At 53.2% G+C, this 115343-nt stretch carries 84 protein-coding genes and 1 tRNA gene (2 of these 85 cut by a window edge); 62 read left to right on the forward strand and 23 right to left on the reverse strand.

The window, feature by feature from the left end:
• Nucleotides 1-806: the 5' portion of a S8 family peptidase gene (locus NST26_RS10140; protein ID WP_340954401.1), read on the reverse strand. It extends 484 nt beyond the left edge of the window; only the first 806 of its 1290 coding nucleotides appear in the window; the start codon lies at nt 804-806; its stop codon lies off the left edge, out of view.
• A 165-nt stretch (nt 807-971) separates the two neighbouring features.
• Here NST26_RS10140 and NST26_RS10145 point away from each other — a divergent pair, with 165 nt between their 5' ends.
• On the forward strand, nt 972-1334 hold the full coding sequence (locus NST26_RS10145; protein WP_051478024.1) for a hypothetical protein: 363 nt from the start codon (nt 972-974) through the stop codon (nt 1332-1334).
• 455 nt (nt 1335-1789) lie between these two features.
• Entirely contained in the window at nt 1790-3193 is a 1404-nt protein-coding gene (locus NST26_RS10150) for an NAD(P)/FAD-dependent oxidoreductase (RefSeq protein ID WP_340980831.1), read from the forward strand.
• Between the two features lie 109 nt (nt 3194-3302).
• On the opposite strand, the gene NST26_RS10155 is transcribed toward NST26_RS10150, so the two are convergent.
• Nucleotides 3303-4391: a low temperature requirement protein A gene (locus tag NST26_RS10155; RefSeq protein WP_036725413.1), complete on the reverse strand. Its 1089-nt coding sequence runs from the start codon at nt 4389-4391 to the stop codon at nt 3303-3305.
• 192 nt (nt 4392-4583) lie between these two features.
• On the opposite strand from NST26_RS10155, the gene NST26_RS10160 reads away from it, so the two are divergent.
• Nucleotides 4584-6431, forward strand: a complete 1848-nt coding sequence (locus NST26_RS10160) for a UbiD family decarboxylase (RefSeq protein WP_036725411.1) — start codon at nt 4584-4586, stop codon at nt 6429-6431.
• 667 nt (nt 6432-7098) lie between these two features.
• On the opposite strand, the gene NST26_RS10165 is transcribed toward NST26_RS10160, so the two are convergent.
• The 3 genes from NST26_RS10165 to NST26_RS10175 all read right to left on the reverse strand — a co-directional run bounded on the left by NST26_RS10165 (nt 7099) and on the right by NST26_RS10175 (nt 11138).
• Nucleotides 7099-8271, reverse strand: coding sequence for a copper amine oxidase N-terminal domain-containing protein (locus NST26_RS10165; protein ID WP_340979084.1), 1173 nt, complete (start codon nt 8269-8271; stop codon nt 7099-7101).
• Between the two features lie 143 nt (nt 8272-8414).
• Nucleotides 8415-9812 (reverse strand): transcriptional regulator, encoded by a 1398-nt coding sequence (locus NST26_RS10170; RefSeq protein ID WP_340979085.1) that lies wholly within the window; start codon nt 9810-9812, stop codon nt 8415-8417.
• A 168-nt stretch (nt 9813-9980) separates the two neighbouring features.
• Nucleotides 9981-11138, reverse strand: coding sequence for a glycosyltransferase family 4 protein (locus NST26_RS10175; protein WP_340979086.1), 1158 nt, complete (start codon nt 11136-11138; stop codon nt 9981-9983).
• Between the two features lie 268 nt (nt 11139-11406).
• On the opposite strand from NST26_RS10175, the gene NST26_RS10180 reads away from it, so the two are divergent.
• Nucleotides 11407-11595 (forward strand): hypothetical protein, encoded by a 189-nt coding sequence (locus NST26_RS10180; protein WP_340979087.1) that lies wholly within the window; start codon nt 11407-11409, stop codon nt 11593-11595.
• A gap of 503 nt (nt 11596-12098) precedes the next feature.
• Here NST26_RS10180 and NST26_RS10185 read toward each other — a convergent pair.
• The gene (locus NST26_RS10185) at nt 12099-13085 is read right to left on the reverse strand and encodes a zinc dependent phospholipase C family protein (protein WP_340954390.1); all 987 of its coding nucleotides are present in this window, start codon (nt 13083-13085) and stop codon (nt 12099-12101) included.
• A gap of 223 nt (nt 13086-13308) precedes the next feature.
• Here NST26_RS10185 and NST26_RS10190 point away from each other — a divergent pair, with 223 nt between their 5' ends.
• Both NST26_RS10190 and NST26_RS10195 read left to right on the forward strand, forming a co-directional pair.
• Nucleotides 13309-14325, forward strand: a complete 1017-nt coding sequence (locus NST26_RS10190) for an AraC family transcriptional regulator (protein ID WP_340979088.1) — start codon at nt 13309-13311, stop codon at nt 14323-14325.
• Nucleotides 14326-14448: 123 nt separating this feature from the next.
• Nucleotides 14449-15243, forward strand: coding sequence for an SDR family NAD(P)-dependent oxidoreductase (locus NST26_RS10195; protein WP_340979089.1), 795 nt, complete (start codon nt 14449-14451; stop codon nt 15241-15243).
• An 87-nt stretch (nt 15244-15330) separates the two neighbouring features.
• Here the strand turns inward: NST26_RS10195 and NST26_RS10200 are convergent, their stop codons facing one another.
• The 5 genes from NST26_RS10200 to NST26_RS10220 form a co-directional block, all read right to left on the reverse strand.
• Complete coding sequence (locus tag NST26_RS10200) at nt 15331-15810, reverse strand: GNAT family N-acetyltransferase (RefSeq protein WP_076078214.1); 480 nt, start codon at nt 15808-15810, stop codon at nt 15331-15333.
• A complete protein-coding gene (locus NST26_RS10205; RefSeq protein WP_340979090.1) occupies nt 15810-17621 on the reverse strand; it encodes a family 20 glycosylhydrolase in 1812 nt (603 codons plus the stop codon). The genes NST26_RS10200 and NST26_RS10205 overlap by 1 nt, the downstream gene beginning before the upstream one ends.
• A complete protein-coding gene (locus NST26_RS10210) occupies nt 17618-18382 on the reverse strand; it encodes an SIS domain-containing protein (protein WP_339313497.1) in 765 nt (254 codons plus the stop codon). The genes NST26_RS10205 and NST26_RS10210 overlap by 4 nt, the downstream gene beginning before the upstream one ends.
• Before the next feature lie 312 nt (nt 18383-18694).
• The gene (locus NST26_RS10215) at nt 18695-19558 is read right to left on the reverse strand and encodes an IS3 family transposase (RefSeq protein ID WP_340979074.1); all 864 of its coding nucleotides are present in this window, start codon (nt 19556-19558) and stop codon (nt 18695-18697) included.
• An 11-nt stretch (nt 19559-19569) separates the two neighbouring features.
• Nucleotides 19570-19887, reverse strand: coding sequence for a transposase (locus tag NST26_RS10220; RefSeq protein ID WP_036725045.1), 318 nt, complete (start codon nt 19885-19887; stop codon nt 19570-19572).
• A gap of 419 nt (nt 19888-20306) precedes the next feature.
• Here NST26_RS10220 and NST26_RS10225 point away from each other — a divergent pair, with 419 nt between their 5' ends.
• The 7 genes from NST26_RS10225 to NST26_RS10255 all read left to right on the forward strand — a co-directional run bounded on the left by NST26_RS10225 (nt 20307) and on the right by NST26_RS10255 (nt 29028).
• Nucleotides 20307-21161, forward strand: a complete 855-nt coding sequence (locus NST26_RS10225; RefSeq protein WP_083684876.1) for a carbohydrate ABC transporter permease — start codon at nt 20307-20309, stop codon at nt 21159-21161.
• Nucleotides 21162-21228: 67 nt separating this feature from the next.
• On the forward strand, nt 21229-22017 hold the full coding sequence (locus NST26_RS10230; protein ID WP_051478036.1) for a carbohydrate ABC transporter permease: 789 nt from the start codon (nt 21229-21231) through the stop codon (nt 22015-22017).
• A gap of 115 nt (nt 22018-22132) precedes the next feature.
• Entirely contained in the window at nt 22133-23494 is a 1362-nt protein-coding gene (locus tag NST26_RS10235; RefSeq protein WP_340979091.1) for an ABC transporter substrate-binding protein, read from the forward strand.
• Between the two features lie 126 nt (nt 23495-23620).
• Nucleotides 23621-25447 carry a sensor histidine kinase gene (locus NST26_RS10240; RefSeq protein ID WP_340979092.1) on the forward strand — a complete coding sequence of 609 codons (1827 nt, stop codon included), beginning with the start codon at nt 23621-23623 and terminating at the stop codon, nt 25445-25447.
• Nucleotides 25440-27083, forward strand: coding sequence for a response regulator transcription factor (locus NST26_RS10245; protein ID WP_340979093.1), 1644 nt, complete (start codon nt 25440-25442; stop codon nt 27081-27083). Before NST26_RS10240 ends, NST26_RS10245 begins: the two co-directional genes overlap by 8 nt.
• The gene (locus NST26_RS10250; protein ID WP_209874542.1) at nt 27077-27856 is read left to right on the forward strand and encodes a glucosamine-6-phosphate deaminase; all 780 of its coding nucleotides are present in this window, start codon (nt 27077-27079) and stop codon (nt 27854-27856) included. Before NST26_RS10245 ends, NST26_RS10250 begins: the two co-directional genes overlap by 7 nt.
• The gene (locus NST26_RS10255) at nt 27853-29028 is read left to right on the forward strand and encodes an N-acetylglucosamine-6-phosphate deacetylase (RefSeq protein WP_340979094.1); all 1176 of its coding nucleotides are present in this window, start codon (nt 27853-27855) and stop codon (nt 29026-29028) included. Before NST26_RS10250 ends, NST26_RS10255 begins: the two co-directional genes overlap by 4 nt.
• A gap of 302 nt (nt 29029-29330) precedes the next feature.
• Here NST26_RS10255 and NST26_RS10260 read toward each other — a convergent pair whose 3' ends face one another.
• Nucleotides 29331-29900, reverse strand: coding sequence for a YdeI/OmpD-associated family protein (locus tag NST26_RS10260; RefSeq protein WP_340979095.1), 570 nt, complete (start codon nt 29898-29900; stop codon nt 29331-29333).
• Between the two features lie 406 nt (nt 29901-30306).
• Here NST26_RS10260 and NST26_RS10265 point away from each other — a divergent pair, with 406 nt between their 5' ends.
• Nucleotides 30307-32403, forward strand: a complete 2097-nt coding sequence (locus NST26_RS10265; protein WP_340954361.1) for a methyl-accepting chemotaxis protein — start codon at nt 30307-30309, stop codon at nt 32401-32403.
• Here NST26_RS10265 and NST26_RS10270 read toward each other — a convergent pair.
• From NST26_RS10270 to NST26_RS34020, 3 genes are read right to left on the reverse strand one after another with little or no spacing between them, the layout of a single operon-like run.
• On the reverse strand, nt 32383-33282 hold the full coding sequence (locus NST26_RS10270) for an NAD-dependent epimerase/dehydratase family protein (protein WP_340954358.1): 900 nt from the start codon (nt 33280-33282) through the stop codon (nt 32383-32385). The genes NST26_RS10265 and NST26_RS10270 overlap by 21 nt on opposite strands.
• A 51-nt stretch (nt 33283-33333) precedes the next feature.
• Nucleotides 33334-34104 carry an RNA polymerase sigma factor gene (locus tag NST26_RS10275; protein WP_340954356.1) on the reverse strand — a complete coding sequence of 257 codons (771 nt, stop codon included), beginning with the start codon at nt 34102-34104 and terminating at the stop codon, nt 33334-33336.
• The gene (locus NST26_RS34020) at nt 34101-34250 is read right to left on the reverse strand and encodes a Kazal-type serine protease inhibitor domain-containing protein (protein ID WP_379258863.1); all 150 of its coding nucleotides are present in this window, start codon (nt 34248-34250) and stop codon (nt 34101-34103) included. Before NST26_RS34020 ends, NST26_RS10275 begins: the two co-directional genes overlap by 4 nt.
• On the opposite strand from NST26_RS34020, the gene NST26_RS10280 reads away from it, so the two are divergent.
• A complete protein-coding gene (locus tag NST26_RS10280) occupies nt 34243-34860 on the forward strand; it encodes an ATP-dependent Clp protease proteolytic subunit (protein ID WP_379312588.1) in 618 nt (205 codons plus the stop codon). The two genes, NST26_RS34020 and NST26_RS10280, sit on opposite strands and share 8 nt — an antisense overlap.
• 19 nt (nt 34861-34879) lie before the next feature.
• Nucleotides 34880-35086 carry a hypothetical protein gene (locus NST26_RS10285; protein ID WP_209874521.1) on the forward strand — a complete coding sequence of 69 codons (207 nt, stop codon included), beginning with the start codon at nt 34880-34882 and terminating at the stop codon, nt 35084-35086.
• Nucleotides 35087-35405: 319 nt separating this feature from the next.
• Here the strand turns inward: NST26_RS10285 and NST26_RS10290 are convergent, their stop codons facing one another.
• Nucleotides 35406-37277 (reverse strand): acyltransferase, encoded by a 1872-nt coding sequence (locus tag NST26_RS10290; RefSeq protein WP_340954349.1) that lies wholly within the window; start codon nt 37275-37277, stop codon nt 35406-35408.
• Nucleotides 37278-37464: 187 nt separating this feature from the next.
• Between NST26_RS10290 and NST26_RS10295 the strand changes: the two genes are divergently transcribed.
• From NST26_RS10295 to nspC, 3 genes are all read left to right on the forward strand, one after another.
• Nucleotides 37465-38286, forward strand: a complete 822-nt coding sequence (locus NST26_RS10295) for an AraC family transcriptional regulator (protein ID WP_340954345.1) — start codon at nt 37465-37467, stop codon at nt 38284-38286.
• A gap of 520 nt (nt 38287-38806) precedes the next feature.
• Nucleotides 38807-40006 (forward strand): saccharopine dehydrogenase family protein, encoded by a 1200-nt coding sequence (locus tag NST26_RS10300; RefSeq protein ID WP_036702452.1) that lies wholly within the window; start codon nt 38807-38809, stop codon nt 40004-40006.
• Nucleotides 40007-40032: 26 nt separating this feature from the next.
• Nucleotides 40033-41169 (forward strand): carboxynorspermidine decarboxylase, encoded by a 1137-nt coding sequence (gene nspC / locus NST26_RS10305; RefSeq protein WP_340958099.1) that lies wholly within the window; start codon nt 40033-40035, stop codon nt 41167-41169.
• Between the two features lie 173 nt (nt 41170-41342).
• Here nspC and NST26_RS10310 read toward each other — a convergent pair whose 3' ends face one another.
• From NST26_RS10310 to NST26_RS10320, 3 genes are all read right to left on the reverse strand, one after another.
• Entirely contained in the window at nt 41343-42380 is a 1038-nt protein-coding gene (locus NST26_RS10310) for a hypothetical protein (RefSeq protein WP_340954342.1), read from the reverse strand.
• Nucleotides 42370-42876 (reverse strand): RNA polymerase sigma factor, encoded by a 507-nt coding sequence (locus NST26_RS10315; RefSeq protein ID WP_339255203.1) that lies wholly within the window; start codon nt 42874-42876, stop codon nt 42370-42372. The genes NST26_RS10310 and NST26_RS10315 overlap by 11 nt, the downstream gene beginning before the upstream one ends.
• 129 nt (nt 42877-43005) lie before the next feature.
• The gene (locus tag NST26_RS10320; RefSeq protein ID WP_340954339.1) at nt 43006-44538 is read right to left on the reverse strand and encodes a stalk domain-containing protein; all 1533 of its coding nucleotides are present in this window, start codon (nt 44536-44538) and stop codon (nt 43006-43008) included.
• Nucleotides 44539-44729: 191 nt separating this feature from the next.
• Here NST26_RS10320 and NST26_RS10325 point away from each other — a divergent pair, with 191 nt between their 5' ends.
• Nucleotides 44730-45353 (forward strand): deoxynucleoside kinase, encoded by a 624-nt coding sequence (locus NST26_RS10325; protein ID WP_209874512.1) that lies wholly within the window; start codon nt 44730-44732, stop codon nt 45351-45353.
• Nucleotides 45350-46003, forward strand: a complete 654-nt coding sequence (locus NST26_RS10330) for a deoxynucleoside kinase (protein WP_340954335.1) — start codon at nt 45350-45352, stop codon at nt 46001-46003. The genes NST26_RS10325 and NST26_RS10330 overlap by 4 nt, the downstream gene beginning before the upstream one ends.
• A 93-nt stretch (nt 46004-46096) precedes the next feature.
• Here the strand turns inward: NST26_RS10330 and NST26_RS10335 are convergent, their stop codons facing one another.
• Nucleotides 46097-46786, reverse strand: a complete 690-nt coding sequence (locus NST26_RS10335) for an SDR family NAD(P)-dependent oxidoreductase (protein ID WP_340954331.1) — start codon at nt 46784-46786, stop codon at nt 46097-46099.
• 154 nt (nt 46787-46940) lie between these two features.
• Between NST26_RS10335 and NST26_RS10340 the strand changes: the two genes are divergently transcribed.
• The 12 genes from NST26_RS10340 (at nt 46941) to NST26_RS10395 (ending at nt 79657) form a co-directional block, all read left to right on the forward strand.
• Nucleotides 46941-47528 carry a TetR/AcrR family transcriptional regulator gene (locus NST26_RS10340; protein WP_340954326.1) on the forward strand — a complete coding sequence of 196 codons (588 nt, stop codon included), beginning with the start codon at nt 46941-46943 and terminating at the stop codon, nt 47526-47528.
• A gap of 362 nt (nt 47529-47890) precedes the next feature.
• Nucleotides 47891-53491: a hypothetical protein gene (locus NST26_RS10345; protein WP_340979097.1), complete on the forward strand. Its 5601-nt coding sequence runs from the start codon at nt 47891-47893 to the stop codon at nt 53489-53491.
• A 27-nt stretch (nt 53492-53518) separates the two neighbouring features.
• Nucleotides 53519-61297, forward strand: coding sequence for an S-layer homology domain-containing protein (locus tag NST26_RS10350; protein ID WP_340979098.1), 7779 nt, complete (start codon nt 53519-53521; stop codon nt 61295-61297).
• Between the two features lie 86 nt (nt 61298-61383).
• A complete protein-coding gene (locus NST26_RS10355; RefSeq protein ID WP_340979099.1) occupies nt 61384-70110 on the forward strand; it encodes a chitobiase/beta-hexosaminidase C-terminal domain-containing protein in 8727 nt (2908 codons plus the stop codon).
• 30 nt (nt 70111-70140) lie between these two features.
• Complete coding sequence (locus NST26_RS10360) at nt 70141-70830, forward strand: S1 family peptidase (RefSeq protein ID WP_340954316.1); 690 nt, start codon at nt 70141-70143, stop codon at nt 70828-70830.
• A gap of 166 nt (nt 70831-70996) precedes the next feature.
• On the forward strand, nt 70997-71359 hold the full coding sequence (locus tag NST26_RS10365; RefSeq protein WP_051478017.1) for a LytR/AlgR family response regulator transcription factor: 363 nt from the start codon (nt 70997-70999) through the stop codon (nt 71357-71359).
• 88 nt (nt 71360-71447) lie between these two features.
• Complete coding sequence (locus NST26_RS10370; RefSeq protein WP_340979100.1) at nt 71448-72629, forward strand: MalY/PatB family protein; 1182 nt, start codon at nt 71448-71450, stop codon at nt 72627-72629.
• 148 nt (nt 72630-72777) lie between these two features.
• A complete protein-coding gene (locus NST26_RS10375; protein WP_340979101.1) occupies nt 72778-73737 on the forward strand; it encodes a nucleoside hydrolase in 960 nt (319 codons plus the stop codon).
• Between the two features lie 141 nt (nt 73738-73878).
• Nucleotides 73879-75129, forward strand: coding sequence for a stalk domain-containing protein (locus NST26_RS10380; protein WP_340979102.1), 1251 nt, complete (start codon nt 73879-73881; stop codon nt 75127-75129).
• 171 nt (nt 75130-75300) lie between these two features.
• Nucleotides 75301-76254: a radical SAM protein gene (locus NST26_RS10385; RefSeq protein ID WP_036725362.1), complete on the forward strand. Its 954-nt coding sequence runs from the start codon at nt 75301-75303 to the stop codon at nt 76252-76254.
• Between the two features lie 79 nt (nt 76255-76333).
• A complete protein-coding gene (locus NST26_RS10390) occupies nt 76334-77359 on the forward strand; it encodes a bile acid:sodium symporter family protein (RefSeq protein WP_340979103.1) in 1026 nt (341 codons plus the stop codon).
• A 267-nt stretch (nt 77360-77626) separates the two neighbouring features.
• On the forward strand, nt 77627-79657 hold the full coding sequence (locus NST26_RS10395) for a methyl-accepting chemotaxis protein (protein WP_340954304.1): 2031 nt from the start codon (nt 77627-77629) through the stop codon (nt 79655-79657).
• 134 nt (nt 79658-79791) lie between these two features.
• Here NST26_RS10395 and NST26_RS10400 read toward each other — a convergent pair whose 3' ends face one another.
• Complete coding sequence (locus NST26_RS10400; RefSeq protein WP_036725358.1) at nt 79792-80385, reverse strand: ankyrin repeat domain-containing protein; 594 nt, start codon at nt 80383-80385, stop codon at nt 79792-79794.
• A 363-nt stretch (nt 80386-80748) separates the two neighbouring features.
• Between NST26_RS10400 and NST26_RS10405 the strand changes: the two genes are divergently transcribed.
• The 9 genes from NST26_RS10405 to NST26_RS10445 all read left to right on the forward strand — a co-directional run bounded on the left by NST26_RS10405 (nt 80749) and on the right by NST26_RS10445 (nt 92401).
• Nucleotides 80749-81024 (forward strand): CD3324 family protein, encoded by a 276-nt coding sequence (locus NST26_RS10405; protein WP_036725355.1) that lies wholly within the window; start codon nt 80749-80751, stop codon nt 81022-81024.
• Nucleotides 81025-81528: 504 nt separating this feature from the next.
• Nucleotides 81529-82530, forward strand: coding sequence for a phosphotransferase enzyme family protein (locus NST26_RS10410; protein WP_340979104.1), 1002 nt, complete (start codon nt 81529-81531; stop codon nt 82528-82530).
• 129 nt (nt 82531-82659) lie between these two features.
• A complete protein-coding gene (locus NST26_RS10415) occupies nt 82660-83955 on the forward strand; it encodes an ABC transporter substrate-binding protein (protein WP_340979105.1) in 1296 nt (431 codons plus the stop codon).
• 81 nt (nt 83956-84036) lie between these two features.
• A complete protein-coding gene (locus NST26_RS10420; protein WP_340979106.1) occupies nt 84037-84930 on the forward strand; it encodes a carbohydrate ABC transporter permease in 894 nt (297 codons plus the stop codon).
• Nucleotides 84931-85764, forward strand: a complete 834-nt coding sequence (locus NST26_RS10425) for a carbohydrate ABC transporter permease (protein WP_036725349.1) — start codon at nt 84931-84933, stop codon at nt 85762-85764. It abuts the gene before it with no gap.
• A 22-nt stretch (nt 85765-85786) separates the two neighbouring features.
• Nucleotides 85787-87565, forward strand: a complete 1779-nt coding sequence (locus NST26_RS10430; protein ID WP_340979107.1) for a family 43 glycosylhydrolase — start codon at nt 85787-85789, stop codon at nt 87563-87565.
• 44 nt (nt 87566-87609) lie between these two features.
• Nucleotides 87610-88923: an ABC transporter substrate-binding protein gene (locus NST26_RS10435; RefSeq protein ID WP_340979108.1), complete on the forward strand. Its 1314-nt coding sequence runs from the start codon at nt 87610-87612 to the stop codon at nt 88921-88923.
• 27 nt (nt 88924-88950) lie between these two features.
• Nucleotides 88951-90762: a cache domain-containing sensor histidine kinase gene (locus NST26_RS10440; RefSeq protein ID WP_340979109.1), complete on the forward strand. Its 1812-nt coding sequence runs from the start codon at nt 88951-88953 to the stop codon at nt 90760-90762.
• Nucleotides 90755-92401 (forward strand): response regulator, encoded by a 1647-nt coding sequence (locus NST26_RS10445; protein WP_340979110.1) that lies wholly within the window; start codon nt 90755-90757, stop codon nt 92399-92401. The genes NST26_RS10440 and NST26_RS10445 overlap by 8 nt, the downstream gene beginning before the upstream one ends.
• Nucleotides 92402-92719: 318 nt before the next feature.
• On the opposite strand, the gene NST26_RS10450 is transcribed toward NST26_RS10445, so the two are convergent.
• A complete protein-coding gene (locus NST26_RS10450; protein ID WP_340954289.1) occupies nt 92720-94000 on the reverse strand; it encodes a histidine--tRNA ligase in 1281 nt (426 codons plus the stop codon).
• Nucleotides 94001-94286: 286 nt separating this feature from the next.
• On the opposite strand from NST26_RS10450, the gene NST26_RS10455 reads away from it, so the two are divergent.
• A complete protein-coding gene (locus NST26_RS10455) occupies nt 94287-94940 on the forward strand; it encodes an HD domain-containing protein (protein WP_036725340.1) in 654 nt (217 codons plus the stop codon).
• A gap of 91 nt (nt 94941-95031) precedes the next feature.
• Nucleotides 95032-96483, forward strand: a complete 1452-nt coding sequence (locus NST26_RS10460; protein WP_340954286.1) for a DEAD/DEAH box helicase — start codon at nt 95032-95034, stop codon at nt 96481-96483.
• Nucleotides 96484-96850: 367 nt separating this feature from the next.
• On the opposite strand, the gene NST26_RS10465 is transcribed toward NST26_RS10460, so the two are convergent.
• On the reverse strand, nt 96851-98566 hold the full coding sequence (locus NST26_RS10465) for an ABC transporter ATP-binding protein (protein WP_036725333.1): 1716 nt from the start codon (nt 98564-98566) through the stop codon (nt 96851-96853).
• A 219-nt stretch (nt 98567-98785) separates the two neighbouring features.
• Between NST26_RS10465 and NST26_RS10470 the strand changes: the two genes are divergently transcribed.
• The 18 genes from NST26_RS10470 to NST26_RS10555 all read left to right on the forward strand — a co-directional run.
• Complete coding sequence (locus tag NST26_RS10470; protein ID WP_209874443.1) at nt 98786-98890, forward strand: YjcZ family sporulation protein; 105 nt, start codon at nt 98786-98788, stop codon at nt 98888-98890.
• A gap of 291 nt (nt 98891-99181) precedes the next feature.
• Entirely contained in the window at nt 99182-100414 is a 1233-nt protein-coding gene (locus NST26_RS10475; protein WP_340954284.1) for a CynX/NimT family MFS transporter, read from the forward strand.
• A 157-nt stretch (nt 100415-100571) separates the two neighbouring features.
• Nucleotides 100572-101582 (forward strand): ABC transporter substrate-binding protein, encoded by a 1011-nt coding sequence (locus tag NST26_RS10480; protein ID WP_340979111.1) that lies wholly within the window; start codon nt 100572-100574, stop codon nt 101580-101582.
• A gap of 124 nt (nt 101583-101706) precedes the next feature.
• Nucleotides 101707-103317, forward strand: coding sequence for a helix-turn-helix domain-containing protein (locus NST26_RS10485; RefSeq protein ID WP_340979112.1), 1611 nt, complete (start codon nt 101707-101709; stop codon nt 103315-103317).
• A 103-nt stretch (nt 103318-103420) separates the two neighbouring features.
• A tRNA-Leu gene (locus NST26_RS10490) sits at nt 103421-103504 on the forward strand.
• A 295-nt stretch (nt 103505-103799) separates the two neighbouring features.
• Nucleotides 103800-104045 (forward strand): acyl carrier protein, encoded by a 246-nt coding sequence (locus NST26_RS10495; RefSeq protein WP_340979113.1) that lies wholly within the window; start codon nt 103800-103802, stop codon nt 104043-104045.
• 13 nt (nt 104046-104058) lie between these two features.
• Nucleotides 104059-105387 (forward strand): hypothetical protein, encoded by a 1329-nt coding sequence (locus NST26_RS10500; protein ID WP_340979114.1) that lies wholly within the window; start codon nt 104059-104061, stop codon nt 105385-105387.
• A 33-nt stretch (nt 105388-105420) separates the two neighbouring features.
• Entirely contained in the window at nt 105421-106530 is a 1110-nt protein-coding gene (locus NST26_RS10505; RefSeq protein WP_340979115.1) for a hypothetical protein, read from the forward strand.
• Entirely contained in the window at nt 106484-107662 is a 1179-nt protein-coding gene (locus NST26_RS10510; protein ID WP_340979116.1) for a radical SAM protein, read from the forward strand. Before NST26_RS10505 ends, NST26_RS10510 begins: the two co-directional genes overlap by 47 nt.
• A gap of 29 nt (nt 107663-107691) precedes the next feature.
• A complete protein-coding gene (locus tag NST26_RS10515; protein ID WP_340954274.1) occupies nt 107692-108552 on the forward strand; it encodes a hypothetical protein in 861 nt (286 codons plus the stop codon).
• Nucleotides 108549-109460 carry an FkbM family methyltransferase gene (locus tag NST26_RS10520; RefSeq protein WP_340979117.1) on the forward strand — a complete coding sequence of 304 codons (912 nt, stop codon included), beginning with the start codon at nt 108549-108551 and terminating at the stop codon, nt 109458-109460. Before NST26_RS10515 ends, NST26_RS10520 begins: the two co-directional genes overlap by 4 nt.
• A gap of 10 nt (nt 109461-109470) precedes the next feature.
• Nucleotides 109471-110454 carry an ABC transporter ATP-binding protein gene (locus NST26_RS10525; protein WP_340979118.1) on the forward strand — a complete coding sequence of 328 codons (984 nt, stop codon included), beginning with the start codon at nt 109471-109473 and terminating at the stop codon, nt 110452-110454.
• Nucleotides 110451-111254 carry an ABC transporter permease gene (locus NST26_RS10530; protein ID WP_209874414.1) on the forward strand — a complete coding sequence of 268 codons (804 nt, stop codon included), beginning with the start codon at nt 110451-110453 and terminating at the stop codon, nt 111252-111254. Before NST26_RS10525 ends, NST26_RS10530 begins: the two co-directional genes overlap by 4 nt.
• A gap of 9 nt (nt 111255-111263) precedes the next feature.
• Nucleotides 111264-112067, forward strand: a complete 804-nt coding sequence (locus tag NST26_RS10535) for an ABC transporter permease (RefSeq protein ID WP_340979119.1) — start codon at nt 111264-111266, stop codon at nt 112065-112067.
• Between the two features lie 27 nt (nt 112068-112094).
• Nucleotides 112095-113153, forward strand: coding sequence for a Gfo/Idh/MocA family protein (locus NST26_RS10540; protein ID WP_340979120.1), 1059 nt, complete (start codon nt 112095-112097; stop codon nt 113151-113153).
• Nucleotides 113146-113397, forward strand: a complete 252-nt coding sequence (locus NST26_RS10545; protein ID WP_036725312.1) for an acyl carrier protein — start codon at nt 113146-113148, stop codon at nt 113395-113397. Before NST26_RS10540 ends, NST26_RS10545 begins: the two co-directional genes overlap by 8 nt.
• Entirely contained in the window at nt 113391-114902 is a 1512-nt protein-coding gene (locus NST26_RS10550) for a discoidin domain-containing protein (RefSeq protein ID WP_340979121.1), read from the forward strand. The genes NST26_RS10545 and NST26_RS10550 overlap by 7 nt, the downstream gene beginning before the upstream one ends.
• A 96-nt stretch (nt 114903-114998) precedes the next feature.
• Nucleotides 114999-115343: the beginning of a glycoside hydrolase family 38 N-terminal domain-containing protein gene (locus NST26_RS10555; RefSeq protein ID WP_340979122.1), read on the forward strand. It continues 2100 nt past the right edge of the window; the window shows 345 of its 2445 coding nt (coding positions 1-345); the start codon lies at nt 114999-115001; the stop codon falls past the right edge of the window.

Genomic DNA, 115343 nt, shown 5'->3' on the forward strand with positions numbered 1-115343 from the left:
GCGGCGATGACTACGGTGAGCCCGGCTTTGACGGCTTTTTCAACGGCCTGGACGAGAAGGTCATCCTTGACATGCGGAGCCACCGGTCCTCCGAAGGACATGGAGAGGATGCGCAGCTTCAGCTTTTTGCGGCGGGTAATGCAGTATTCAATTGCCTTGATAATGGTGGAGTCATAGCCGTCCCCATACTTATCCAGCACCTTGATTCCGACAATCCCCGCTTCCGGCGCGGGTCCCCGGTACTTGCCCCGGCTGGACCAGCCGTTACCAGCGGCATCCCCGGTGATATGCGTGCCGTGTCCGTTGTCATCATACGGGCATTTCCGGTGATTGATATAATCCTTGAACGCCAGAATGCGGTTCACCGGCCGGGTCAGATCGGGATGCGGATAGACTCCGGTATCAAGCACAGCGATGTTGATGCCTTTGCCGGTAAGCCCTCTTGAGCGTCTAACCGCTGTAGCGCCTATGGATGGAGTTGCAATGTTGAGCGTAGCCTTCTTAATGCCGTCCAGATAGACTTTATGGACTCCGTTCCAGCGGCATACATGCTCCAGACATTTCAGGGATACCTGTGAAGCCACGGCCTGGTGCAGCCGCAGATGATGCTTGACCGGGAGGACATGCCGTCCCAGATGTGTCCTTAGTTCGCGGAGTCCCGCTGGAGTAATCGGTTGTCTGAACTGTATGATCACCGGTATAGCAGCATTTGCAGCACTAGTGGAATAAGCACTGCGGATCTTATGCTTCAAGGGCCGGTTGAGCTTGGCGGCGTGACGCCTGACCCATGATGGTACACTCTTCATAATGTAATCACCTCTATGAAGCAGTGTATGCGGCAAGCTGCCTCGTGGGTACGAAACCATGAATGAGTACAGCGATACATTTATGTAAATAACAGGCAATCGTGCGTTTCGGTTGATTCTTCTCTTGCATTTACTACTGTATTCCAATAGAAAGTGGTGAAGCAAATGAAAGAATCAGAGAAGAAGGCATTGCTGGCAAAACGTCAACTGATGGCTAAAAAAGCAAGAGCAGCGGCGGTAGTAAGACCCAAGAGACGGCGGATCAGACAGGTGCTTAATAATTTCATCGTGCTTGCCGTGAACAATAACAATGTCCCTTACGAAACGCAGGGCTGGACGGCTACACTGACCAGGAGCTCCGGCACTGTGATCACGGCTCAGTTCGATGAATTCGGCGTCGCCCAGTTTAATACGATCAGTACGCTGACAACAGTCAGCTACACGCTCCGAATTATCGATGCGGATAATGTGCAGCGCACACAGAAGTTCGTCCCGTCGAACCGCGAGTTTTTTGTAGCACGCTTCTAAGGTGGCGGACCTATTTATATTCTATGAACAGAGGAAGATAGAGAGCCAGATTGCATAGTGTAGCTGTGAATGACTGAACGAAAGAGCTGTTTCCGGGGCCGGAGGGCTGATGGGGCAGCTCTTTTTTGAAAGAATTTATATGTTTTGGGGTCCCCGCAAAGTATCTGAGTCATCATCGAAGCTAAAGCCTCACTTTGTGGGGTTTATTTTGCGGATACGTGTGAGATAATATTTCGTTTGTCAAGCATTAAGGCGAGTTGGCGTTAAAATATTGGCTTAATGTACAATCCCGTCCACTGAATTCAGCTCTTATGACAATAAACCTTCCATCAATGTTCAAAAGCGGGGGCATACCCTATATAATATCGCCATAGATGTATACAGGGATTATGGAACAGAATGCAAAGTGAGCAGCAGCTATGAGCTGAAGATGCCCCGGAAAGGTCTGAGGAATGATGAGCCTGGAAGCCTTGAATGAACGCGTGAACACGGATCTCGCTTATCTCGCCTATGGCGGCGCAGATTGGGTCCGCCCTGTGGAGCATGATGAAGGCCATGTCTATGATGTCGTCATTGTGGGCGGGGGCCAGAGCGGGCTCGGTGCGGCTTTTGGCTTGCTGCGCGAACGGATCTCGAATCTGCTGATCATCGATGAGAATCGTGACGGGCTGGAGGGGCCGTGGGAGACCTATGCCCGGATGGTGACGCTGCGCACACCCAAGCATCTGACCTCGATTGATCTCGGAATTCCGTCGCTGACCTTCCGCTCCTGGTGGGAGGCTCAGCATGGGGCGGGGGCCTGGAGTGAGGTGGACAAAATCCCGCGCGGCCAGTGGATGGAGTATCTGCGCTGGTACCGGCAGGTTCTGAAGCTGCCGGTACGTAACGAGGTGCAGCTAAGGCTGGTTGAACCTGGTGACGATGGAATCTACCGTCTGCAGGTTACAGGAGCGGGTGCGCAGGCCGGAACACTGCTGGCCCGTAAGGTGGTGCTGGCTACAGGTATTCAAGGCGGAGGGCAGTGGCATGTTCCGCCGATGATTGCAGATCATCTGCCGGAGCACCTGTACGCCCACACCTCCCGGCAGATTGACTTCGCTGCCCTGCGCGGCAAGCGGGTGGGGATTCTAGGCGGCGGGGCGTCCGCCTTCGACAATGCCAATTACGCGCTTCAGGAGGGCGCGGCTGAGGCCCAGGTCTTCGTCCGCCGGGCGCAGCTTCCGGGGGTGAACCCGATCCGCCAGATGGAGGGCTCAGGTATGATTGAGCGGTTCCATACCTTGGCGGATGCGGACAAATATGCAGTGATCTCGCATTTCTTCCAGTATAATCAGCCGCCGACAAGCGATACCTTCCGCCGTGCAGCGGCATGGCCCGGCTTCCGGCTGCACCTCGGCTCGCCGTGGCTGAAGGTGGAGGCTTCGGGGGAGCAGGCGGTGGTGACTACGCCCGCGGGAGAGTTCAGCTTCGACTATCTGATTGTCAGCACGGGCCTGCTTAGCGATCCTGCCCTGCGGCCGGAGCTGCGGCAGGTGGAGCCTCATATTGCCCGCTGGAGCGACCGGTACACGGCGCCTGCGGGAGCGGCGAATCCGCTGCTGGATGCGCACCCTTACCTTAGCCCAGGCTTTGCACTTCAAAGCCGGGACGAAGCAGGCCGCAAGCTGCTGCATGGCTTATTCGTGTTCAACTATTCCGCTCTGGCCAGCTGCGGGTTATCAGCATCGGCCATCTCGGGCCTGCGGAATGCGATTCCTAGACTGGTCAGCGGCGTGGCTGACCAGCTGTTCCTGGATGACCGGCAGCAGATCCTACAGGCTTATTATGAGTACGATGAGATTGAATTTACAGGCCAGTAAGACGGCCGGAAGAGGCTGTACCTGAGGCGGGCTATGACCTCTGGTGCAGCCTCTTGGCGTGCAGAGCGAATAGATGGGGCCAGTGCCCGAGAGCTGACGGGCAGCCGGGTCAGGCAGTAATTCTGGCGTACAGCGCGAAGAACAGCGCCAGCTCGCCCATGATCAGGACATTCGGTACATGGACTATAAGATCCAGCACATAGAAGCAGGCCAGAATGACGGTCAGCCCTGCCAGCGGCTTCATTTCCAGCCGATGCTGCTTATGCCTGTAGACCTGGAAGACCAGTGTCGTGGAAGCGAAGTAGAGCAGCACCGAGCCGAACAACAGGTTCAGCATCTGCCCATAATGAAGCTGATTCAGGAACAATAGCTGGATTGACGAAGCGAGCATACATAGCGACAGATAAATGAACAGATGCCCGTAGATAATGGTCTGTCCGGCAGTCTGGATATGCATATCGACCTTCTTCTCCAGGTTGTCATAATACTGCCACCATATGGCGATGATCAGCACAAAGGTGAGCGCAGCGAAGCCGACAGATGGCCCGGTCCAGCGGCTGGATTGCAGCACGGCGAGGATGCTGACCACAGATTCGCCGAGCAGGATCAAGGCGAACAGGGAGAAGCGCTCCAGCAGGTGATGGGTATTGGGGGGCGTCTTCACCAGAATCCTCCGTCCCGTCAGCGGGAGAATGATGTCCAGCATAATTCCTGCGTACAGTACCGCATACCGCAGCCAAGAATCGAAGAACAGGGAGCAGGCCGAAATCGCAAGTCCAATCCAGAAGCGTGATCCCAGATAGCGGGCCGTGTCGCGCAGATGCCCGCTTTCTCTGGAATGGCTGTAATGATACTGGACCGCGGTCATGATCCGGAGTCCGAGGTAGCCAATCAGAAACGGCAGATAGTTGGCATCGAAATCTACGGACAGGCTGGCTGTCATAATCAATACGAAGAACAACTGGATAATCAGAAAAATCCGGTGCATCACCGTATCCTGACCATAGCGGTTAACGAAAAGCGTCTGGCCGACCCAGGCCCACCAGATCGGAATGAAGATCAGTACGAATTTGCCCAGTGTCTCAAGGGACAGGGCCTCGTCTTCTACATGCAGCAGCACATGGCTGGCTTTGGAGACCGCAGCGACAAACAGCAGATCGTAGAAGAGCTCCAGCCAGGTTACCTTTTTGATGATCATTGCGTTAGTCCCCTTTGCTTGCCGAATGTTTGCCCGGAGCCGTCCGGTTTACAAGTATAATAATGGCTCTCCACAGAAGAAGGCAAGAATATCTGTGACAACTGGAGAGGTTGCCCTGGCGGCAATTGACCTGACGGGCACACTCATTGATAATAAAGAGGTTCATATTCTTGAGAGAATGGGAGTAGAAGCATGTCATATCGCAATATGGAAGAATGTATTATTGACCTGGAGAAGCACGGGCATTTAATTCGCATACATGAAGAGGTGGACCCGCATCTGGAGATGGCGGCGATACATATGAAGGTCTATGAGGCTGGCGGTCCCGCCCTGCTGTTCGAGAAGGTCCGGGGCTCGAAGTACCGTGCGGTCTCGAATCTGTTCGGAACAATCGAGCGCAGCAAGTTCATCTTCCGCGACACTTGGGAATCGTCGCAGGCGGTCATCGCCCTGCGCAGCAATCCCATGAAGGCGCTCAAGCAGCCCTTGCGGTATATCGGGACAGGCCTTGCCGCCCGTAAAGCGTTGCCGATCAAGAAGGGCAGCGGCGTGCCGGCCGGATTCGAGGAGATTCAAATCTCCGATCTTCCGCAGATTAAGCACTGGCAGGGCGACGGCGGGGCATTCGTCACGCTTCCGCAGGTATACTCCGAGGATCCCGATAAGCCGGGCATTATGAACTCCAATCTGGGGATGTACCGTATCCAGCTTAGCGGCAACGAATATGAGCTGAATAAGGAAGTGGGCGTCCATTATCAGATTCACCGCGGCATCGGCATTCATCAGGCCCACGCGAACAGACGCGGCGAGCCGCTGAAGGTAAGCTGCTTCATCGGCGGCCCCCCTGCGCATACGCTCTCGGCGGTGATGCCGCTGCCGGAGGGCTTAAGTGAAATGACCTTTGCCGGGCTGCTCTCGGGGCGTCATTTCCGCTATAGCTATGTAGACGGCTTCTGCGTCAGCAGCGATGCTGACTTCGTGATTACCGGAGAGATTCATCCCGGGGAGACGAAGCCGGAGGGGCCGTTCGGCGATCATCTGGGCTACTATAGCCTGACTCACCCGTTTCCGGTGATGAGGGTACACAAGGTTTACGCCAAAAAAGGGGCCATCTTCCCCTTCACGGTGGTCGGCCGTCCGCCGCAGGAGGACACTGCCTTCGGAGAGCTCATTCATGAGCTGACTGGCGGGGCGATCCGCTCGGAGATTCCCGGCGTGAAGGAGGTACATGCGATAGATGCTGCGGGAGTGCACCCGCTGCTGTTCGCGATAGGCAGTGAGCGGTATACCCCGTATCAGCAGCTTAAGCAGCCTGCAGAGCTGTTGACGATCAGCAACCGGATTCTCGGAACCGGCCAGCTCAGTCTGGCGAAATATCTGTTCATCACGGCAGAAGAGGACAAGCCGGTCAGCACACATGATATCGCCGGGTTCCTGACCTACATCCTGGAGCGGATCAATCTGCGACGTGATATTCACTTCCAGACGAATACAACGATCGATACGCTGGATTATTCCGGCACCGGGATCAACAGCGGAAGCAAGGTAGTCTTCGCAGCCGTAGGGGAGCAGAAGCGGAGCTTGTGCACGGAGGTGCCTGAGGTTCTTCAGCGGGTGGAGCAGGGCTGGGGCCCGGCGGCGATGATTATGCCGGGGATTGTCGCCATGCAGGGGAAGCCGTTCCGGGATTACTCCTCGGCGGCAGAGGAAATCTCCGGCCTGAGCGCTGCGATTGCAGCTCAGGGGGCGCTTGATTCCTGCCCGATGATTATTCTGTGCGATGACAGCAGCTTCATGTCGGAGTCGCTGAACAACTTCCTGTGGGCGACCTTCACCCGCAGCAATCCGTCCCATGACATCCATGGGGTGAACAGCACGGTGGAGCATAAGCACTGGGCCTGTGATAATGTGATCATCGATGCCCGGGTGAAGCCGCATCAAGCGCCGCCGTTAATTCCTGACCCCGAGGTGCAGCAGAGGATTGAACGGGTATTTAGTGAAGGAGCAAGCTTGGGTGGACTGCGGAGCCGTAAGGGGTGAAGCAGCACTTCTATAACCGCTGAAAAGAGGGGTTGTATGGCTGAGCTATTCGGGGTGCTTTTCGAAGTTATGTTGGATTTCCTGCTCTACCGTAAGGACCGTAAACGGAGAAGAGAACGAAGAAGAGAGCGAAGAATAGCGCGGAGAATGAAACGGCAGGGGCGTTTGTAGACGCCTTGTCTTTCATTTGGTGGCTGTTGGATGTTATGCGCATAAACGTCATTTATGATAATAATGACGTTTATGCGTTTTTTTTGTCGTTGCCGAAAATGTATGCGAAAACAAATATGTCTTTCAAGACACAACTCCAGCATAAAAATGCGCAGCACGGAGGTGTGCAGACCAAATGTAATCGAAAAACCGACCACAATGCGCAGCGTGGAGGCGAGCGGACCAAATGTAATCGAAAAACCGACCACAATTCGCAGCGTGGAGGCGAGCGGACCAAATGTAATCGAAAAACCGACCACAATGCGCAGCACGGAGGTGTGCGGACCAAATGTAATCGAAAAACCGATCACAATACGCAGCACGGAGGTGTGCGGACCAAATATAATCGAAAAACCGAACATAATTGGACCGGGCGTGCCGCGTAGGTCGTGCGTTTATCGCAAGAGACGTATTTTCACAGAAAAACAGAGTGCAATCGAATGTGGAGTGTAGCTGCTCAGTTCTGGCTGCCTGGCCATGTGTAGGACTTGATGATGTCTTGGCTGCCGTCCATTCTGTGAAGCTTGAAGGTGAAGACGTTGTCAGTACGTCCGGTGAAGTAGATATAGTCTCCCGGGAACATAAAATCGGGCTGCTCTACTTCGCGTTGGCGCTCTGCACTGAGCAGCTGCTTATATAACACAGTCTGCTTACCGGTAGCGCGGTCAACTAGGGTCAGGAAGGCAGTGTCTGTAGGGCGTACCAGCAGAACATCCGGGTATACGGCTTCGACATTGTAGTAGACATCCTGGGCAACGGTTGCACCCAGCAGTTTCGGTATATCTACGGTCTCGCTGACCGCTCCGGTCCCATCCTCAATGAGCCTTAGTGTGCGGCCGTCATTGAATACCAGCTTGCCGTCGGCCCAGACCGGGGCTGTGCCGAAGGAGGTATGGATATTCGTATGCCCCTGGCGGATCACACTGTTATTCTTCACTAGATAGGTGTAATACTCTGCATGCACATGGGGCTCGCCATACGAATTGACGACTTGAAGCAGTGTCAGACCGGCGGGTGTGCGCTCGAAAGTGAAATCCACTACATCCAGTCCTTTGCCGAGAAGAGCAAGCTTATGCTTAGTGTTCTGCTTCGTAGTCAGATAGAGCTCCCCGCTGTCCAGCGACAAAGAGTACACTCCGCCGTCGAACACTTCTGAATAACCGCGGTACATATGCAGACCGTTGGCCCGTATTGTATTGGTGGCGGCATCCCATCTTACGGGTCCGCCTTCAAGGGCCGCCACCACAAACTTGACGGGCACATACAACTGCTTATCCGCCATATAAGGTGTACCTCCAAGGGAGACCTTCTTCCCGTCCAGTACGCCGGTGGATTGACCAAGCTTCATGCTGAAGCTTTTGTTCCACCCGCTGAAGGTGGCGGTCTTGTCCGCGTTATTCCACTTGACCTTAAGTCCCATGATTGTGACCAGGTTAGCTGGCATATAAGAGACCCCGTCCTTGATCTGTGCGGTGCCTCCGGCCATGCCTGATGTTCCGCTTCCGTTGTTGTAGGTTAATTGGAGCTGCACGTCCGGGGCGGGCTTGGCCGAAGCCGGAACGGCTCCAGCTCCTCCGGCCAGAGCCAGTGCAAGTGCGGGGAGGAGTAATAACCTCCGGGTGAACTTCATATTCATCATCCTTTCTGGGGGCGCGGCGGCTGCTAAATCAGCCGTCCCCCGTACCGTGACCCATAGGCTGAACCACGGATTGTACAGTAGCCTTTGTTACAGATTCATAACCCTCCAGGGGGTGAATAGCTATAACGGCCAAGCTACATGACATTAGAAGCATAATCATTTTTCTTATCATTGGATTCTTGCACCTCTCCAATCAGAAGTCTGTATTGTTCTGTCTGTTCCTCAGTGGCTTGATGCCGGAATTGTTCAAACAGATTCACACATTTAATGATTATGCTATCACTCTTTATTTTAGCAGAAGATTCCAGACTTTGCAGAAGGAAGGCCATTCCTTCCAGGCGGTGATTGCGTAAATAATAGTTGGCTAATTCCGCTAGAAAGGTAGAGTACTGGTCGGCCAGGATCTGCTGGTTGTGAAGCTCGCCGAAGTCCTTCAGATTGGTCCGGTAAGGGATATAGGAAGGGAACTGTTCAAGCACCTCATCCACATTCCAGGAGAAGCGGTTGGCTGAGATCACAATATGGTACAGGGCTACAAAGATCTCACTGGCATGCGGAGCAATATAGGCCACATATTCAGGCAGCACTCCATAGTCGCCGGACATCATCCGGTAGAGGAGGGTATTGGCCGTGCCCCACTCCTGGAATTGGTCCAGGATGTGCTGGATGTCTTCCCCTTTTTCGCGTATCCAGCTCCTATCCATATATAGAGCTACGTATTTCAGCGCCGATTCATAGTCCCGGAATTCTTCGCACACGCTTGCCCGCATCAGATGCGAATACAGCGCGTAGAAGAATACCGGCTTCTCCGGGCATTTATCCTGGCGGTCTCTGCGCTGCGACCGGTGCAGATGGTGGTAGCTGAGCATGGCAAGACGGTGCATCTCCTGTGCCAGCGCGTCCACCTTGTCCCATTTGTGCAGCGAGTAATAGACATGCATCAGAGCTTTCAGTCCATCGAGCTGATCAGACACCTCAAGCCGTTCAATATAACATTCGAATAAAAGAGCAGCCTGGAGGTTGAGTGTCTGGCTGTCTCCTAGGGCAATGCGGAACAAACGGTACTGGCAGAGGGCCAGCCGCTCGGAATGCTGATACTTCTCGCTCGCGCTGATATTCTTGTACAGCACGGCTGCCGCCTGCCAGTGATGCTGCTGGAACAAGTCCTCGGCCACTTCAAAAAGCATCGGAGCATAGGTTAGGTTGTCCAGCAGATTTTTGACTACTAGCTCTATACAGTCCAGCCGCCCCAGCTCCGCCGAATTCAGGATGAAGGGGCGCAGCCGCCGCCAGGTGGGTGCCGAATATAAAAAGCACTCATCGACATACATGCTATAGAAATGATCCTCCGGCAATGACATGCCCCGGGTGATCAATTTCAGGTGATTCATGGCAATCGGCTGCTGGCCGCTAAGGATACGGCTTAAGGTGCCGGAATTAACGCCGGACTGAATGGAGAACTGGTTGATGGACAACTGCTGGGAATAGAGATAAGCCTCAAGATGACTGCGAATCGTTGTGAGAGGCTTCAAGGGATCACCGCCTGACTGAATTCCATATTTTGGATTATTGTATATGTGTATAATATAAGTCATTATTCCAATGGTCAATAGAGTGATGGGGAGAAACCGTGAACAATGGAAAAAAGCATTCCCGTGGTCCCAGGAACGCTTAGTCTTCATAGGCGGGCAGACAGCGGATCAGGCGGTGTAAATCCCTGCTTCATTCTTGATCCTGCGGCGTTCGATGACTTCTTCATAATCCTTAATCAGTCTGTCAAAAATCTGCTCCCAGGAGCGCTGGAGGGCTTGGCGCCGCCCTTCACGGCCCATTGCGCTCCGCAGCAGGGGCCTGGCGGCGGCGGTGCAGATCTGCTCTGCCATGGCTGCCGGGCTGCGCGGCCCGAACAGCATGCCGGTGACACCGGGTGCGATCAGCTCCCGCGTTCCGCCTGCATCTGCGGCGATCACGGGAAGCCCCGACGCCATGGCTTCAAGCACGACGTTGCCGAAGGTCTCCGTGCAGGAGGGGAAGACGAACAGATCGGCGGAGGCGTACAGCTCTGCCAGCTCTTCGCCGTGTCTGGCACCGGTGAAGGTGACATTCTCCGGTGCCTGCGATTTAAGCTCAGGCAGCAGCGGGCCATCGCCCACAATCACCAGCTGAACCTTTGAACGCACGGACTCCGGCAGGAGCTGCATAGCCTGAAGGAGGGTGGTGAGATCTTTTTCCGGGGCAATCCGTCCGACATAGAGCATCATCAGCGCTGCCCCCTTGCCGTAACGCTCCCTGGTCTCTTCGCTTCGTCTCTCCGGCGAGTAGAGGGTACAGTCCACGCCTCTGGACCATAAGCGCAGCCGGGTGAAGCCCTCCATGCGCAAGCTGGTTAGGGTCTCGCGGGAAGGGGCCAGGACGGCATCGCAGGACCGGTGATACCACTTCATGTATTTCCAGTAGAGCGGGAGGATTCTTCTCATTTTGTAATATTCGAGGTAACGGTCGAAGTGGGTGTGATAGGAGGCGACATGGGGGAGCTGCTGCTTGCGGGCATACCGGAGGCCGGTTAAGCCGATATTGAACGGGGTGGCGAGATGGAGCAGGTCAGGGGCGAACGCAGCCAGTTCACTCTGCATGGAGGACATGCCGGGCAGGGCAAGCCTGCACTCGGGGTAGAGGAAAAAGGGGATGCTGGCCACGGGTCTGACAGGATCGGGGTAGCTGCTCTCCGGGGCGGATTTTGGCGTGAACAGCAGATGTTCAATTCCCCGGCGGTGCAGGTGGCTGGTCAGCCGGCCGAGTGTACGGGCAACGCCATTCGTCTGCGGAAGAAAAGTGTCCGTGAATAGAGCCAGACGCATCGGTATCCCTCCCAGTAATCTTGTTGCCTTGATCTTAACAACCAACTATTACTTGGAGATCAACCGCAGGTTAAACATCTTGCATGAAGAGGGGAATTTACAGGGAGGGCAAGGGAGGACAAGGGAGGACAAGGACAAGGACAGGACAAGGGAAGACCAGGAGGACAAGGGAGGACTGGGGAAGAACGGGGAGGACTAGGGCAATAAGGTTAAAGGAAGCGTGGAGCGGGTATAAATGAGGTATCAGGAATGAAGGAGGTATAAGGAGATGAGCAAAGATCTGCCGCCCGAGGTTCCGCCGAAGGTTGTCCCCGATGTGAAGCCGGATATCCTCCCGGAGCCGGTTGTGATCCCGCCGGAGGTTGTGCCGGAGAAGCATCCCGAAATCGCACCGCCGGAGCAGCCGGATATGGTGCCGCCGGCCCCGCCCGAGATTCTTCCGAATGATCCGCTGTAAGCTGGAATGCTGTCTGACAGAAGGATAATGTATAGATGGTGCTGAGCGCCCGGGGAACCGGGCGTTTTTATGATTATATAGGAAACTATAGTTTCCTGCTGCTGTGGAAAAGGTGAGTGTAAATTTGTGGATATGAGTTCTTGGAAAGAAGGCTGAATGTATGTGAAAAACAGCATACATTGTGTTCGCGAGCAGGAGGGGCGTTCGGACAAGCAAGAAGTCACTGTAAAGGGAAATAGGTGGATTTTGTACACTTGCTGATGACCAAAAGTCCTCTGCTGCACCAATAGTTGGAATAACAACACTTAATTCGCACATATCCTCCAAAGTAGCGAAAAGTAACTGGAATAAATGTACAAAATGCACTTCTTACCCGATATTCTTGAGAAACCGGCGAAATTAAGATACGTTTTTCCAATTGTTTGCGGCAGGCAGCCGTCTCCTCAGCTGGAAAAGGGTTCGGCGGTAATAGAGACGTTGGCTGACGTTTGGCAGGCCCAACCTCAACTCCCAGGGAGACTTGTCCAGATCGGCTCGGCGTATTGATTCTGCAGATTCATGCTGCAATCCTTGCCGGTATCGTAGGAGCGGTTGCCCAGTGCCAGTGTGAACTGCTCAAGCTTGCGGCTTGCCGCAGCGGAGTCCTCCGTACACTCCAGCCAATCGGTAAGCGCTCCGAGCACCGTCCGTCCTTCCGCAAGGGCTGCCTCCCACAGCTCCCACACAGATTCGGTCTGCACCTCGGAATATAGTGCGGGATGCCGCCACCGGGAGTGCCGCTCATTCAGATAATCCAGCCGTTCCTCGCGGGCAGTGAGCTTCCGTGAGAACAACCGGCGGGTCCGGCCCCAGGTTATAGCCTTCTTCCAGCCCTTCGGATCATAAAGGCATTTCTGAGCCAGCACCATATCGCGGTACGCGCTCTGCCAGATCTCTGCGGGCAGCAGATCCATAGTCTCCGGGTAATGCTTAAGGGCGGTGGCATGAAGAATGCGATGAACCGGCTCAGGCAGCCGGGCACCTGTGTCAATTGTAGCCCAGGCAGCGTGCTGCCAGGTGTTCATCCCGTGCAGCCGCTTCATGAACAAAGTGTCCAGGTCAATCTCAAACCGCTGATGGGCACGGTACTTATAGCCCGCCTTCCAGTTAATATAGGGATGGAGGTTGCGGTCCAGCAGATGATGGGTCAGGAAACCGAGGAAATAGAGCTGGGCCTGGGCCGCTTCCGTTCCTTCAAGTCTCCGGGCAGCCTCCCAGAAATCAACAAGTACAGGCCCGCAGCTCTGTGTATGCATCTGGTCTCCGAGATGAAGTGCCCCGGTATCTCGTCTCCAAGGAAGAAAGCTGTGATATAACAGGAAATCCGGACCCTGACAGCCGAGATTATAGAGCCGCGGCTGTTGTTCCAGCAGGTGGAGACACGGGAAACGGCTGCTGAATTCTCTGGCCAGCTGCTGACCGAATTCGATATGCATCCAAATATTGGGCATGATTGATCCTCCTACTAGTTATGATGGATACCATGCAGTGATAATCTAATCCATTGTAATGCCTATATGTTAAAACTAAATAAGAAATATGTGTGAAATTAGGCAGAGCTGTACATTCCCGTACATTAAGGTAGACATGATCACGGGCACAAGAGTATTCTTATATGGCCTTAAGACAACCATAACACTGTAATATGCAACTGGCAAAAGGAGGCCCATACCTATGAAGTCCCGTTCCTCTGAACGCGTTAAAATGCCTCCGGGATTCTGGACAGGAATAAGCCGCCTGGGGATTGCTGCCCGCGACGTAGCCCGCCAGGCACAGCTCCCTGTAACGATAACAACAGAAGCCACGGTTACCACTGCCCAATATTTCGCAATCTGGCAGGCGTATTCCGAGCTCGCCGGGGATCTTGCGTCAGGCATTACCAGGCTTGCGGCCGCCTTTGACACCGCGCAGTATCCTCCCGCCGTATTAGCGACGTATCACGCCCGTGACTACCGCGATGCCTTGCACCGTATGGTCAGGTACAAACAGATGTGTCCGCCCGAAAGCCTGCGGATGACTGAGGAGAACGGGCAGTGCACCATAGAACTGGAGTGGGGGCCTACAGGGCTGCCCGGTCCGCCGGTGCTGGCGGGGATCACGCTGGCTTTTCTCTTGGAGCTTGGAAGAAAGGGGACGGGTCAGCCCTTGAAAGCGCAGGCCGCTGAATTTGTCCACTCCATGGGCGATGAACAAGTGCTCGAAGCTTATTTCGGCTGCGCGATTCAAACGGGCGGGAAGTATAACCGATTGACCCTGCTGCAAAGCCATCTGGACCTTCCCTTTGTTTCGTATAACAAAGAACTGCTGGAGATTCTTGCTCCCGCACTGGACCGCTCACTCGACGAACAGCTTGGCAGCTTCTCTGTATCCGGGAGGGTCAAGGTGATCATTGCACACTGTCTCGCTGGTGGATGTCCCGACCTCCAGACAGTGGCGAAGGAGCTTACGATGAGCGGGCGGACCTTGCAGCGCCGGCTGACTGACGAGAAGACGACCTTCAAGCAGCTATTGACACAAGTCAGACATGAGCAGGCACGGGAGTACTTGGCAAATCCTTCGCTTGATCTTCAAGAGGTGGCGTTTCTGACCGGGTATGAGGATCAGAACTCTTTCTTCCGTGCCTTCCGCCATTGGGAAGGGGTTACGCCTTCACAGTGGCGTGCGGAGCACCTGAATGCACGAATTTGCTGAGCTGTAACTTTTGGCGTGTCCGGCAAGAAGCTTGGCGTAAGGTGCTAGTTACTGAACGATCCCAACAAGATAATATAATCACTATCCGCAACACAACAAGATATGAATAAGGAGAAGTGCATTATGGAGATGGGATTACACAATACAACAGCACTAGTTACAGGATCAACGAAGGGTATAGGAAAAGCCATCGCCATAGAGCTTGCTAAGGAAGGCGTCAACGTGCTGGTCAATGGGCGGAATAGGGAAGAGGCAGAACAGATTGTCCGTGAATTGAAGCTGAATTACCCGGCCACCGCTCCTCAGAATGCCGCAGCCGATCTTGCCGATCCTGAACAAAGACAAGCCTTATTCGCCCAATTCCCCAGCGTTGATATTCTGATCAACAGTATGGGCATTTATGAATTGATGCAGTATGAGGAAGTGGCCGATGACATCTGGGAGAAGTATTTCCGCACGAATGTGCTGGCTGCAAACGGATTAACGAAATTATATTTACCTGGAATGTTGAGGAGGAATTATGGCCGTGTGATCTTCATTGCCAGCGAAGAGGCGGTCATGCCCTCAGGACAAATGCCTCAATATGCGATGACCAAATCCATGCTGCTCTCCCTGTCCAAAAGTATCTCTAAAGTGACAGCAGGAACAGAGGTTACAGTGAATACCATCATGCCCGGACCAACACTCTCTGAAAAAGTGCATCACATCATTGAGGGAATGTATCCTGACGAAGATTTAACTTTTGCAGAAAAAGAGCAGAAATTCATGGCGGCCAATCTGCCGCAATCGGAATTACAGCGTTTCATCAAGCCGGTGGAAATCGGCAGGCTGGCTGCCTTCGTATGCAGTCCTTATGCGGCGGCCTTTAAAGGTTCTCCCATCCGCATGGATGGAGGGATGGTGCCGACTATATATTGATGGAGGTGTACATGCTCAACAGCAAACAGCGGCACCCGGGACGGTTAAGCCCCGGAGTGCCGCTGTTTTGCTGCATCAGGGCCGATTTCAGCCCAGTTTGATCATGTCACGGAATACCCCGGGAAAAGAATCAGGGATCGCTATCGCACCGACGGTCTTCTCATAGAACGGCTGTGCGTCCTCGACCCAGCCGATGACGGCGTAGCCGTAGCCGTTCTGGTGCATCGCGGACAGGCATTCCAGCAGCAGGGCCTTCCCGATGCCCAGCCCCCGGTAATCGTCCAGCACGCCGGTCGGGCCGAAGAAGTTCTTCATTACAACCTCGTGACAGGCGAAGCCGATCACCTCGCCTTGCTTCACTGCGATATAGCAGTGGACGGGCAGGTGGGCGAAGGCTACCTCGCATTCATTCCGCCAGCTCTCCGTGAAATGGCGGCCGACAAAATCCACAATGGCCTGCTTATCTCCGGTCATCGCCCGTTTAATAACAATGCCTTGTCCACGCAGACGCTCCAGCAGCGCCCCGTTGTCCGGCAGATCGTACAGCTTCACAAGCATATCAGGCATCAGCTATCCCCCGCTTTCTGTTCTATGATCTCAAGATCGGTAATCATGGCATGCAGGTCTGCTTCAAACAGTTCCGGCCGGTAGAAGCGGGAGCGGATGAACAGCTCCGCCATCTGTGGCGGAAGCAGCTCGGCAAGCACGGTCTGCATTCTTAGCTTGGCTCTCCGCAGATCTCCGTATCCGCTCCTGTATTTGTCCCGGAGGAAGGTCAGCACTTCCTCACTGTCCGGCGACATCGCGCCCCGGAAGAGGAAGGTATGCAACGGGGAACGGCGCTGCGCCGGAATCTCATACTGGATCATGGCGTCGATCAGCTCGGCGGTCAAGCGGTTCTTCCTCACCTCAGGCAGCAGTTGCGGGATCAGGGCATAATAGTCGGTTACCGCATAATCTGCCCATTCTTCCCCGCTAAGGAGAGCGGCGGGCAGTCCGTGGAAGCGGTGCAGAAACCGGACCAGGTAGGTAGAGAGATCTGCCCCGGAATTCCAGCTCTGCTCTGCGGCCAGGAAGGCCGGATAACGTGAGGTCTCGAACAGCCCGTAAGGACTGCCCAGCGAGAACGGGCAACCCCAATTCGTATGAATAATGCCGCCCAGCTGCTCGGAGCGGGCGAGCTCAATCCAGTCCAGCACATTCTTGACCCGGTTATGGATGACCGGATAATTCTGGTCCCCGTTATCATCCCAGCAGCGGACAGAGGAAGCGCCGAGAGTCTCGATGCCCGCATCCCGCAGCTTATGGAGAATCAGCCGGGCATCGGCCTTCATCCGGTGTCCGCCATAGATCCAGACGACGACTACAATCCGTTTGTCCAGCGCCGCAATCTCTTCCGCAGTAGCGTGCATAATCATATCATGCCAGATCATCGGCTGCTTGCCAAGGCTGACCGTCTTCTCCGCCAGTTGATTGACGAAGCGGATGAACGAAGCCTCCGGGGTAAGCCCGGACCGCTTGCAGTCTTCACAGGTGCCGAGGGTCCAGACCTCATCGCAGCCCAGGTGAAGATAGTCGCTGTGGGGATGCAGGGCAGCCACTTCCTCCAGAATGCCGGCCATCATCTCGAAGGAGCCTGGGCGGTGCGGGCACAGCTCCGAGACTGTCTCCGGAACCTCGCGCAGACCGATATAAGCCGGATGCTTCAGGATATATTCCAGATGGCCGAAGGACTGCTGCTTCGGAATCACGGTGACGAAGTGGTCATGTGCGGCCTTCAGCAGCCGCTGGTGTTCTTCTTCGCTGAAGGCAAGCTCAGGATGGCGCAGGAAGCCCAGCTTACGGAAGGGCAGCTTGTCTTCATATTCAATGACCAGCGTATTGATCTTATAATCGGCCAGCTCCGCGATATACTCCAGGATATGCTCATAGGTCGGATAGACCGTGCGCAGATCGAGATAATCGCTGCGCAGCTTCAGCTCCGCCCAGTCGGCAACCGTAAGTGCAGGCACAGTGCCTTTGCCGGAGGTTATCAGCTGCTCCAGCGTCTTAATGCCGTAGAACAGGCCGGACGCACTAAGCGCATACAGCTCAATCCGGTCCGTGTCTGTAATCAGCACGTAGCCGTCATGCTTGCCCTCAACCCGCCGGGCCATCAGCGGGTTGAGCGGGGTACCGCCCGTGACCAGGGAGAATACACCGCTGCCGTCATGCGTAGTACGCACCGTCACCTCTGTGAATATCCTTTGCGCTGCCGTGAGCAGCCGGACATCCTTCACGGGGAGCTGAAGCTGCACCGTCCAGCCGCGAATACCGCTGACCGGCTCCGGTCCCCGGCTCTGCACCACCTGAGGCTCAGGAATCAGCTGAAGGTTCATAGCCAGCGGACCCGGCCTTTGAAGCGTTCAATGAAGCGGTTATTCCACTCATCCCCGCCGGGAGCGTTACCGCTGCGCCAGACCGGCACCTCGATCCCTTTCGCTCCGAGATAGGCCGCTGTAGTCATCATCAGGGAATTGAGCAGAAAAGCGTTGGCGAAGGTGGAGGTCGAACCCATCTTCGGTTCAATCCCGTCAATATGCAGCGCAGCGTCACCGGGCTTCACCTTGCTGTCCAGGACATAGTCGCACAGCTCATACAGATTCTGCCCTGAAGGGTGGCGGGCAATATGATCCTTAGGCGTAGCTTCAGCATGACCGACCGAAGTAACGGCAATCGTTGTGACTCCCCGGCGCCGGGCTTCTACAGCCGCATCGACACAGGCGGTGTTAATGCCGTAAGCATTGGCAAGAATCAGAATATCGCCCTCGCCTAGCCGGTTGTCTTCAATAACAAGCGTTCCGTAGCCGGGAGTGCGTTCAACGGCCATCGAGCGCAGGGCGCCGTTTGAGATCATTGTGCCTTCATCTAATATGGCGCTAATATGCATCAGGCCGCCGGCGCGGAAGAAGACCTCAGTCGCATTCATATTGGAATGGCCGCCCGGGCCGTAGAGGTAGACCAGCTTGTCCTGTGCGATATGATCCGCAAGCAGCTCTGCCACCTGCTGCAGCTTGTCCTGCGGTTCGTTCCGGATCTCATTCAGCAGCTCAACAATAGTATCCATATAAGCGGACATAATATCTGGCTTGGCGTTCATCTGGATTCCTCCTAAAAGTTTATAAGTACAAGCCCGTGTGTGCTTGCCTAGAAGATAACAAAGCGGGCAAACCAAGTAAATCAACTATTTTGCGCAAATCTGCACCGTTTTTGACCGATTTGGCCAACCGGATGTCATAGAGCAGCATCAGATGTAATCTGTGAATAGGATCAGATCCCTGAGGTTCCGTAAAATGAAACTGCACCGGCCGATGAGTTTGCTTCTAACGGACCTGAGAGCCCCTACTCCCTGGAAAACGCCACTTTTTGCGGTTTAACGGACGGAGTGGACTTCTGTCAAGAAAGTAGACTGTTACGCAACGGATTTTTTAGTGAATTGCTTAGCAAAGCGGGCGGGGGAAAGATACCCCAGTGAGCTGTGCATTCGCTTGCGATTGTAATAGAACTCAATGTATTGGAAAATAGCATCATATGCCTGTTCCGGGTTTTTGAAGCGCGGATTACAGTAGATGAGCTCTTTCTTTAAAATACTGTGCCAAGACTCAATGCAGGCGTTATCGTAACAGTTTCCTTTACGGCTCATGCTGGATTTCATGTGGTATGTCTTTAGTTGGTCGACATATTCTTTTGAGGTATATTGAGACCCTCGGTCAGAGTGGTGCAGTAGGCCCTCGCCGGGTCGCTTCGCCGTGTACGCCGCCTGCAGCGCGTCTAAGACCAGGCTCGTCTCCATATGGTTATACAGCCGCCACCCTACAATTTCTCGCGTGCATAGATCCATGACGCTAGCTAGGTATAAGCGACCTCCACGACAAGGGATATACGTGATGTCGGTGACCCATACGGTGTTGGGCTTAAGCACCTTAAACTCTTGGTTCAGTGTGTTTGGTGCAATGGGATTATTATGCTTGGAATCGGTCGTCTGCACACGGTATGGCTTAGATACAATAGAGCGGAGCTTCATTTCTCGCATGTACACACTCACTGTGCGTTCCGTGACCGTATAGCCTTCCTGATGCAGCAGGCGGGTGATCTTCGGACTTCCATACCGTTTTTGATGGTCGTCAAAATGGTACCGGATTCGCTCCATAACGGCAGCCTTGCGGAGGGCTTGCACACTGACTTTGGCGTTCAGCCACTTGTAATATCCGCTCCTGGATACCTGTAGGGTACTGCACATCTTCTCCAAGCGAAACGCGGAGCGATGGTCCTTCATGAACTGGAATCTTAGTTCCTTGGTTTGCTGAAGATGTGCACTGCTTTTTTTACGATTGCTAATTCTTCCTCTGTATCGGCAAGTCGACTGTCTTTCTCTTGGAGCTGACGGCGCATCTCTTGGAGCTCGGCTTCGAGTTCCCGTACCCGATCCATACTGGCTACCGGTTCATTCTTTAGCTCCCGGTATTGCCCCATCCACTGGTGCAGCGTACTTTTCGGAATGTCCAGCTCTTGCGCGATGTCCCCTATGCTCTTCGTCTGCTCTTGAATGAACTTTACCGTTTGCTTCTTATATTCTTCGTTATACCGTTGTCGTTTTTCTCCCATAGGGATGCACCTCCGTTGCCCTTATTATCCCTCCGTCCGTTAACTGTCGTCTACTTTCAATTCTAATCCCAGAGTAGCCCTTATCGTCTCTCTATAAGATGTTTTCAAGTAGAAATTCCAAGAATAAGGACCATAGGGTCCGTTCCTTGGCCAAAGTGGAGACTTTCATCCGGAATAAGCGCGCCTCAGTCCGTTATGCCGGGCCAGACGCTCTAATGGACAACTCCCGTCAGCGGCAGGTAAAAATTTTTCTGAACGGGTCAGGATCGTGACTTATGTAAAATTCTTTGCTTTTCTATAATGAGAGATAAGATCACGCAAGAGGGGGGACAGAGCCTTTGAAGACGTCAGTTACCTTACCGCAGTCCCATCAGACACCAACCGCCGGCAGCAGAAAAAGAAAACGGATAGAAGCGGGGATGGGCTACTTTTTCACCGGTCCCATGCTGCTGGGGGTGCTGGTATTTACGCTTATTCCGATGATATTCTCCTTCATGCTCAGCTTCACCAAATGGTCGTTCGTTACCGGGTTTGATAAGATCCGCTGGAGCGGCCTCGATAATTTCCGCCAGCTGTTCCAGGATGAGGTGTTCCTGAAGTCGCTGGGCAATAACTTCATTATGCTGCTGGCCGTACCCGTCGGGATGGCGATCGCGCTGATCCTCGGGGTAATTATCACGAGTCATGTATATGCGCCGGGTGCCTTCAAGGTCATCTACTTCATGCCCCAGATATCCAGTGTAGTTGCTGTGGCGGTAGTGTGGCAGGTACTCTTCCATCCTTCGTACGGTCCGGTCAATGGTTTCCTGTCGGCGATCGGGGTGGACAATCCGCCCAAATGGCTGGCCGATCCAACGTATGCGCTTCCATCGGTCATGCTGCTTATGATCTGGATTGACCTTGGGGTCTCGCTGATTATCTACATTGCCGGGATCAAGAATATCCCTGCCGATCTGTATGAAGCGGCGACGATTGACGGCGCCTCCAAGCTCGCCCAGTTCCGCTCCATTACCTTTCCGCTGCTGACGCCGACGACCTTTTTCCTGCTCGTGACCGGCATTATCGGCAATTTCAAATCCTTCGCCCTGGTCAAGGTGCTGACGGACGGCGGACCGGCTAACTCCACTTCTGTCGTAGTGTACGATATGTACCAGACCGCATTTGTCGATCTTCAGACCGGTTATGCTTCATCCATGGTCATGATTCTGTTCGTCATCGTGCTTGCCATTACCGGCCTGCAGTGGCTGGGACAGCGTTATTGGGTCAATTACTAGATAAGGGAGGCACATACCTGTGAGAATAGGCAATCTGGACTGGGGAAAAGCCATCATCACCCTGATCATGGCACTGCTGGGCATTGTGTTTCTGCTCCCTTTTATATGGATGCTGTCCGCTTCGCTCAAGCCTGAGGCCGATGTGTTCAAATATCCGATCGAATGGATTCCGCAGACATGGAGAGCGGCGTTCAACTATCATTCCGTCTGGTTCGGCAAAGCAAACTTCACCCTGTATTACTGGAACTCGATTAAAGTCACGGCGCTCACGACACTTCTCTCCGTAGCGGTGTCCAGCATGGCGGCCTATGGCTTCACCAAAATCCGCTTCCCCGGCAGAAATGCACTGTTCGTACTGGTGCTGGCCACTTATATGATTCCTGCGGAAGCCACGCTGGTGCCGCTGTTCATTATCTTCCGCTCCACCGGCCTGTACGATACGCATCTGGGCCTGATCCTGCTTGGCGGGTTCAGCGTGCTGGGCACCTTTCTGCTCCGCCAGTTTTTTGCCTCACTCTCGAATGAGTATATCGAATCGGCGCAGATCGACGGCGCGGGACATATCCGTATCTTCCTCTCGATTCTGTTCCCGCTGGTCCGTCCCGCCATTGCCACTTATGCCATTCTGCGGTTCATCTGGACCTGGAATGATTTTCAGACGCCGCTGGTCTTCCTGAACAGCAAGACACTCTATACGCTTCAGCTTGGCATGAATGCCTTCGCTGACCGCAACGGCGCCTTCTATTCGCTTATCATGGCGGCTTCGGTCTCGGCGATTGTCCCGCTGCTGGTCGTGTTCATCCTCGGGCAGAAACAGGTAATCGAAGGTATTTCCTTGGGGGGGGTGAAGGGGTGAGGGCTGGCAAGTTCCCGGAAGCTGCATAACCGGAAGGCAGGCGGGCGGATAGGACGGTCAGGATGTGCATGAGAACTGCATGGAACTGTAGACCACATTAGAAGGGGTGTTAGTTATGAAAAAGAATGTGTTCGCTCTGGTATGGATCATCGTGCTTCTGGTAGCCCTGGCGGGCTGCGGCAACTCAAACAACACAAATGGTGCATCTCCCACTTCCGGCAGCACGGCTGCACCGGAGGTGGGGGAGAGTGCCGCACCTTCAGCAGAACCGGTAACGATCAAAGTCGCCAACTGGTCGCCTGCGGCGGATATGGAACCGATTCTGCAGGCATACGAGGATTCCCATCCGGGAATTACACTGGAATACGTGGAGCTGGCTGACAACGGTGATTCAGTGGCCGGAATGAAGAAGCTGGATCTGCTCGTTGCATCCGGCGAGAACCTGGATGTGGTATTCATGCCGGGGGCAACCGATTATTCACAGCGTGCCGGACTCGGACTGCTGGCTCCGCTGAATGACCTGATCAGCAAGGAAGGCATCACGCTGACAGATGAGTATACGGTTGATCCGTCCGTTGACGGTAAAGTGTATGCCCTGCCGGATACGCTGGAGAATTATTTCGTCCTGCTGAACAAGGACAAGCTGGATGCGGCGGGCTTAGCCGTTCCCACCGAATGGAGCTGGGACGATTACCTTGATTACGCAGCTAAGCTGACCAGCGGCACCGGGCCGTCCAAGACCTTCGGTACGTATTTCCATACCTGGGCTATGTACTGGGAGCTGGCCGTCATCAACCAGGAGAAGGACAATAATCTGGTCAACAACGGTGTCGTAAACATCGATAGTGCGGGTATCCGCCAGTCCCTGGAGCTGCGCAGCAAGGCAGAGGCATCGGGAGTAGCGGTGCCGTATGCCGACACCATCTCCCAGAAGCTCGCGTACCGCTCGGAATTCTTCACCGGACATGCCGCGATGATCGTGACCGGCAACTGGATGATCGGCGAAGCAGGCGGGTCGGAAGAATTCCCTGCAACCTTCACTACCGCGTTCGCTCCGATGCCGTCCAATAGTGCCGGACAACCTGCAGGAGTCAGCATTGCCAATGGCAACTATGTAGGCATCCTGGAGAAGTCGGGACATCAGCAGGAAGCCTATGATTTCATCCGCTGGTACTCCACAGAGGGCGAGCAGATGCAGAATGTATATTCCGCGTGGAAGAAGCAGGATGTGGACAAGTTCATTGCCGGCGTCAAATCGGGTGCCATGAGCCCCGACAAGATTGACGAAGCCTCACTGGCCTATGTAATTAAGAATGCCAAGCCCGCACCGCTCAGCGTGCCGCCGACCTATCAAGGCGAACTGGAAACAGCCTTTACCAAAGAAACCGAGCTGTACATCCTGAAACAGCAGGATCTGGAGACTACCATCAAGAAGGCGCAGGCTGAGCTGCAGAAGATTGTAGACGCCAACAAGTAAAAAATTGGAAGCGCTGAATAGCCCTTTTTTACCCGGAATAATAGATTGAAATGAGCTGCTGGAGGCGGAAAGCTGATATGATAGAGGCATAGAAAACGATAGTCTGATTGTGAAGGAGGATTGCCATTGCTGCCTAGAGGATGGAGACTCGGTTTTCGCAATAAGCTGCTCGTCGCTTCTCTGCTCTGTCTGCTGCTTCCCGCCTCTATTACCTTGTATATCTCCAATTCCTACACCGAGCATATCCTCCGCTCCCAGGTGATTCAGAATGAACGCCGTTCGCTGGAGCAGGAGAGCCTATATATCTCTAACCTTCTCAGCAATATGGTGCTGGTGGCGAATTATATCCAGTTCGACCCCGGCATCACTCTTATTCTCAAAGAAAACTGGCAGCGCAATAAGCTGCACGAGCCTGATACTGCCAAGCACATTCTCGATTTCAAAGAGGTTACGGACAAGCTGAACAGCGTCACTTCCATGATGGAAAAAACGTTCGTCACCGTCCTCACCTCAGATGGACAATATTATTCAAACTATGCTTACGCCAAGCTGGATATCGGCGCACTGCTGAAGCAGCCCTGGATGGAACAAGCCCGCCGGCAGCCTGCCTTCGAGCTGTATTGGGCGGGTGTGCTTGCCAACTATAATCCGACCGCTGCCCCAAGCAGCCCGCAGGTGCTGACCATTGCCAGGAATCTCAAGCTGTCCTCCAATTCAACCTATGCTACCTTGATCATCAGCATCGCCGAGAGCCGGATCAGCCAGATTTTTAATGACAACCGGCAGGGCCAGGAGACGCTGCTGATTGCGCCTGACGGAACCGTTCTTGCCGCCAGGGACAAGACCCGGCTGGGCCGGCCGTTCGCGCTTATGGATGCTGTGAAGCATTCAGAAGGTTCCGGGTTTATGGATTACCGGGGCGAGCAATATCTGCTGAGCAGCCTGGAGATTCCTTACGGGAATTACCGGATTGTCAGCCTGTCGCCATACCGTGAGGCCGTGAGCCAGATCAGTGCCACCCACCGCTGGAGCAGTGCCGTGCAGATCGTATCAGGCGCTTTTTTCCTGCTGATTCTGGTTCTGCTGGTCCGGCAGTTCACGAAGCCGGTGATCCGGCTGGATCAGGTGGCAGCACGGGTGGACAGAGGAGAGCTGGGCATCCGTTCAGGCGTCCGCGGCTATGACGAGATCGGACGGCTGGGCAAGTCCTTCGACCATATGCTGGACCGGGTGGAGCGGATGATTATCCAGATCAAGGTGGAGCAGGCGCAGAAGCGCAAGGCCGAGCTGGCCATGCTGCAATCGCAGATCAATCCCCATTTCCTGTTCAATATTCTGAATTCGATCCGCCTGCGCATCATGATGCGGGGCGATGAGGAGAATGCGGAGCTGCTGTTCTCGCTCTCCCGGCTGCTGCGGATGACCATTCAGCAGCGGGACGAGTACACCACCCTGCATGATGAGCTGCATATTGTCAGGAGTTACGTGGAGCTGCTGAATTTCCGCCAGTCCGAGGAGGTGTCGCTGGATACAGACTGTACTTCGGAGAGCCTTGGCGTGAAGATCCCCCGATTCCTGCTGCAGCCGGTCATCGAGAATGCCTACATTCATGGTCTGCATCAGGAGAGCGGACGTATTCTGATCCGGACCCGGACGCAGGATCACCGGCTGCTCATCGAGATCGAAGACAACGGGCAGGGGATGGATGAGGTGACCCTGGACCGCCTGCGCGCCGAGTTAAGCTCTGAATGGCAAGAGAAGGAAGCGATGCCGTCCAGCAGATTGGCCCATATCGGCATGTCCAATGTCTATGAGCGGCTGTATCTGACTTACGGTGCAGCCTTCCAGATCACGATTGACAGCCTGCCCGGACAAGGGACGACCTTTCGGTTCGTGCTGCCTGAAGAGATTCCGGATCAAGGCTATGAAAGGGAGCGTGGAAGCGATGTATAGCGTAATGCTGGTGGATGATGATCAGCCGGTACTGGACTTTCTCTCGGCAATGATTCCTTGGGACGAGCTTGGATTAACGCTGCATTCGGCCTGCAAGAATGGTCTGGTTGCCCTGGAGAAAGCGCAGGCCGATATGCCCGATATTGTCATTACGGATATTGGCATGCCCTATATGGATGGTCTGGAGCTGATCCGCGAGCTGAAGCTACGCAGCGAAGAGCTGCGTGTGGTGGTGCTGTCCTGCATGGATGACTTCACGTACGCCCAGCAGGCGGTGAAGCTGATGGTGAGCGACTATATTCTGAAGGAGATGATCAGCCGCGAGCTGATTACCGGGCTGCTGCGGGAGCTGGGCGAGGATCTGCGCCGCAGGGATGCGGACAAAGCCCAGACGCTGAAGTGGAAAAGCATGGCCGAGCATCAGAAGGTGCTGCTGAAGCAAAGTGTGCTGCGGCGCATCGCTGCCCGCGAGCTGCCGGACAGCGAATGGCGGGCAGACGCCGCCGAGCTGGGAATTATGCCGGATCTCACGGCCCATGTAGCCGTGCTCTGCCGGATCAGCGGCAACGCCGGGGAGAATGAACCGGAGGAGCTTTCACTAATGTCATGGGTGGAATCCGCCGCCGAAGCCGTGCGGCAGGAGGATACCGCTGCCGTGTGCCTGCCTTACAGCGGCCGCGACTGTGTGCTGGTCTTCAGCGGCGGTATGGGCAATGGAGCGGACTCAGGCCATATCTCCATGCTGGGCAGGCTGCGTTCCGCCATTCAAGCGCTGCCGGGGGTTACGGCTTCCTTTCAATATTTATGTATACCGGCGGGCGGCGGGCATTTCCGGGAGGGGATTATTGATCTGCTTAGCCAAGGCCGCGAATATGCCTTCTATCTGAAGCCGGGAGAGCTGAGCGGTCTGAAGACGCTCCCGCCGTTCACGGAGGAGGATCTGTTCCTCTATTATGCCGAAGCCGCGCAGGAGATCCGTGAGGCCTTCCTGGAGGAAGCTGCCGACAGGCTTGCGGCCTTGCTGTCGAAATGGATGGATACCATCCGTGCCAGACGGTATGCGCCACGCCAGGTGAAGGAGTGGATGCTCAAGCTGCTCTACGATAACCAGATGCGTCTGATGGCCCGCCAGCAATACCAGTCCACCTTTTCGCTGGAGCTGCTGCATGATACCCTGACGGCCATTGATCATATGGATCATCTGGAGGAATGGTCTCAGCAGTTCTTCAGCGAACGCCTGCCGGTGATCCGGGAGATGTACCAGGAGACCCGCCGGGATGAGATCAAGAAGGTGAAGCAGTATGTAGACCGCCATCTGAACCGTAAAATCACCCTGGAGGAGGTGGCGGAATACACACATTTGAATTCGAGCTATTTCAGCCGCCTGTTCAAAAAAGAAACCGGAATGAGCTTCATCCACTATGTCACCCACACCAAAATGGAGCAAGCTAAAGAATGGCTGGACCAGTCTCCGCAAAGTGTTGAGCAGGTAGCGGAGCAGCTTGGATATGAGAATAAAAGCTATTTCACGAAGCTCTTCAAGCTGCATACAGGCACTACGCCCGGAGAGTTCCGGGGGGAGGAAGGCAGCCGGTCTGCACAGACATTAGGCACAAGGAGGCAATACCCATGCTGAGCATCAAACCGATTCATACGGAACTGTCGGGCGCCATGCTTGTCCGCGTATACAAGAACCGCTCGCAGCTCGGAGCTGCTGCCGGGCGTGAGGCAGCGGCGGCCATCCGGGCGCTGCTGGCCTCCAAGGCACAGGTGCGGATCGTGTTCGCCGCTGCACCCTCCCAGAATGAATTTCTTGCAGAGCTTGCCGCTGCGCCGGATCTGGACTGGAGCCGGATTACCGCGTTCCATATGGATGAATATATCGGCCTGCCGGCAGGCTCTCCGCAGAGCTTCGGCAGCTTCCTCCGGGAGGCGCTGTTCGGCAAGGTACGGCCGGGAACGGTCCATTATCTGAACCCTGCCGCCAGCCCGGAAGCCGAATGCAAGCGTTACGGACGGCTGCTGGCGGAAGCGCCGATCGATATCGTCTGCCTTGGCATCGGGGAGAATGGTCACCTGGCCTTCAATGATCCGCCCGTGGCAGATTTCAATGACCCGCTTCCTGTGAAGCTGGTGGTACTGGATGAGGTCTGCCGGAACCAGCAGGTGAATGACGGGTGCTTCCCCAGCCTGGCGGAAGTGCCGCAGCAGGCCTTAACGTTGACGATTCCGGTCCTGCTGTCTGCGCAATGGCTGTTCTGCATGGTGCCGGGCGCTTCCAAGCGCGGTGCGGTTACCCGCACACTGCATGAATCCATCTCCACGGCATGTCCGTCCACCATCTTGCGGGAGCACGGGGATTGCCGGATGTTCGTGGACACCGACTCCTTCGGGGCGGTCTTTTCATGAACATTGACGCACTGTATTACCGGACAGGCGAACCCGTTCGGGTTCACGTGGAGGATGGGGCGATTGCTGCCATTGAAGCCTTGGGCATACGGGAGCTGCCGCTGGAGGAACGAGAGGGGCTTCCAATTGTTGCGCCTGGCCTGGTGGATCTGCAGATTAATGGCTATGGCGGATATGATTTCAATCATCCGGCACTGGGGGCAGAGGATGTCAAGAAGGCGGTCCGCGCGGTGTGGCGGGAAGGGGTGACCGGCTTCTACCCGACTGTAATTACCGGCGCTCCGTATACGATTCTCGGAGCGATGCGGGCGATTGCCCGGGCCTGTGAGGAGGATGAGGCCAGCGCTGCGACGATCAAGGGCATCCATCTGGAAGGCCCGTTTCTCTCGCCGGAGGACGGTCCGCGCGGGGCACATGCGCTGGAGCATATCCGTCCGCCGGATACGGCCTTGTTCGACCAGTGGCAGGAGGCTTCGGGCGGGCGAATCTCCATTGTGACGCTGTCCCCCGAATGGGAGGGGAGCGCGGAATTCATCCGCCACTGCGTACGGCGGGGAGTGACGGTCTCCATCGGGCATACGTCAGCGGATGTTGCGCAGATTGCCGGGGCGGTTGCCGCCGGAGCACGGCTGTCCACGCATCTGGGCAATGGCGCGCATGCCGTGCTGCCGCGCCATCCGAACTACCTGTGGACCCAGCTCGCCGCAGATGAGCTGTGGTGCACATTGATCGCCGACGGCTTCCACCTCCCTGATGAGGTGCTGAAGGTGGCGATGAAGGTCAAGGGCCGGCGGGCGCTGCTGGTCAGCGATGCCGTTGCCCTCGCCGGGCTTGCGCCCGGCAGCTATGACACGCCGGTCGGCGGCCGTGTCGTGCTGACCCCGGCGGGCCGGCTGCATCTCGCCGACGAGCCCGGGCTGCTGGCGGGTTCGGCGCAGATGCTGCTGCGCCACATCGCGCGCCTTAGCGCCGCGGGCCTGGCCAGCCTGCCGGACGCCTGGGACATGGCGTCCGTGCATCCGGCAGGCTTCATGGCCCTGCCTGCGGCCGCGGGCCTGGCGGCCGGAGCGCCGGCGGATCTGGCGTTGATCCGCCGTACCGGGCCGGGTGGCGGCGGGCTTGCACTGACGGCGCTGTGCCAGGCCGGCGGCTGGGTGTACCGCCGGGAGTGAGCGGCGGTAAGGTGAGCACAGGCCCCCGGTTACGGGGGCCTGTTATGATTTGGAAGTGAATCGCTCAAGTTGAACGATTGCAGAGGGCGGGGGTGGCATGGGCTGAGCAAGGGGATGGCTGTTGCGCCAGCGTCTGCTCCACGCCAGTAACATTAATAGTAAATGTATTCGGTTTTCAACATACATCCGCCCTGATTACCTTTGCGCAGCACGTTGTATTCGGTTTTCCGCCAAGTCGCACATCTACATCTACCCGTACCGTTTGCGGAATCCCTCCAGAACGCTATAGGAGTACAGCAGAACTAATAATCAAGCAGACGCCCGTTGTCATGCCACTGGCCGTACATTTTGTTAACTCTGGTGTTCTCTATGAATTTGTCCAATCTACGTTGGAACAGCTCCGGCTGGCGGATATAGCTCTGAATGGTGTCGATCCGCACCCGCTGATACAGCGCCGGAAAGGCCAGGAAATGGCGATACACCTGCTCGTCCTCCTTCAATCTCTGTTCAATCAAGGGATCGATTCGAAAAGCTCCGACATCCATATCCGGCAGGCATCGCCGTCCCTCGTCGCGCATCAGCCCCAGCTTCTCCAGCCTTCGGACGCGCTCCTTATTCAGCTCGGTCCATGAACTGCGCTTGCTGCGCGGGGATAATCTCTGTACCAGCTTCGAGTCAGCCGCCGCCTTCTTCACCCCGTCAATCCAGCCGAAGCACAGCGCTTCCTCCACGGCGTCCAGATACAGTATTGTCCCCGGGAGCGGCTTCAGACTGACCTCTACCCAGCAAGAGCCCTCTGTGGTGCTATTTGCAATCAGCCACTTTCTCAAATCTTCTCTCGTTGCAGCTTCAAGTCTATTTTCGCTACTCATAGATAGGGTTCATTCCCTTCTGTCTTCTGCTTCCGTCTCTCTGTCTGCCCTCTGCCCGATCGAAATCCTGCAGATTATGCAACTTCTCCTTCAAGAAAATGCCCCTAATCCGGAATTGTTGCACTAATGACAGCATTCCCTCTACTCTAAGTGGCTAGGCGGCGAGAATTCCTGCATTTTATACAACATTCCTGCCCCTACACCAGTATCCATAAAGCAAAGTTGCAATTAGTGCAACATCCTCCTAATTCCTTAAATTTTGCCGCTTTGTTAACATTTTCGCAACACATTCTTTACGCTGCGCATACACAACTTGAGAGAGTAATTAATATCCGGCTTTTACAATGAGGTTATTAGCATAATATACCTATTGCATAATCAGGCTTGATATGAAGGGATGATACTTTTGAAGGGGAAGCGGCTGCACTTTTCGATGAAATGGAAGCTGATCTTGAGTTTCTCGGCGATTACACTTATTTTTCTGGGCGTGGCTGTGTACCAGGGACATAAAATCAAGCAGGTCGAGCGATCTATGGAACGGCAGAAGAGCGAGATGGAGAATAGAATTACCGTTTCAACCATCACCCAGCAGCTGCAGGAGCTGAACCGTGCGGAGACTTCCTTGGCGGAATCCAGTGACCTGGAGCAGGCAGAGCCTTTGAAGGAGAAGCAGCAGCAGCTATCCACGGAGCTGGCCAAGGTAAATTTTGAGCTGGGTACGCCTGCTTCTGCGAGCTATAAGCTGCTGTCTGCCCAGGCCGCAGAATACAGCGCTCTGACGAAGGAACTGGTAACCACAATGTCGGACGAGACCCTTGACCCGCTAAGTGTTTTGGAGAAAATCGATGGTATACATACGAAGGCGCTTGCGCTGAATCAGGACATGCTGAAGACTAACGGTGAGCTGTACACCGCTGCTGCTGCCAATGCTGATCAGGCCCAGGGGGTCTCCTTCGCCCTGCTGGATGATACGGTATCCATCGTGACGTACGCTGCGATCGCAGTGTCCCTGTTCATGCTGGTGCTCGCCTGGCTGCTGATCCGCTCGTTCCTGTCACCGGTGCGCAAGCTGCAGGCGGCGCTCAGACAGATCGCGGAGGGCGATTTGCGGCAGCAGATTAACTCCCCGTACAATGATGAGCTGGGACAACTGAGCCATCATTTCGACCATATGGTCAGCAGGGTACAGGGGATGCTGCGGCAGACCTTGTCAGCGGCAGGCTCGCTTGCCGATTACGCGCAATCTTTTCAGGGGTCTTCGGCCGTTACAGCGCATACGAACCAGAATATTGTCAGAACCATCCAGGAGATTTCGCTTGGAGCAGACCAGCAGGCTGTCCAGTCGGAGCAGAGCTCACAGCTGCTGGAGGAGCTGGCCTGCGGGGTTCAGGAGATTGCCGATTATACGGATGTCATGCTGACTACGAGTGAAGCCGCTAACCAGAACAGGCAGCAGGGCTCGGAGACCGTTACGGCGCTGCGTCAGAGCTCCCAGGATTCCCGGGTGTCCATCAGCAAGGTCTATGGTGCGCTGGACAAGCTGGTGAGCCAGTCCAAGGATATCTCGCGTATTACCCATTCGATTACCGAAATCTCGAAGCAGACGAATATTCTCTCACTGAACGCAGCGATTGAAGCTGCCAGGGCGGGGGCAGCAGGCAAAGGCTTCGCCGTGATTGCCGATGAAGTGCGGCAGTTGTCCGTACAGACGAATGACTCCTCGGTACTTATCAGCAGGATTATTCAGGAGCTTGGGGCCGGTATGGCGGATTTCCAGGGACATATGATGGAGACCCGGGACCGTCTGGAGCAGCAGGACCATCAGGTGGAACAGACCCTGGCTTCCTTCGCCGCTATCGACGAATCGATTACAGGCATCAGCATACAGATCGGGCAAATTCACCACAAGGTGGAACAGACGCGTACCCTCAATTCGCGGCTTGCCGAATCTGTACATTCTGTTGCGGCTGTAGCTGAGCAGACGGCGGCCGGAGTTCAGGAGGTGAACGCCTCCAGCACCCAGCAGGATCAGGCCATCGGGGACATCGCCAAGCAGGCCGGGGAGATTAATGAAATCTCGCAGCGGCTGTTCCGGGAGATCAATGTGTTCAAAATATCGGAGGCTGCTGAGGCCGGATTCGAGCTGGGAGCAGCGTCTGAGCTAGAGGCAGACCCAGATTCCGATTCAGATTCAAATTCAAATGCAAGTTCAGATGCAAGTTCAACACATGCAGCTCCAAAGGTTCGCGGGATGGTGCAGGAATCGGAAGAGCAGCAGGAAGCGGAGACAGCCGGGGAAATCCAGCCCAAGCTACAGCGGGAGATGCATACGAAGCAGACGGAACAGACAGCAAAAAGGGCAGAAGCCGGAATTCACCAGCCCCTGCCTGCGGGAATACCGGTGCAAGATAAGCCTGCGCCCGGCCTGAGTACGCTTGTTAACGAACCTGATAAAGAGATCTCCAAAGAGCTGGAGGAGGAGCTACTGGTCCTGGCGAAGTGAATGGGTCAGCGAAGAGACCAGCTCCGGGAACCACTCTGATAAGGACAGGAAGCTGAAGCCCGCGCTGCGGGCTTTTGCCGTATCCATGAACCAGGATGCACCGATGCCAAAAGGCGATTGATCCGTCTCCGCCGCCTCACTCTGGACGATAGCTTTCCTTACGGTAATCTGCTCGATGATGGAGATAACGCCGCCAATGGTGAGGGTACCGTCTGAGCAGGCGTTCACCGGTCCCGTGACGGCTGAGCCTTCCCGGCCCAGCCAATGCAGGAAGTCAGCCGCTTCATCCGAACGGATGAACGAGATCTCCGCCTGCGGATTAGGGATGCCAACCGGCCTTCCCGCAAGAACATGCTCGATGTGAAAATGCAACCGGCGCGTATAATCATCCGTGCCCAGCACAATCGGAAAACGTACCGCAGCCACCGGGAAATCGGCTGTCTGGAGCAGAACGGCTTCGGCTTGTCTTTTGCCTTCCTGGTAACTGATATCCGTCTTCCCGCCAGACTTCAGCGGATAATGCCAAGGATCGAAGTCCGTTTCAGCCAGCGCCTCCGGCTGCGGATCGTACACGGATAAGCTGGAAGTCAGGATATACCGCTTGGCTCGCCCCGCCCAGATCCGCACAGCTGCCGCCGCCTCATCCGGCGTGTAGCAAATGTTATCGTAGACGATATCCCATACAGTGTCCCCGACAGCCTGCTCAAGCGCCGCTTCATCCGTCCGGTCCGCGGCCAGCCGGGTGACATGCTCACCGAAGGAATCCTCTGTTAGGCCCCGGGTCAGAATGTTGACCTCGCTGTCCTGGTCCTGGAGCAGCAGCTCCACCAGCCTTTTGCCGAAAAATCTCGTCCCTCCAAGCACAAGCACCTTCTTCATGGGATCACCTCTCCTAAGTTATAGTCAGAGCTACTGCTCCATTCAGCCGTATTATGCAGCCATCCGAAGCTCACCGTATGCAGGCGCTCCATAGGTATAGGCGTATCTCGCGTTGTCTGTATACATGGAATCCACGGACTGAACCGTAAACGTGCTTACAGCAGCGGTCACCTCCCCGGCGTTCTCCTGGCGGAGTAGCTCCAGCAATACTGGAATCCGCCCTTGCTCATAAGCCCCAGCCAGAGCCCGCAGATAACCCCGGTAATCGGCATCCTGCGGAAGCGCGGGTCCTTCATGCTGGAGCAGCTCCTCCCGGACCTTGCTCAAGGCCTGGCGTGCACGGTGCAGCGCCGCTTTTACCGCGCCTTCCGTGGTTGCCAAGAGTCCGGCGGACTCGGAGGCTGAATACCCCAGCACATCGCGGAGGACCCAGGCGGTCCGCTGCGGCGGCGAGAGATGGGCGAGCAGCGCCTGAAAGGTCAGCTCCGTCTCGGTCAGCTCCTCTAGGGCTGACGCCGCAGAAGCTGGATCGGATGACACTCCAGACCTTTCCATGGCACGGATGAGCGACCCCTGGCGGCGGGAGGCGTCAATCCAGGTATTCTTGGCAATCCGCAGCAGCAGGGCTTCGGGATTGGGGCTGATGGTGAATTTGCGGTAGCCCAGCGCTTTGACCCAAGTCTCCTGCGCCAGATCGTCGGCGTCGAAGCGGGAGCGGGTGAGCGACAGGCAGTACCGCTGGAGTGTTGTTCCCAGCTCCTGCAGATGTCTTGTATCCATAGCTATCTTATCGGATGTCCGGTGATGTTCAAGCATCGTCATAGTGGCCCTCTCCTTCGATGGGTTGTGTTGCTTCTATTATATAAACGAACGGCACAATGTAAAAGATACGCACTCCCGCTATTTCCGCACACGCTGCGTCTTCCGTATCTTTTCGGGCAGGCTGACCGTTTACAGGGTATCCACACTAAAACAGATCAGAGGAGGCACACCAGAATGAGTGTAATACCCTATGTGATTGAACAGACGGCTAGAGGAGAGCGGTCCTACGACATCTATTCCCGGCTGCTGAAGGACCGGATTGTATTCGTAGGTGCGGCAATCGATGACGGGCTGGCCAATAGCATTATTGCCCAGTTGCTGTTCCTCGCGGCGGATGAGCCGGAGAAGGATATTCAGATGTTCATTAACAGCCCCGGAGGCTCGACTACCGCAGGCTTCGGTATTTATGATACGATGCAGGTAATTAAACCTCAAGTCAACACGATCTGTACCGGTTTTGCTGCTTCGTTCGCTTCTCTGCTGCTGCTGGCGGGAGCAACTGGCAAACGGTCCGCGCTGCCCAACAGCGAGATTATGATCCATCAGCCGCATGGCGGGGCGCAGGGGCAGGCCAGCGATATTGCCATCAGCGCCAGACGTATTCTCCAGATCCGTGAGAAGATTGTCGGGATCACCGCGCAGCGGACCGGACAGCCGCCGGAGAAGGTGGAGAAGGATATGGACCGGGATTATTTCATGTCGGCTGAGGAGGCACTGGAATACGGAATTATTGACACCATCATCACCCATCTGTGAGACGAAGGAGAGGAAGAGCATGCTGGAAGCGCTGAAGGGACAGGAAGTTCATATTCATTTTTTGGATGGTACAAGTGTTAGGGGAGGCGTACTGGAGGAACTGGATGATCGGTTCGTGAAATACAGTACGGAGTATCAGACCCTCTACATTCCCATTACCTCGATCCGGGCGGTAGAGCTGCAGACCAAGGAACGCGAGCGTCCGCGCGTCGGCTTCGGGCAATAACCGGGAGCTGCAGGTAAAAGCGTACAAAACCCCGTCATCCCTGCTCAGAACGAGCGGAGACGACGGGGTTTTTGCGCTTGTATAGGAAATTATAGTATCCGTCTGCTGAGGATAAGGCAGGTGTAGAGGTATGGATAAGAGTTCTTCGAATGATTCGTAGAGTCTGCATATGGCCCGAATGTATGCCAAAAACAGCATACATTGTGGTGGCACGCGGCCTTCTACTTCTCACTGAAACGGTACCGTCTTTTAAAAGGACGGCAAAGCCGTTTCCACTTATGGAAGTAAGTTCTGGCAGCCGTATGAACGCCAGTCCCGCTTATACGGATAACGAGAAGGCAGGCTCCAGGCGGTGTACTCCCTTCGGGGAGTAGCTCAGGGCTGAGCTTAACCCGCACAGGTCCGCCAACAGATAGATAATGCTTAGCCACATCTCCGTGCCTTGCAGGCCGGTCTCCTGCTGCCGGGACAGCTGGAAGGCGAAGCCGCGTCCGGGAACCCAGAATGGCAGCACCTCTCCGAGCAGCTTCTCCGCCCACGCGCGGATCTCCGCCTGCCGGTAATCACTCTGCTTCTGGCAGAGCCAGAGCGGGTGGACGACATCCAGCACGTTGCAGGCATTCAGCGCATCCAGGCGGAAGAAGCGGCGGTCCCGGCTGTGAGCCAGCACGGTATCAATGCTGCGCTCCGGGTACGGCAGGGGCAGACCGAACTGGGCGTAGGTAGCGCGGGTAAGCCGGTAAAAGCCGTTCACCGGCTGTAGCCACCCCTCCTTCGCAGTAGGCAGACCCCACAGCCCGGAGTCCCGGCGGCAATGCGTCGTCAGCCAGCCGAACAGATCATCCGGGCGCTTGCCGGAGCCGAAGGACTTCAGGTTGTGATAGAGGCCGGTAGCATAACAGTCGATCCAGTCGCCAGCGCCCCAGGCATTGTCCGCCCATGGCAGACTATTAAGTTGATGATACAGTGTAGCAGTATCCATATTCTCGGCAACAGCAACGGGATGGGGCAGAGCAGAACCTAACACCTCAAGCGCGTAGCCTACAGCAAGAAGATGATAACGCGAGAGATGATCAGCTAACCGCTCCGGCTGATCCTCCGGTCCGGGCGGCGACCACGGGTCGGGCAATAATCCGGTCCGGTTATTCTGGAACTGCTCTAATGTGGCGATCAGCTCTTCCTTCGTCCAGCCTGGCGGCAGACTGCCGAACATCGCAGCAATCTCCACAGCATCGCAGTAGGCCCGTACGGTCCGCCCCGCTCCCGGCCGGTCCCGGAACTGCTTCTCTCCCTCTATTGTTTCGGAGTAGAACTCCAGCAGGGAAGTTAGCTGCTCCTGCACCTGCTTGCTGAAGTCTGCCAACAGTCCATAAAGTGTCCTAAAAGAGGGGGCAACTCCATCACCCGGCCCTGCGTTATCTCCCGCTGGCTCAACGCCCTCGCCGAACAGTTCAACGCCTGTCTCCAACCGCTCACCGTTTTTCCCCAGCCCCTTACTTCCTTCCTCCCTCTGCCCAGATTCTCCCCCCAAATTAGCCTCCTCAATTCCCATTCCATCCTTCATCTTCATCACTGATTCCTCCTTGTCCTTGGTGGGCTCAGCCGTTGCAGCTGCCTCCCCGGCCAGCCGGCTGCGGATCAGCTTGGCCGGATTGCCGCCGACAATGCTGTACGCCGGCACATCGCGGGTTACTACCGCCCCCGCCGCAACAATGCTGTGCGAGCCGATCCGCACCCCGTCAAGAATCACGGCATTAGCCCCGATCCACACATCATCTCCTATGACAATGCCCTTGACTGTCAAAGGCTGGCGGAAGACCGGAACATCCGTCACGGCGTAGCCGTGATTGAAGCCGTATAGACTTGCATGGGAAGCGATCCGCACGCCATTACCCATGGTAATATCGCCTGACAATATGCTATAGCTGTTCATAGAGCAGTCGCTGCCTGTGACCAGCCGTGTGCTGCGGATAATCGCACCTCCTGCAATGTAGCTCCGGTCGCCGAGCGCCAGCTGATCCGGCAGCACGATGGCTTGCGGCGAGACGAAGCAGGCTTCTCCGAAGGTGCAGGGATAATCCGCAGCAAGCTGCTGCTGGTAGCGGTCCTGCTGAAGCCGTTCTTGCTCGGACAAGCCAATCCAAGGCATGTAATCCAGGGCTTGTGCTTGGGTGGACAGGGTTTCAGTCATCTGGTATCTCTCCTTCATCATTCCAGCCGTTAATGTCCTAAGTGTAGCAATGAATGCAGGGGAGTGGCATGGTATAATGAACAGAATTGGCATGTCAAAAACGCTTCAGTATTAATCTCTGGTTAATCCCATTCCTGATTGATCCCATCTCTGGTAAATGGCAAACCGAGAAACGGAGGAGCTATACATGGAGGAGATTCCACAGAATCTGGTGATGGATATCCACTGGATTCATGACAAGACCACCTTCCCGCACTGGAAGGATATCCGTCAGAATATACATGTACACAGCCTGTACTGGATTCAGGAGGGGGAGGGAGTATTCCGGACAGACACAGAGGAGCACCAGGTGTCGCCGGACATGCTGTTCTATCTGCGGCCGGGCCTGTCCATGGAGATGAGCAGCGGAGGCGGGGAGCCCCTGAGGATCACCATGATCCTGCTCTCACTGTATACGTTGTCGCCTTCGGCGGACAATCAGGGGAGGGTGGAGCCGCTTCATGCACTGCCTTTGCCGTTCCACCTGAAGCCGGGGAGGGAGCCAGGCAGACAGCTGAGTCAGCTGTTCCGCCAGATTGCCGGTGATTTTGTTCCAGGTAATCCCGGAAGCCAGCTTAAGACTCAGGCGCTGATCTATCAGCTTTTGTACGAAATATTTCAGGCTAAGGATGGCGGTAATCCTGACCGGGGGCAAGGCTATGAACTGTTCTTACGGATGAAGGAGGAGCTTGAGCGGCGCTACAGTGAACCCTTGCAGATCCATGAGCTGGCGGTGCGCTACGGCATCTCCTCCTCGTATGTGCGCAGTCTTTTTCAGCAATATCTGCACAAGAGTCCCAAAGGGTATTTAAGTGAAATCCGCTATGAGCATGCGAAGAAGCAGCTGCTGTATACCAGGCTAACCCTGAAGGAGATTGCTGCCGCCTGCGGATACAGCGATGAGTTTCATTTCAGCAAAGCCTTCAAGCAGCTCAGCGGACAGCCGCCGTCTGCGATGAGGTCCCGCTAATCCCGCAACGGCTAGGCACGACAGAGGTATGGGATAGAGAGGGTTACGCATAATAAACGGATGGACAAGATCAGAGTAGTCCACACTGGGCGGCCTTTACAATGATCAGTTAACAGCAGCGAAAAACGGGTAATTTATTATCATGTGTATCATTTGCACTTTTGTCCGGCTGACCTTGCTTAAATTTGAAATAAATAAGTTGAACAACACCGCCGTTGTGATATAATTATCCGGTTGGCCTGATGGACTGAAATGTGGAAGGGACTCTAAGCTGATTTTCAATTTATTAAGCTTAAAAGCGAAGGAAAATGAAGGATTTCAGTGCAATGAAGTGAATTACAGAGTATTAATGTAGAAAACTGCAGATTTTACACGGAAGATCACAGTTTTTGTCGGATTTTATTGATTTATTGAGAAAGTTTCTGTATAATCAGCGTTGTTGATTTTTCATAGGATGTAGCCTGTTCCAGAGTGCGAGGCTAATAACTAATAACTTAAGCATAATTAGGGGGTTATTAATTTGGGAAAAGCGTTAATTATTGGCGCTGGCGGTGTAGCGAGCGTTGTTGTTCATAAATGCTGCCAGAACCCGGATGTATTCGAAGAGATCTGCATTGCCAGCCGTACGGTGTCGAAGTGCGATGCGCTCAAGGAGAAGCTGGACGGGGGCCTGACTAAGATTTCTACGGCCAAGCTGGATGCTGACAACACGGAAGAGGTTATTGAACTGATCAAGAGCTTCCAGCCGGATGTCGTGATTAATGTGGCTCTTCCTTACCAGGATCTGACGATCATGGATGCCTGCCTGGCTACCGGAGTGCACTATGTGGATACAGCGAACTATGAACCGCAGGATACGGCGAAGTTCGAATATTCCTGGCAATGGGCTTACAAGGAAAGATTCGAGAAGGCCGGAATTACGGCGCTGCTCGGCAGCGGCTTTGACCCTGGCGTAACCGGTGTGTTCACGGCTTATGCGCAGAAGCATTATTTTGACGAGATTCATACGATTGATATTGTGGATGCGAATGCGGGCGACCATGGTTATCCGTTTGCCACTAACTTCAATCCTGAGATTAATATCCGCGAGATTACTGCGAACGGACGTTACTTCGAGAATGGCGAGTGGATTGAGACAGCGCCGCTGTCCGAGAAGAAAGTATACGATCTCCCGGAGATCGGCCCGAAGGATATCTACCTTTTGTACCATGAAGAGTTAGAATCACTCGCTGTTAACATTCCTGGCGTCAAAAAAATCCGCTTCTGGATGACCTTCTCGCAGAACTATCTGACTCACCTGAAGGTGCTTGAGAATGTCGGCATGACTTCTATTGAGCCCATTAATTACGAAGGTAAAGAGATTATTCCTTTGCAGTTCCTAAAGGCCATTCTGCCTGACCCGGCTTCCCTGGGACCAAGAACCAAAGGTAAAACCAATATCGGCTGTATCATTCAGGGCACCAAAGACGGCCAGCCCAAAACCTATTATGTCTACAATGTCTGCGATCATGAAGAGTGCTATAGAGAGGTTGGTTCCCAGGCCATTTCCTACACTACCGGCGTTCCTGCGATGATTGGGGCAATGATGATTATCAAAGGCATCTGGAACAAGCCGGGTGTACACAATATCGAAGAGTTCGACCCAGATCCGTTCATGGATGCTCTTAACAAACACGGCCTGCCTTGGCAAGAAGATTTCTCGCCGACGCTGCTGGATTAAGGCGTATGACCATGAAGAACAAGGACATCGATATTGATATCAGCAATCTGCCGTCCCCTGCGTATCTGGTGGATGAACGGCTGCTGACGAAGAATCTGGAGACCCTGAATTATGTGCAGGAGAAGAGCGGAGCCAAGATTCTGCTTGCGCAAAAAGGCTTCTCCATGCACGCCGTGTACCCGCTGGTGGGCAAATACCTGCATGGGGTAACCTCCAGCTCCCTGTTCGAGGCCCGGCTGGGCTTTGAGGAGATGGGCAAAGAGGTCCATGTCTATGCACCGGCTTATGTCGACCGCGAGTTCGATGAGCTGCTTCGCTACAGCGATCATATGGTGTTCAACTCGTTTGACCAATGGAGCCGGTTCAAGCAGCGCGTGCAGAACGCGCCGAAGCAGATTAGCTGCGGGATTCGCGTCAACCCGGAGTATTCCGAGATTGAAGTGCCGCTCTATGACCCTTGCTACAACTTCTCCCGCATGGGCGTAACCCTGCCGAACTTCCGGCCGGACGAGCTGGACGGCATTGACGGCCTGCATTTCCATACCATGTGCGAACAGAACTCGGATACGCTGGAGCGTACGCTTAAGGTCGTAGAGGAGAAGTTCGGCCAATATCTGCACGGTATGAAATGGCTGAACTTCGGCGGCGGGCATCATATTACCCGTCCTGACTATGATCTCGACACCTTGATCAAGTGTATTCTGCACATGAAAGAGACTTATAATGTAGAGATCTATCTGGAGCCGGGCGAGGCCGTTGCCTTGAATACCGGTTATCTGGTTGCAACGGTACTCGACACCATGCATAACGGCATGGATATTGCGATTCTCGATACTTCGGCGGAATGCCATATGCCGGATGTGCTGGCGATGCCTTACCGTCCGGGCATTATCGGTGCCGGAGAACCGGGTGAATTCGCCCACACCTACCGGCTGGGCGGCATGACCTGCCTGGCGGGGGATGTTATCGGCGATTATTCCTTCCCGGAGCCGCTGAAATACGGCGACAAGCTGATCTTCACCGACATGGCGCATTACTCCATGGTGAAGAACCACATGTTCAACGGCGTCAACCTCCCGGCCATCGCTTCTTATAATGAAGCAGAAGGACTCAAGGTGATCCGCGAGTTCGAATATAGTGACTTCAGCGGCCGGTTGTCTTAAGGAATAGCTGCGAATATATAGATGCATAATAGAAGCGCCCCTTCAGCTTTGGCTGTTGGGGCGCTTTTGTGCCAACTGGGGGGAATCCTGAAAAAAGTGAAACAATATCCACCGTTGCTCCTCAACCAGCCAGAAATCCTGCATTATGTGCATAATTTAAACCGGACTAACAATCAGCGCGGAACCGTGTTAATCGGAATCTTTTTACCAAAGAATACGAAAGACTCGATTTCTTTATCATTTATAACATTATCAAACGTTTTTAGTGTAATCAGCTGGTTGCTCACATAATGACTTGAAGACATTCCGGTAAAAATGCGGGTTGTCTCTGAAGTGCCGTCCTTAAAGTTAATTGTGATAGGTAAGTCATCCAAATATATATTTGGACCAATTTCCTTTGATTTGAAGACGAATTTATTTATCTCCTTTAATGAATCGCTCTCAATTTTTAAGGTGATTGAGATGGGGGAGACAGAGATCGTCTTTAAGATTGCCTTATAACCATACAGTGAAATGGCCTGATTAATCTGATGAAGGGTAGAATACTCTTTGAAATCAAGCTTAAGTGAGGTTTCCCAGGAACCAGATACTACGGTTTCAAAAATACCGGGAAACGGATCAGCAGCTTCTAGATCTCTAAAAGTAATATCAACAGTTTGACCAGCTAAGGAGTTATCGGTCATTATATTCATAACCAAGCTAATTTTGTTGTCATAAGGATTCCCGTCATCGAGTACCTCGTATCCTGTACTGTACGAGCTTTGATTAGAGTTGATAAGGGCATGCAAACGATAGCGGGCTGCATTCAAAATAGTGCCTTTAGGAGCGGTAAAGTCCATTAAAATGTAAGTTAGATTGCTGTCACCGATCACCTGCTTCATGGCAACAGACCCCTGCTTATTTTTAATTATTTTATTTATTGTATAAGCGCCATTGGACATATGTACAACCTGATTCTTATTGGATGGTTTAAGAAATTGAATCAGTGCTTCATCAAGTCCTGTATATACTGCTGCAAAAGCTGTAGTGGTTAAACCAACCATCAGTACAGCAGCAATTATAGTATATCTTCTAAGTTTTATAGGAGAAGTTTTTCTTTGACTTCTATATTCGATCTGGCTACTTGTTAAAAGATTTTGAAAGATTTTTTCTTTTTGATCATTTGTTGGAGTCAAAGCTTCAAAAACCTTACGGATATTTTTAATCTTCAATATAATTCCCTCCCAAATCCATCTTAAGTCGTTTGCGGCCTCTAAATAATTGTGTTTGGACCGTGCTTTCTTTGCGACCTAACATTTCAGCGATTTCCTTTACTGTGTATTCCTCTAAATAATATAGATACAAAACGGTTTTGTATTTTTCGGGGAGTGAAAGAAGTTTTGAAACGACTTTACCCGAAGGCTCAATACCATTCCAAATGACAATCTCCGGCAAAGGTTCCAATGCCACACGGCGGGTTCTCCACCAATGTTTAAGGATATCTTTGCAGTAATTCCTAGTGGTTACTGTCAACCATGCTTTTTCATGCTCGTGGTCGTTAAAGACCATTGGAGTGTTAATTAGTTTGAGAAATACAGATTGAACAGCGTCTTCAACATCAACAGGGTTTTTTAAATATATATAGCAAAGCCGGTAGACCATATCTGCATGTCGTTGATAGAGTTCAGCGAATTCTTTATCTGTGTCTAACAAAGAGCTGGATTTCATTATTTCGCCTCCTATAAACAACACGATTGAAGGTTTCAAAATATCTCAAAAGGCGAATTTTAGATTAAAAAAAGACCATTCTCCATTTGAGAATAGTCCGCTATGTTCTTATGTCAGGAGAGAATCCCCTTACTTCATACTAATCGCAATTCTGCTCTCCTGCGGCAGCCAGTCAACCTTCGCTCCAAGCTGTTCGCTGATGAAGCGAAGCGGTAGGTAGACGGTGCCATTCACTACAAACGGCGGCGTGGCCAGAGTGACACTTTTGCCATTGACGGTGGTGGCTCCGTTCACGGTATTGATGACGATGGATAGCGGAGTTTTATCGGCAGCGGTACCGGTGATCGTTACTACTTTGTCCATGGAATAACCGATAGTAGCGCCCATCTTGGTGAACAGCGAACGCAGCGGAATGAAATTCTGTCCGTTACGGGTAATTACTCCGTTCGTGAAGGCGATGGATTCGCTATTCAGGGTAACGGAGATCGGCTTCTGCATCGGGACAGGCTGCTTATAGCTGAATTCATAAGTACCGTACCCTAGTTGAGCATTCTTGTTCACGCCCCAGCCCCAGAGCGTGCCATCGTTTTTCTGCATAATGACATGTCTTCCGCCGCCTTTTATCGACTGAATATCGGAAGCAAGTAAGGTGAACTTTGCATTCGGCGACATAAGCTCTGCAGCAATCGAAGCTGCATAGACTTTGCCGTCTGAGGTCAGGGCGACAATAGATTGTTCAACAATGTAGGCATCGGTCACCTTGCTGATTCCTGAGAAGACTACCGGAACGGGTTCATCCTGATATGTGGTTCCATCCGAATATCCGGTGACCGTGGAGCCCCAGAACCATAGACGGGATTGCTTGTCAATCGCGAGCCGGCTGCGGCCATTGTTGTACAGCGCCTGAATATCTTTTAAGCCGGAAAAAGGGGTTGCAGTTATCTGCGCCGGGTCACTATAGGTTTCAGGTAAATAACTATCCTGGTCCGGCCAGGTCCAGACGCTGCCATCCTTGCTGAGCGCATAATTCTGTTCGAGCTGCACAATATCCTTCAGATTGGGGACGGGTGTAAAAGTGGCAAGTTCGTCAATGCTGGTCCAGACCGTCCCGTCTGTCTTCAGGAACAGATAACGATCCCAGCTGCTAACCTTATCGTTAAGCTTATTGCTCTCGTAATATTGAGAGATAGCTGCAACGTGATCCAGGCCCGGAACAGGCGCAAACGGTGGGGTCGTATTATCGTCAGTTGACGTAACTGAAGTATATACCGTACCCTCTCCGGTGACTGCTAAATGACGCGGGTATACTCTTTGGAAACTGGTTATATTCTTCAATTCCGGCACTGGCGTAACTTCGATGGCCATCGTCCGGGCGTTGCTCTCCCACTTCCAGACCGAGCCATCCTTGGTGGTTACCATTGCGCTGTAATATAGCGGGAAAGAAAACTGTACATCACTTAGTCCATGTACCTGTGTAGGTACAGACTTCGTCTCACCCCAGACCCACAGGCTCCCGTCATCCTTAATCAGATAATCGGGTCCGTAGGAAGCGATGCCGGAGCTACCGCCACTAGCTGCTGCTGTTGCAGCCTCGGGAGTCCCAACAGTCAGACACGCCGTCAAACCCATCACCATGCTCACAAGCAAATTTCTTTTTTTCATCAAGATATCCTCTACTCTCTTTAGGAAATTACTGAATTAGGTAAATAAATGAATATATTACCTTGAATATAGACGCTGCATAGGTGCGAAAAGTTTCTTTGAAAATTAACCGTTGCTGGCGGCGCTCCTGTGGTACAATAATTTAGTCTGTTTTTTGGAATTGTCCGTACTTGAGGAGGAAATTAGCGTTAATGAAACATGCACCTTTTATAGCCGTGGAAGGCCCGATTGGAGCCGGTAAAACCACCCTCGCCACGATGCTCGCCACCGAATTGCAGCTTCCGGTCATTAAAGAAATTGTCGACGAGAATCCGTTTCTGGACAAGTTCTATCAGAATATGGACGACTGGAGCTTCCAGCTTGAGATGTTCTTTCTCTGCAACCGGTTCAAGCAGCTGGAAGACACGACTGTGCAGTACATAGATCAAGGGAAGCCGGTCATTTCGGATTATCATATCTATAAGAATCTGATCTTCGGGGAACGGACGCTGAAGGGATCGAAACGGGACAAATACCGTGAGATCTATCATATTCTGACCGATGATTTCCCCAAGCCGAACATTATTCTGTATATCCGGGCGGATCTGGATACGCTGCTGGCCCGGATTGCCAAGCGTGCGCGTACCTTCGAAGAGATCATTGCCCCTGCCTACCTCGAGCAGTTAATTGAGGATTACGACGATGCGATGGCATCACTGGCCCTCCGCGAACCATCCACCGTAATCGTCACGATCGACGGAAACCAGGTGGATTTCGTGGAGAACCCCGAAGACTTCACCGCCATCGCGGAACAAGTAAAGGAGCTTATGAAATGAACAGTTACAATATCCCGAACAATGCCATTATCACTGTGGCCGGAACCGTAGGCGTCGGCAAATCGACACTGACCGCAGCACTGGCGGAGCGCCTGGGCTTCCAGACCTCACTGGAGCAGGTAGATCATAACCCGTACCTGGAGAAGTTCTATCACGACTTCGAGCGGTGGAGCTTCCACCTGCAGATCTATTTCCTGGCGGAACGCTTCAAGGAGCAGAAGAAGATGTTCGAGCTGGGCGGCGGTTTCGTGCAGGACCGTTCGATTTATGAAGACACCGGGATTTTCGCCAAAATGCACGCCGATCAAGGCACCATGTCCCCGACCGATTATGCCACTTACACCAGCCTCTATGAGGCAATGGTGATGACGCCATACTTCCCGCATCCCGATGTGCTAATCTATATTGAAGGCAGCCTGCCTTCGATCCTGACCCGCATCAATGAGCGCGGGCGTGAGATGGAGATTCAGACCGACGTCTCCTACTGGGAGCATATGCACGACCGCTATTCCCAGTGGATCAACGAATTCAGCGCCTGCCCGGTGCTGCGGCTGAATATTGATGAGTATGATGTGAAGGACCCGGCTTCGGTGTCGGAGATTCTGACCCGGGTCAGCGCGGTAATTAACCGGACTGCGGTGGGGAAATAAATAGTTAGAGTGAAAAAGCAGCACCAGGGGTTTATCCTGGAGCTGCTTTTTTGATCCGCCTTCCTCCAATGAGGCCAAATCCATCACAGAATGTTAAAATACAATGGTTTCGGGGGTTACACCCTTGGGATATTCTTCCTCCCATATGGTTTTGTCCATATAGGCTTGATACCACATGTCGCCAATCACATCCGGATCATTGATTGCGCCAGTACCCGACTCCTTAATCAACAAGCCTAAAGAACGGTGACCAACAAAAATGCCTTGAGCAGCCAATGAAGTATGGAGATTAGCTACATAATTGCGCAGTCCTGAAAGAGCAATACCGATATTCCCCATCATTGGGACGGGGTACATGGCAGATAATCCTGTGGTAAAGAGTATGGAACCCTCATTCTTAGCGAGCATATCAGGGAGAACAGCATTGACAACTTGGATGGCACTGACCACATTGGCCTCAAATGCGTCCCTTACATTCTCTACGGTTAACTCCAATACAGAGGTGGGAGGATAGTTGCCTGCTGTAGGACTGAATTCCAGCACATCAATCTGGCCATACTGTGCTTTAATGTTACTGATCGCCTGTTCAATTTGTTCTTTACTGAAAATATCCGCTATGAAATAAGAGGCCACAACACCCTCCGCTTTCAATTCATCCACCATTTCTTGCAGCTTTGCGGCGTTTCTTGCGACTAATGCTACTTGGAAGTTATTTTTTCCAAAGCTCTTCGCAATAGACATTCCTAATCCCTTACCTGCACCAATGATCGCTAGTGTTTTCATATCTGATTCTCCTTTTATGAATACGTGAGTGTAATTGACAATTTTAATTGTAAAATCTACAATTAAAACGTTCAATGGTTGATATGAGTCAACATGACATTTAAACATCATTTTATATATATTTGACTATTATTTATGAAGGAGTGGCTTTTTATTGGGCAAGAATAGGGTGGATCTGCGTATTCTTAAAACGCGAAAAGCGATTAAGGAAGCCTTCTTGAGACTAGTGCAAACCAAAGGCTACGAACGAATTACTGTACAAGACATTGCCGACGAAGCGATGATAAATCGAAACACATTTTATTTACACTATTTAGATAAACCTGAATTCATGGACAAGTTATTTCAGGAGAGCGTACAGAATTTGAATGCTTGCTTGAGCCTGGAGGTGAGCTCGATCCATGAGATGGACAAGGATATGTTCAGTACGATGATAAAAACGATTTTCGACAATATCGATGCAAACATGATATTCTTTAAAACCATGCTCACTCAAAACATTCACCCAAACTTCCCCATCTACTTAAAAGACGCTTTTAAAACGTTCATCTTCGCCGGAAACAGCGATTTCCGCCACGATGAAAGGATGGAAATTGGCCTCGAGTACATGATATCGGGATTGGTAGGTGCGATTTGTCTATGGATTGTTGAACGTGAGAATTATAAGATGGATGACTTTATCGACCATCTGAGTGAAATTCATTATCATAACATGGTTGACTTGCTGAAGAATACTAGATAGAAAAATAACTAATCCACACCAATAAACCGCAACTGAGCCGTTCTCAGTGCGGTTTATTTTGCTTTTCAGACATTTTCTCTTAAAAATTCAGGACTTTTTTCGTTTTCCGAGTGTATTAACCCTATTTTGGGGCATTTGACGCAGCTTTTGTCGAGATTTGTTAAGAGTTTGTTTAGAGCCGCCTGATAGAATAAACGCAGATATGAAAAAATAGGTAGTTTTATAACTAGTATTTTTTGTCCACGGGAGGGCAGGCCGAAAGGAGAATGCGGAAGCATAGGGAGTGAATCTTAGACTACAGCGAAGCTTGCTGCACGCCGGACAGGACATGATGAACGAATAAGGGGGAGCACCAATTGTTAATGAGCAGGAGATTGAAGAGATATACCTCGCTAAGCTTAATTCTTAGTATGTTGCTATCGTTAATACCCAGTTCCTTTAGCGGACTGGCACAGGCTGCGGGTGATGATTATGAAGTCACGTTTCCAAACGGACAACATGTTGGGAACCTAAGCTATCCTGCGGACAATACATTCCTCAACTTTTATACCGAGGTGGAAGGCTTCAAGCAGACAGAGAAAGACAAAGATGCCAAATATGATTGGGTCAAGGGAGATATCTTTGCGGGTGTCGATGATAATGAAGCAACGGTTGAATTCCAGGTGAAGGTAGCCGACAATACCATTCTAAAGAATATGGCGGAGAGCGGACATGCGGAGATGCTTACAGGATTCTCCGTGCTGCGGCGTCACTCCGGGTTCTTATGGACCCGTCATTCGTCCATTACAGTAAACATTGACGGAAAAAATATTATTAATGAACGAACGGGCAGCAGCCAGCGGTATAACAAGTCGGCCAAGTCCCTCATCAAACCGAATTCTGTTATTACCATTAAGGTCTGGGGTGAAGGCGACGACGACGGTGAAGCAGCCGGTGTACGCGGATTTTACCTCAAGTTCCAGGATCTCAAACGTCCGGTCATAGATAACTATACCTTCACCGGGAATGGTGCAGAGCGGCTCAACGAGAATATTAACCAGAAAGAGCTGTATGTCAAAAGAGATGAGAACATCACCCTAAGCTACAACTTCAGCGAGCCGGTCAGACCGAGCACGGTAGTGAAGGCCAATTCTGATTATTTCCTGCGGCACAAGCTGTTCATTAATGATCCGGACACCGGACTTCCGGCGGCCGGACAGCAGCAGTATCTGCAGAATATATCCTTTAATGAGAACAATCTGAGTTCATACCAGAAAAAAATTGCCTATAGATATACGGGAGTTCCTTTCCATAACAGCAGTAACCTTCCGCTGAGACCCTTAATTACCGGGGGAACCACTGGCGGTGCGCAGATGGATCTGTCGCTGGAGAATAAATTGAAAGAAGCCGTGCTCAGTGATGCAGCTGGCAATAAAGCGGTTTTCAATCTCAACGCTGTGCCAAGCAGCGGCAGCAATTCCTGGGTGGAGCGCAAAGCCGGGAACCCGTTTGACTTCGACCGGGGCGGATACCGCGTCATTGTCGATGCTGTGCGTCCGAAGTATTCCAAGACCGCGAACGGCATTCAGCCGGAGATTCTGACCGGGGTTACGCTCAACAAGGGAGATGTCATTGACTTCACCCTGCAGATGACCGAAGAGGCGATTGCCAAAACCGGCTGGGATGAGAAGAAAACCTTCATCCTCTTCAATAACGGAATGAAAGCCTATTATGTTATAGGCAGGAATACAAAAAATTGGACCTTCCGCATGACCGTGCCTGACGGCAAAACGGTGGAAACCCCATTGCTTAAGGCCGTAGCCATATCCAATGATGCCAAGGGCGGCAGCGAGCCGATCCAGATGGATACCGATGTCATTCAGGATTACGCAGGCAACCTGATGATTCAGCCTGCTAACTTCGATGGAGTACACGAAGAGAAAATTAATCCTTACGGCAGTGATCTCTCACTCGCCAACTCCAAGATTGACTGGGCGAACCTGTTCATCGACAACACAGAGCCGGTGATCGGGTACCGGTTCGAGACAGGCGGAGCAACCGATACAACCTATGCCAAAAAAGGAAAAGTTACGATTGACGCCAACGATCCTTCCATTAAAGTACCGCATCTTGATCCTACTGTAGCTGACCGTGGAACAGAGCGGCCGAGCCGCGGGATCTACCGCCCTTCCAATATGAGTGCGGAAGCCTCACCTTCGGTAGGTCTGGTGTACTACTGGTGGAGCCAGGATAAGGCTGATCCATTCGCTGGTGTAGCCGGAGATCATTATGCAGCGCTTAAGCGTTACGCACTCTCCGCCAAGCAGCCGTCGGAAGAGCTGTATCCGGGAGAATTCGAGAATGTAGAGCTGTCGGTAGTGAATAACAAGACGAACCTGCTCGCTCCTCCGGCGGAAGCCTTCGAGGAAGGGAACAGCGGCGAGTGGTATCTGCATACATGGACTGCCGATATGTCTTGGGATTCTGCCAGAGAATTGATGCAGCATAAGAAGAAAGACATTTACAAGAATACCCATCAGGCGCAGTATGACGCTTGGATAGAAGAAGCACCGGGTTCCAAGGCAGATAAAATCTTCTATGCCGATAATCAGGCGCTGGCGGCTGTTGGACAATACGGCGATAAGAGTGTCTGGCCGCTTGAGGATTTCAAGAATGACGACTCTAACTGGAAGCACGAAGTTGGCGTGTTGAAGCTGGACAACCAGGGACCTGCCATTACGCTGGCCGCAGAGGATACAGCTACGGTACAGGCTCTTGTGAAGGACCAGCATAGCGGCGTCAAAAGTGTGCAGTATCAATGGGTGAAGGACGGGGATTCCCCGGCGGACGGAAAGTGGGCAGCTACGCCATATTCCGGCACAACCGTAACCCGGTCTACCTATGAGGATATTGATGAGGACGGATCATACTGGCTCTATCTGAAGGCGCTAGATAATGCGGGCAATGAGACGATTAAGACTCCGCAGGAAAGAGCGGTAGTTGTGAGTTCGGAAGCGGCTATTCCGACACAGTTCACACCGGAAGCCAATCCTAACTATGTGAAAAGTCATGATGTCACCTTCCAGATCAGCGGTGTGCATCCCGATTATGTAGGCTATGCCATCAGCGACAGCTCTCTTCGTCCAAAGGATAGTGATTTCACCGGACTGGATGCTTCTATGGTATCGGATATATCACCTTTGTCTGAGAAAAGCCTGCTTGAAGACGGAGCCGAACCGGCGGAGCCTGGCGCGCCGACTGAACCCAACTCTCCGGCCGAGCCGGAAGTTATAGCAAGCATCGGGCCGGTAGCCATTATGAAGTTCCTGTCCTCCGGGCCAACAGCGCCTTCGTTGACGCCGCTTGAATCGGAAGAGACTCCGGCACCGGATAACAGTGCTGAGCCGACAGTAACACCTGCTGCTTCAGCAGAAACAACTGAACCGTCAGCGACACCAACTGGCTCAGCAGAAGCAACTGAACCGTCAGCGACGCCTGCTGCTTCGCCAGAAGCCGGCACCGATGCCAAGCTGGCAGCCAAGGGCCTTGGCGCTTCTGTAAGTGAAGCTACTTACAGCTATATCGTTCCTGCTGCTAAAACAGTATTGAACGGAACGCAATACATTCATCTTATGGTCAAACACAGCGACAAAACGTACTACTACTCGAAGGCTTATTATTTTGATAATGAAGCACCGGCAGTGTATTTCAGCCCTGATAGTGTTGCTTATCCGCTGCCGCTGCAGAAGACGAAGATTAGCGTGTCGGAATTCTACAGCAAAACAGGACTGGTCAGCAAGTATCAATGGGTCAAACAAGAAGTAGGCGCAGAAGTACCTACAGAGTCGTCGACAAAATGGGCAGATGTTCCGGCAGGCGGCTCAGTCTCCATCGATGACAAATCGCTGAAATCGGGGGAAATCTCTGAGTTCCGCTTATATGTACTTGCGGTTGATGGAGCAGGCAACAGCACAATCAAGGCAAGTGCAGGAACCTTCAAGGTCTCGGCAACGACCAAGCCTGATGCGCCGGTGTCGGATGCCAAGTCTTCTCTGATCTATCTGTCCGGTGATACAGCGGACGGCTACACAGCCATTATGAAGCTGAGTCTCGAAACGGAAGACAAGACCGGTTACGAATATTCAGTCTCACCGGATAACGGAGTGAGTTGGCTGAACTGGAAGCCTTATACGAACTTCGTAGCCGTGAAGGTTCCGACGAGTAAGGCTGAGGAGCTTCAGGTGTGGGTGAAGTACAGAACGCCGGGCGGTCTGATCAGCAAGCCGGCCCAGCTTGAAATCAAGCTTCCTCTTACTACCGTACAGCCGGTCTATGCGCTTGCTTCACTCAGCGTGAACAGCCCGGTTAATGCCAAGGTGGGTTCAGATATTGAGATTACGCTTCCGCCGGGTATCCGCGTCATGCCATCGAAGATTAATCCTTCGGTGCCTGTACGGACCGGCAATTCATTCAAGATCTACGAGAACGGCTACTACAGCTTCGATCTGACCGATCTAAGTGATCCGGACCGGACAGATACGCTGTATCTGGTCGTGAAGAATATTGACGGTACGCCTCCTGAAGGAACCATTGAATATTCATACATGGAGAGTACGAATGGTAATGTGGTTGCCCTCCTCCAGAGCACCTCTGAGCCGGTGACGGTGGTGAACAATGGCGGCAAGACAGCCTACACCTTCACTGAGAACGGCAAGTTCGAATTCGAAATTAAGGATGCGGCCGGAAATGTCAATACGGTTGAAGCAACGGTTGCGAACATTAACAAGGAAGTGCCTAGAGTAAAAGTAGTCCGTTCCTACCAATATGGCGAGAATGGAAGCCAAACCTTCGGCACCCTGAAGGATAACAGCGGCAATGTGCTGTTCTCCACAGGTGTAACACTTAACGTAGAGAAGGCAGATGCATCGGCTAAGGCATTCAATGTCATCAGTGCCGATAAGAGCATTACACTCATGGAGAATGGAACGGCTTCATTCACTGTGACGGATGTGTACGGCAATACAACAGTTATCAAAGAAAAGGTAACGAATGTTCTCTCTGCGCCGCCAGTACCGGACAAAGTGGCCTATACCTTTGTAGATGCCGAAGGCAAAGCGGTTCCGGCCGATCAGATTGTGACCATCGGCGGACAGAAATATGCCAAAGGCAAAGTGAAGGTTACGCTTAGCGGCACAGTTGCTGCCCCTAACCACATGTTCTCAGGCGTAAGACCTATTTCAGATGGAGCCGCCTATACGAACCAGATCAGTAAAGCGGATGGAACGTACAGCTACTCGCGTGCTTTTGAGAGCAGCGGTTCAGCGGTGATGGCCATCTCGGATCTGCTGGGCAATGTGAACAAGGTTCCGGTGACCATTGCAGGACTTGATAACACAGCACCTGAGCTGACACTGAACAAGGAAACCGTAGGGATTGTTCAGAACAAGAAAGACTTTAACTTCCGTACGGATCTCGGCGGGTTCACCGTTTCTGATAATGTATCGGCTGAAGCTAACGTGAAAGTATCGGTCAGCGGGCTGGATCTGAGCAAGCTTGGACGCCAGCGCGTAGCTTACACAGCAGTTGATCAGGTAGGCAATAAGACGGTGGTCTATCAGGATGTGGTGGTCGTGAAGGACGGCGGATTGCTGGTCTTCGGTAACGATACCTTAATCTCGGCTTCCTCCGGCGAATCTGCGTTGTTCAATACCAACACCATTACCTTCAAGGTATCCGGCTTCAATCTGATGAAGGTAGGCGGAGTAGACAAGGTCAACCAGGCTGGAACATTCGATATTCTGTATTACCCTGGTCTGTACCGCGAAGGACAGCTGAAGCTGGTGAAGCAGAAGCTGACCTATGCTGAACTGGTGAGCAGTAATTTCAAGGTCACCTTCCCGAAAACAGGCTGGTACACCATTGTGGTGAGAACCCAGGAACGTGACCGCGAATTTGCTACCTTCTTTGTCGGCAATCTGAAATAGTTGAAACAAGAACAGGGGGAATACTTGGTGAAGTTGTTGAAACGCACAGTAGCGGTAATGCTCACCTTAATCATGGTATTTCTGTCCACCTCCGAGAGCTTCCATGCTCTCGTCGAGGCGGCCAGCAGTACCAAGACAACCATGATCCAGAATGACTTTATTAAGGTCACCGTGGATAACGAAACGGGCCGCTACGGCATTCGCACTGTAGAGGGTCAACCGATCCGCAAGAACGACAATAATGTAAACCTGCTGTTCCAGGGAGATGACCCGGAGACGTCGTTCACGACGTTCCGGATCGATGGAACGGATTATATCTACGGTAATAAATACAAGTTCGACGCCAGCCACTATTCAGAGACTAGTGCACCTAAAGTGGTGGAGAATTCAAATGGCACCAAGCAGCTGGAGATGATCTGGAAGATTAAAGGCGTAGAGATCAAGCAGATTCTAATGCTCTACACCGACAGCAAGGATGCTGTGAATTCCGGGAATGTCAACATCCGCTATGAAGTGAACAACAAGAGCGGTGCGCAGGTGCAGATCGGCAGCCGGATTCTGCTGGATACGATGGTCGGCGGCAACGACGGGCCGCAGTTCCAGATTGGCACAGCCTACAAGTCACCGCTGCAGGTGGAGCGGAAGCTGGTCCACAATCCGGAGGACGATAAGGGGATTCCCTTTGAAGATAGAGCTTACTTCAAGATTCCTGCTTATTGGGTGATGCGCGACAAGCTGGATCTGACGAATCCTCAGGCAACCAATGTGGTGGCCTACGGCTTCAATAACTTTGCCGAACAGAATATTAATATTGTGGATGAAATGATCGTCGGGCACTGGAACGGCCTGGCGAATACGAAATGGGATTATAAAATTAATCCGAATCTGGACTTCACCAGAGATACCAATGATTTCGGCACAGCGGATTCTGCGGTTGCCTTCTATTGGAACCCGGAGAAGCTGGCGCCGGGAGGCTTCCAGAGCTTCGAGACTGTATACGGTCTCGGTGAGCTGACAGCCCCTGATAAAGTGTTCTCGATCCGTTATGTAGATCAGGTACAGCAACTGGCTACCGAGCCGGTTGAAGGCGGAGGCGTACCGACGAAATATGAGAAAAATGGTGTCTTCGACGTTATAGCAGAAGTAGAGAACCTTCAGGCTTACAATATGGAGCACTCCAAAATTGAAGTCGAGATGACCCTGGAGAGCGGCCTCAGCTTCGTCAGGCAGAATGAAAAGGGAGAAACTGTCCTGGATGCAAACGGGAATCCGGTCCTGGAGAATGCCCGCAGCAAAATGCTAGAGTTCAAAAAGTCAGCCACACCTGATGAAGCGGCGATGGGCATTGAGCCGAAGTACAAGCCGGGTGATGCGATTACCGCTACCTTCCGCGTTCAGGCCAAAGGCAGACCTTGGCCGGTTACCCGGGAGTATATGATTTCCGCGAGAAGCCCGGAAACGCAAGGCAAAATCGAAGGCGTCAAGGATGAGGGCATTAAAGCCCAGTATGAATCGACCCGCACTAATTTCATTCTTTTGCCGCCGGTGGGAGAAGCAACAGCTACGTATTCCTACGCACTAGCACCGGCAGAGCTGTACAGCACAGATGTGAAATATCTGACGGTCAATCTGTCGAATATTGAAGCTTACAATACAGGCAATGCAACGACCGCTCCGAACTTTGACCTGTATCTCAAGAATAAGGCGGATGGTAGCAGGTATAAGGTCAATGTTCAGGATGCAGTGGTGATGCAGCCGACAGACGATGGATTCTCCGGCGCTATGCGGATTACGTACCGCGGCGGTGAGCAGGTGGATTCAGGCGGCAATGTGCTCGAAGCCGGGCTTGGACCGGAATTGCCGCTCGGTGAATACCAGGTGGAGATTGATTACAAAGGCGATGCCGGCGGAGATGAGGAAGTAGCGGCTCTCTATGATATGACAACTCCGCAATCGTTCCTGGTCACTGATAATAACGACACACGAATCCGTGAAGCCGGAGTAATGGCGGTCTACAAGGAAGCTGTAGATATCAGCGGTCTTGCGAACGGCGCTACGGTAAAGGATGAGCTGCTGGATCAGCTGAACTCTCTGTTCCCGGGCAAGCCCTTCAAGGACGGTTCGTTCCTGTACAAGGCTGTTACCGAGTACAAGAAAACCAAGGCATTGTTCGGCGCAGCGAGCAAAGCAGTTGATCCGAAGTTTGATATCAGCGAATTCATGGATGAGGAAGCGCTGAAAGAGACTCCAATGTATGCTTACAAGCTGTTTGCGACAGAAGAGGACTTCGAGGAATTCAAGGAAGAAGCGGAAGCCAAGGACCCGGAATTCGACCGTGAGATTCTGGTTACCGTCCGCGGCATGATCAAGCAGGTCGGCACAGGTGACGAAGAGCAGGTCATCGTGGATACCAAGACAGAACCGGCAATTATTAATGATGCTGTAGCTTATAAAGGTAAGGACCTGTCTTTTGTACGCGGTAAGCTGGATATCTTCGGCAACACCCTTCCCGGCGATCTGCCTTTCCTGGATACCCTGTTCGTCAAGGGTGAAGGAACGCTGAGTGTAGCGAGCAGCGGATTCGTTTTCCATAAAGGAGAATGGACCCTCGACTTCTTCAACGGCTTCAACAAGTCGCTTGGAGAAGAGGACTTCGATCCCACAAAGGATAAAGAAGAAGAAGATAAAGACGATGATGACGATAAGAAGGATGAGAAAGGTAATGACGGCAACCCGGAAGATGATACACAGAACGGCAGTCTGAAATGGGCTGTCGGCGGCGTGGGCGACAGATTGAATCCGCTGCGCCAGATTATGATTGAGGATGTGTACTTCAACAAGCAGTCTCTGTTCGGGGCACCAAGCTTCTCCATTGACGGCTTTGGCTTCTCCTTCAATGACTTCATTCTTAGAGAGAATGGGATTTCCTTCGGAGGCTCATTGTCCCTGAAGATCATTAACTCCGAGATCAAGAATGTCATCTTCAACAGTGCCGGCTTCTATGGCGTCGATGCCTCCCTGGGCTTCGATCTCAATCAGGAGATGGGCTTATTCGGACCGGATAAGAAGAAGGATGCGGATAAGAAAAAAGGTCCGGATGCTCCAAGCGGCAAAGTTACAATTAAGCACGCTGTGCAAGGCGGGGGCATAGGCAATGAATACGGCCTGGAGTTCGCAGCACAGCTGAAGAATATGATGGGCGTGGAGATTGAATTCTCGCTCAAAAAAGTAAAAGACGGCCGGATTCTTCCGGATGTGATTGCCTTCGGGGCAGAGCTTCCGCAGCCGGGTATCCTGGTGACGGGTGCAACGTACCTGACAGCCATCCGGGGAGCAGTACGTGAACTGGCGGACACTATTGCCGGCGGCACGGCAGAGGACCCGTTCCCGTTAACCATTCAAGCAGGCGTAGGCATGCGGTTCGGGATTGCTCCGGCGTATTTCTTCGGCGATGTGGACCTGACAGTGAAGCGTACCGGCCTTAAGGTGGAAGGCAGGCTGGATTTCGCTGCCAAAGCCGATGCGGAGAAAGATGACCGGCTTCCGATGCTGACTAAAGCGCTGCTCGAGGCGCAGTGGGTAACCCCATGGTTCGTGCGCGTGGAAGCAGAGATGGATATCGGCGGATGGGATATCATCATCGGGAAGGCGGGTATCTTCGTCGGACAGAATCTGGAGAAGAACCGCACTGATTTTGAAGGCTATATCAGCTCCAAAGTGCAGATTCCGAACGATGTACCGGTTGTCGGCGGCATGCCGCTGTCCAGTATGTTCCTTGGCGTCAACAATGATAAGGTCTGGGGCAGCATCGGTATTCTGCTGATCTCCTTAGGTATTACTTACTACTGGAGTGGCGGCATTGAATTCGGTACTTCGACCGATCAGCTGCCGGAAGGAATGATCCATCTGGTGGTGGATGATCCAGAGCTTGGACCTCGTCTCATGGTGATTGGTGCGGGCGTGCAGACGCTGGCCACCTCCAAGGTAGCTTCCGAGGAAGAGAATCAGGAAATTATCTACCGTGAGGTAGAAGAAGGCGTCAAATATGTCGAGAACGGATCAATCAATGTCGGTGTAGGCGGCATTACGGTCAAGAACGGTGGCAGAATCCATGAGATTCCAATGGACGGCGTAGCCGGTAATGCCATTATTGAAATGGAGTACAGCAGCAAGGAAATGCCGGAATTCAAGCTGCAGGATGCCTCAGGCAAAAATTATCCGGTGAAATTCGACAACACGAACACTGATCCTACGGCAAATGCTTTTACACAATATATTCCTGCAAGCTATAAAACGGAGAATGGGCCTAAGCTCAGCAGTGAAGTGGATATTCGCAGAGCGTATATCATTATTCCGGAGAATGAAGCCACAAAGGGCGGTACCTGGAAGCTGACAGCCGTCTCGGCGGTTGACACCAAGCTGCTCAACGTTCCTACGCTGCCTACGCTGAATGAAGTCAACCTGGCGAATGACAGCGCGAATGCGAATAAGTTCACAGCCTCCTGGAAAGTTGCCAATGCAGCCGAAGGCGATACAGTGAACCTGTATCTGGCTGAGGATGCCGTGACGAACCGTAAGGAAATGCTGAATGGTCAAGAGATTCTGCAGACAGGTGATCCTGGTATGCTGATTGCCAAGGACGTGCCAGTCGGAGCAGGCGGCTCGGTCAGCGGCGGAATTACAAGCGGCAGCAAAGTGATTGATGTAACCAATGTAACATTGATGGGCAATCCCGAGGATATCCGCGGGCTGCTCAGACAAGGCAACTACTACCTGCGGGCCGAGCTGAAATCCAGCTCGAACTTCGGAACGAAGACTTCCCCGCAACGCTTTGAAATCATTGATCCGCTGGCACCGCAGAGTGTGAGTGAGGTGAAGGTTGAGCCTGCCGGCAACGGATTGTTCTCACTCTCCTTCAAGCCGGGAGCGAAGAAATCGGGACACAGCAGCTTCGAGCACAGCTACGTGGTCGATGCGAAGCTGGATGCTGAAGGCAAACTGAGTGAATATGCTCCGTTTGGAGAGCTTTTGTATACCGAACAGGAGCTTAAGCCTTACTGGAACGCCTCCACAGGCAAATACGAAGGTCTGTTGATTGGCGGCTGGAAGGCTGTATCTACAACAGATGAAGTCTATAAGGGCAGCCTTGAAGGCTCAGTGATTGATCTGAGCAAGGTGAAATATGTCGGTCTGGAAGTGAAGAAGAATTACGTCATCGGCGTCAGTGCCGCAACGGTTCCAACCGAGGATGCCGACAAGCATCAGAACTATCATTATGCCGAGCGGCGTGAGAGCAGCAGCACCTTGCTGCCAACTCCGAATCTGCCGGATCTGACGGTATTGAGTTCATCGGGGACGGTAGATGCCTCCTCCGGGAACTATGTGAACCTGTTAACGAATGAAACGAAGCAGAAGCTGATGCTCTCTTCCAAACAGTCCAATATGACGGTGGAAGCATTCTATGCTGACAAATCCATTGGGACTGTAGCCCTGACGAACAAGGCCGGCGGCGGAAGCGAAGGCACCTTGAATCTAGACCAGTTCCAGACGGACGGTCCGTATGCGATTGAACTGAGAGCCAGAAATACGGTGACCAAGGATATCTCAGTGACCATGCTCTATCTGACGGTAGATACGATCGCACCGGTCCTCTATCTGACGGAGCCGGTAACGGGCGAACGTACCGCACAGGGCGCCGTTCGTGTAGCCGGCACGACAACTACAGGAACTAAGCTGAGTGCAGTTTATACCGTGAGTCAATTACAGTCTGACGGCAAATACAAAGACAAGGTCATCTCCAAGGAGCTTACGGTAGATCCGAAGACGGGAGATTTCAATGGAATGGTGGAAGTGAATTCTGAGGAGCCTTCAGTGGCGCTAAGCATTGTCGCAACTGACGATGCGACCAATCAGAACACAGCGGTTGTGGATATTACCAATGCCGGCTTCAAAGTACCGGTTGCTCTCGTTCTGAAGGGAGCGGAGACGCTGACGCCGGGTGCGGCAGGCCAAATTCAGGCCTATCTCAAGGTGTCGGATGGCAAGGACGGGAACGGCAAGCCGAAATTCAAGGAAGAGCCGATTACTGGCAAGGATCTGGCCAATCTGACTTATGAAGTTGCCGTAGGTGATGCAGTGTCATTGCTCGCAGACGGCAGTGTTACCGCACTTGCCACCGGCTCCAGCCTGATTGAGGCAGAGTATAAGGTGTCCGAGGGTGTTACGCTTAAGGGCATGCTTGCAGCAACCGTAGCTGTTCCGGATACGAAAGAATTAGGTACTGTACAAGCCGTATCTTCTCCGATTGGCGGAGACAGCAACCATACGAAGATTACGGTGACTTCCGCCGGAGATATGACTGGACAGCAGATCGCTTACAAGGTCTTCTCGTCCAACCCGGTGGAACTGAAAAAGGATGACAATGTAAGCTCATGGAGTCTGCTTCCGCTTGATGGTATCGTTACAGCCCATCCAGGTGCTATCGTTGTGGTGGCCAAGCGTACCTCCCTGGACAAGCTCGTAAGGGCATCCGGCAGTGTTCCTGCATCGGTCTGGACCAGCAGCGGTTCAGGCGGAGGAGGCGGTGCTGGCGGAGGCGGTGGCGGTGGCGGTGGTGCCGTACCGGGAGTTGTTGAAGAACAAGCACCGGAGCAGGCAGCTCAGATTACCGTCAACGGCCAGGCCGCGACAGCAGAGTGGGATGGACTTACTGCGATCGTACACATTACGGATAAAGAAGCTGTAGCAGGCAGTGAACTCACGGTAAGCTCCACCGATCCGAATGCCAAAGCATTCAGTATCCGTGTAGACCAGAGTGTGGTTCAGCAGCAGCTGAGCGCGAAGAAGAAGATTGTGATTGAAGTTCCTATGGGCCAATTGATCATTGCTCCTGAGAATCTTGCAGGTGTGACTGCCGGACTTACTATCGGCATCGGCGGTAATAGCACTGTTGACCAGCAGGCGATGAAGGCAATTGCCGATCAGCAAGGCTTCACGCTGATGGCGGCAGGCCAAGGTGTAACGGTTAACGTTAATCTGCCGAAGAGCAGCTGGACACCGGCGCTTGCAGCCAAGATTGCCATTCCTGCGCCGCTTGCGGGCAAGGAAATTACAGCTATGGTGCTTAAGGACAAAGACGGCAACTGGACAACGGTACCGTGGAAGCTGGACAGCAGCGGTACGGCAGTGAATGTACAACTGACCGGTGAAGGTAGCCTCTTCTTCATCCGCAACCAGAAGACCTTCAAGGATATGCCTTCAGGCTGGGGCAAGGAAGGCATTGCGGCTGCATCCGCCAAGCTGTTCGTTCTAGGGAAATCTGCGGATCTGTTCGATCCGGCAGGCAAAGTGACCCGGGCAGAATATCCAACCATTCTGCTGCGCGTTGCAGGTCTCATGAACAAGCAGGCAGCTTCGGCAGGCTTCAGTGATGTCAGCGGCAGCAGCTGGTATAACCGCAGTGTCTCCATTGCCGCTGAAATGGGTATTGTTACCGGACTCGAAGGCGGAAAGTATGCGCCTAAGGATACGCTGACAAGAGTTGAAGCGATGACGATGCTCGGAAGATTGCTGAATCAGGTCAATCCGGGCAGTGAACTTAGCGAGGCTGAAGTCACTTCGATCCTCAGCAGCTTCACTGACAAGGGCAAGGTTCCGGCATGGGCAAGACAAGCAGTGGCAATGAGCATCAAGAACGGCATTATTCTCGGGGAAGGCAACAAGGTGAATCCGTCCAGTCCGCTTACGCGTGAGCAGGCGGCAGCCATTGCCATCCGTCTGGATCAATTCATTACAGCTAAGCAATAACAAGGATGTGCCCGTTCGCTCGTAAGCGGGCGGGCACACTCTGCTGGGAAATCCTTAAGTCACAATACTATTCAGGTGGTGTCAACATGGCTTTGAAGCGAAGATCATGGATAGGTTATCTTATAGCACTGGCGGTAATTGTCGTTGCCGCAGTTGCCGGAGGCATCATGGCCAAGGCTGATCCGCAGACCTGGGACAGCACGGCCGATACCAGTTGGTACGTGCCGACGAATGATACTTTCAAAATTAACAATGCTAGAGAGCTTGCTGGTGTAGCCAAACTCGTGAATGAAGGCACTGTAAATGGACTCAGCGGTAAAATTATGGAGATTACGGACGACCTGGAGCTTTCTGCTTACCAGTGGGTGCCCATCGGTACGGCCGAGAATCCCTTCCGGGGAACTTTAATCACGGAAGGCGGATTAATCAAGAAGATTTACGGTTTGAACGTAGTGGCGAACCGTTCATACCAAGGCTTGGTAGGGAATATGCAAGGCGGTACATTAGGCGGCCTGAGTTTTGAATCAGGCACCATCTCTGTGACCGGAGTAACCTATGATGTCTATGCCGGCTCTGCCGTAGGTAAAATGAGCGGCAGCAGCATTGTGTTTGACATTACCAACAAGATCAATATCACTTCGGACGCTTCCCCGTATCACTCCTACACGGGCGGTATTGTCGGGATGGGCGAAGGGATGATCTCGAACTCAATCAATAACGGAACCGTTACAGCGTTTGGTTCAGCCGATGTGGGAGGAATTATGGGCTATGGCGACTCCAGAGGCATCATCATCAAAAAAATAGTCAATAATGGTGCGGTTCTTGCCCAGGGGACGGACAGCTCCGTGCTTACCGCAGGCGGGATTGCAGGTCATACCACAGGACCGCTCAGTCTAAATGATGAAGACACTCCTATCATCAATACGGCGGCGGTTACCATCGCTGGCGGGAATCAGGTTGCGGCAGGCGGGATTGTCGGTAAAGTAGACAATACCATCGTGTTCTCCAACATGACTACCAATAATGGTGCAATTACCGTTAATGCAGCAACGGCAGTGAACTCGGCAGCCGGGGCGCTGGTAGGTGCGACAGGAACAGTAGCCAGCCGTGAGGTTTCCATTACATTTGTGAATACGGCGCCGGTTACCAATAACGGTGGCAAAAACGTATATACTGGCGGCATTGCCGGATATACGGGCAGCAAATTCACCTGGACGCATCCTTATGTGAATACACAAAAGATTACAGCATCAGGGTCAGAGAATGTAGCTACCGGCGGATTCGTCGGATACGCCGCAGGCGGTCTGGTCACCAGCAACGCTACAGCGGGAGTATTCGAGAATAAAGAGCTGATCTCGGTTAACGGCGGCACAGGCGTCTACACCGGCGGGATTGCCGGTTATGATGCAGGCGGGAACATCACCCAGACCTCTTCAACAGGCGAGCTGAAGGTTAAAGGGACTGCGGATGTATATACCGGCGGTACCGTGGGTTACGAAATCGGCGGAACCATTGCATCATCAGTGACCGGCAAGACGGAAGGGCAACATCTGGCAATCACTTCCGATGGTACAATCGGCGGAATCGTTGGCTATCTGGAAGGAACCTTGAATAATTCTTCTATTAAATATGCTACACTGCAGGTTACTTCGGCAGGCGGTATTATCGGCGGGATTGCCGGTAACGCACAGGGTACAGTAAGCGGAGTTACGGCCGGAGATGCTGAATCGGCAGGCTACAGCACTTTGGTGCTTCAGGCTGCAGTAGCGGATGCGGCAGACGGGCAGGACAATATCACGTTCGGCGGACTCGTGGGTGTGAACAACAAGCCGTTGACGCTGACCGGCGGTAAGGCCTCGCGGATCAGCTTCCTGAATGAAGCCGGAAGAAGCGGGTACACCATCGGCGGCGCCGCTGGCAAGCTGACGGCGGATGCGGTCATCGGATCTGCAGCCGTGCCTGTGCAAGTGCAGGATCTCCGCACAGAGCTGAAGGCTGATAAGGTAAGCTTCGGCGGCGGTGCAGGGCATAACTCGGCTGCCCAGTTCAACGGGCACACGAATCGTATCGAGATTAAGGCTACAGGCGCTACAGTAAAAGCTGGCGGCATGTTCGGTGAGAACCATTCAGCCGCAGCCGCTCCGTTCAATCATGCGGAGAATGTAGCCATCACCGCGAGCGGTGCAGATAACCAGCTTGGCGGGAATACCGGATTCAATGCCGGACAACTGGTGAATGCTACCGTAACTCAGCTGTCTATTGAAGCCAGCGGTGTGCGTGCTGAAGCCGGCGGGATTGCCGGACATTCGGAAGGAACAGAGGCTCCTGCCACACGAGCAGGAATTACTTCAGCTGTACTGAATGTTCCCGGAGCTGACCCGATGATTACGCTGACTGCGGCGGATGCCAAAGCGGGAGCGATCGTTGGAGCAGCGGCAACGACAGATATTACAACGCCGGAAGTGAACGCGCAAGACGGTGCGCTGATGCTCATTCAGGCGCAAGCGGCGAAGCCGTCTGTCGGCGGCTTGGCAGGTACCCTTACGAACAGCAGCATCAGCAGTGACAGCAAAGTGGTCAATGTGGAGAATATGCTGATTCTGGCAGGGCCAGCGGCTACAGATGCCTATGTTGGCGGGCTTGTAGGCTATAATGAATCCTCCAGGCTGGAACGTCTGGCAGGTTCAGCGGTGAGTCTGACCCTTAATGCACCGCGCGCTACTGCGGGCGGGGTGGCCGGATATAACCACGGCAGTGCTACAGGTATTATTGTGGACACTTATATCAGCGGTCTGAATCTGAAGGCTAACAACGGGGCAGTGTCCTCGTATGCCGGGGGGATTGTCGGCCTCAATGCGGCTCAGAGTATTGACCCGGTACTCAATCCAGTGACCTCGGTCAGCACGATTCAGAATACCCGGACACTGGGTACGGTCTCCGCTACATCCGCCAATGCCATTGTGGGCGGTATGGTTGGTGAGAACCGCACGCTGATTGCCAACAACAGCATTACCGATAAGATCTCGGTGATCGCAAGAGGCAATTCCTCCATCATCGGCGGTCTGGCCGGTGTGAATACAGCATCGGGAACACTCTACTACACGTATTCCAATGCGAACCTGACCATTGAAGGAACAGGTACACATGCCGGGGGATTAGCTGGCAGCAATGCCGGTGCTGTCATTGGCTCTTATGTAGATATTGATGTGACAGGAGATGCTCAAGGAACCTCGGGCGGTTCCGTTTACCTGGGCGGACTCATCGGCAGAAATACAGCCGGTACGGTGGAGCAATCGTATTCTGTTTCCAAGGTTACCGCGAAGAACGTCTACACCATTGTCGGCGGTCTGATCGGAGAACTGTCCGGCGGAACGGTCAAGAATTCCTATGTAGCGAAAAGTGTTAACGCTGCGAACGACAATTCTTATGCGGGCGGCTTCGTTGGCCGAATTACAAACGGTAAAATAAGCAACGTCTACTCAGCAGCAGAGGTTAATGCAGACGAGAAAAAGACTGCTTATGCCGGCGGCTTCGCCGGACGTTACGATAATGCAAGTAAAGAACTGCTCTATAAATCCTACTATATTAAAGATGAAGGACTGAATATCAACCGCGATCTGCCTGATTTCGCAGAGGGCAATCACCGCTGGCTGAATGTGCATGTCCGGCTGACCACCATTCTGTCAGAGACACTGAAAGACAGAACGGTATTCCCGGGCTTGTCGGGCTGGGATTTCGAGGGAGCCTGGAAATACGGCTCGCTCAGTGCGGCCTACCGTTACCCTGAAGTCAATCGCATTGCCAATACCGGCGGCGGAGACAACGGCAATAACGTAAATGCCAATATTAACTGGTACACGAAGGATAAGGATGCGATCGGCTTCGAGATCACCTCGGAGGCTGAGCTGGCCGGTCTGGCGGGAATTGTCAACGGCACCATTGCCGGTGTAGAGCAATTCAGCTTTAAGGACAGAACCGTGACTGTGATGAATCCGGTCCATATCCAATCCAAGCAATGGGTACCTATCGGTGATAAGGAAGTCAATCCTTTTGAAGGAACATTCGACGGGAAAAGCCAGCTGATCGATGGTCTGACCCTGCAGCCTGTCTATACGCATTCCGGGTTGTTCGGAATCATTGGAGCGAATGCTACAGTGCAGAACATGAATCTGGAGCCGCTCACGGTTGCCGGCAACGGCTACACCGGCGTTCTGGCCGGAACGAACCTGGGTACAGTCAAGAATGTGGACCTTAAGCTGCTGGACGGCGTGAAGGTCAGCGGCGGGATTGTCGGCGGCATCATCGGCCAGAACTCAGGCAGTGTTGCCGCTCTGCAGCTTACGCTCGACGGCGGAAGCCGGATTGAGACGGTAGCTGAAGGCGGCATCGCCGGCGGCCTTATCGGCGACAACACAGCGGATATTACAGCTGACACTTATGTCATCCACGATAAGGATGGCAGCATCGGCAGCGCGGCTGACCATGCCGTTATCGGCGGAATTATTGGAGTTCAGAATGGTAATGTGACTGGTCTGGCCCTTGAAGTGAATTCCAGATACCGGATTTCCTCCACGGGAATGGAAGCCACGGTTGGCGGACTGGTTGGACATTACCAGACAGGTCAAGCTGAAGGGCTGACCGTAAGCTTTGCAGACGGAACTCTGGAAGCGCGGGGGCTTGGCTCCATCCTTGGCGGTATGATCGGTCAATCCGATCAAGGGAACAGCATCCGCAATGTAATAGTAACCGGCTCCGGAAGCGGCATACAGCTGACAGCTAATGGTACGGCTGGCGGTGTTGTGGGCGCGAAGGAAGGCAGACTCGGCGGAATGCTGACCCGTTCTGTGGATAACGGCAACAGCTTCGATATTGAACATGCAGCAGTATCAGGCGTGAAGCTGGCTACAACAGGCGACAGCTTGAAGGCTGTGCTCGGCGGGATTGCCGGATCGGCTTCCCGGACAGCAATCAATGACGCCCGGTTCAAGGCTTCTCTTAGTGCCGCAGGTGAAGTAATCACTGCCGGAGGTATTGTGGGAGAGAGTGATAACTCCATCATCTACAATGCAGATTCGTCACCTGAGCTTCAAGCTGCGGCGAAGAGCGGTGAGGCCACTGTCGGCGGGATCGCCGGAACGATCTCAGCCCAGGATATTAATCAGGGCTTTGATTTTGGTAAGGCATATCCGCTGTATAAAGGGATCTACATCGCTAAGGTTCATGATGGACAGATCACAGTCACCGGAACAGACCATCGTGCTGACCTCTATGCGGGCGGTCTGACAGGCAAGAATACGGATGCTTCCATCTATAGCTCCGAGGTTGCCTCAGGTCTGAAGGTAACCGGCGGCAATACCGTGAGTGCAGGCGGAGTTGCCGGATACAGTAACGGTATCATTGTGGATACCATTGTCAGAAGCGGTGTGAACGCAGATAACAGCAGAGTAATCAATGCCGGCGGGCTTGTCGGCTGGGGAGACGGCGGCGAGATTCATTACAGTAAGGTGATCTCCGGCTCCGGCCAGTCCATCAACGTCGGATCAGCAGTTACTCTGGGTGAATCAGTACCGAATACACGCGTTGGCGGAGTGATCGGTATGGCCGATCATGTCCTGATTACGAATACCCATACGGATATTCCGGTAGTGATTGCAGATACCAATCAGGATAACACGATGTATGCAGGCGGCTTTGCCGGACTCCTGGGTGAGAACGGTACACTTGCCGGACAGATTCAGAAGTCTTATGCCACAGGCAAGCTGAATGTCAGCGGCAGATTAGGCTCCTATGTCGGCGGATTCGCCGGGTCTGTAGATCATTACTCGATCACAGATTCCTATGCCTCCGGTGACATCAGCAATACCGGCTTCGACACACGCAGCGGTGGTTTCGCAGCCTCCGTGGAGCGAAGCGGCAGCATCAGCAAGTCTTACGCTTTACAGAGCAAGATTTCTACTGTCGGGGTGAAGTCCTCGACCCGTTCCTATAATGGCGGCTTCGCCGGATATAATGACGGAATGCTTACTAGTGTGTACGCGAATGTGCCGCAGATTAGCGTTAAAGTTGCAGGGGACAATGTCTCCAAAGGCGCACTGGTCGGCTACAACTTCCGGGACGGCAAAATTCTTAGCTCATCCTATACCGGCACACTGGATGCTGTAGGCCGTAATTCGGGTGCAGCCGCAGCTGCCGTAAGTACAGCAGCAGTTGATCCGCTGACTTCAGGACTCTGGAGTATCGACTATGATACTACCTTCCTGAACGACCTGACGGATGGGGCCATTACTGTACAGACTCCGCTGCAGCTCGCGGGGGCAGTCATGTTCTATAACGAGACAGGACTGAATTATTACAAGCTGTTCAACAGAACGGCTGAGAACAAGCCGGAGCTGACAACGATTTTGCTTGGTGCGGATATCGATCTTGCCGGACGCTACTGGACGGCATTCGACAGCTTCACGGGTGTGTTCGACGGTCAAGGCCATACGTTAAGCGGACTTTCACTGAAAGCCTCCGGCCAGCAGACCGCCGGATTCATCAAGGATAACCGTGGCCAGCTCCTGAATGTGAACTTTACCGGAGCAGAACTCTCCGGTGCAGTGAATGCAGGTATTGCTGCTGGAGTCAACCATAAGGGTGCAGTCATCCAGAATGTGAAGGTCAGCGGTTCCGTGGCTGCCAGCGCTGCCGCAGGCGGGGCAGCTGGTGTGAATCAGGGCACTCTGGAGAAGGTCACGAATGAAGGAGTGAAGCTTGCCGGAGCAGGCCGGATTGGCGGAATTGCCGGAAGCAACGCTGGTGTGATTCACCAGGCTGTATCGAAGGGCAACATTGATGTATCATCTGCACTGGCCGCAGGCGGAATTGCCGGTGAGAACAGTGCAGAAGGCTCCATCACTGAATCGCTGGTCTATGGCGATATCCGTGTAGCTTCAGCCCAGGCGATCGCTGGCGGGATCAGCGGACTGAATGCTGGAGAGATCAAGAACAGCTACTCTGCCGCCACGGTCCTCGCCGAAGGCATGTCTACTGCATGGGCTGGCGGTATTGCCGGTCTGGCAGAGAGCGGGTCGATTATTACTTCCCTGAACACCGGAGAAGTGAAGGCTGGAGTGAAGGGCAAGATTCAACCGCTGCAAGCCTTCTTCGGCGGGATTGCCGGACAGAAATCGGACAATGCCACGATCAGCGGCTCCTTGTTCAACAGACAAATGCTGAAGAATAATATTGCGTACTACAATCTGAATGGCCAGGCAGTGTCTGGCAATAACAGCAGTGCCATGGGGCTGCCGGGTGCAGAGCTTACTGGCGCGAATCTGCCGGCAGGCCTGGATGCCGGAATCTGGACAGCCCGGAACACATTCTATCCGCTGCCTCAGGCCTTTAACGGAACAAATGAAGGGACTCTGGCTTCAGCCGCTGTTATCCTGAACTCGCAGGATCTGATTAACCGCGTGGGTTCGGCATTCCACATGAGCAGCGGCGGAGCACTCTCCTGGAGCGCTGATCCGTCCAAGGCTGTAGTGAACGGTACAACCGGCAGCCTGATATCAGGTGGCAGTGCAGTGCTGAAGGCAACCGCTGGAGGACAGAGCAGAAGTATTGCTATTAATACCGCTGCATTCCAGTACCCGAGCGCAGCAGTTGCACCAACTGCAACTCCTGCAGATAAGAATTTCACTACTGAAGTGAAGGTGGAGCTGGCAACAGGCGAGCAGGGAGGAAGCATCTACTATACACTGGACGGTACAACACCTACAGAGACCTCCCAGCTGTACAGCGGACCTATCGATCTTAAGAGCACAACAACGGTTAGAGCCATTACGATTGTATCCGGCAAAGAGTACAGCCCGGTTGCAGCCTGGACCTGGACGCTTGTAGTCCCTAATCCGAGCCCTAATCCAAACCCTGGTACCGGCAATGGCGGCGGTGGTGGTGGCGGTCCAATTGCTCCGCTTCCAAGCCCGACACCTGCACCGGCAGCTCCGTCGATCACAGCGGTCGCTGGAACATCGACAGTAACTGGTGACAGTGAAGCTCCGGTCAAGATCGCTAAGAACAGCAAGCTTGCGCTGAAGGCTCCAGAAGGGCAGACGATCTATTACACAACGGACGGCAGCATTCCGACTGCCAAGAGCACGAAGTATACCGGTGAGCTGCTGATTACCAAGAGCATGACGGTCAAAGCCATTACGGACAAAGACGATAAAGTCATTACCATCGAGTATGCGGTGGAGAATGCGAAGTACAGCCTGAAGAGTAACAGCGGTGAGATCAAGTATATGGCAGCCTATCCGAACGGTCTGTTCATGCCGAACGCAGCCATCACCAGGTATGAGCTGATCCAGTCGCTTGCACCGCTGCTTGACATGGAAGAAGTGAATGTAGGCAATCTGTTCAATGATGTCAATGCCGAGAATGAAGGACTGACCGGATTCTTCGCATCGGCCGGCATTATTGAGGGCTTCCCGGATGGCGGATTCGGCGGAACGAAGGGCTTAACCAGAGCCGAGTTCTCCAAAATCATGACAACTGTGCTGAAGCTTGATGTAACTGAGACAGGCGTAACGAAGCAGAAGGACCTGAAGGGACACTGGGCAGAGAAATATGTCAATGCCCTGTCGCAGGCAGGTTATGTGCAAGGCTTCCCTGACGGAACCTTCAAGCCGGGAACACCGATTACCCGTGCGCAGGCCGTAGTGCTGATTAACCGGATTGCCGGCACGAAGAAGCTGACGGTAACGGCTGTACAATTCAAGGATCTTCCGGCTACCCACTGGGCTTATAAAGACATCATGTCGGTTGTGAAATAACAGAAATTCATAAGTGAAGGAGATCGGCGGATGAAAACAAAGCTGCTTGCCGTAAGCCTGGTCCTCTCATTGATCTCGGCGATACTCTTCTATTCCGGCCCCACCAGTGCGGATACACCTGAGGCGTACAACGCTGAACAAAGCTATGGAATAGCGAGTAAGGCGATCTTTTATCTGCGGGTGCTGAAAAGCGACGGTACTGCAAGCTCCACCGGAACAGGAGTGATCCTGTCTCCGGCCGGTACTGCAGCAACGGCGTATCATGTGGTCAAAAACGCACAGCGCATTGAAGGAGTCATGGCGGATGGAACGGTGATCAGTCCGATTAAAGTCACGAAGTCCGACGAGTTGAAGGATGTGGCCATTCTTGAACTGCCAACTCCTGCTGCGATGAAGCAAAAGGATAATGCCTATGCTTTTCTGCCGCTGCGGGGGGACAAGCTGAGACATGGTGAAGCGGTGTATGCCCTGGGCTATCCGCTCAAGAATACAGCGATCATCACGGAGGGGATTGTGAACACTCCGGCAGCCGACATTAACGGCAGAAGCCGGATTCTGACCTCGGCCCAGGTGGCAAGCGGAATGTCCGGTGGTCCTCTGCTGGATACGCATGGCGAGCTGGCGGGTATTATCTCCGGTTCCCTGCGGACGATGACTAACATTCATTTGATTGTGAATACGGAGGATCTGCGCAGCCTGCTGCCAGCTTCCTTCAACTAAAAGCAATACCAGAAGCAGCTTACACTTGAGGCTGCAATATAATACCGACTATGGCTGTCCTCAGGCGTTTCTTGGCAAACGCGGGGACAGCACTTTTTTTACAAACAAGAATGTATAAGCAGCTCGATGATCGTAATTCACCCCTATGGAAGGAGGAGGAACCCATGTGATTACGGCCTATTTGCTGGATGTGAACCAGAACGATCTATTCAAGCTGTCATCGATGCTTCAGCATACTGGCAAGGTGAATGTGATCGGCATGTCTGCTTATCCCGACAATGTTGTGGACCAGATTGTCCTGCTGCAGCCCGATGTGCTGTTTCTGGATCTTCAGCTGCCCGGCCATCAAGGAGTCGTTGTAGCCGAGCTGGTGAAGAAAAGGCTGCCGGATATTCAGATTGTGGTGGTCACAGAGACGAAGCAGCATGCCCTGTGGGCCTTCGACCAGGACATTGTGGATTATGTGCTGAAGCCGCTGGAGGAGGTCCGGCTGGGCCAGTCTCTGGAACGGCTGCGCAAGGGGAGCTGAAGCAGGCTGGCGGACGGAATCAGGGATGCCGGATGTTGTCTGCCCATGGTACAATGTACGGACAAGTAGAAAGGATGGGTGATTTTAGTTGAAGTATGATTTTAACCGTATCATTGACCGCCGCAATACCCGTTCCTACAAATGGGACCAGTCCGAGAAGCTGTTCGGAGACAAGGAGATTCTTCCGCTGTGGGTAGCAGATATGGACTTTGCAAGCCCTCCTGCGGTACAGGAAGCGATTCTGCGCCGCGTACAGTCAGGAATATACGGCTATAGCGTGACGGGCGACTCTTACAAAAAGGCGATTACCGGCTGGTACCGCAGACGCCATGACTGGGAGATTCAGGAGGAGTGGATCTCGGATTCTCCGGGGATTGTAACCTCACTCAGCCTGTCGGTGGAGCTGTTCAGCTCGCCGGGAGATCAGGTGATTCTGCAGTCGCCGGTCTACTATCCTTTCTATGATGTGATCCGGATGAATGACCGCAAGGTGGCGGTGAATCCGCTGAAGCTGGAAGCAGGCCGTTATGTCATGGATTACGTTCAGCTGGAAGAGCTGATGGCCGGCGGCGCGAAGCTGTTGCTGCTGTGTAATCCGCATAATCCGGGAGGCAGAGTGTGGGAACGGGAGGAATTGCTGCTTCTGGGCGAGCTATGCCTGCGGTACGGGGTAACCGTGATCTCGGATGAGATTCATTGCGATATGATCATGCCCGGACACAAGCATATTCCGTTCGCTTCCCTGTCACCAGAATTGTCAGACATTACGCTGACTACACTGGCGGCTACCAAAACCTTTAATCTGCCGGGGCTGCAGACCTCGTATATCGTCACCTCCAGCCCGGAGCTGAAACGGAAGTTCGACTATAAAATTAAGACGCTCAGCCTGCATATGTCGGCGTTCTTCTCGCCGGAGGCTGTGGAAGCGGCGTATAACGAAGGCGGAGAATGGCTGGATGAGCTGATCCTGCATATTAACGGCAATGCTGACTACGCCATCTCCTACCTTGCCGCGCATCTTCCGCAGGTGAAGCCGATGCAGCTGGAAGCCACCTATCTGCTGTGGATCGACTGCCGGGCGCTCGGACTCGATGCTGACGGGCTCAAGCAGCTGATGTACCGCGAGGCTAAGGTAGCATTCAACGAAGGGTCTGTGTTCGGTGCGGAAGGCCAGGGTCATCTGCGGATCAATCTCGCCTGCCCGCGCTCCCTGCTGACTGAAGCGCTGGAGCGGTTCGTCAAGGCTGCGGCTGCTTATGTGAAGAATTAAGGCTTAATAAAGAATCCGCTGGCTTATGAAGCTGGCGGATTCTTTGTTGTGTGGAAACCATATTGAGCCGCAGGTAGCCCCATGTTAAGATGAGCAGTGCGACTAAGCCGAGAGAGCAAAGTAAATATAGAGAGTGGGAGAGATAGAGATGAGCAGCAGCAATACGACCCGGATAATTATAGATTGTGATACAGGAATAGACGACGCACTGGCCATATTGTACGCGCTCCGGGCACCGGATGTTGTGGTAGAGGGGATTACGACGGTGTTCGGCAACATCGATGTGCAGCAGGCGGCGGATAACACGCTGCGCCTGCTTGAGCTTGCGGCTCCGGGCTATGAAATCCCGGTAGCGCTCGGAGCTTCCCGGGCACTGGTACGCGAGCTGACCGGCTTCTCCACCCATGTTCACGGGGAGAACGGCATTGGCGGCGTTCAGCTGCCGCCCTCCCGGCAGGTGCCGGTTCAAGAGACGGCAGCAGAGTTCATTGCGCGGATGGCGGATACGAATCCGGGAGAACTGGTCCTGGTGACGCTCGGACGGCTGACGAACCTGTCGCTGGCACTGGATCTGGACCCGCAGCTGACCTCCAAGCTGAAGAATGTAGTGGTTATGGGCGGTACGGTATATAAGCCGGGCAACGTCACACCGGTGGCCGAGGCCAATCTGTGGGGCGACCCGGAAGCGGCTGACCGTGTATTCACCTCAGGGCTGCCTGTAATGATGATCGGGCTGGATGTGACGCTGCAGACGCGGATCACTTCAGAGCATGTGGAGCTGCTGAAACGGCATGGACGGGAAGAGAATAAGGCGGTCATCGAGTTTATGGAAGAGTCGCTTGCGTATTATTTTAAATTTTACCGCGAGGCGAACTATCTGATTAACAGCGCTCCGCTGCATGATCCGCTGGCCCTGATGGCTGCATTGCAGCCGGATCTTGTAACCTGCCGCCGGATGAAGGTCCGTGTAGAGCATCAGGGGGCGTTCACCTCGGGTATGGTCGTAGCAGACTTGCGGGCACAGCCCAAAGAAGGAGAATTCATCGAAGTGGCTGTAGAGGTGGATGCTGAACGGGCTGTCGGTGTCTTTTTAAGCGTGTTCATGTAAGTGTAAGGAGAACCCCGGACGGATGAATCTGCGATGGTTACAATACCTTCATTTGCTATATTTATCTAGTTTGCTAGAATAGTAGAGGATGTAAGGTTGAGAGATTCACAATCTATCTTAGAGAATGGGGAACTAACTTATATGAAGCATTTGGCCAAAATAGTATTATGCGCAGCGATCTCACTCGGCAGCCTCTCGGCGCTTCCGGCAAGTGCGGTCCATGCGGCACCTGCGGGTGTCAGTATCATGCTGGACGGTTATCCGCTGCCGTTCCCGGTGGAGCCGGTGATGATGAACGGAACGACTATGGTGCCCTTCCGCGCCATCTCTGAAGCCCTGGGGATTCAGGTGGAATGGAATCAGAAGGCCCGCAAAATCACGGCCACCCGGAAGGACGCAGCCAGCGCCGCTCCAACCGTCGTGGTCCTGACCCTTGGCAGCAAAAATGCCGTGGTGAACGGAACAGTGGTGAAGCTGGAGGTCGCACCGCAGGACATCCGCGGAACCACGATGCTGCCGCTTAAGTTCTTCAGCCAGCAGTTCGGAGCGGCAGCCTCCTGGGAGCAGGCGTCCAAGACCGTATCCATAACTTCCCCGAAGCGGGATATGTATACCTTGGGCTTCTACGCACAGAAGGCCTACAGTGAGGTCTCGCTTATTCCAAGCTTCGATGCGGTTGCCTTTGGCTGGGCAAGGATCGACAAGGACGGTCAGTTCACAACCACCGGTAAGGATTTCTGGTGGCCGGAGGCTGCAGGTGATGTAACGCCGGAATCGATTGTGCAGAATGCGGCAGCGGGAGGGACCGCTCCCTACCTGATGGTCTATTCCAGTGACTCGTCACTGGAGCTGAGCAAGAATCTGGAGGACGCGCAGCTCCAGCAGCAGACGATCGCCAGTATTGTCGATTTGGCCACGCAGAAGGGCTTCAAGGGCATTGGACTGGATCTGGAAGGGCTGGGACTGACGGGGGATAAGGCGCTGGTGCAGAGCCAATATAACGCTTTTGTCAAAAATCTCTCTACAGCCGCCCGCGCCGCCAGCCTCAAGCTGACCGTCATTCTGCATCCGCTGAACAGCTCTTACAAGGGGTATGATTACAAGACGCTAGGGACACTTGCCGACGATTTGGTTATCATGGCTTACGCCTATGAAGGGGAGACCGGGCCGGAGCCGATGAATAAGGTCGATGAGAGCATCCGGCTGGCGCTTGATCAGGTCAGCAAGGACAAGCTGATTCTCGGGATATCGGTCTACAGTGAGAACGAAGACTCCGTCAATGCCAAGATCGGCCTGGCTAAGCGGTACGGCCTTAAGGGGATTGCGATCTGGCGTCTGGGGATCATCGGCCAGCCGGTGCTGAACCGGATGGGAGAAGCTGTCGAGCTATAGCAGGTACATCTATCTTAATGAAGACTGCTGTATGGTGAGCCTATAACCGTGCAGCAGTCTTTTTGCAAAGATCAAATATCAAATGTCACATTAACCTCGCGGGCAAACCTGTATAATTCTATAGTTGACCTTAGAACAGATGGATTGAACAACCAAGGAGGACTATAGAAGATGAGCACGAAATATAAAGCGTTGGAACTGGATAAGCCGATGACTTACGAGCTGGAAGGGCTGGAAGTCGGCGTGACCTCGAACTGCAATTTCCGCTGTGATTACTGCTGCGCTTACAATAGAAATGACGGCCAGACCCTTGACGGTAAGGAGGTCATCCGCATTCTGGAGGAGCTGCCTAATCTGAAGCGTGTCCGGCTCTCGGGCGGCGAGGTTACGCTGAAATTCCAGGATTGTGTGGAGATTGTGGCGTACTGCTCTTCGCGCGGCATTCAGACCCAGCTCAACTCGAACGGCAGTCTGCTGAATGAGGAGCGGATCGGGCAGCTGGTGGACGCAGGTCTGACGACGATTCATATTTCTTTTAATTTCACCACGGCTGAAGGCTTCTCGCGGTATTATAATATTCATCCGAGTGTCTATCACAAAATCAGAGAGAACATCACTATGTTCGCCAAAACCAATGTCAATGTGGTGCTGGAGACACTTCTGTTCAATGAGACGCAGGATCATATGCAGGAGATCAGCGAGCATGTCTATTCGATGGGCGTAAGAACGCATGAAATTCAGAATAGTATTATCATGGGACATACCGGCTGGAAAGCGATTGCCGCCCGCGAGCAGTTGAAGAATGCCGTCAATGAGCTGATTGCGCGGAAGCCGGAGGATACCACTCTCTACTTCACTTGTATGGACCGGTTCATGGAGGCGATGGGCTTCGAGGAGCAGCCGGGCGTTTACTTCCCGCATTGTATCGAAGGGATGAAGCAGCTTCATCTGCACGGCAACGGCGACATTCTGATCTCCGAGCTGTGCCATCCGGTCATTATCGGCAATATTTATAACGGAACGTCACTTAAGGACTTGTACAGCAATATGCCGGCACCGTTGTCGGACTATCTGGAGAAACGGCCTTGCCCGGCGCTGGACGCCTTGTTCCCGCAAGGGGTATAGTTCCCTTACCGGACCTTGCAGCAGAGACAGTCAGTGCAGCAGAGTATAATGGCATAGTTCACACAGGGGGTTGAAATACATGCTTGGTGCAGTAAGACGCGGATTAGTATCTTCCAATACAGTGCTGGAGCGGATCATGCCGCTGCTTACACCCGCAGCCATCGTGGTTGGCGTACTGAATGAGGCGTCGCTGCTTCCGTTAACGTGGCTGGTGCCCTGGATCTTCGCCGGGATGACGCTGATCGGCAGCCTGAAGTCAAGCTTCCGGGATCTGTTCACCGTGCTTGCCAGGCCGCAGAAGCTGCTCATCCTGCTCATTATTCTGCATATCGTCATGCCGTTGATCGGCTGGCTGGCAGCGATGCTGTTTTTTCCAGGCGATCCTTATACGGTTACCGGTTATGTGCTGCTCTTCGCCATTCCGACCGGAGTGGTCAGTGTAGTCTGGGTATCGATGCATGGCGGGAATATCGCCCTGACTCTGGCGCTGATCCTGATCGATACGCTGCTGTCGCCATTGATTGTACCAGCTACGCTGTATCTCCTGATGGGGGCAAGCGTGCAGATGGACGCCGGCGAGATGATGCGGGGCCTGCTCTGGATGGTCGTCCTGCCTTCCGTAGCAGGGATGCTGCTGAATCAATTCACTAAAGGCAAGATCAGCACTGTCTGCGGGCCTCCGCTGGCCCCGTTTGTCAAGGTGGGCTTGTTCACCGTGGTCTCCATTAATGGGGCCAGCATTGCCCGGTATCTGAAGCATCCGGACGGCCAGCTTGCTCTGATCATTGCTGTAACCTTCGTTACTGTTGCCCTCGGCTATGTTATTGGAGCCGTAGTCTCGCGCCGCCTGCACTATGATCATGCGAATGCTGTAGCCGTTCAGTTCAACTCCGGTATGCGCAATCTCAGTGCGGGAGCGGTGCTGGCGGTGCGGTATTTTCCGCCGGCAGTGGCCCTGCCTGTAATCTCCGGGATGCTGTTCCAGCAGATTCTGGCTGCCTGCTCCGGCATGTTCCTCCGCAGCAGGGCCAGACGCCTGCAGCAGGCCCGTTCGGCAGCAGTGCTGCCGGGTGCCTCAGCTTCGCCGGACAGCCCGGGCATGTAGTAGAATACCAACTTCATAGGCGGAATGCGAACCCGCTTTTCCTTACTTATCCGCTGAGTGCGGTTGTTAAGGAGGGCGGTTTTTTTACTATGTAAGAAAATAGATATATTATGTTATCATTCGACAAAAATCGATATTTTTTCTGAAAATACAACATTCCATTATTCATTACGTTCGAGGAAAATCCGATAATTATTGTAATAAAGCAATCTTTTTGGTTGTTTAAAGGCTAAGGAAAGACAACGGGGCGGAAGGAAGTAGAAGAAGATGAAGATTCGTATGAAGCTATCGGTTATGATGATTGTCGTTACACTGATTTCTACAGCATTAATGGGGATTTTTACGTACACCAAATCCACAGGCACCATCATGAACCTGACCGAATCTTCCATGGCGCAGGTAGGCACGGATAAGGCACAGACCATCGGCGCAATGATCGACAAGGAGAAGCGGAACATACAGCTGGTTGCGGGGGAGAGTGAGATCACCGAGCTGCTGCTTCAGGCTGCAAATGGCGGCTCAGTGGAGGAAGCGCTACACGACCAGATCAATGTCAAGCTTCAGGGCCAGGTGAAGGATGCGGGCAACCTGGAACATATGTTTGTAGTTGATCTGAAGGGAACGGCGGTGGCGGATAGCGATACCAAGCTGGTAGGCGCCAATTTCAGCGATAGAAATTATACGAAGAATGTCTTGAAGACCGGGATGCCTGTCATTAGCGAGACGCTGAAATCCAAGTCAACAGGGGCATATATTGTGGCTTTTGTCCATCCGGTGATGAGTGGTGAGAAGATGATCGGGTTCGTAGCTTCGGCGGTCAGGGCGGACAGTCTGGTGACCTATCTGGCCGATGCCAAGGTGGCGGGTGCGCCTTCCTCTTACGCCTATCTGGTGGATGAAACGGGGAATACGCTCTATCATCCCGACGGGAAGAAGATAGGTTCCCAGGTGGAGAACGAATCCATCAAAGCCGTGGTCGAGCGGGTGAAGGCGGGGGAGAGCGTTGCCGATGGCATTGTGGAATATACCTTCAACGGGGCCAAGAAAAAAGCGGCCTATACCGTGCTCCCCGAGACGAAGTGGACCCTGGTGCTGACCGGAGATGTGGAAGAGGTGCTGCAGCCGGTTAGCGAAATGACGAACTTCATTATGCTGCTCGGCCTGGGAAGCCTACTGCTCACTCTGCTGATCGGGACTACAGTGGCTACCCGGATCTCCTCGCCGATCATCAAGCTCACGGAGCTGGTGAACCGCACGGCAGAGCTGGATCTCAAATATGATAACCAATATGAATATTTGACTAAAAATAAAGATGAGACAGGAACCATCGCCAAGGCTATGTTCCGTACCCGTGCGGCGCTGCGTGAGATGGCGGGCAGTCTGATTGCGATCTCCACCAAGGTACTGGACAATGCCGAGACGCTGGAGAAGCTGTCGAACGAGGTCAGAGAGAATGCGCATGACAATTCAGCCACGACAGAGGAGCTGTCCGCAGGGATGGAGGAGACGGCGGCTTCTACCGAGGAGATGACGGCGGCTATCCACGAGACCCTGAATAATGTCAGAATGATCAGCGATAAGGTAAAAGAAGGCTCCGGAGTATCGGGCCAGATTACGCAGCGGGCCCTGGAGCTTCAGCATGATGCAGTGACATCCACCGAGAATGCGAAGCAGATCTACAGCTCGGTCCGCAGTGAGATGCAGAAGGCGATCGAAGAGTCGGGAGCCATTCACGAGATCAACGTATTGGCCGATACGATTCTCTCCATTACAAGCCAGACCAACCTTCTGGCCCTGAATGCAGCGATTGAAGCCGCACGGGCAGGCGAGGCGGGCCGGGGCTTCGCCGTGGTGGCCGGGGAGATCCGCAAGCTGGCAGAGAAGTCCTCCGAGACAGCGTCAGGCATTCAAGAGGTGGTCAAAAATGTCTATGCCTCCGTGGAGCAGATGACCCGGCATTCCGAGGCCGTGCTGAGCTTCATCGACCGCAATGTGCTGGGCGATTATGAGCGCCTGACCGAGGTCAGCCAGCAGTACAATGATGATGCTTCCACAATTAACGGGCTGATGAACCAGTTCGAGGAAGCGGCCGATCACCTGAACGAGACCGTCTCCAGCATCGCCATCGCTGTCAATGAGGTGGCGGCCACGGTGAACGAGGGGGCCATCGGGGTGCAGGATATCGCCGAGAAGACGGCGGATATTGTGGAGAAGACCTTCCATGAAGCCACAATGGCCGATGAGAATACGCAGAGTGCTAAGGAGATGCAACAACTGGTAGAGAAATTCAAAATCTAAACTCGTTTCAGCAGATCTTTACCTGGGCTTCATCTGTTTTTAAGCTTCGCGGGGTATAGTACTCACATACCCCCCTTTAATATAACTTTTGGCCCCGCCGGACGCTGGCGGGGTCCCTTTTTTATTCCAGCTGTTTAAAAGCGGCTTGCCGTCTCCAGCATAGCGGCCATTTCTGTATAGCCCTGCGACTGGGCATGCGCCAGCGGTGTGACACCCTCGCGGTCGGCGATGGCTGGATCGGCTCCGTGCGTCAGCAGCAGCTTGACGATTGTCTGATGCCGCTCCCCGCCGTCGCCGAGGATGACGGCCTCCAGCAGCGCGGTCCACCCCAGATTGTTGATATGGTCGATGTCGACATCCGAATGCTCCAGCAGATACTTGACGACCTCGACATGCCCTCGATCTGCGGCGGGGATCAGCGCAGTCCCGCCATAGCGGTTGGTCAGCGTCGTATCCGCTCCCGCCTCAACCGCCATTTTCACAATGTTCAGATATCCGGATGCTCCGGCATATAGCAGCACATTATTAAGCATACTGTCGCGAATGTTGATATCGGCACCTTGGGCAATAAGCGCTTCGACCGTCCCGGCATGGTTGCCATAGGCCGCGGCGACCACCGCCGTTCGGCCGCTTTCGTCCTGCGCCTGAATATCCGCTCCGGCCTCCAGCAGCCGCAACACCTCAGCGGTATCCCCGCGCTCCGCCGCTGCGATTAATTGTTTATTCATGATTATGACCTCATCTCCCCTGCCGCCTCATCTAGGATACTAAGAATGGCAATTGGTTCTACCTTATTTATTGGTATTATGGACAAATCTATGATGAAATGTCAAAAGCCGCGGGTAAACAACATTTGCGCAAAAGCCGGGGTGTCCGGTATGCTATATGTAAGTAATATACTGGGAGGAGGAAACTTCATGAGCAGATTAATGCTCAGCTCTGCGCAGAGTCTATGGACCACACAGCGGTTAATGTGCAGAGCGGTTAGCAATACTCCGCTGTAACGATTCACCAGTTCCTCTGTGAACACCTGTCCGATAGACTCTGCTGCCTTGATAAGTTGAAACAACTTAAAAGGAGCGGAGCAAGTAATGAAATATGTAAATGCAGATGTGGTATTGCCGCAGCAGCTGCTGCAGGAGATTCAGAAATACATGCAGGGCGGGATGCTGTATATCCCGAAGCCTGAGGGACAGCACAAGCGGTGGGGTGAGAATTCAGGCGGCAGATCCTACTTAAGCGCCCGGAACCAGTCCATTCGTGAGCATTATGCCAGCGGATTGAGCGTAACTGAGCTGGCGGAGCAATTCTGCCTGTCAGCCGACAGCATCAAGAAGATTGTGTATGGAAGCAAGCAGAGAAAGTAGAGATCTAAGGCCGCGTGACGCAGCCATTTCTGCTTGTGAGATTCAACCACGAGCTGGCTTCGACTGCACTATATACACTAGATTCGTTCAAAACCTCCCGAAAAATAGCATCTGCTGCACTCTGTACAGTAGAATTTTGCGCAGGCGGCCTTTTGGAGCATATATGCAGAAATCTGGTGTATGAAATACAGCAGAATGAGTTTTTGGACCCATTCAATCATAATCTATTGTAGAAAATACAATCGCAGCGTCCACGCACACGTGCTAACACACAAGCGCCAACTCACGAGCATCCACACACAAGCGCCCATACACAACCGCTCACGCCTAGCACTCAACCTGATCCACCCGTAACAAATAGGCTGTCCCAAGAAGTCGCGTTATGACTCTTGGAGCAGCCTCTTTGTTTTGTGCAAAAGTCAGGTTATACCTGTCTATTATCTATGTCCGCTGCCTCCGCCAACCCTATAATGAATGCAGACATCCATATGAGGGGGCAGGAAGATGAAATTAGAAACAGCAGCAAGGGATATAGTACTGCGGGCGCTTAAGGCATATGAGTTGGATTGGACAAAAGTTGAATATATTAAGCAGTCCGACAGTATCACGTTCAAGGTAGAGACGGAAACTGCGGGCAAGCTGCTGCTGCGGATACATGGCGAACGGTGCAACCGGTCTGAAATTCTGTCAGAGCTGGAATGGCTCAGCCACCTCAGTCAGACAGCGGAGCTGGTTGTCCCCGTGGGGCTGCCCGATTCAAGCGGCAGATATATCCTTGAGGCTGGCAATGAAGCTGGCAATGAACCTTACGGTGGAGCGCAGCAGCTGAGCTATGTTACCCTGATGCGCTGGGTCGAAGGTGAACATGCAGCGGGCAATCTGACAGATGAGCAGCTCCACGCTGTAGGCGTGATGCTGGCCGGGATGCATCAAGCAGGCGAACAGTTTGTACCATCGGCAGCGTTTAACCGTCCAGTGTGGGGAGCGGACAGCTTCCGCAAGGAATGGGATAAGCTGGAGAAGCATCATGAGGCTCTGGTGCCGGAACCGGGGTGGAAGCTCTATCAGGCTGCCGCCGCCAGAATCCCGGGTGAACTCGAGGCCATGACGCCAGACCCCGGCAGTTATGGCCTGATCCATGGTGACCTGCACTTTGGGAATGTGGTGTTCGCTGACGGCCAGCCCCGGGCGATTGATTTCGGCCTCTGCGGCTACGGCTTCTACCTGTATGATCTGGCCGCCGCTCTGCTGGAGCTGTCCACGGAGCAACGCTGGAGCCTAATTCGAGGCTACAGCAGTGTCCGTGCGCTGGAGCCGGATTATGAACGGAAGCTGGAATGCTTCTTTGTCAAAATCATGATCGGAAACTATAGCCACCACATCTCTAATCCCGATGAACTGCCCAGCTTGCGCGAAGAACAGCCGTATGCGCTGGCATATCTAAAGGAATATCTGGCGGACTCCCGCTTTTTGTTCAAGAGAATCGAACCTGTGCAAGTAGAATGAAGCTGTGCAATCTGTAAATATGTCCACTGAACCTAGTCTGAGGACATTTATTGCCCTCCCCTGCGGCGGTAACATAAAGACATCAAAGAGCAGTCAGCTTTGAATCACCGGTCAAAGGGGAGTATACAGATGAAGCGATCTATGCAAAAGGGAGCATCACTAATGCTGATGGTTATGATGCTGGCACTGGTTGTAACCGCTTGCGGCGGTAACAATGCGAAGAATAAAGGCGCGAACGGCGGAGAGGCCACACAGGGGGCGGACAGCGGCAGCGGCAAAAAGACAGAGCTGTTGTTCTGGTCACCCTTCTCCGGCTCGGATGGCCCGTTCATGAAGAAAATTGTTGATAAATACAACAGCTCCCAGGATCAATACAAAGTGAATTTTGTAATCCAGCCGAATGGCGAATATTACAAGCAGCTTGATGTAGCGCTCAGTACCGGCAAGGAACAGCCGGACCTGATGATTATGCATGTCGATCAGGTGCCGACGTACCAGAGCAAGGAGCAACTGCAGCCTGTGGATGAGCTGGCGGCCGCGGCCGGGATCAACCCGGCTGATTTTGCCGAAGCTCCGGTGAAATATGCCACGATCGACAACAAGCTGTATACGATCCCGCTGGACATTCATCCGGTCGTTATGTATTACAACAAGGATCTGTTCGAGAAGGCGGGCATCACTGCGCCTCCAGCGAACCGTACCGAATTCGACGCCGCTGTACTGAAGCTGACGGACAAATCCAAGGGGGTCTATGGATACGTGGTGCCGACCCTCTGGCCGCAGCAGTTCATCTTCCCGTCCCTCGTCTGGCAGAATGGCGGGGAACTCTGGAACGGAACGGATGTAGCCTACAATTCACCTGAAGCGGTTGAAATGGTACAGTGGCTGCGCGATATGGTAGACAAGGGGGTCTCCCCGGCCAATGTTCAGCAGGATGGTGAGAATACCCTGTTCCTGCAGGGCAAGAACGCCATCCAGTTCAACGGGCCGTGGATGAAATCCCAGTTCGATGAAGCCGGGCTGAATTATGGCGTCGCTGTCATGCCGCAGATCGGCAAGGTGAAGCAGGCTATTTATGCAGGCTCGCATGGCTTCGTCGTTCCCAAGGCCGTGACAGACAGCATGAAGCTGGCCGGTATCGGCGATTTCCTGAAATATGTCTCCGGCAACTCACTGGACTGGGCGGAATCCGGGCAGGCGGTAGCTTCCAAGACCGTGATGGACAGCGCCGAATTCAAGGCGATGGAGTTCCAGAGTACGGTATCCCAGAGCTTCTCCTCCGTACAGTTCGCACCGAATGTGCTGAATTGGGGGACCATTATCGAGCCGGTATGGGGAGAGCTGAGCAGTGCCCTTCTTGGCAAAAAATCACCGCAGCAGGCGATGGATGATGCTGCAGCCAAATCCCGTCAGGCGATGAAATAGGGGTCCGTGGAGCGGATCATTCGGTTGGCATGGCGGGGAGCGGGAGCTTCCCGCTTTTCCTTATCCTAAGGAGGAATCACTTTGAAAACCCTGTGGACTTCACGTTTGACCTCATTTCTGTTCGTGCTGCCCTATCTGGCTGCCTTCGCGCTGTTTCTGCTCTTCCCGATTCTGTATGGCTTTATCATCAGCCTGCAGGACTTCGAGCTGCTGTCTGCCGCCCACCCCTTTGTGGGGCTGCGTAATTACATGACCATTTTCACCCCGGGGACCTATGAGAACAGTATTTTCTTCCGCGGTCTGTGGACCACCCTCCAGTTTGTCCTGTACTCGGTTCCGCTGCTGATCGTTACGGGGCTGGGGATCGCGATGCTGGTCAATGCGCTGCCGGCGAAGCTCCGGGGTCTGTTCCGCACCTTCTATTTCCTGCCCTACGCGCTGTCAGCTTCCGTGATGGCTGTTATCTGGCTGATGATGTTCGATACGAACGCCGGGTTCATTAACAGTCTGCTGCAAAAGCTGGGCCTAACCGGCATCCCCTGGCTGACCGCTACGCCATGGGCCTGGATTGCGCTGGTGCTTACGACACTCTGGTGGACGATCGGCTTCAATATGATTATTTTTGTGAATGCGCTCAATGAGGTGCCGGAGGATTATTATGAGGCGGCTTCCATGGACGGGGCGAATGCCTGGAAGCGTTTCGTGTCAATTACCTTGCCCTCCATCCGGCCGGTCATGCTGTTCGTAATGATCACATCAACCATCGCCTCCTTCAATATTTACGCCCAGCCGTTTCTGCTGACGCGCGGGGGGCCGGGAGATACCACCCGGGTGCTGCTGATCAATGTGCTGGACCAGGCGTTCGTGCGCAAGGATATCGGTTCGGCTTCGGCGATGGCGATTCTGATGGCACTGCTGATCATGCTGGTGTCTATCGTACAGTTCCGTCTTACGAACCGGAAGGAGAAGGTATAGATGGGAAAAGCCAAAAAAACAGGCCTGCTGCTGCTGGCCATCCTGATTGCGCTGTTCGTGCTGCTGCCGCTGGTCTGGATGCTGTCGACTGCGTTCAAAAATGATTTTGAAGCCCTCTCGGGGCGGATGAACTTCCTGCCGAAGAAGCCTACGCTGGATAATTTCGTCCAGGGGCTGAGCGGGGAGCTGATGAATACCCCGATTCTGCGCTGGATTGTCAATTCCCTGTCGGTGGGGATTGCGGGCACAGCGATCGTACTGCTGATCGATTCCATGGCGGCGTTTGCCCTGGCCCGTCTGCCGGATCTGCCGCTGCGCCGCACGCTGCTGGCGATGTTCATTGCTTCGCTGATGATTCCAGGCGTACTGACCTTTCTGCCGATGTACATCGAATTCAATACACTCGGTCTGATCAACACGTATCAGGCGCTGATCCTCCCGGCTACCGCCGGGGCATTCGGGGTATTCCTGCTGTACCAGTTCTTTGTCTCCTTCCCGAAGGAGATCGAGGAAGCGGCCCGGATCGACGGGGTGAACAAATGGAATCTGTATCGGAGAATTCTGCTGCCTTCAGCGGTTTCGATCATGACGACACTGGGGATTTTCACCTTTATGGGGATTTATAATGATTTTGTCTGGCCGCTGTACGCGACCACCTCTCCGGAGATGCGGACGATCACCGCAGGGATTGCCATGATGGCCACCGGCAGCTATACCCAGAGCTATGGTAAATTAATGGCCATGACCACCATCGCGGCGCTGCCGGTGCTGATCCTGTTCATTGCCGGCCAGAAGTCGTTCGTTAGGGCGATTACCAGCTCGGGAGTGAAATAGCGGAAGGCGGGGAGGGAAGCAGATGAGCATGAAACCTGATACACAGCAGAAGGCATGGGCAGGCAAAAATTCACGTACAATAATCTACTCCCTTGCGGCGCTTCTGTTCTTTATACTCGCAGGAGGTGCATACTTGTTGCTGAAGCCCAATAACGGCGTTAAGGATGAAGTCTACAAGGGGCATGGGGGAACATTCAAGAACACGCTGGACGAGATCGATACGCCTGATCCGAGTGTGATCTACAAGGATGGATATTATTATATGACCTTCACCCATAACGGAACGGATATTATGGTGATGAAGTCGCTCACCCTGGATTTCCGCCAGGCGGAGCGGAAGGTCGTATGGTACCCGCCGGCGGAGACAGCCTACTCGGCGAATCTCTGGGCACCCGAGCTGCAGTATATCCGGGGAAGCTGGTATATCTATTTTGCCGCAGATGACGGACAGAACGAGAACCACCGGATGTATGTGCTGCAAGCGGACAGCGGTGATCCGCTGGGCAGCTATACCTTCAAGGGCCAGGTAACTGACAGCAGTAATAAATGGGCGATCGACGGGCTGGCGATGGAGGTGGACGGGGAGCTGTATTTCGTCTGGTCCGGCTGGGAAGGGGAGGCAAACGCTGCGCAGAATACCTATATTGCTCCGATGAGTGACCCGCTGACGATCAGCGGACCGCGGGTGCTGCTGAGCGAGCCGCTGCTTCCCTGGGAGCAGGCCGGAGGCCCGCCTTATATTAATGAGGGCCAGTCCGTCCTTCATCATAACGGCCGTGTCTTCATTGTATTTTCCGGTGCTGGAAGCTGGACTCCGTACTACAGCCTGGGACTGCTTGCCCTGAAGCCGGGCGGCAACCCGCTGGAGGCCGCAGACTGGATCAAGGCGGAACAGCCGCTGCTGGCCATGGATGAAGCCGCCGGAGTCTACGGTCCGGGGCATAATTCATTCACGGTCTCGCCGGACGGAAGTGAGCAGTGGATCGTCTATCATGCCACGACAGGGGCGGAGGACGGCTGGAACAACCGCAAGGTACGGGCCCAGCCGGTTAGCTGGGACGCTGACGGCCTGCCGGTCTTCGGCAAGCCGCTGCCGCTGAGTGAGGCCATCCCGGTTCCCGCAGGCATGGGCGTGTTCCGGGCGGAAGCGGCCCTGCGCAGCGGGAACAAGCTGGAATTCCCGTCGCTGCCGTCTACGGTGGATACCATGATCCCGCTGCTGGTGCATTATGTGAATCCGGGCGGAGAACCGGCCGGGGCGGCAGTCTCGGTAAATGGCGGGCCGCCGGCGGCGCTTCAACTGCCGCCATCCGGTGAGAGCCAGACCGGCTATGCTTATCTGAGCCTGCCGTTCACAGCAGGGAAGAATACAGTAGCCATAGAGCTGCCCGAGGGTGCTGTGACGGAGGTGAAAGCGATTGAAATTCCGCGATATGAAGGCGAGGCCCAGGCTATGGAGGGGAACGCTGCGGCAGAGGATAATCCCTATGCCTCGGGAGGGGCAGCGGCTGTCTTAAGCGGCGGCGGAGCTGTGCTGAAGTTCAGCCATATTCAGGTCCCGCACAGCGGAACCTACACGGTTCTGGCGGCGGTGATGAATGCTTCGCCGGACGCGGAGCTGGAGCTGTCGGTGAACGGAGGTGCGAAGACGCTCTATTCCCCCCTCTCGCAGGAACGCAATATGCCTTCCCTTTGGCAGCTGGAGCTGAAATTACAGAGGGGGCCGAACGAGATCATTCTTTTTGACAGACAAGGCAGCTTCAGTATAGATTATATGGATATATGGCAGAAGAGTGAATGAGCCGGGAGATTCATAGACAGCAAGCAGGGCGGGGGCAGACTCATATGAGCGAGACGCGAGGCAAGACCGGATACAGACGGAATATACTGAGTGCGCTTTCAATTCTGCTGATGGTATGGCCGCTGCTGGGCGGATGTGGTGCAGAGAAGGAGGAAACGCCGCTGGCCCCGGTTGCCCAGCCGGTGATTCTCGAATACTGGACCCCGTTCAGCGGGGGAGACAATATCTTCATGACCGGGCTGGTGGAGCAGTTCAACAAGGAACATCAGGATATCCGGGTCGATCAGATCAACTCCCGGCTGGATGATTACTATTCCCGGCTGCGGACAGCCATTCTGTCCGGCAATGCGCCGGATCTGGCGGTGATCCATGCCACCAATCTCCCGCAGTTCGTGCAGAACGCTTATATTGAGCCCCTTGACGGATTGGCTGCGGATACGGGCCTGGACTGGAATCAGTTCAGCACCAAAATTGCCGAATCCACCGTCTACGGAGGTGCACATTACGCGGTACCTCTGGATACGCATACCCTGGTGCTCTACTATAATAAGAAATATTTAAGAGCGGCCGGGCTGCTGGATGCAGCGGATAAACCGGTGATCGGCCGGGGAGAGCAGGGCTTTACCGCATTTTTGCAAAAGCTGAAGCAGTCCGTTCCGCCCGGTGTCGCACCGCTTGCTCTGCCAAGCACGCGGATTGATTCCGTGTGGTTATGGTGGAGCCTGTACAATCAGATCGAGGGCGGTGGTGTCTTTTACAATCCGGACGGCACACAGGCGGTCTTCAATAATAAGGCATCGTTACAGGCGCTGGAGTTCGTCAACAGTCTGTACCAGCGGGAGCTGATTCCGCCGGGGATCAATGATGCCTTCAAGCTGTTCTATGACGGGGAGGCGGCGGTGCTGATTACCGGGGTATGGGGCACGGGCGCTTTTGAGAAGGCTGAGAAGCTGGAGCTGGGGGTTGTGCCGGTTCCGGTCATTTATGATCATCCGGCCGTCTGGGGAGATTCGCATACGCTGGCGATTCCGGCCCAAAGTGAGATGAGTACGGAGAAACGGAGGGCGGCGATGGCTTTTGCCCGTTGGGCCGTTGAGCACGGGGTGATGTGGGCGGAGGCGGGCCATGTCCCGAGCTCCCGGAAGGTCGTGGAGAGCGGGGCGTATTCCGCGCTAAAATTCCGCAGTGACTATGCGAATACCGCCAACTCCGTAGTCTATTGGCCGCGGAATATGAAGCAGTGGAGTATTAATGAAGAGATCATCCGGCAGTTTGAGCGGATGATCTACAAGGAGCAAAGTCCGGCGCAGGCTCTGCAGCAGGCGGTGGACAGCATCAACCTTCAACTGAAGAAATGACTGTAAGGGAGCAAGGGGGGAATGCGGTTGAAATCCTTTCGCGGCTGGTTCAGGAACCTGGCGCTTGCGCGCAAGCTTATTCTTATCAATGTCGTGTTCATTGTGCTTCCGCTGGGACTGATGGGCTATTTCGCCTTTGCCCGTTTCACCGAAACGACCGAGCGCAAGGTAGGCGATTACCAGCTCCAGACACTGAAGCAGCTTACCCTGAATATCGATACCTATATGAATGAGCTGAACCGGCTGACCGTGATGCCCTATCAATATCCCAAGGTGACCGATTATCTGGCCACGAAGCGTGCTCCCGGCGAACCCCTGACGCTGGATGAGATCAGCGGACTCAACAGCTTCGTCACCCAGGTGTTTCTGAACGGCCGGGTCGATATTCTGGGCGTTTCCCTCTACGGTACGGGCGGAGCATCCTATGTGGTCATGCCGGAGAGCCAGTATGTCACGACTTACAAGCTGGATGAGAATGTGAGTTGGCTGAATAAGTTCAAGGGTCATTATGGACAGCCAGTCTATGTGGCCACGCATGATTTAAGGTCCAGCGGCGGAAATGTATATCAGGCCTTCTCCATCGTAAGGGAGCTGCGCAGCTTCGATGACGGAGTCACGCTCGGGTACATTGTCATTGATGTGGACCCTAAGTTCATCCGTGAGATTCTGTCCAAGGTCACGCTGGACCCCCAGGAGCTGCTGTACATTACGGATGATTCCGGCAACCTGGTTACCGGCAAGGATCACGGAATTCCGCAGGGAGTAGCGGATGGTTCCTCCGGCAGAACGGGCGAAGGGGTCAGCCATGTGAAGTCCGGGGGTGAAGGGCTGCTGGTCGCACATGTCACCTCTGAGGTGACCGGCTGGACCACCGTGGGCGTTGTGCCGGTGTCCGGTCTGATGAAGGATACCGAGGTGCTGCGCACGTACCTTATTCTCATTGGTGTGATCTGTGTAGGCCTGGCCTTGCTGCTGTATGTGTTCATCGCCTACCGGATCACCCAGCCGCTGCGCAAGCTGAGCCGGCTGATGCGTAGTGTTGAGCGCGGCGATCTGAGTCAGGCTTTTCCGGTGAGCGGGACGGATGAGGTGGGGCTGCTGGGCCATTCGTTTAACGGCATGATTGCCAAGCTCAGCGAGCTGGGTTATCTGCTCTATGAGACGGAAATCCGCGAGAAGGATGCGCAGATTGCCGCGCTGCAGAGCAAGATCAATCCGCATTTTCTGTACAATACACTGGGCTCAATTAGTATGTATGCCGAGCTTGAGGGCAGCCCGGAGATTATAACCATGTCTAACAACCTGAGTAAGCTGCTGCGTTACAGTCTGAGCGGGCGCAAGGAGCATGTGACGCTGCAGGATGAGTTGGACCATGTAAGCGGCTATATGGCCATCCAGCAGATGCGCTATGAGGAACGGATTCAATTCACGATGAATATTGAGCCCTCCCTGCTGGACTGCGAGGTCATTCCGCTGATGATCCAGCCGCTGGTCGAGAATGCCATTAATCATGCGCTAGACCAGGGGGTGGGCCGGGGCGTGATTACATTGACCGCAGGCAGCAGCAATCAGGTGCTTACCATTACAGTCGAGGATGACGGAATCGGTATGAATGCGGAGGCGCTGGAGGCGCTCCGGCTGCATCTGCGGAATACGGAGGAGCTTGGCGGGCGCTCCGGCAACGGGCTGCTGAATGTCCACCGCCGGATCGTGCTGCATTACGGGGAGGAATACGGCCTCTCACTGGAGAGTATGCCGTATCAGGGCTTCAAGGCCGTGCTCAAGCTGCCGGTCATTCATCATCAGGGCATTGCAAGGGAGGATGACGGGGTTGCCTAGAATATTGATTGTGGACGATGAATCGGTCTTCCGCAAAGGACTGCGCAAAATGATCACCAGCCTGGATAGCAACTGGGAGGTGGTCGGTGAAGCCAGCGACGGCTATGATGCACTCGACAAGCTGGCCGAGCTGTCTCCAGAGGTGCTGCTCACCGATATCCGCATGCCGCGGATGGACGGTATCCAGCTGCAGCAATTGGCCGCGGGACGCTTCAAGGATCTGATGACCATCGTGGTCAGTGGCTATGATGAATTCGCTTATGTGCAGCAGTCCATGCGCCAGGGGGCGAAGGATTACCTGATGAAGCCGGTGGAACGCCAGGAGCTGGGCCGTGTGCTGGAGCGGCTGCGGCAGGAGCTGGCTGAGCGTCACACGCAGTCTGCGCGAAGCGATCAGCCGTGGCAGGCGCAGCCTGTGCTGAAACGGCATGTGGCCGGTCATCTGGCGGACAGTCTGCTGAAAGGCAAGACAGCGGACAGCGACTTGCGGCTGCTGCGTGAGCTGGGCTTCGCCTTCGGTCATCCCTATTTCATCTGCATGGTCATCAAGCTGGATAAGCATTCCGTGGAGAAGGAGCGTTATCAGCGGGGAGATGCATCGTTGTTCCTCCTGTATATCCAGCAGGTCGTCCAGGAGATGATCGATCGTCAGGCCGTAGGAATAAGCTTCGTGCAGTCGGATACTGAGGTGGTTGCCCTGCTGAATACAGCAGACCCGCAGCATTCCCTGTCAGCGCCGGGAGCACTGGGGGACCTGATCCGCAGGCAGATCCGTTCCTTGTCCAATCTGACGGTGACGATCGGGGTCAGCAATCCGGCAGAAGGGCTGCCGGGAATCCCCAGAGCCTACAACGAGGCCGGAATTGCCCTCCTGTACCGGTTGATTGAAGGCGGTGACAAGCTGCTGGATTATGCCAAAATGAAGCAGCGCCCCAACGAAGGCAGCGGCCCCCTGAAGTGGTCCTGGGAGATCCTGGAGAAGTCGATTACCGGCGGAAGAGGAGCCGGCATCGGCCCGATTGTGGAGCATATGATCGAAGAGCTGTGCAGCACAGCGGAATCACCTGAGAGCATTCACCAGCAAATCTGCAAGCTGCTGCTGTATTATTATGAATTGTCCGAGGAGCTTGGGGTTACCGAATCATGGCTGGGCTCGAAGGATATCCGCACCATCCTGTTCGAGGTGTGCAGCCTCTCTTCACGGCAGGAGCTTGCCGAGCAATGCCGTGGGCTGCTGCTCACCCTGACCGGCTGCATTGCCGAATCCAGAGAGATGAAGGATATCGATCCGGTCACTGTGGCCCAGCGCTACATTTCGCAGCATTATCATCATCCGCTGAGTCTCAAGGAGGTAGCCGACAAAGTATATTTGAACCCGGTGTATTTCAGCAATCTGTTCAAGCAGAAGACCGGCGTCACCTTTAGCGAATTTGTCACGCATATCCGCATGGAGGAGGCCCGCAGGAAACTGGCCTTTACCGGGGAGAAGATCAGCAGAATCGCTGAGGAGACGGGCTTCGGCAACGTGCGCCACTTCAACCGTGTGTTCAAGAATTGCAGCGGTCTATCGCCCAAAGCGTACAGGGACAGCTCGCGCATGGTGCAGGCGGCTTCTATGGATCATAAGGACGGATCATAAGGACTGCTCGCAGCTTCTTTACTCTTTAACCCGTTTAACCATGGAGTTATACGAAATCCTGCACAGAATACAACAATGCGTGATCCAAAACGGCAATCTGGTGAAAATCCTGCACAAAAGACAACAATCGGTGCTCGCCAGGCGTCACTGCGGTGGGAATCCTGCATAAAGTGCAACAATTTGCATTATTGGAGATAAGTCTGATAAAAATCCTGCTAAAAATGCAACAATATGTTGTCGCCACGCGTAATCTGAAACTGATCCTATACTGATAGCCAAACAGGCGAGGGGGAGATACTCCAATTTACTTAACAACCATTATTGCGAAGTCAAGCGAACAGCCTCCGCCGCTGTAACCAGCTGCTCGCTCCCCAGCTCCATATCCTTCAGCCGCAGCTTCTGCTCAGCGGCTTCGCTCTCTCCGACCATAATCACATAGCGGATGCCCTTGGCGCTGGCTGTGGCCAGCGTTTTTTTGAGCTTGCGCATGCCGGTGTCCACCGTGACCCGGATGCCTGCCGACCGCAGCGCAGCAGCAGCAACTAGCGCCTGCGGCATATACCCGCCGATCGGAACGATCAGGACACCGGAACGCTCCGCCGCTGCCTGCTCCCGGCGTTCGCCTAACAGGGCCATGATCGACTCCATGCCGAAGGAGATCCCCACGGTAGGGTATTCGATATCATCACGCCCCACGAGCTTGCCGATGATCGCGTCATATCTGCCCCCGCCGCTCAGGCTTGAGGGATAGCTGCCTGAAGCATCGAAGATTTCATAGACTGTCCCCGTGTAGAATGACAGCCCGCGTGACAGAAATGGATCAAAGACGCACATGTCCGCAAGTCCAACCGCATCAATCAGCTGCTGCAAGGCCTGCACTTCGAGCGTCCCCGGCAGCCCTTCAAGCTTATACCGCTCCACCAGTTCCTTGAATCCCGGGTTCTTCAGCTCCAGGAGCTCTGAGATCAGTGTAACCGTCTGAGCGGTTAGCTGCTTGTCCGTCAGCTCTGCCAACACCCCGCCGCTGCCGATCTTAGCCAGCTTGTCGAGGGTCAGCATCACCGAGAGCTGTTCCTCTGCCGGAACCCCGACCGCCCCGAGAATCTCACCCAGGAAGCGGCGGTTGTTCCACTTCAGCACAACCGGAATCGCAAGGCGGCGGAACGCCTCTGCGGCGAGCTGCATCAGCTCCGCTTCCGCCTGCGGGCCGGCAATACCGACGACATCGGCGTCACATTGCAGGAATTCGCGCAGGCGGCCTTTTTTGACCGGACCATCCCGGAACACCTTCCCGATCTCATATCGCCGGTAGGGGAATTCAATGCCCGGATTTAAGGCAATCACCTTGGCAAAAGGGATCGTCAGATCGTAACGCAGCCCCAGCCTGCGCCCGCCCTGATCGGCCAGCTGGTACATTTCGCGCAGAATCTCATCGCCCCCGGCGTATTTGGAGGTCAGCAGCTCCAGCTCATTCAGCAGGGTTGTATCCATCGATTCGAAGCCGTACAGCTCGAACAGCTCCTGCAGCGTAGTGCGCACCTTCTGGCGGATGGTCTGTTCCCGGCCGAAGTAATCGTAAGTTCCTTTAATATTTTGCATACAGCACAGCTCCTTTAAATGTGAATTTCGGTAAAATAAAAAACGCGCCGGACCCCATGGTCCTGCGCGCTTATCTATGCCGCAGGGAGGTCGAACGCGAAATGCGCTAGCCCTCCCTGAATGAATTCAGGTGTGCTAACGCTGCTTGTGATGATGAAGCTGATTCGTTATGATGGACAAGCGGTTCATGCGAATCAATTCCCTTCCGGCTGGATTACAGCACATTATAGCGGATCAGGAGCAACCGCGCAAGACCTGCATTATTTTCCATAAAGGAGCAATCATAATGAATCATACAGAGCTGATTACAGCAGCAGAGAACTTCGCGAAGGAGCAGCTCGGCCAGGATACCACCGGCCATGACTGGTTCCATACTAACCGGGTGCGGAATACTGCGGCGCTGATCGCAAGAATGGAAGGGGCGAGTGTGGTCATCTGCACGATCGCTGCCCTGCTGCATGATGTAGCAGACGAGAAGCTGAACCCCTCCAAGGAGGCGGGGCTGCTCAAAGTACAAACATGGCTCACCGCACATCTGCCGGATGAAGCTGCGTGCAGGCATATTATGGAGATCATCGGGACAATGTCCTTCAGCGGCGGCGGGGGCGAGCCCATGTCAACGCTGGAAGGGCAGGTGGTCCAGGATGCGGACCGTCTGGATGCACTCGGGGCGATCGGCATCACGCGGACGATGGTTTTCTCCGGTGCGAAGGGCCGTCCGGTCTATGATCCGGAGATTCCCCCGCGTGACGAATCGCTGAAGAAGGAATACCGCGATTATTCCAAGGGTACGGCGGTCAATCATTTTTATGAGAAGCTGCTGAAGCTGAAGGACCTCATGAACACCCCGTACGGCAAGCAATTGGCGGAGGAGCGGCACCGGTTCATGCTGATTTTTCTGGAGCAATTCGATAAGGAATGGAATCAGGGGGCGGAGTAGGTGTTATAATGGAATAATGCGCAAGATGGATGGAACGCGGGCTGGCCCCGCCTGAACCGGAACAATCAGCATAGAAGAGGTAGAATATAATATGAGTGAAGAACAAGTACAGTTTAGTGATTATGGTCTGAATGAGGAGATTATCCGCGCGCTGGAGGTTCTGAAGTATGTGGACCCCACCGAGGTGCAGCGGAAGGTGATTCCGGTAGCGCTGAAGAGGCAGGATTTGATCGTCAAGTCTCAGACCGGCAGCGGCAAAACCGCAGCATTCGCCATCCCGCTCTGCGAGCTGGCCGACTGGGCGGAGAACAAACCCCAGGCGCTGGTGCTGACCCCTACCCGGGAGCTGGCCCAGCAGGTGAGAGAGGATATTACGAACATCGGGCGCTTCAAGCGGATCAAGGCGGTAGCCTTGTTCGGCAAGCAGCCTTTTGCCCCGCAGAAGCTGGAGCTGACCCAGAAGACGCATGTCGTTGTAGGCACGCCGGGCCGTGTATTCGACCATATTGAGCGCGGTACGCTGAACCTGAGCCGGATACAATATCTGGTGATTGACGAAGCGGACGAAATGCTCAGCATGGGCTTCATCGAGCAGATCGAGAAGATCATTAAGCAGCTGCCCAAGGAACGTGTAACGATGCTGTTCTCGGCGACACTGCCGGAAGTGATCAAGAATCTGTGCCGGAAGTATATGACGGACCCGGTGGATATTGAGATTGAAGCCAGCGGAATTACGACAGCATCGATTGAACATGCCTTGATTGAGGTTGTACAAGCTGCCAAGTTCGGACTGCTCAGCGACCTGCTGACGGTGGAGAACCCGGATAGCTGTATTATTTTTTGCCGGACCCAGGAGCAGGTGAATGCCCTCTTCCGCGGGATGGCCGACCTCGAATATCCGGTGGACAAGATTCACGGCGGCATGGAGCAGGACGAGCGGTTTGAGGTGATGAATGCTTTTAAGCGGGGCCAGTTCCGTTATCTGATCGCCACCGACGTTGCAGCCAGAGGGATTGATATCGAGAACATCACCCATGTCATCAACTACGATATCCCGCTCGAAAAAGAGAGCTACGTCCACCGCACCGGCCGGACTGCCCGCGCAGGCAAAAGCGGCAAAGCCATCACCTTCGTGACGCCGAACGAGCACAAATGGGTCAAGGAAATTGAAGGCTATATCGGCTTCAGCCTGCCGGAGATGAAGGCTCCCTCGGACGATGCCGTGGCCTATGCCAAACCTGCCTTCGATCTGAAGCTGGGTAAGCAGCAGGTCCGCAAAGCCGGCAAAACCGAGGTCATGAATCAGGACATCATGAAGCTCTATTTCAATGGCGGCAAGAAAAAGAAGCTCCGCGCGGTGGACTTCGTCGGCACCATTGCGAAGCTTGAGGGCATTTCGGCTGAGGACATCGGGATCATCACGATTCAGGATAACGTGACCTACGTCGATATTCTGAACGGTAAGGGATCACTCGTATTGCAGACGATGAAAGAGACTACCGTGAAGGGCAAGCTGCTGAAGTGCCATATTGCCAAAAAATAAGCTGGAGCAGTTAAGACATGTAACACTGCTTTCTTCTAAATCAGGAGCCTTGCGGACTCCAGAGGCCTTATTAGGCGGAAAAATCTGTTTTTGGGTAGTTAACGGACTCCAGAGATGTTATTTGCCTGAAAATGCGCTTATTGGACTTTTAATTGAGCAATAAGCGCTCTGGAGTCCAAAAGACGGGAAAAAGTGAGCAAGATTTGCACATAACGGCTCTGGTGTCCGCTACTATCCGAAGTGTCGAGTTTTATCTGAACAAAAAACCCTTCCGCGCAGCCTTAGGCTGCGCGGAAGGGTTTCATTTGTATATAGACCAGCTTAACCAGCCGTTAGAGTCCTGCTCTGCTCTTAACTCTTCGATATTCTAAGCATTGTACTGCGCCTGATACAGGCGGCTGTACGTGCCTCCGGCGTTCACCAGCTCCTCGTGGCGGCCTTCCTCGGAGATGCCGTCCTCGCTGACAACAACGATCCGGTCAGCGTTCTTGATCGTCGTCAGGCGGTGGGCAATGACCAGCGTGGTGCGGCCCACCGAGAGGTCGGCCAGTGACTGCTGGATTGCTGCTTCTGTCTCGGTGTCGAGGGCCGAGGTAGCCTCATCCAGAATCAGAATCGGCGGATTCTTCAGGAACATCCGGGCGATGGCCAGGCGCTGCTTCTGTCCGCCGGACAGCTTGACGCCGCGTTCGCCGATCACAGTGTCCATGCCATTCGGCAGGCTGTTAATCAGCTCCTCCAGGCGGGCCTGACGGGCAGCCTGCCAGATTTCCGGCAGCCCTGCATCAAGCTTGCCGTAGGCAATATTCTCACGGATTGTGCCGGAGAAGAGGAACACGTCCTGCTGTACGATCCCGATCTGCTTGCGCAGCGAGCTGAGCTTCATATCCCGGATGTCGATCCCGTCGATGGAGATCGCGCCGCCGGTCACATCGTAGAACCGGGGGAGCAGGCTGCAGATGGTTGTTTTCCCCGCACCGGAGGGTCCGACGAAGGCAATCGTCTCACCGGCGTTAACACTCAGGCTAATATCCTCCAGCACCTTGCGGTCGTCTTCATAGCCGAAGCTGACATTGCTGAAGCTGATATCCCCGCGAAGCGGGCCAACCGCTACTGCATCCGGTTTGTCAGCGATATCCGGCTCGGTATCAATGACTTCCAGATAACGTTTGAAGCCGGCAATCCCCTTCGGATAACTCTCGATTACAGCATTAATCTTCTCAATCGGCCGGAAGAAGACGTTGGACAGCAGAATGAAAGCGACGAATTCCCCGATTTCCAGCTCTCCCTGAATGAAGAACCACGCCCCGCAGACCATCACTACAATAGTGATCAGACGGGTCATCATATAGCTGACCGACGAGCTTTTGGCCATCAGCTTGTACGCCATCAGCTTGGTCTCACGGAACTTCTGGTTGTCCACCGCGAACAGCTCTTTCTCGAATTCTTCATTGGCAAAAGACTGGACCACGCGGATGCCGCCGACATTATCTTCAATCCGGGCATTGAAGTTTCCTACGTTGCCGAATAGACGGTGATAGGTTTCAGTCATGCTGCGTCCGAAGTGGATAATGACCCAGGCCATAATCGGCACGATGATGAAGGTGATCACGGCCAGCTGAAGATTGATATCGGCCATCAGCACAAATGCGCCGACCAGCGTCATAACGGCAATGAACACGTCCTCCGGCCCGTGATGCGCGACTTCCCCGATATCGTTCAGGTCATTGGTTATTCTGCCGAGCAGGTGACCTGTTTTATTGTTGTCGAAGAACCGGAAGCTGAGCTTCTGGATATGATCGAACATTTTTTTGCGCATATTGGTTTCAATATTAATGCCCAGCATATGCCCCCAATAGGTAACGACGTAATTCATCGCCGTATTGAGCGCATAGATCCCGAGCAGGGCAACGCAGGCAATCAGAATCAGCGGCCAATCCTGGCCCGGCAGCAGATCATCAATGAATTTATTGACAGCCACCGGAAAAGCAAGCTCCAGCAGACCGGCACCCACCGCACAGGTGAAATCAAGGATAAACAGCTTCTTGTAAGGACGGTAATAGGAGAAAAAACGACGCAGCATCTCTTGTTCACTCTTTTCTGTAATATGTTATGTATCTGGTTATTGAGATTGATTCTCAACTGAACCTATGTTTAGGATACTAAAGCGGGTTACACGTTTTGTCAACGGTGAGAACATTTAAATTAGAAATATACTGCGGAATTCATTGCCGTTTAACCCATACCGAAAAGCGGTTTTATACATATTTTAACAGTATACGGGCATAAAGGAGGAGTTAACATGAGCGAAAATATTGGGGGATACGGCGGAGTCTTCACTTCAACTGGAGCGATTCTGGTTCTGTTCATCCTGCTCGTCATCATCACTAAATCCTTCTGTCTCTAATTCTGTTTCACCTGTTGCCCTGCCGCCGGCCCTGAGACCGGCGGTTTTCTTCAAATATAAGAATTTATATGTTGCACACGATAACTTATCCTTCTATTTCTCGCTGAAACGGTACCGTCCTTTAAAAGGACGGCAAAGCCGTTTCCACTTGTGGCTAGGAGGCTGCTCCATCAAGCGATATGGTATAATGAAATAATGCGCCTTGGTTGAAGGGCGTAATACATATAGCGGCTGTATTCACTGACAAGCTCCGGGCTTGACGGGTGCTTTGCTGCGACCTGGAGGTACAACATGAAGCTCGGCCGTGAAAATAACAAGAGGACAAGCCCGGCCTTGTCCTCATCTGCTGCGGATATCCGCAGCAGATGGATGCTCGTCACCGGAATCAGCTGTGTGGCCGCTGCCCTGCGCGCCCCGTTCACTTCCGTCGGACCTCTGCTGGAGATGATCCGGGATGACCTGGGGTTGTCTAATACTCTGGCGGGAGCGATTACGACTTTGCCTTTACTGGCTTTTGCCCTGCTGTCACCGTTTGCGCCCCGGCTGGCCCGCAAGCTGGGACTGCCCAATATCCTGGTGCTGGCCATGCTCACGCTGTCCATGGGAATTCTGGTTCGTTCGGCTTCCGGCACGGTAACTTTCTTCGCAGGTACGGCGATGATCGGTCTGTCGATTGCCGTCTGTAATGTGCTGCTGCCGGGACTGATCAAGGGGAAATTTCCGCACCGCATCGGTCTGATGACCGGAATCTATACCGTGTCCATGAACATATGTGCAGCGGCTGCTTCGGGGCTGAGTGTTCCCTTGGCCACCCGTGCGGGGCTGGGGTGGAGAGGAACGCTGGCGCTCTGGTTCATGATTGCTGCACTGGCTACAATTTTCTGGATTCCGCAGCTGAAGAGTCTGGGCACAGGGCAGGCAGGCACTGCATCCTCTTCAGCGGCAAGGGTCTGGCGCTCCCCACTCGCCTGGCAGGTTACGCTGTTCATGGGGCTGCAATCCTTGCTCTATTATGTGCTGATTGCCTGGTTTTCGGTGATCCTAGGTGAGCGGGGGATGTCTGCCGGCCATGCCGGCTGGGTTCTCTCGCTGATGCAGCTGGCCCAGCTGCCGTTCACCTTCTTCGTGCCGCTCTGGGTGGGAAGGATGAAGAGCCAGCGGCTGCCGGTGGTGATAACTTCGGTTCTGTTTATCACGGGCATCCTTGGCGTCTGGTTGGGCAGTACCGCACTGATGGCATTATGGGCTATCTGCATAGGGATTGCCGGGGGCTTCGCCTTCGGTCTGGCGATGATGTTTTTCAGCCTGCGCACCCGGACCACACAGGAGGCCAGCGAGCTGTCAGGGATGGCTCAGTCTGCCGGATATTTGCTGGCGGCGGCGGGACCTGCACTGTTTGGCCTGCTGCATGATGCTGCGGGGAGCTGGAATGTACCGCTTGCGCTGCTTGTCTTAGCAAGCGTACTGCTGTTCGCAGCCGGTATGGGGGCCGGACGCGACAGATATGTGGGAGACCGGTTATAAACGATGGGCCCGTCAGCTTGGCGGGGTCAAACTATAAGTTTGTATAAGATTTTCGCAGAGAAAGTGCATTGAAAGCTGATCCTGGCATGCTACTATTGTGTTTAAGATCATCTGAGAATGATTATCAATGAAATTAGACACAGGAGTGAAGAGAGACATGAACAATTGGGGCCTGAAAATCATTTGGACCGCTGTACTTATCCTGGCAATGTCCGCTATCGCGGCCTGCGGAACGAATAACAAGGCTGCGGACGGCAAGAATGTCCAGACAGGAAATGCGGCAGCTGCCAATGCAGCTCCTGCAGAGACTGGCGGAGCGACAGCTTCAGAAGGGGCAACACGGACGGTAACCGGGGAATTCGGGGAGGTGGAGATTCCGGTGAACCCTCAGCGGGTAGCGGGAATCTACGTGGAAGATTACTTGAAGGCGCTTGGCGTAACTCCGGTGGTGCAGTGGTACCATCCCAGCTGGGGCAAGCAGGATTATCTGAATCTGGATGTGCCTGAATTTGATATCAGCGGCAGCATAGAAGCGCTGCTCGATAAGAAACCGGATCTGATCATTACCGATGGCGGTGCAGATGCCGCTAAGGTTGAGCAGTATTCCCTGGTAGCCCCAACCTACCGCCTGCCGGAGAGCGTATTGCAGGATTCAAGGCTAATCCTTACAGCGGTTGCAGACGCGCTCGGTATTCCTGAGAAGGGGAAGGCTGTACTGGCCGAATATGACCAGAAGGTAGCAGACGGCAAAGCCGCGTTGCAGCAGGCCTTGGGACAAGAGAAGGTGGCTGTGATCCGGCTGAATGTGGCAGACAAAACCGTTGCTCTTTTTGGAGTCAAAAACCGTTTTACCGGTGTGCTCTATAATCAATTCGGTCTGACACCTGTTCCTATGGCCGCTGAGATGACGGAATTTCAGTCGATCATCTCAGAAGAAGTGATCCCCGGGCTTGAAGCGGATCATATCATTGTGTTCCCTGACAACGGAAATTGGGATACTGCCGCCAACCAGGAGGCGATCCAAATTCTCGATGGCCCTCTGTGGAAGAACCTTCCTGCGGTGAAGAACGGCAATATCTACCGGATGGAGCGTTCGCACTGGCAATCCGGGGGGATTACCGCCAACCAGATGAAGCTGGATGATCTGCTTAAGACGATGGTGAAGTAATACGGCGTTAAGCGACGATGAGTCTATAAGCGAGAAGAAGGTCTATCCGCAAGGTTGATAGATCTTCTTTTTTGTTTTACACTGGAGTCTATGATAATGATTCTCAGTCAGGAGGGGCGGCAGAATGACCGAACAGTTGCAGGAACACACCAGGAGAAGGCTGCTCCACAGCCTGATAAATATAGAAGCGGTGACCCGATCCCCGTCCGGGAAGGATCAGACCGAAGTCTATCGGGAGCATACCCTAATCATTGTGTCCGAAGGGCAGGGGTGGCTGAAGGCAGAAGACAGAAGGTACTTTTTGGACAAAGGGGCCGGGTTCCTGATCGAAGCCGGATCACTGAACCGGATTCAGGCCGGCGAGCAGGGGATCAGCTGGTACCGGATGGAGTTCGCGCTGATTCCCGCAGGGCACGTCAAGCCTGGCACCGTAGATAAGGGGCAGGAGGAACATGCAGAATATTTGCTCTGCCCGGGATATCTGGATTGCCGGCCGTTCTCCCAGTGTGCCCTGCTGCTGGATTCCATCTATTATAGCTTCCGGCGCCCGGAGGATGTGGAATGGTTCGCGGCCCAGACCCGGTTCCAGGAGCTGCTGCTGTTGATTATGCGGGCGAATACTCCGGTACTGAAGGCTAAGGATGACCGTGAGGCCGTGGAAGCCTCGATCCGCTATATGGAAGAGCATTGCAGTGAACCGTTATCTGTCGATCAGCTGGCTGAGATTGCAGGGATCGGGCGTGCGCGTTATACGCAGATTTTCAAAGAAATTACGGGCCGGATGCCCTTGGAGCACCTGAACGGTCTGCGTATTGAACGGGCACAGCAGCAGCTTCTGCTGACCCGGGACCGGCTGCATGAGGTGGCCCTGGCTGCAGGCTACAGCAATGAGTATTATTTCAACAGGCGCTTCAAAAGAACAGTAGGGGTGACTCCCGGACAATACAGAAGCCTCCATCAGGAGGGCGTCCGGGTATTTGCCCCTTTTCTGGAGGATTATCTGCTGGCACTCGGCATTACTCCGGTCGTGCAGTATTGCCATGCCAAGTGGGGCAAGCAGGAATACCTCGGGCTGGATCAGGTTCCGGCGTTCGATATCTCCAGCGGAGACTGGCAAGGACTCATCCGTTACAGTCCTGAGCTGATTATGCTGGATGACGGCTTCCAGCGCTGGCAGCTGGGGGAATGCAGCCGTGTCGCCCCGCTGTTCCGGCTCCCGTTCCATCAGGAGGACTGGCGTGCCACGCTCCGCAGCGCAGGTGCAGTCTTCGGGAGAACGGGTCGGGTGCAGGAGGTCATCAGCGATTATGAGCAGCAGGCCCGGCAGGCAAAGCGTCAGCTCAGCCGCAGCGTCCGGGGACAGACAGTGGCACTGCTGCGGATTTCTGCCCATGGCATTGCCCTGTATGGCAGTGAGCATCTGGGATATGCAGCGGGTGTCCTCTATGAAGATCTGGAGCTGGGGAGGCATCCCCTGGTACGGCAGCTCACCCGTGGACAGAAGTGCGTGAGCCTGAGCCCTGAAGAGCTGTCCAGCTTGAACGCAGATCATTTGTTCATTACGTTCGACCGGCAGGAAGGTGAGGGGCGGGAACTGCTCGATACCCCAATCTGGAGAAGCCTGCCTGCAGTACGCAACCGCTGCGTGTACGAGGTGGATTTCATGGCCTGGATGAATTACGGTGTCCTGTCGCATCAGCGGAAGATCACGGATGTGCTGAAGGTATTGGCTTAAGGCACACCTCCCTACAGAAATACACACAAAAAAAGCTTGCAATTCCCGGCCAAAGAGAGTATATTCTTAATTACGGTGATTGAATCACTGTAATACATAATATGCGGTCATGGCGGAATTGGCAGACGCGCTGGCTTCAGGTGCCAGTGATAGCAATATCGTGGAGGTTCGAGTCCTCTTGACCGCATCATAGCTTACAATACAGGTTCTTGCTTGGCATTTATGCCAGCAGGGACCTGTTTTTGTTTGGTATTTTAATGATTAGTTCGTTCCCCGCTTAAACAGCGGTCCGTTCACGCAGCGTCCACCCAAGTGCTCAAGCGGATCTTACTCCAAACAGTAATCTCTCAGCTGCAATCAATCCAATAAAAATCCTATACATATCATAAAAATGTGAGTTAGAAGCCGGAACCCTGAGGCTGTATCATAACTAGTAAGCAAGGCTGTTTAATTAAAATTCATGATGCGAGGAGAACGGTGATATGCAGGATACCATTGTGCGGATCTTGAGTGAAATTAAGAACAATCCAGAGCTGTTGCTCACTGCCACTGAAACCACCGATATAGTGAATGATGTAGGTCTGGATTCCCTGCAGATGATTAATTTCATTCTCCGGATCGAAGACGAATTTGAAATTGAGTTTGATTTTGATCATTTTTCCTATGAGGATTTCCAGTCGATCGGGGATTTCATGGGGTTCATCACAGCCACGCAAACCGCTTCTTAAGGGGGCTTCATGGATGAAGTCAACCGTGGTTCTAGGCACCTTTGATTCCGAGGCGTGGTGGCGGAGTCCGCATGGATCTATGCTTCCTTCTATGAACAGCAGCCAAGCTGTGACGATGGGCATGGATGAATTGTTGTTTCCGTTATGCAAGGAGCAGGACATTCTGTTCACCCGGCAGCCCATGGACGAGCATCTTACAAGCTATTTATCACAGCTCGGCTATACCTTCACCAATGTTCATTGCAGAAATCCTGTTCATGCGGATGACTACACGCTGCATGTGTTTGATCTTCTAATGGCTGATGCAAGCTACTACCAGCAGCTACTCCCGCAAGATGCTCTATTCTCTCCCTATTCTATTCTGTCCGATACCAGTGAGTTAGTGCGCAGGTTCAATGTCGGTAATCAGTTTCCCTCCTTAGATACAGTTCGAGCTGTGAATTCAAAGATCTATTCTCATGAACTAAGACAAAGATTGGGCATTCGCAATATGTCCTCTATAGCTGACAGCTCGGAGGAACTGCTTGCCCTGGGCTCGGAGCTGCTACGGACTGGACAAGTGCTGGTGAAGGACCCTCTGGGTGTCTCAGGCCGGGGCAATATGTTGATTTCGGGCGATAGAATGCTGAAGAGAATTGCGGCCTATCTGCAAGAGCAAGAGAATCGAGGCAAACAAACACAATTCATTATTGAACCCCTGCTTGATAAAACGGAGGATTTCTCCTGTCAGCTGTTCATAACAGAGCAGGGGGAAGTGGAGTTGTTCTCTGTTCAACGAATGGTAAACGAAGCCTTCTCTTATGTAGGCTCCTATCCTGCCGGTTCCGGGTTTACCCGGTCTCTCCGGGACAATGATTATTTCAGCATTATGGAAGAAGCCTGCAAGGACTTGTTCATGGCAGGCTATCACGGAGAGGTATGTATAGATTCCATGCTGCTGGCAAGCGGTGAGCTGGTACCCATCGTTGAGATTAATGCCAGAAAGTCCATGGGGCTGATTAATCATCATCTCAATAACTATTTACAGCAGTATTCTTTGTTCAGCTTTTTGACCTTTATCTCGGCAGGCTGCGCTGCGGAGGTGACCATGCCGCAGGTTCTGGGGGCTCTAAGAGCAGGCGAATTGTTGTTTACGCAAGAGAACAGGCAAGGAATTATTCCGCTGGGTGCAAACACGCTTTTCGGCTCCAGCAATACCGTATTTACTGAGGCGGAGTCTGAATGGCGGAAGGGGAAGCTTTATGTAGCTGCTCCCTATGCTTCTGATATAAGTGAAGCATTAACTCTTGTCCAGCGGGTGAAGGACGTCTTGAAGTCTCTGGCGATTAAGATTTATAACTGACCCGTCTTTATTGTGAAAAGAGGGAGCTGACCAATGATTACCCTTTTATGCTCATCTGTCGCTTTGGGGGTATATACGCCCGCGGTCCTGTTACGTGAGGAGCTAAGCGGGTACTATGAGGCCGATCTGGAAGTGCTGGAAAGACTGTATCCGCCCGAGACAAGACTGAAATTAACCGAGAACAAGAAGGTTTTCTCTAAGAGGTTTGAAGTAGCCAAGCTGGGTCACAGAATGATCAGGGATATCACGCCGAATCTGGACCCGCAGCTGGTAACCCGGCTTCTAGGCAAGTGGGCTGAAGAGAACCGGAGGGTATTTATGGTTTTCTCGGGGTTTTGGATGCCCATTCTGGAAGAGTACGCGAAGAGTTACCGTAAGGATGTCCATGTGGAGCTGATTCATATGGATGCGGTCATATCCCCTTCGTGGAAGCTGTATTCCAACAATATCCGAAATGATCTATTTACAGTGAACGATGTCTGGCTTTTTGACGGGGCGGCTGGGCGGGTGAATTACACTATTTCCATGGGTCATGCTGCCCCTAAGGACTATAAGGAACGTGACAACCGGCTCGTCATCCATGGCGGCGGCTGGGGAATGGGGACCTACAAGGAGACGGCAGCAGAGCTGAATCACTCCCTGGACTTGAACATCGTCATTCATGAGCTCACGGATGATCAGGCTTATGGAGCCGGCCACCGTTACTACATGGTGAAGCCGGGCTGGTCGCCCTGGATGAAGAATGAAGAGAATGAATATACCCTGCCGCCGTTCGGCGAAGTGATCCATCAGCGCTTTAACGAGGATACCGGGGTGAAGCATAGCTTCTATCAGCTGATCTGTAACTCGAAGGCTATTATCAGCAAGCCGGGCGGAGGAACCCTGCTGGATTCGCTGGAATCCTTCACGCCGGTTATTTTCCTGGAGCCGCTGGGTGAGCATGAAGCCCGCAACGCCGAGCTATGGGAGCGGCTGGGTTTTGGCATAAGGTATGAGCACTGGATGAGTATGGGCTGTCCGCTTGAGATTTTGGAGGCATGTAGTGAGAACTTAAGAAGCTATAAAACTCAGGTGTTAAATTATGGGAGGTGCTTTCATGAGACAGCCGCAAACATCGGTAGTGCTCGACCGGGATTCCTTTGAACGGTTAAAGAAAACCATTAAGCATATGTCGGTCACGCACAAACAGGTTCATCTCAATCCTACGTATTCTACGAATCTTCCGGTCGAGGTCGGGCTTAAATTAACCAATGGCTGCAATCTGCGCTGCAAGCATTGCTTTGAATGGAACGCTGAGGGGTATCACCGGGATCTGGGCAGAGCCGAGCAGAGGGAAGAGCTTGATTTCGCTGTGATTGAAAAAGTGTTCCGGCAAACCAAAGAAACGAACGCCAATATGTTCCTTTGGGGAGGAGAGCCTCTGTACTACAGCCGGTTCAATGAACTGGCCGACCTGCTGGAGCAGGACCCAAGATGGACGGTGTTATGCACTAACGGCATTCAAATCATCGAGAAGCTGGATTCCATCCTCAAAATGTCCAAAAGTCTGGTCTGTCTGATCAGTCTGGAAGGCTTCGAAGCGGAGAACGATGCGATCCGGGGAAAGGGCACCTTCAAGAAGGTGATGGCGGGCATTGATAAGCTGCTGGAGCTGGAGAAGGAGGGCATCTACCAAGGCAAAATCTCCATCCATCTGACGATCAGCGATGTCATGATCGATAAGCTGTATGATTTTGTTGAGTTTTTTGAACAAAAGGGGATTGACTCGGTATATATTACCTTCCCGTGGTATTTGCCGGATGAAGTGTCGAATAATATGGACCGTTATTTCAACGAGCATTTCAAGTGGCTGGCGGATGATCTGGAGGAAGGGCACCGCAACAGCTGGCATTCGTTTAAATATAAAATTTCGCCCGACAGGATCGATCCGTTGCTTGCGCAGATGGAGAGAATTAACCAGCGAACCTGGAATTTAAGAACACGGTATCAGCCCGCGCTCGAACTGGATGAAGTACGGGACTTTGTACTCGGTTCAGAGAAGCCTGCCCAGAATAAAACGCAATGCTTGTCGATCCGCACCAGACTGGATGTGCTGGCTGACGGTGAAGTCAGTGCGTGCAAATTATTTCCGGAGTTCTCCCTGGGGAATCTGGCCGATCAGGATCTCAAAGAGATATGGGATGGCGACAATTTTGAAAGGGTACGGGAAACCCTGCAATGCGGCCTGATGCCGGTATGCTCCAAATGCATTCTGCTGTATCTTCACGGAAAATAGGGATGGAGGCTATCACGAAGAATTCCGCTGTGAGCCGCAAACTGGCGGATTGGGCGGTTCCCTTTGGCCCCTATGATTGTTTGTTGAATGCGGTTACATTGTGGCTGTCTGTCCATCATGCCGATCCGAATCCGCTGTACAGGTATAATTTCTCCATTAATTATTATGCTGGCTATGACTGGTTCGACAGTTCGGTGCCGGTGAATGAGCTGTTTAGCTTCATCCGGCATGCTTATGGGGTTGAATGCAAGCCTTGCCGTTTAGACTCGGTGGATCGTGGACGGATGTATCTGCTGCCGGTGGACGCTTATCATGTTCCCTACATGAAGGAATTTTACGGGAAGGACCATATGCTGCATTATGTGCTTGCGGAAGCGGCAGACGACCAGAGCCTGAGAATAACAGATCCTTATTTTGCAACAAGCCTATTGGCCGACAGAACTTGCGTGGAGCAGGCCTGGCGCACCTTCAGTGAACCGGTTATCGAAATCAGCCCGCCGCTCAGCCTGAAGCCTGGCCTGAACTCTATCCGGCCTTACTTAACTACACAGCCCTATGAAGAGCTGCTCCCCCGCGCCTTTGCCCGAATTTCGGAACGGATCATGGATGTTGGAGCTTATAGGGGGCCGGAGAATGTAATGGATCATCCGGTGTTCAAACAACAGTTTGGCTGCATCCGCACGATTGCCCTATCACGGTCAAGGCATTTCGGCACCTGCAGCACCATGGATGTTGCTCACCACGGCTCAGCCTGGAGGAAGCTTGAAGTGAGCTTTATGAAGATGACCCTGAATATGGACAGAGGGTTAACCGCTACCGTGAAGCAATTGAAGCAGATTGCGGAGGATGAGCTGGCTTATTTACATTCCTATGCAACAGGAGGCCGATGATGCCGGAAGAAACCAGGTATGAGCAGATCCAGCGGATGTTTTGGGAGAAGAGGGTCGAGGCTGTCCAATTGCTTAGACGGGCGCTTAAAGAGCAGGTGGAGCAGATTGAGATTCATAAGGATGAGACCCGGATCAGGCTTACAGATGGGAGACGGTTTCATTGGGATCTCGGGCATGTGAACAGTCTCGGATTCCTGATGCGGGATGGATATGTCGAGCGGGAAGAGAGCCGGTTATTGTCTATTCTGATCCGTGAAGGATTTGAAGTATTGGATATCGGGGCGAATTATGGATGGTATTCCACGTTATTCGCACAAGCGGTGGGGCCTGGGGGCAGAGTTCATAGCTTTGAGCCGGTAAGCCCTACCTTCTCTGAACTGGCAAGAAACATCCAATTAAATAAGCTGCAGAATGTAGTGTTGAATCAGCTTGCGCTGTCGGACTATAACGGGGAAGCCGAGATCTATCTGCCTGTACAAAGCGGATCTGAGGATGCTGCGTTAATCATTGACCCGGCCTTGCAGCATGAAACCTACCATTGCCGGGTGCAAACGCTGGATACGTACATTGAGTTGCAGCAGATCAGCCATATTGACCTGATCAAAATCGATATTGAAGGCGGCGAATTAAAAGCATTACAGGGAATGGAACAGTATTTACAGCATCATGAGAAGCCCATGCTCATGCTGGAAGCGACGGAAGTTCTGGCTTTACGGTTCGGGAATTCGATAAGTGATGTATTCCGGTTTTTGAAGGAGTATCAGTATCAACTCTTTCAACTGTCCGCAGAGGAGCTTGTTGAGCTGGATAGCGCTGCGGAAGTGCAGGCACAGAATATATTTGGTCTGCAGCCGGAGCATATCCGGAGGTACAGCCCGTTCATCAGATTGATAACCATTGCAAAGTAGGGATGCCGGTATGGTCATTCATGTGGATCAATTGAGCAAGTCCTTTGACTACTACAAAAAAGAAACGGGAATCAGAAACTCTGTCAAGAATCTGTTCCACAGGGAGAAATTAACCAAGGATGCAGTAAATAAGGTCTCATTCGATATTAACGAAGGCGAGATGGTTGCCTTTCTGGGTCCGAACGGAGCAGGCAAAACCACCACTTTGAAAATGCTCTCCGGTATTCTTTATCCGACTGATGGCAGTGCGGAGGTGCTGGGCTACACGCCCTGGGAGAGGAAAAATGACTTCAAGAAGCAATTTTCCATTGTCATGGGCCAAAAAAACCAGCTGTGGCTGGATCTGCCGGCAAGCGATTCCCTGTATTTAAACAAGTGTATTTATGAAATCAGCGATCAGAAGTATAAGGAGACACTTGACGAGTTAGTGACGCTGATGGATGTCAGGCACCTGCTGCATGTACAGGTCCGAAGACTGTCCCTGGGTGAGCGGATGAAGATGGAGCTGATCGCTGCTTTGCTGCACCGGCCGAGAATTATTTTTCTGGATGAGCCGACGATAGGCCTGGATCTGGTCTCTCAGAAGAACATCCGTGAGTTCCTCAAGGCCTACAATCATGAATTCCGCACGACTCTGCTGCTTACGAGCCACTATATGAAGGATATTGAAGACCTCTGTAAGCGGACCATCGTAATCAATCAGGGCAAGCTGGTGTATGACGGGGAGATCCGCAAGATCAATGAGGTCATGAATGAGAAAAAACGAATGAAGCTGACGTTCTCGGCCATCGTCGAGCGGAAGGATCTGGCCGTTATGGGTTCTATCAAAGAATATAGCAGCTATGACGTCATTCTGGAAGTGGAGCGAGCGAAGTTCAAGGAGTATTCCAGAATGGCCATGGATCACTTTCCCGTCATTGATCTGAATCTGGAGGACATTCCTCTGGAGGAAGCCATTGCACGTTTATATGAACAGCCGGAGCCGCGCGGATGAACAATAAATTTGCCGTCAGCTTTTCGCTGGGAATCCAGAACTCCATGGAATACCGCTTTAACTTTTTTATGGGTTTTGCCAGTCTCTTCTTCCCGATCTTCATCCAGCTCTTCCTGTGGAAGGCGGTCTATAGCCATGCCTCTAATATGAACTTGTATGGCTATACTTACCAGCAGATGATCGTCTACACCATCGTAGCTGCCCTGATCTCGCGGCTGGTGGCTACGGGTCTGGAATATGACATTAACCATGATATCAAGAGCGGGGGGCTCAATAAATATCTGGTGCGGCCGATCGGTTATTTTCCTTATAAAATATGTGTCTACCTTGGCGGGAAGGTCCTCTCGTTTGCCATTACGTTAATCCTGCTGCTGGGCGTGGTGCTGTTTATGGTTTATTACTTCAAGGCGCCAATCAGCGTATCGCGTATACTGGTTTTTGGTGTCGTGCTTATGCTGGCGGTTGTGCTTAACTTCATGATCTCCTTCTCGGTCAGCGCGATTGCCTTCTGGTTAACCGATGTCTCTTACTTTTTTCATGTTACAGCGTTATTGATTCAGATATTTAGCGGCGGGATTTTTCCGCTCGATATTTTTGGGGCGACATGGCTGGCTGTCTTCGATTACCTGCCGTTCAAGTATACGATCTACATGCCGGTGAATGTAATCAATGGCAAGCTGACCCTGCTCCAGGCGCTGCATGTGATAGAGCTGCAACTGCTATGGATTGGACTCCTTCTGTTGCTTACGCGCTATATTTGGACAGTGGCGATCAAGAAATATATTGCCGTAGGGGGTTAAGGGAACCCGATGCTCAAATCACTCCGGAAGTACGGTTTCATATACAGCTTGTTCATCAAAAATTCCCTGATGTCCCAAATGGAGTATAGAGTTAACTTCCTGATGGGCCTGCTGGTGGAGACCTCCTATCTGTTCGCCAAATTCCTGTATGTGATTATTGTCTATGAGGCAGGATTAACGCTGGATGGCGTGCCCATTGATGCGATATTGCTGTTTATTGGCACCTATACCTTGATGACGGGGATATATTGGGGACTATTTGCCATCAACTTCGTGCAGATCCCGGAGCATGTAAGAACCGGGTCACTTGATATTTTGCTAACCAAGCCGATTTCCCTGCAATTTATGATGACCTTACGGAATGTTGACTTTGGGCTGGCGATTCCGAATGTGCTGGGCGGAGTGACCATGATTGTGGTGGGCTGGAGAAGACAGGGGCTTCCGGCCGATGCCGCTTCAATAGGCGGGTTCATCTTCTTCCTTGTGCTGGGGCTGTTCGTGACCTACACCTTGTTCCTGATCCCGCAGTTATTATCGTTCTGGTTCATTCAGATTGCTGCTGTCAATGACGTCTCAAACGGCCTGTTCGAGCTGAATAACATGCCAATGATGATTTACTCCAAATGGATACAGCGAATAGGGATATTTGTGGTTCCTGTTCTATTGATTACTAACTTCTCACCCTTATTCGTGCTGGACCGGTTACATCCGGGCCTTTTCCTCTGGGCCATTCTGTCTCCTATCCTGTTGCTGGGAATCACGAGATGGATCTGGTCCAAAGCGATTCGTAATTACAACAGCTCAGGCGGTTAGATATCCGGAATCACAGGAGGTAAGGATATGAATACTCAGAAGCCATATCGTATTGGAATTTTGGGCTGCTCCACAATCGCTCCGTTCTCGATCATTAACCCGGTCAGGGAGCTTGATCAATTTGTAACGTATGGTGTAGCGTCGCGTGATTTGGACCGGTCTACAGCCTATGCGCTGAAGCATCAGATTCCGCATGTGTTTGAAAGCTACGATCAGCTGCTGGAGTCGGCGGACATTGATGTGGTCTATATTCCGTTATCCAATTTCCTGCATAAGGAATGGACGCTGAAGGCGATTGAGGCTGGCAAGCATGTCTTGATTGAGAAACCGATGGCCTTGCATGCCGATGAGGTGCTGCTCATCAATGAACGGGCGAAGGAGCAGGGTGTGCATGTCCTTGAAGCGCTAATGGTCCAGCATCATTCCTGGCAGCAGGATATAACAGACATGATAGCAGCAGAAACCTACGGCAAACTGACAAAGATCAAAACCCGGATCTCCTTTGAAATTCTGCAAAGCAACTACAGCGCGGATAATTACCGGTTCAAGCCGGAGTACGGCGGCGGCTGCTTCATCGACGAATGCTCGTACTGGCTGCAGTTTATTCAAAAGGTCATCGGCTTGAAGCCGCAGACACTGGACGGATTCTCGACCTTCTCCGGTGTCAATCAATGTGATTGGACCTTTCATGCATCGTTGCAATATGAGGGGGGCGTCGAGGCAGAGTTCCTGGGTTCCTTTGAAATGCCGAACAATGCCACCCACTGGCTGGAGTTTGAGCGGGCCAGGGTAAGGATCAGCGGCTTTTTCAAACCTTGTTATGGGGATTACAAGATCATCATTCAGGTTGAACATACGGAAGCGGGAACAACAGACAAGCTTGTATACTCTCCGCAGAATTATTATGTGAACCAGCTCCGGTTTTTGGCTGAGGTGCTTGGGGGCACAAGAGAGAATATCCCCTTATCCGAATCCTATGAACGAGTGGCAACTATGAACGCCATCTATGAGATGGCCAGGAAGAAGCATCTTGAACAGCCCGGCATGGAAGAAAGACCGGACGGGGAGGCTGTGAATTATGGATGACCGGGAACAGGAGATTCGTAAGCTGCTCGCTCAATTGCCCGGCGGTTCTCCCCGTCTGAAGAATGCAGGTATGGACGCGGATTTGCGAAGCTATGGCATGGATTCTTTGTTGTTTATTCATTTTGCGGTGGTCCTGGAAGAGCATTTCTCAATAGAGGTGAGCCCGGAATTTCTCGATATAGATAAACTATACAGTCTTCAGAAGTGGAGAGAATATATTGATTCACAGGATCTCGTATGTTAGTAGCCCTGGAGATGGACTATTACAGCGAGGGCTACCGGACCATGCACTCCAATTGCGTGGATTTGCCCATGGCGGGTGCTGCGGGCTTTCATCAGTATGAGAATTATTTCTACTATACCTTCCTGTATGCCGTCATGATGAATTGGGGAGAGGCAGCGGACGTGGACTGGGTGGCCTCCAGACGCAGCATTCTTAACAAGCTCGGCTTGACCCTTAAGGTGACTGAGGTCCTGGATGCTGCTGGGCTGCTGTCTGCGATTCGCATGAACATTGATCAGCAGTGCCCGGTCGTGATGATTGCCAACTACAACGATCTGTTTTTTTTGAGCCAATACAGGACGGTCGTTGACGATCATGCCGTGTTAATCACGGAATATGATTCAGCCAGACGACTGATCGTGATCCGGGAGAATCAGCTGAACAAGGAGGTAACCCTGAATGTGATGAAGGGGGAGCCTTTTTTCAAGCTGCAGCTGACCGAGGAATTGATAGCGGATATCTGGAATAAATCCAATGCTTCTTTTAAGGAAATCAGGAATTATTGTTATAACAAGCTGTTCAGTGTAGCGAAAATAGGCGAACCGGAGGTTCACAGCTATCTGGAGCTGGTTGAGGATTTCGTGGAGTCCAATAAAAATCGTTCCAGTCATTTGATCGAAGCCGTGGAACGTTTCAATGACAATGTCTCTCTTATGGATGGACTCAATGACGCAAATGCCGTTGCGGTTGAATTTGAAACCATGCGCAGGAGTTATCACGGCTCGGCTATCATCATGTTCGATATCTTCGAGAAGGCGTTGCCCTGGTTATCCTCTCATGAAGAATGGGGGCAGATATTCGGCGGGTTCCGGGACCGGTATATCAAATTCAGATACCATCTGATCTCCAGTTTCCATGCGGATACGCTGAGACGGAAGCTGCTGCCGCCGGATCGAATTCTTCAGCTTACAGTGGAGATTAGCCAACTGGATACGGAGCTGTTCTCTCTGCTCGGTAAGCTGCTCACCCATCACCATAAGGAGCGGGAATCTCACAATGCCGCACAGGCCTGGACGAATTATGCAGCTTGCGCTGAGGTGTCTGCGGACAGTGAGTATAGCCTTGACCCGGAGACCGTCTGTCAAGCCAGCCAGGCGGTGAATGGCAGGTGGGAGAACTGGGTCACGGATTCCTGGCATTCGGACACCGCCCGGCCCGTCCATTGGTTGCTGCTGGATCTGCTGAAGCAGAGAGATATTCTGAGAGTTGTGATCAGGCATTCTCCTGCCCCCGGCTATATCACGATGGATTATGAGCTTCAGGGAAGCAACGACACAGAGCAGTGGGAGCAGATAGCGGCTGTACGGAATAATGAGTCTGTCTTAACCGTGCATGAGGCTGACGGCTGTTCGTTCAGATACATCAGACTATATATTACTTATCCGGCCCAGAATGATTTTCAGGCGCGGATCTATGAGCTTGAAGTGTGGGGACTGCCTGATATCACTCAAGCCTCAAAAATCTGATATGATTCAAAAAAAAGTAGGATATCCTTCCATTTGGCCTGCTGGATATAATAAAAATGTAAAAAATAAAATGCCATATTGATTGGAGAATCAAACATGAACAACAAGAAGAAATGGACGATTTATGTGATTCATCATTCTCATACGGATATTGGCTACACCGAGCGGCAAGAGAAGATCGAGCAATATCACGTGGACTTTATCAGGCAGGCCATTGCGATCTGCGAGGCGGCTCAGACGGAAGACCGTAAGGAATGGGCGGGCTTTAAATGGACCTGCGAAACCTTCTGGGCCGTGGAGAAGTTTCTGGAGGAAGCCACGGAACAGGAAAAGGAACAATTTGCAGCCGCGCTCAGACGCGGGGATATTGAGCTGTCGGGCACCTACTTGAATATGACGGAACTGATCAATTTCGAGCTGCTCAGCAGTATGCTTGCAAGG

This window comes from Paenibacillus sp. FSL R7-0128, from assembly GCF_038002245.1.
GTDB classification, from domain to species: domain Bacteria; phylum Bacillota; class Bacilli; order Paenibacillales; family Paenibacillaceae; genus Paenibacillus_AQ; species Paenibacillus_AQ silagei.

Excerpts from the sequence above, each read along its gene's own strand:
- NST26_RS10180 (WP_340979087.1), top strand. The coding sequence starts at position 11,407 with ATGAGCAAAGATCTGCCGCCCGAGGTTCCGCCGAAGGTTGTCCCCGAT.
- NST26_RS10380 (WP_340979102.1), top strand. The coding sequence starts at position 73,879 with ATGAAGCATTTGGCCAAAATAGTATTATGCGCAGCGATCTCACTCGGC.
- NST26_RS10535 (WP_340979119.1), top strand. The coding sequence starts at position 111,264 with ATGCTCAAATCACTCCGGAAGTACGGTTTCATATACAGCTTGTTCATC.
- NST26_RS10315 (WP_339255203.1), bottom strand. The coding sequence starts at position 42,876 with ATGAAATCCAGCTCTTTGTTAGACACAGATAAAGAATTCGCTGAACTC.
- NST26_RS10460 (WP_340954286.1), top strand. The coding sequence starts at position 95,032 with ATGAGTGAAGAACAAGTACAGTTTAGTGATTATGGTCTGAATGAGGAG.
- NST26_RS10505 (WP_340979115.1), top strand. The coding sequence starts at position 105,421 with ATGATTACCCTTTTATGCTCATCTGTCGCTTTGGGGGTATATACGCCC.
- NST26_RS10525 (WP_340979118.1), top strand. The coding sequence starts at position 109,471 with ATGGTCATTCATGTGGATCAATTGAGCAAGTCCTTTGACTACTACAAA.
- NST26_RS10160 (WP_036725411.1), top strand. The coding sequence starts at position 4,584 with ATGTCATATCGCAATATGGAAGAATGTATTATTGACCTGGAGAAGCAC.
- NST26_RS10345 (WP_340979097.1), top strand. The coding sequence starts at position 47,891 with ATGAGCAGGAGATTGAAGAGATATACCTCGCTAAGCTTAATTCTTAGT.
- NST26_RS10320 (WP_340954339.1), bottom strand. The coding sequence starts at position 44,538 with ATGAAAAAAAGAAATTTGCTTGTGAGCATGGTGATGGGTTTGACGGCG.
- NST26_RS10520 (WP_340979117.1), top strand. The coding sequence starts at position 108,549 with ATGATGCCGGAAGAAACCAGGTATGAGCAGATCCAGCGGATGTTTTGG.
- NST26_RS10275 (WP_340954356.1), bottom strand. The coding sequence starts at position 34,104 with ATGACGATGCTTGAACATCACCGGACATCCGATAAGATAGCTATGGAT.
- NST26_RS10435 (WP_340979108.1), top strand. The coding sequence starts at position 87,610 with ATGAGCGAGACGCGAGGCAAGACCGGATACAGACGGAATATACTGAGT.
- NST26_RS10425 (WP_036725349.1), top strand. The coding sequence starts at position 84,931 with ATGGGAAAAGCCAAAAAAACAGGCCTGCTGCTGCTGGCCATCCTGATT.
- NST26_RS10330 (WP_340954335.1), top strand. The coding sequence starts at position 45,350 with ATGAACAGTTACAATATCCCGAACAATGCCATTATCACTGTGGCCGGA.
- NST26_RS10190 (WP_340979088.1), top strand. The coding sequence starts at position 13,309 with ATGAAGTCCCGTTCCTCTGAACGCGTTAAAATGCCTCCGGGATTCTGG.
- NST26_RS10230 (WP_051478036.1), top strand. The coding sequence starts at position 21,229 with ATGGCACTGCTGGGCATTGTGTTTCTGCTCCCTTTTATATGGATGCTG.
- NST26_RS10410 (WP_340979104.1), top strand. The coding sequence starts at position 81,529 with ATGAAATTAGAAACAGCAGCAAGGGATATAGTACTGCGGGCGCTTAAG.
- NST26_RS10165 (WP_340979084.1), bottom strand. The coding sequence starts at position 8,271 with ATGAAGTTCACCCGGAGGTTATTACTCCTCCCCGCACTTGCACTGGCT.
- NST26_RS10510 (WP_340979116.1), top strand. The coding sequence starts at position 106,484 with ATGAGACAGCCGCAAACATCGGTAGTGCTCGACCGGGATTCCTTTGAA.
- NST26_RS10465 (WP_036725333.1), bottom strand. The coding sequence starts at position 98,566 with ATGCTGCGTCGTTTTTTCTCCTATTACCGTCCTTACAAGAAGCTGTTT.
- NST26_RS10475 (WP_340954284.1), top strand. The coding sequence starts at position 99,182 with ATGAAGCTCGGCCGTGAAAATAACAAGAGGACAAGCCCGGCCTTGTCC.
- NST26_RS10215 (WP_340979074.1), bottom strand. The coding sequence starts at position 19,558 with ATGAAGGACCATCGCTCCGCGTTTCGCTTGGAGAAGATGTGCAGTACC.
- NST26_RS10550 (WP_340979121.1), top strand. The coding sequence starts at position 113,391 with ATGTTAGTAGCCCTGGAGATGGACTATTACAGCGAGGGCTACCGGACC.
- NST26_RS10145 (WP_051478024.1), top strand. The coding sequence starts at position 972 with ATGAAAGAATCAGAGAAGAAGGCATTGCTGGCAAAACGTCAACTGATG.
- NST26_RS10355 (WP_340979099.1), top strand. The coding sequence starts at position 61,384 with ATGGCTTTGAAGCGAAGATCATGGATAGGTTATCTTATAGCACTGGCG.
- NST26_RS10395 (WP_340954304.1), top strand. The coding sequence starts at position 77,627 with ATGAAGATTCGTATGAAGCTATCGGTTATGATGATTGTCGTTACACTG.
- NST26_RS10270 (WP_340954358.1), bottom strand. The coding sequence starts at position 33,282 with ATGAAGAAGGTGCTTGTGCTTGGAGGGACGAGATTTTTCGGCAAAAGG.
- NST26_RS10200 (WP_076078214.1), bottom strand. The coding sequence starts at position 15,810 with ATGCCTGATATGCTTGTGAAGCTGTACGATCTGCCGGACAACGGGGCG.
- NST26_RS10450 (WP_340954289.1), bottom strand. The coding sequence starts at position 94,000 with ATGCAAAATATTAAAGGAACTTACGATTACTTCGGCCGGGAACAGACC.
- NST26_RS10255 (WP_340979094.1), top strand. The coding sequence starts at position 27,853 with ATGAACATTGACGCACTGTATTACCGGACAGGCGAACCCGTTCGGGTT.
- NST26_RS10385 (WP_036725362.1), top strand. The coding sequence starts at position 75,301 with ATGAGCACGAAATATAAAGCGTTGGAACTGGATAAGCCGATGACTTAC.
- NST26_RS10245 (WP_340979093.1), top strand. The coding sequence starts at position 25,440 with ATGTATAGCGTAATGCTGGTGGATGATGATCAGCCGGTACTGGACTTT.
- NST26_RS10545 (WP_036725312.1), top strand. The coding sequence starts at position 113,146 with ATGGATGACCGGGAACAGGAGATTCGTAAGCTGCTCGCTCAATTGCCC.
- NST26_RS10155 (WP_036725413.1), bottom strand. The coding sequence starts at position 4,391 with ATGATCATCAAAAAGGTAACCTGGCTGGAGCTCTTCTACGATCTGCTG.
- NST26_RS10400 (WP_036725358.1), bottom strand. The coding sequence starts at position 80,385 with ATGAATAAACAATTAATCGCAGCGGCGGAGCGCGGGGATACCGCTGAG.
- NST26_RS10470 (WP_209874443.1), top strand. The coding sequence starts at position 98,786 with ATGAGCGAAAATATTGGGGGATACGGCGGAGTCTTCACTTCAACTGGA.
- NST26_RS10405 (WP_036725355.1), top strand. The coding sequence starts at position 80,749 with ATGAAATATGTAAATGCAGATGTGGTATTGCCGCAGCAGCTGCTGCAG.
- NST26_RS10220 (WP_036725045.1), bottom strand. The coding sequence starts at position 19,887 with ATGGGAGAAAAACGACAACGGTATAACGAAGAATATAAGAAGCAAACG.
- NST26_RS10290 (WP_340954349.1), bottom strand. The coding sequence starts at position 37,277 with ATGACTGAAACCCTGTCCACCCAAGCACAAGCCCTGGATTACATGCCT.
- NST26_RS10500 (WP_340979114.1), top strand. The coding sequence starts at position 104,059 with ATGAAGTCAACCGTGGTTCTAGGCACCTTTGATTCCGAGGCGTGGTGG.
- NST26_RS10235 (WP_340979091.1), top strand. The coding sequence starts at position 22,133 with ATGAAAAAGAATGTGTTCGCTCTGGTATGGATCATCGTGCTTCTGGTA.
- NST26_RS10360 (WP_340954316.1), top strand. The coding sequence starts at position 70,141 with ATGAAAACAAAGCTGCTTGCCGTAAGCCTGGTCCTCTCATTGATCTCG.
- NST26_RS10325 (WP_209874512.1), top strand. The coding sequence starts at position 44,730 with ATGAAACATGCACCTTTTATAGCCGTGGAAGGCCCGATTGGAGCCGGT.
- NST26_RS10225 (WP_083684876.1), top strand. The coding sequence starts at position 20,307 with ATGGGCTACTTTTTCACCGGTCCCATGCTGCTGGGGGTGCTGGTATTT.
- NST26_RS10485 (WP_340979112.1), top strand. The coding sequence starts at position 101,707 with ATGACCGAACAGTTGCAGGAACACACCAGGAGAAGGCTGCTCCACAGC.
- NST26_RS10530 (WP_209874414.1), top strand. The coding sequence starts at position 110,451 with ATGAACAATAAATTTGCCGTCAGCTTTTCGCTGGGAATCCAGAACTCC.
- NST26_RS10390 (WP_340979103.1), top strand. The coding sequence starts at position 76,334 with ATGCTTGGTGCAGTAAGACGCGGATTAGTATCTTCCAATACAGTGCTG.
- NST26_RS10185 (WP_340954390.1), bottom strand. The coding sequence starts at position 13,085 with ATGCCCAATATTTGGATGCATATCGAATTCGGTCAGCAGCTGGCCAGA.
- NST26_RS10335 (WP_340954331.1), bottom strand. The coding sequence starts at position 46,786 with ATGAAAACACTAGCGATCATTGGTGCAGGTAAGGGATTAGGAATGTCT.
- NST26_RS10205 (WP_340979090.1), bottom strand. The coding sequence starts at position 17,621 with ATGAACCTTCAGCTGATTCCTGAGCCTCAGGTGGTGCAGAGCCGGGGA.
- NST26_RS10195 (WP_340979089.1), top strand. The coding sequence starts at position 14,449 with ATGGAGATGGGATTACACAATACAACAGCACTAGTTACAGGATCAACG.
- NST26_RS10250 (WP_209874542.1), top strand. The coding sequence starts at position 27,077 with ATGCTGAGCATCAAACCGATTCATACGGAACTGTCGGGCGCCATGCTT.
- NST26_RS10540 (WP_340979120.1), top strand. The coding sequence starts at position 112,095 with ATGAATACTCAGAAGCCATATCGTATTGGAATTTTGGGCTGCTCCACA.
- NST26_RS10455 (WP_036725340.1), top strand. The coding sequence starts at position 94,287 with ATGAATCATACAGAGCTGATTACAGCAGCAGAGAACTTCGCGAAGGAG.
- NST26_RS10175 (WP_340979086.1), bottom strand. The coding sequence starts at position 11,138 with ATGCGTCTGGCTCTATTCACGGACACTTTTCTTCCGCAGACGAATGGC.
- NST26_RS10285 (WP_209874521.1), top strand. The coding sequence starts at position 34,880 with ATGCTGGAAGCGCTGAAGGGACAGGAAGTTCATATTCATTTTTTGGAT.
- NST26_RS10495 (WP_340979113.1), top strand. The coding sequence starts at position 103,800 with ATGCAGGATACCATTGTGCGGATCTTGAGTGAAATTAAGAACAATCCA.
- NST26_RS10430 (WP_340979107.1), top strand. The coding sequence starts at position 85,787 with ATGAGCATGAAACCTGATACACAGCAGAAGGCATGGGCAGGCAAAAAT.
- NST26_RS10295 (WP_340954345.1), top strand. The coding sequence starts at position 37,465 with ATGGAGGAGATTCCACAGAATCTGGTGATGGATATCCACTGGATTCAT.
- NST26_RS10480 (WP_340979111.1), top strand. The coding sequence starts at position 100,572 with ATGAACAATTGGGGCCTGAAAATCATTTGGACCGCTGTACTTATCCTG.
- NST26_RS10375 (WP_340979101.1), top strand. The coding sequence starts at position 72,778 with ATGAGCAGCAGCAATACGACCCGGATAATTATAGATTGTGATACAGGA.
- NST26_RS10260 (WP_340979095.1), bottom strand. The coding sequence starts at position 29,900 with ATGAGTAGCGAAAATAGACTTGAAGCTGCAACGAGAGAAGATTTGAGA.
- NST26_RS10415 (WP_340979105.1), top strand. The coding sequence starts at position 82,660 with ATGAAGCGATCTATGCAAAAGGGAGCATCACTAATGCTGATGGTTATG.
- NST26_RS10150 (WP_340980831.1), top strand. The coding sequence starts at position 1,790 with ATGAGCCTGGAAGCCTTGAATGAACGCGTGAACACGGATCTCGCTTAT.
- NST26_RS10210 (WP_339313497.1), bottom strand. The coding sequence starts at position 18,382 with ATGAACGCCAAGCCAGATATTATGTCCGCTTATATGGATACTATTGTT.